The sequence below is a fragment of the Massilia sp. NP310 genome (genome assembly GCF_019443485.1).
Taxonomy (GTDB): Bacteria; Pseudomonadota; Gammaproteobacteria; order Burkholderiales; family Burkholderiaceae_D; genus Telluria; species Telluria timonae.
Genome location: NZ_CP080379.1, coordinates 5,342,644 through 5,456,651 on the forward strand (window position 1 = coordinate 5,342,644; position 114,008 = coordinate 5,456,651).

General features: G+C 66.4%; 102 protein-coding genes (2 of these 102 only partly in view). 61 read left to right on the forward strand and 41 right to left on the reverse strand.

Annotation, left to right across the window (positions count from 1 at the left end):
- From murD to lpxC, 12 genes are all read left to right on the forward strand, one after another.
- Positions 1 to 285, forward strand: partial view of a UDP-N-acetylmuramoyl-L-alanine--D-glutamate ligase gene (gene murD / locus KY496_RS23640; protein ID WP_219862690.1) — the final stretch only. Its footprint begins 1,212 nt before the window's first position; only the last 285 of its 1,497 coding nucleotides appear in the window; its start codon lies off the left edge, out of view; it ends in the stop codon at positions 283 to 285.
- Positions 285 to 1,502 (forward strand): putative lipid II flippase FtsW, encoded by a 1,218-nt coding sequence (gene ftsW, locus KY496_RS23645; RefSeq protein ID WP_005668236.1) that lies wholly within the window; start codon positions 285 to 287, stop codon positions 1,500 to 1,502. Before murD ends, ftsW begins: the two co-directional genes overlap by 1 nt.
- Entirely contained in the window at positions 1,499 to 2,590 is a 1,092-nt protein-coding gene (gene murG, locus KY496_RS23650) for an undecaprenyldiphospho-muramoylpentapeptide beta-N-acetylglucosaminyltransferase (RefSeq protein WP_005668238.1), read from the forward strand. The genes ftsW and murG overlap by 4 nt, the downstream gene beginning before the upstream one ends.
- A complete protein-coding gene (gene murC, locus KY496_RS23655; RefSeq protein ID WP_005668240.1) occupies positions 2,590 to 3,999 on the forward strand; it encodes a UDP-N-acetylmuramate--L-alanine ligase in 1,410 nt (469 codons plus the stop codon). Before murG ends, murC begins: the two co-directional genes overlap by 1 nt.
- A complete protein-coding gene (locus KY496_RS23660) occupies positions 3,996 to 4,967 on the forward strand; it encodes a D-alanine--D-alanine ligase (protein WP_184235405.1) in 972 nt (323 codons plus the stop codon). The genes murC and KY496_RS23660 overlap by 4 nt, the downstream gene beginning before the upstream one ends.
- 6 nt (positions 4,968 to 4,973) lie before the next feature.
- Positions 4,974 to 5,813: a cell division protein FtsQ/DivIB gene (locus KY496_RS23665; protein ID WP_219862692.1), complete on the forward strand. Its 840-nt coding sequence runs from the start codon at positions 4,974 to 4,976 to the stop codon at positions 5,811 to 5,813.
- 15 nt (positions 5,814 to 5,828) lie between these two features.
- Positions 5,829 to 7,061 carry a cell division protein FtsA gene (gene ftsA, locus KY496_RS23670; RefSeq protein WP_005668243.1) on the forward strand — a complete coding sequence of 411 codons (1,233 nt, stop codon included), beginning with the start codon at positions 5,829 to 5,831 and terminating at the stop codon, positions 7,059 to 7,061.
- 143 nt (positions 7,062 to 7,204) lie between these two features.
- Positions 7,205 to 8,404: a cell division protein FtsZ gene (gene ftsZ, locus KY496_RS23675; protein ID WP_005668244.1), complete on the forward strand. Its 1,200-nt coding sequence runs from the start codon at positions 7,205 to 7,207 to the stop codon at positions 8,402 to 8,404.
- Between the two features lie 141 nt (positions 8,405 to 8,545).
- Complete coding sequence (locus KY496_RS23680; protein ID WP_219862694.1) at positions 8,546 to 9,049, forward strand: peroxiredoxin; 504 nt, start codon at positions 8,546 to 8,548, stop codon at positions 9,047 to 9,049.
- Positions 9,050 to 9,101: 52 nt separating this feature from the next.
- Entirely contained in the window at positions 9,102 to 9,551 is a 450-nt protein-coding gene (locus KY496_RS23685) for a GNAT family N-acetyltransferase (protein WP_219862696.1), read from the forward strand.
- Positions 9,548 to 10,441 carry a DMT family transporter gene (locus KY496_RS23690; RefSeq protein ID WP_229410023.1) on the forward strand — a complete coding sequence of 298 codons (894 nt, stop codon included), beginning with the start codon at positions 9,548 to 9,550 and terminating at the stop codon, positions 10,439 to 10,441. Before KY496_RS23685 ends, KY496_RS23690 begins: the two co-directional genes overlap by 4 nt.
- 93 nt (positions 10,442 to 10,534) lie before the next feature.
- A complete protein-coding gene (gene lpxC / locus KY496_RS23695; protein WP_005668248.1) occupies positions 10,535 to 11,470 on the forward strand; it encodes a UDP-3-O-acyl-N-acetylglucosamine deacetylase in 936 nt (311 codons plus the stop codon).
- Positions 11,471 to 11,549: 79 nt separating this feature from the next.
- Here the strand turns inward: lpxC and KY496_RS23700 are convergent, their stop codons facing one another.
- The gene (locus KY496_RS23700; RefSeq protein WP_005668249.1) at positions 11,550 to 12,041 is read right to left on the reverse strand and encodes a DciA family protein; all 492 of its coding nucleotides are present in this window, start codon (positions 12,039 to 12,041) and stop codon (positions 11,550 to 11,552) included.
- 248 nt (positions 12,042 to 12,289) lie between these two features.
- On the opposite strand from KY496_RS23700, the gene secA reads away from it, so the two are divergent.
- On the forward strand, positions 12,290 to 15,076 hold the full coding sequence (gene secA / locus KY496_RS23705) for a preprotein translocase subunit SecA (protein WP_005668251.1): 2,787 nt from the start codon (positions 12,290 to 12,292) through the stop codon (positions 15,074 to 15,076).
- 47 nt (positions 15,077 to 15,123) lie between these two features.
- Here secA and KY496_RS23710 read toward each other — a convergent pair whose 3' ends face one another.
- Entirely contained in the window at positions 15,124 to 16,194 is a 1,071-nt protein-coding gene (locus tag KY496_RS23710) for an N-acetylmuramoyl-L-alanine amidase (RefSeq protein ID WP_219862698.1), read from the reverse strand.
- A gap of 139 nt (positions 16,195 to 16,333) precedes the next feature.
- Between KY496_RS23710 and argJ the strand changes: the two genes are divergently transcribed.
- From argJ to KY496_RS23730, 4 genes are read left to right on the forward strand one after another with little or no spacing between them, the layout of a single operon-like run.
- The gene (gene argJ / locus KY496_RS23715; RefSeq protein WP_219862700.1) at positions 16,334 to 17,572 is read left to right on the forward strand and encodes a bifunctional glutamate N-acetyltransferase/amino-acid acetyltransferase ArgJ; all 1,239 of its coding nucleotides are present in this window, start codon (positions 16,334 to 16,336) and stop codon (positions 17,570 to 17,572) included.
- Entirely contained in the window at positions 17,572 to 18,462 is an 891-nt protein-coding gene (locus KY496_RS23720) for an ATP-binding protein (RefSeq protein ID WP_005668261.1), read from the forward strand. The genes argJ and KY496_RS23720 overlap by 1 nt, the downstream gene beginning before the upstream one ends.
- On the forward strand, positions 18,455 to 18,871 hold the full coding sequence (locus tag KY496_RS23725) for an NUDIX domain-containing protein (RefSeq protein WP_005668264.1): 417 nt from the start codon (positions 18,455 to 18,457) through the stop codon (positions 18,869 to 18,871). Before KY496_RS23720 ends, KY496_RS23725 begins: the two co-directional genes overlap by 8 nt.
- 29 nt (positions 18,872 to 18,900) lie before the next feature.
- Positions 18,901 to 20,196, forward strand: a complete 1,296-nt coding sequence (locus KY496_RS23730; protein ID WP_005668265.1) for a D-amino acid dehydrogenase — start codon at positions 18,901 to 18,903, stop codon at positions 20,194 to 20,196.
- On the opposite strand, the gene KY496_RS23735 is transcribed toward KY496_RS23730, so the two are convergent.
- The 5 genes from KY496_RS23735 to KY496_RS23755 form a co-directional block, all read right to left on the reverse strand.
- The gene (locus KY496_RS23735; protein ID WP_005668268.1) at positions 20,193 to 20,375 is read right to left on the reverse strand and encodes a DNA gyrase inhibitor YacG; all 183 of its coding nucleotides are present in this window, start codon (positions 20,373 to 20,375) and stop codon (positions 20,193 to 20,195) included. The genes KY496_RS23730 and KY496_RS23735 overlap by 4 nt on opposite strands.
- Before the next feature lie 19 nt (positions 20,376 to 20,394).
- Positions 20,395 to 21,150: a cell division protein ZapD gene (zapD, locus tag KY496_RS23740; protein ID WP_005668270.1), complete on the reverse strand. Its 756-nt coding sequence runs from the start codon at positions 21,148 to 21,150 to the stop codon at positions 20,395 to 20,397.
- Between the two features lie 87 nt (positions 21,151 to 21,237).
- Positions 21,238 to 21,855: a dephospho-CoA kinase gene (gene coaE, locus KY496_RS23745; RefSeq protein WP_219862702.1), complete on the reverse strand. Its 618-nt coding sequence runs from the start codon at positions 21,853 to 21,855 to the stop codon at positions 21,238 to 21,240.
- Positions 21,852 to 22,727, reverse strand: a complete 876-nt coding sequence (locus tag KY496_RS23750) for an A24 family peptidase (protein WP_005668274.1) — start codon at positions 22,725 to 22,727, stop codon at positions 21,852 to 21,854. The genes coaE and KY496_RS23750 overlap by 4 nt, the downstream gene beginning before the upstream one ends.
- Before the next feature lie 173 nt (positions 22,728 to 22,900).
- Positions 22,901 to 24,046: an RNA-guided endonuclease TnpB family protein gene (locus KY496_RS23755; protein ID WP_219862704.1), complete on the reverse strand. Its 1,146-nt coding sequence runs from the start codon at positions 24,044 to 24,046 to the stop codon at positions 22,901 to 22,903.
- A gap of 432 nt (positions 24,047 to 24,478) precedes the next feature.
- On the opposite strand from KY496_RS23755, the gene KY496_RS23760 reads away from it, so the two are divergent.
- From KY496_RS23760 to KY496_RS23815, 12 genes are all read left to right on the forward strand, one after another.
- Complete coding sequence (locus KY496_RS23760) at positions 24,479 to 25,360, forward strand: DMT family transporter (RefSeq protein ID WP_219862706.1); 882 nt, start codon at positions 24,479 to 24,481, stop codon at positions 25,358 to 25,360.
- A 26-nt stretch (positions 25,361 to 25,386) separates the two neighbouring features.
- Positions 25,387 to 26,676 carry a D-tagatose-bisphosphate aldolase, class II, non-catalytic subunit gene (locus KY496_RS23765; protein ID WP_219862708.1) on the forward strand — a complete coding sequence of 430 codons (1,290 nt, stop codon included), beginning with the start codon at positions 25,387 to 25,389 and terminating at the stop codon, positions 26,674 to 26,676.
- Positions 26,677 to 26,678: 2 nt separating this feature from the next.
- Entirely contained in the window at positions 26,679 to 27,896 is a 1,218-nt protein-coding gene (locus tag KY496_RS23770; protein WP_219862710.1) for an SIS domain-containing protein, read from the forward strand.
- Entirely contained in the window at positions 27,880 to 28,848 is a 969-nt protein-coding gene (locus KY496_RS23775; RefSeq protein WP_219862712.1) for a BadF/BadG/BcrA/BcrD ATPase family protein, read from the forward strand. Before KY496_RS23770 ends, KY496_RS23775 begins: the two co-directional genes overlap by 17 nt.
- A gap of 27 nt (positions 28,849 to 28,875) precedes the next feature.
- The gene (locus KY496_RS23780; protein ID WP_219862714.1) at positions 28,876 to 29,964 is read left to right on the forward strand and encodes an amidohydrolase family protein; all 1,089 of its coding nucleotides are present in this window, start codon (positions 28,876 to 28,878) and stop codon (positions 29,962 to 29,964) included.
- Positions 29,965 to 30,184: 220 nt separating this feature from the next.
- Positions 30,185 to 30,964, forward strand: a complete 780-nt coding sequence (locus tag KY496_RS23785; protein ID WP_040776964.1) for a DeoR/GlpR family DNA-binding transcription regulator — start codon at positions 30,185 to 30,187, stop codon at positions 30,962 to 30,964.
- Between the two features lie 54 nt (positions 30,965 to 31,018).
- Positions 31,019 to 33,106: a glycoside hydrolase family 36 protein gene (locus KY496_RS23790; protein ID WP_219862716.1), complete on the forward strand. Its 2,088-nt coding sequence runs from the start codon at positions 31,019 to 31,021 to the stop codon at positions 33,104 to 33,106.
- A gap of 95 nt (positions 33,107 to 33,201) precedes the next feature.
- The gene (locus KY496_RS23795) at positions 33,202 to 34,572 is read left to right on the forward strand and encodes a hypothetical protein (protein WP_219862718.1); all 1,371 of its coding nucleotides are present in this window, start codon (positions 33,202 to 33,204) and stop codon (positions 34,570 to 34,572) included.
- A gap of 94 nt (positions 34,573 to 34,666) precedes the next feature.
- A complete protein-coding gene (locus KY496_RS23800) occupies positions 34,667 to 35,017 on the forward strand; it encodes a hypothetical protein (RefSeq protein ID WP_219862719.1) in 351 nt (116 codons plus the stop codon).
- Between the two features lie 101 nt (positions 35,018 to 35,118).
- Positions 35,119 to 36,501: a hypothetical protein gene (locus tag KY496_RS23805; RefSeq protein ID WP_219862721.1), complete on the forward strand. Its 1,383-nt coding sequence runs from the start codon at positions 35,119 to 35,121 to the stop codon at positions 36,499 to 36,501.
- A 27-nt stretch (positions 36,502 to 36,528) separates the two neighbouring features.
- Positions 36,529 to 37,878, forward strand: a complete 1,350-nt coding sequence (locus tag KY496_RS23810) for an SGNH/GDSL hydrolase family protein (protein WP_219862723.1) — start codon at positions 36,529 to 36,531, stop codon at positions 37,876 to 37,878.
- A 39-nt stretch (positions 37,879 to 37,917) separates the two neighbouring features.
- Positions 37,918 to 39,126, forward strand: a complete 1,209-nt coding sequence (locus KY496_RS23815) for a serine protease (RefSeq protein WP_219862725.1) — start codon at positions 37,918 to 37,920, stop codon at positions 39,124 to 39,126.
- A 229-nt stretch (positions 39,127 to 39,355) separates the two neighbouring features.
- Here KY496_RS23815 and KY496_RS23820 read toward each other — a convergent pair whose 3' ends face one another.
- From KY496_RS23820 to uraH, 10 genes are all read right to left on the reverse strand, one after another.
- A complete protein-coding gene (locus KY496_RS23820; protein WP_219862727.1) occupies positions 39,356 to 39,757 on the reverse strand; it encodes a hypothetical protein in 402 nt (133 codons plus the stop codon).
- A 41-nt stretch (positions 39,758 to 39,798) separates the two neighbouring features.
- Entirely contained in the window at positions 39,799 to 40,146 is a 348-nt protein-coding gene (locus KY496_RS23825) for a helix-turn-helix transcriptional regulator (RefSeq protein WP_219862729.1), read from the reverse strand.
- A gap of 369 nt (positions 40,147 to 40,515) precedes the next feature.
- Positions 40,516 to 41,748 carry a type II secretion system F family protein gene (locus KY496_RS23830; RefSeq protein ID WP_219862731.1) on the reverse strand — a complete coding sequence of 411 codons (1,233 nt, stop codon included), beginning with the start codon at positions 41,746 to 41,748 and terminating at the stop codon, positions 40,516 to 40,518.
- Positions 41,749 to 41,770: 22 nt separating this feature from the next.
- Positions 41,771 to 43,498 carry a type IV-A pilus assembly ATPase PilB gene (gene pilB / locus KY496_RS23835; protein ID WP_219862732.1) on the reverse strand — a complete coding sequence of 576 codons (1,728 nt, stop codon included), beginning with the start codon at positions 43,496 to 43,498 and terminating at the stop codon, positions 41,771 to 41,773.
- 202 nt (positions 43,499 to 43,700) lie between these two features.
- Positions 43,701 to 45,269: a methyl-accepting chemotaxis protein gene (locus KY496_RS23840; protein WP_219862734.1), complete on the reverse strand. Its 1,569-nt coding sequence runs from the start codon at positions 45,267 to 45,269 to the stop codon at positions 43,701 to 43,703.
- Between the two features lie 94 nt (positions 45,270 to 45,363).
- Positions 45,364 to 45,768, reverse strand: coding sequence for a hypothetical protein (locus KY496_RS23845; protein ID WP_219862736.1), 405 nt, complete (start codon positions 45,766 to 45,768; stop codon positions 45,364 to 45,366).
- A gap of 10 nt (positions 45,769 to 45,778) precedes the next feature.
- Positions 45,779 to 47,020 carry a hypothetical protein gene (locus tag KY496_RS23850; protein ID WP_219862738.1) on the reverse strand — a complete coding sequence of 414 codons (1,242 nt, stop codon included), beginning with the start codon at positions 47,018 to 47,020 and terminating at the stop codon, positions 45,779 to 45,781.
- A gap of 190 nt (positions 47,021 to 47,210) precedes the next feature.
- Positions 47,211 to 47,768, reverse strand: a complete 558-nt coding sequence (locus tag KY496_RS23855; protein WP_184235350.1) for a ClpP family protease — start codon at positions 47,766 to 47,768, stop codon at positions 47,211 to 47,213.
- A gap of 54 nt (positions 47,769 to 47,822) precedes the next feature.
- On the reverse strand, positions 47,823 to 49,661 hold the full coding sequence (locus KY496_RS23860) for a DUF4153 domain-containing protein (RefSeq protein ID WP_219862740.1): 1,839 nt from the start codon (positions 49,659 to 49,661) through the stop codon (positions 47,823 to 47,825).
- 73 nt (positions 49,662 to 49,734) lie between these two features.
- Positions 49,735 to 50,088, reverse strand: coding sequence for a hydroxyisourate hydrolase (gene uraH, locus KY496_RS23865; RefSeq protein ID WP_184235344.1), 354 nt, complete (start codon positions 50,086 to 50,088; stop codon positions 49,735 to 49,737).
- 193 nt (positions 50,089 to 50,281) lie between these two features.
- Here uraH and puuE point away from each other — a divergent pair, with 193 nt between their 5' ends.
- From puuE to KY496_RS23915, 10 genes are all read left to right on the forward strand, one after another.
- Entirely contained in the window at positions 50,282 to 51,229 is a 948-nt protein-coding gene (gene puuE, locus KY496_RS23870) for an allantoinase PuuE (protein ID WP_184235341.1), read from the forward strand.
- Between the two features lie 131 nt (positions 51,230 to 51,360).
- Positions 51,361 to 52,824, forward strand: coding sequence for a xanthine dehydrogenase small subunit (gene xdhA / locus KY496_RS23875; RefSeq protein WP_219862742.1), 1,464 nt, complete (start codon positions 51,361 to 51,363; stop codon positions 52,822 to 52,824).
- 10 nt (positions 52,825 to 52,834) lie between these two features.
- Positions 52,835 to 55,159: a xanthine dehydrogenase molybdopterin binding subunit gene (xdhB, locus tag KY496_RS23880; RefSeq protein ID WP_219862744.1), complete on the forward strand. Its 2,325-nt coding sequence runs from the start codon at positions 52,835 to 52,837 to the stop codon at positions 55,157 to 55,159.
- Entirely contained in the window at positions 55,156 to 56,157 is a 1,002-nt protein-coding gene (gene xdhC, locus KY496_RS23885) for a xanthine dehydrogenase accessory protein XdhC (RefSeq protein ID WP_219862745.1), read from the forward strand. The genes xdhB and xdhC overlap by 4 nt, the downstream gene beginning before the upstream one ends.
- Positions 56,157 to 57,473, forward strand: coding sequence for a guanine deaminase (gene guaD / locus KY496_RS23890; RefSeq protein ID WP_005668322.1), 1,317 nt, complete (start codon positions 56,157 to 56,159; stop codon positions 57,471 to 57,473). Before xdhC ends, guaD begins: the two co-directional genes overlap by 1 nt.
- Positions 57,474 to 57,545: 72 nt before the next feature.
- On the forward strand, positions 57,546 to 59,039 hold the full coding sequence (locus KY496_RS23895) for a hypothetical protein (protein ID WP_005668324.1): 1,494 nt from the start codon (positions 57,546 to 57,548) through the stop codon (positions 59,037 to 59,039).
- Between the two features lie 511 nt (positions 59,040 to 59,550).
- A complete protein-coding gene (locus KY496_RS23900; protein WP_219862747.1) occupies positions 59,551 to 62,967 on the forward strand; it encodes a TonB-dependent receptor in 3,417 nt (1,138 codons plus the stop codon).
- A gap of 206 nt (positions 62,968 to 63,173) precedes the next feature.
- Positions 63,174 to 64,856, forward strand: a complete 1,683-nt coding sequence (locus KY496_RS23905; RefSeq protein ID WP_219862749.1) for a bifunctional UDP-sugar hydrolase/5'-nucleotidase — start codon at positions 63,174 to 63,176, stop codon at positions 64,854 to 64,856.
- A gap of 17 nt (positions 64,857 to 64,873) precedes the next feature.
- On the forward strand, positions 64,874 to 65,935 hold the full coding sequence (locus KY496_RS23910) for a S1/P1 nuclease (protein WP_219862751.1): 1,062 nt from the start codon (positions 64,874 to 64,876) through the stop codon (positions 65,933 to 65,935).
- Positions 65,936 to 66,027: 92 nt separating this feature from the next.
- Positions 66,028 to 66,903: a MipA/OmpV family protein gene (locus KY496_RS23915; protein ID WP_219862753.1), complete on the forward strand. Its 876-nt coding sequence runs from the start codon at positions 66,028 to 66,030 to the stop codon at positions 66,901 to 66,903.
- Between the two features lie 50 nt (positions 66,904 to 66,953).
- Here the strand turns inward: KY496_RS23915 and KY496_RS27385 are convergent, their stop codons facing one another.
- The 6 genes from KY496_RS27385 to KY496_RS23945 form a co-directional block, all read right to left on the reverse strand.
- Complete coding sequence (locus tag KY496_RS27385; RefSeq protein WP_005668332.1) at positions 66,954 to 68,573, reverse strand: methyl-accepting chemotaxis protein; 1,620 nt, start codon at positions 68,571 to 68,573, stop codon at positions 66,954 to 66,956.
- Positions 68,574 to 68,827: 254 nt separating this feature from the next.
- The gene (locus KY496_RS23925) at positions 68,828 to 69,793 is read right to left on the reverse strand and encodes an ABC transporter permease (RefSeq protein ID WP_005668334.1); all 966 of its coding nucleotides are present in this window, start codon (positions 69,791 to 69,793) and stop codon (positions 68,828 to 68,830) included.
- A gap of 3 nt (positions 69,794 to 69,796) precedes the next feature.
- Positions 69,797 to 70,891, reverse strand: a complete 1,095-nt coding sequence (locus KY496_RS23930; protein WP_005668335.1) for an ABC transporter permease — start codon at positions 70,889 to 70,891, stop codon at positions 69,797 to 69,799.
- Positions 70,888 to 72,414, reverse strand: coding sequence for an ABC transporter ATP-binding protein (locus tag KY496_RS23935; RefSeq protein WP_219862755.1), 1,527 nt, complete (start codon positions 72,412 to 72,414; stop codon positions 70,888 to 70,890). Before KY496_RS23935 ends, KY496_RS23930 begins: the two co-directional genes overlap by 4 nt.
- 94 nt (positions 72,415 to 72,508) lie before the next feature.
- Positions 72,509 to 73,525, reverse strand: a complete 1,017-nt coding sequence (locus KY496_RS23940) for a BMP family protein (RefSeq protein WP_219862757.1) — start codon at positions 73,523 to 73,525, stop codon at positions 72,509 to 72,511.
- 365 nt (positions 73,526 to 73,890) lie between these two features.
- Positions 73,891 to 74,829 (reverse strand): alpha/beta hydrolase, encoded by a 939-nt coding sequence (locus KY496_RS23945; protein WP_005668341.1) that lies wholly within the window; start codon positions 74,827 to 74,829, stop codon positions 73,891 to 73,893.
- A gap of 189 nt (positions 74,830 to 75,018) precedes the next feature.
- Here KY496_RS23945 and KY496_RS23950 point away from each other — a divergent pair, with 189 nt between their 5' ends.
- The 5 genes from KY496_RS23950 (at position 75,019) to KY496_RS23970 (ending at position 78,002) form a co-directional block, all read left to right on the forward strand.
- Entirely contained in the window at positions 75,019 to 75,321 is a 303-nt protein-coding gene (locus KY496_RS23950) for a YciI-like protein (RefSeq protein ID WP_005668343.1), read from the forward strand.
- A gap of 79 nt (positions 75,322 to 75,400) precedes the next feature.
- Positions 75,401 to 76,117 (forward strand): DUF969 domain-containing protein, encoded by a 717-nt coding sequence (locus KY496_RS23955; protein ID WP_005668345.1) that lies wholly within the window; start codon positions 75,401 to 75,403, stop codon positions 76,115 to 76,117.
- Positions 76,114 to 77,070 carry a DUF979 domain-containing protein gene (locus tag KY496_RS23960; RefSeq protein WP_005668346.1) on the forward strand — a complete coding sequence of 319 codons (957 nt, stop codon included), beginning with the start codon at positions 76,114 to 76,116 and terminating at the stop codon, positions 77,068 to 77,070. Before KY496_RS23955 ends, KY496_RS23960 begins: the two co-directional genes overlap by 4 nt.
- 7 nt (positions 77,071 to 77,077) lie before the next feature.
- A complete protein-coding gene (gene pcp / locus KY496_RS23965; protein ID WP_005668348.1) occupies positions 77,078 to 77,743 on the forward strand; it encodes a pyroglutamyl-peptidase I in 666 nt (221 codons plus the stop codon).
- 22 nt (positions 77,744 to 77,765) lie between these two features.
- Positions 77,766 to 78,002 carry a hypothetical protein gene (locus KY496_RS23970; protein ID WP_005668350.1) on the forward strand — a complete coding sequence of 79 codons (237 nt, stop codon included), beginning with the start codon at positions 77,766 to 77,768 and terminating at the stop codon, positions 78,000 to 78,002.
- A 489-nt stretch (positions 78,003 to 78,491) separates the two neighbouring features.
- On the opposite strand, the gene KY496_RS23975 is transcribed toward KY496_RS23970, so the two are convergent.
- Positions 78,492 to 78,920, reverse strand: coding sequence for a DUF2141 domain-containing protein (locus tag KY496_RS23975; RefSeq protein WP_005668352.1), 429 nt, complete (start codon positions 78,918 to 78,920; stop codon positions 78,492 to 78,494).
- A gap of 135 nt (positions 78,921 to 79,055) precedes the next feature.
- On the opposite strand from KY496_RS23975, the gene KY496_RS23980 reads away from it, so the two are divergent.
- Positions 79,056 to 79,592 carry a sterol desaturase family protein gene (locus KY496_RS23980; protein ID WP_005668353.1) on the forward strand — a complete coding sequence of 179 codons (537 nt, stop codon included), beginning with the start codon at positions 79,056 to 79,058 and terminating at the stop codon, positions 79,590 to 79,592.
- On the opposite strand, the gene crtB is transcribed toward KY496_RS23980, so the two are convergent.
- The 8 genes from crtB to KY496_RS24020 form a co-directional block, all read right to left on the reverse strand.
- A complete protein-coding gene (crtB, locus tag KY496_RS23985) occupies positions 79,486 to 80,481 on the reverse strand; it encodes a 15-cis-phytoene synthase CrtB (RefSeq protein WP_005668355.1) in 996 nt (331 codons plus the stop codon). The two genes, KY496_RS23980 and crtB, sit on opposite strands and share 107 nt — an antisense overlap.
- Complete coding sequence (locus tag KY496_RS23990) at positions 80,478 to 82,004, reverse strand: phytoene desaturase (RefSeq protein ID WP_219862759.1); 1,527 nt, start codon at positions 82,002 to 82,004, stop codon at positions 80,478 to 80,480. The genes crtB and KY496_RS23990 overlap by 4 nt, the downstream gene beginning before the upstream one ends.
- Complete coding sequence (gene crtY / locus KY496_RS23995) at positions 82,001 to 83,185, reverse strand: lycopene beta-cyclase CrtY (protein ID WP_219862761.1); 1,185 nt, start codon at positions 83,183 to 83,185, stop codon at positions 82,001 to 82,003. Before crtY ends, KY496_RS23990 begins: the two co-directional genes overlap by 4 nt.
- Positions 83,178 to 84,488 carry a glycosyltransferase gene (locus KY496_RS24000; RefSeq protein WP_219862763.1) on the reverse strand — a complete coding sequence of 437 codons (1,311 nt, stop codon included), beginning with the start codon at positions 84,486 to 84,488 and terminating at the stop codon, positions 83,178 to 83,180. Before KY496_RS24000 ends, crtY begins: the two co-directional genes overlap by 8 nt.
- Positions 84,489 to 84,502: 14 nt before the next feature.
- Entirely contained in the window at positions 84,503 to 85,501 is a 999-nt protein-coding gene (locus KY496_RS24005) for a polyprenyl synthetase family protein (RefSeq protein ID WP_184235283.1), read from the reverse strand.
- A gap of 198 nt (positions 85,502 to 85,699) precedes the next feature.
- Positions 85,700 to 86,608, reverse strand: coding sequence for a LysR family transcriptional regulator (locus KY496_RS24010; RefSeq protein ID WP_071360246.1), 909 nt, complete (start codon positions 86,606 to 86,608; stop codon positions 85,700 to 85,702).
- A 22-nt stretch (positions 86,609 to 86,630) separates the two neighbouring features.
- Positions 86,631 to 87,548 (reverse strand): pseudouridine-5'-phosphate glycosidase, encoded by a 918-nt coding sequence (locus KY496_RS24015; RefSeq protein ID WP_219862764.1) that lies wholly within the window; start codon positions 87,546 to 87,548, stop codon positions 86,631 to 86,633.
- Positions 87,549 to 87,562: 14 nt separating this feature from the next.
- Positions 87,563 to 88,678 (reverse strand): carbohydrate kinase, encoded by a 1,116-nt coding sequence (locus tag KY496_RS24020; protein ID WP_005668367.1) that lies wholly within the window; start codon positions 88,676 to 88,678, stop codon positions 87,563 to 87,565.
- A 288-nt stretch (positions 88,679 to 88,966) separates the two neighbouring features.
- Between KY496_RS24020 and xapA the strand changes: the two genes are divergently transcribed.
- The 7 genes from xapA (at position 88,967) to KY496_RS24055 (ending at position 96,667) form a co-directional block, all read left to right on the forward strand.
- Complete coding sequence (gene xapA / locus KY496_RS24025; RefSeq protein WP_219862766.1) at positions 88,967 to 89,821, forward strand: xanthosine phosphorylase; 855 nt, start codon at positions 88,967 to 88,969, stop codon at positions 89,819 to 89,821.
- 27 nt (positions 89,822 to 89,848) lie between these two features.
- Positions 89,849 to 91,042, forward strand: a complete 1,194-nt coding sequence (locus KY496_RS24030; RefSeq protein WP_219862768.1) for a phosphopentomutase — start codon at positions 89,849 to 89,851, stop codon at positions 91,040 to 91,042.
- Positions 91,039 to 91,995 carry a deoxyribose-phosphate aldolase gene (gene deoC, locus KY496_RS24035; protein WP_071360242.1) on the forward strand — a complete coding sequence of 319 codons (957 nt, stop codon included), beginning with the start codon at positions 91,039 to 91,041 and terminating at the stop codon, positions 91,993 to 91,995. Before KY496_RS24030 ends, deoC begins: the two co-directional genes overlap by 4 nt.
- Before the next feature lie 14 nt (positions 91,996 to 92,009).
- Complete coding sequence (locus tag KY496_RS24040) at positions 92,010 to 94,388, forward strand: aldehyde dehydrogenase family protein (protein WP_370662481.1); 2,379 nt, start codon at positions 92,010 to 92,012, stop codon at positions 94,386 to 94,388.
- Between the two features lie 133 nt (positions 94,389 to 94,521).
- Positions 94,522 to 95,844 carry a thymidine phosphorylase gene (gene deoA, locus KY496_RS24045; protein WP_219862770.1) on the forward strand — a complete coding sequence of 441 codons (1,323 nt, stop codon included), beginning with the start codon at positions 94,522 to 94,524 and terminating at the stop codon, positions 95,842 to 95,844.
- Positions 95,845 to 95,858: 14 nt separating this feature from the next.
- Positions 95,859 to 96,263: a cytidine deaminase gene (locus KY496_RS24050; protein ID WP_184235266.1), complete on the forward strand. Its 405-nt coding sequence runs from the start codon at positions 95,859 to 95,861 to the stop codon at positions 96,261 to 96,263.
- Between the two features lie 77 nt (positions 96,264 to 96,340).
- Positions 96,341 to 96,667 carry a hypothetical protein gene (locus KY496_RS24055; RefSeq protein ID WP_005668377.1) on the forward strand — a complete coding sequence of 109 codons (327 nt, stop codon included), beginning with the start codon at positions 96,341 to 96,343 and terminating at the stop codon, positions 96,665 to 96,667.
- A 48-nt stretch (positions 96,668 to 96,715) separates the two neighbouring features.
- Here KY496_RS24055 and KY496_RS24060 read toward each other — a convergent pair whose 3' ends face one another.
- Positions 96,716 to 97,252: a DUF2058 domain-containing protein gene (locus KY496_RS24060; RefSeq protein WP_005668378.1), complete on the reverse strand. Its 537-nt coding sequence runs from the start codon at positions 97,250 to 97,252 to the stop codon at positions 96,716 to 96,718.
- A gap of 188 nt (positions 97,253 to 97,440) precedes the next feature.
- On the opposite strand from KY496_RS24060, the gene KY496_RS24065 reads away from it, so the two are divergent.
- Positions 97,441 to 98,145: a DUF2076 family protein gene (locus tag KY496_RS24065; protein ID WP_219862772.1), complete on the forward strand. Its 705-nt coding sequence runs from the start codon at positions 97,441 to 97,443 to the stop codon at positions 98,143 to 98,145.
- A gap of 146 nt (positions 98,146 to 98,291) precedes the next feature.
- Positions 98,292 to 98,735, forward strand: a complete 444-nt coding sequence (locus KY496_RS24070) for a hypothetical protein (protein WP_184235257.1) — start codon at positions 98,292 to 98,294, stop codon at positions 98,733 to 98,735.
- Here the strand turns inward: KY496_RS24070 and chrA are convergent.
- Positions 98,730 to 99,938 carry a chromate efflux transporter gene (gene chrA / locus KY496_RS24075; protein ID WP_219862774.1) on the reverse strand — a complete coding sequence of 403 codons (1,209 nt, stop codon included), beginning with the start codon at positions 99,936 to 99,938 and terminating at the stop codon, positions 98,730 to 98,732. The genes KY496_RS24070 and chrA overlap by 6 nt on opposite strands.
- An 87-nt stretch (positions 99,939 to 100,025) precedes the next feature.
- Between chrA and KY496_RS24080 the strand changes: the two genes are divergently transcribed.
- The gene (locus tag KY496_RS24080) at positions 100,026 to 100,568 is read left to right on the forward strand and encodes a gamma carbonic anhydrase family protein (RefSeq protein WP_184235251.1); all 543 of its coding nucleotides are present in this window, start codon (positions 100,026 to 100,028) and stop codon (positions 100,566 to 100,568) included.
- Between the two features lie 6 nt (positions 100,569 to 100,574).
- Here the strand turns inward: KY496_RS24080 and KY496_RS24085 are convergent, their stop codons facing one another.
- The 5 genes from KY496_RS24085 to KY496_RS24105 all read right to left on the reverse strand — a co-directional run bounded on the left by KY496_RS24085 (position 100,575) and on the right by KY496_RS24105 (position 103,910).
- Entirely contained in the window at positions 100,575 to 101,369 is a 795-nt protein-coding gene (locus KY496_RS24085; protein ID WP_005668383.1) for a LytTR family DNA-binding domain-containing protein, read from the reverse strand.
- Complete coding sequence (locus KY496_RS24090) at positions 101,369 to 102,265, reverse strand: sensor histidine kinase (protein WP_219862776.1); 897 nt, start codon at positions 102,263 to 102,265, stop codon at positions 101,369 to 101,371. Before KY496_RS24090 ends, KY496_RS24085 begins: the two co-directional genes overlap by 1 nt.
- Positions 102,266 to 102,270: 5 nt before the next feature.
- The gene (locus tag KY496_RS24095; RefSeq protein ID WP_005668385.1) at positions 102,271 to 102,549 is read right to left on the reverse strand and encodes a hypothetical protein; all 279 of its coding nucleotides are present in this window, start codon (positions 102,547 to 102,549) and stop codon (positions 102,271 to 102,273) included.
- A gap of 159 nt (positions 102,550 to 102,708) precedes the next feature.
- Complete coding sequence (locus tag KY496_RS24100; RefSeq protein WP_219862778.1) at positions 102,709 to 103,347, reverse strand: TonB family protein; 639 nt, start codon at positions 103,345 to 103,347, stop codon at positions 102,709 to 102,711.
- On the reverse strand, positions 103,347 to 103,910 hold the full coding sequence (locus KY496_RS24105; protein WP_005668387.1) for a GNAT family N-acetyltransferase: 564 nt from the start codon (positions 103,908 to 103,910) through the stop codon (positions 103,347 to 103,349). The genes KY496_RS24100 and KY496_RS24105 overlap by 1 nt, the downstream gene beginning before the upstream one ends.
- 211 nt (positions 103,911 to 104,121) lie before the next feature.
- Between KY496_RS24105 and KY496_RS24110 the strand changes: the two genes are divergently transcribed.
- The 4 genes from KY496_RS24110 to KY496_RS24125 all read left to right on the forward strand — a co-directional run bounded on the left by KY496_RS24110 (position 104,122) and on the right by KY496_RS24125 (position 109,088).
- Positions 104,122 to 105,438 carry an aspartate aminotransferase family protein gene (locus tag KY496_RS24110; protein WP_005668389.1) on the forward strand — a complete coding sequence of 439 codons (1,317 nt, stop codon included), beginning with the start codon at positions 104,122 to 104,124 and terminating at the stop codon, positions 105,436 to 105,438.
- Between the two features lie 61 nt (positions 105,439 to 105,499).
- Positions 105,500 to 106,477: an FAD-dependent oxidoreductase gene (locus KY496_RS24115; RefSeq protein WP_005668390.1), complete on the forward strand. Its 978-nt coding sequence runs from the start codon at positions 105,500 to 105,502 to the stop codon at positions 106,475 to 106,477.
- A gap of 64 nt (positions 106,478 to 106,541) precedes the next feature.
- Positions 106,542 to 108,008, forward strand: coding sequence for an NCS1 family nucleobase:cation symporter-1 (locus KY496_RS24120; RefSeq protein WP_219862779.1), 1,467 nt, complete (start codon positions 106,542 to 106,544; stop codon positions 108,006 to 108,008).
- A 30-nt stretch (positions 108,009 to 108,038) separates the two neighbouring features.
- Positions 108,039 to 109,088, forward strand: a complete 1,050-nt coding sequence (locus KY496_RS24125; protein ID WP_219862781.1) for a serine hydrolase — start codon at positions 108,039 to 108,041, stop codon at positions 109,086 to 109,088.
- Here the strand turns inward: KY496_RS24125 and KY496_RS24130 are convergent.
- Both KY496_RS24130 and KY496_RS24135 read right to left on the reverse strand, forming a co-directional pair.
- Positions 109,051 to 110,826 carry an allantoate amidohydrolase gene (locus tag KY496_RS24130; RefSeq protein ID WP_219862783.1) on the reverse strand — a complete coding sequence of 592 codons (1,776 nt, stop codon included), beginning with the start codon at positions 110,824 to 110,826 and terminating at the stop codon, positions 109,051 to 109,053. The two genes, KY496_RS24125 and KY496_RS24130, sit on opposite strands and share 38 nt — an antisense overlap.
- Before the next feature lie 12 nt (positions 110,827 to 110,838).
- Positions 110,839 to 111,777, reverse strand: a complete 939-nt coding sequence (locus KY496_RS24135) for a LysR family transcriptional regulator (protein ID WP_005668398.1) — start codon at positions 111,775 to 111,777, stop codon at positions 110,839 to 110,841.
- A 120-nt stretch (positions 111,778 to 111,897) separates the two neighbouring features.
- Here KY496_RS24135 and KY496_RS24140 point away from each other — a divergent pair, with 120 nt between their 5' ends.
- Both KY496_RS24140 and KY496_RS24145 read left to right on the forward strand, forming a co-directional pair.
- Positions 111,898 to 113,154, forward strand: coding sequence for a urate hydroxylase PuuD (locus KY496_RS24140; RefSeq protein ID WP_005668400.1), 1,257 nt, complete (start codon positions 111,898 to 111,900; stop codon positions 113,152 to 113,154).
- On the forward strand, positions 113,151 to 114,008 hold the 5' portion of the coding sequence (locus tag KY496_RS24145; protein WP_184235228.1) for a M20/M25/M40 family metallo-hydrolase. Its footprint extends 384 nt past the window's final position; 858 of the gene's 1,242 nt are visible here — the first part of the coding sequence; the start codon lies at positions 113,151 to 113,153; its stop codon lies off the right edge, out of view. Before KY496_RS24140 ends, KY496_RS24145 begins: the two co-directional genes overlap by 4 nt.

Below are 114,008 nucleotides of genomic sequence, written 5' to 3' on the forward strand. Positions count from 1 at the left end.
CCGCTGGCGCAACCGGTCGCGGACCACGTGCGCGCCGTGCTGCTGATCGGCCGCGATGCGCCGGCCGTGCGGGCCGCGGTCGAGCCGACCGGCGTGCCGGCCTTCGACCTGGACGACCTGCCGCAGGCGGTGCGCCGCGCCGCGGGCCTGGCGCGTCCAGGTGACGCCGTGCTGCTGTCGCCGGCCTGCGCCAGCCTCGACATGTTCACCAATTACGCGCACCGCGCCCAGGTGTTCGTCGACACGGTGCGCGAGATCGCGCTGGACAAGGGACAGGAGATCTGATGGCCTTCCAGATTCCCTTCAAGTTCTCCGGAACCGCCTCCGACGCCACCGTCGACGGCCGCAGCAAGCCGTCGAAGATGATGGACTACGACCAGCCGCTGGTCTGGGTCACGCTGCTGCTGATGCTGCTCGGGATGGTGATGGTGTATTCGGCCTCGATCGCGCTGCCCGATTCGCCCAAGTTCCGCTACCTGGAAGACCGCAACGAATACTTCCTGTACCGCCAGGCGATCTACATCATCGTCTCGATGGTTGCGGCCGCGGTCGTGTTCCGGGTGCCGATCGCGGTGTGGCAGAAATACGCGCCGATGATGTTCATCGGCACCCTGGTGCTGCTGGTGCTGGTGCTGATCCCGGGCCTGGGCGTGTCGGTCAACGGCGCGCGGCGCTGGCTGTCGCTGAAGGTCTTCAACCTGCAGCCATCCGAGATCATGAAGATCGCGGTGGTGCTGTACGCGGCCGACTTCACGGTGCGCAAGCAAGAGTACATGCACAAGCTCACCAAGGGCTTCCTGCCGATGATGGTCGCGATCGGCCTGGTCGGCGCCTTGCTGCTGCTCGAGCCCGACCTCGGCGCCTTCGGCGTGATCGTCTGCATCGCCATGGGCATCCTGTTCCTGGGCGGGATCAATATCGTCTGGTTCGGCGGCATCGGCGCGCTGCTGGTGGTGATCTTCAGCGCGATCATCGCGCTGTCGCCATTCCGCCGCGCGCGCATGTTCGCCTACCTCGACCCGTGGGAAGAGGGCAATGCGCTGGACAAGGCCTATCAGTTGACGCACTCGCTGATCGCCTTCGGGCGCGGCGAGTTCTTCGGCGTGGGCCTGGGCGCCTCGGTCGAGAAGCTGCACTACCTGCCGGAAGCGCACACCGACTTCATCATGGCCGTGATCGGCGAAGAGCTGGGCCTGGTCGGCGTGCTGGTGGTGGTGGCGATGTTCTACTGGCTGGTCAAGCGCGCCTTCGACATCGGCCGCCAGGCGATCGCCCTGGACCAGACCTTCGCCGGCCTGGCCGCGAAGGGCATCGGCATCTGGATCGGCGTGCAGACCTTCATCAATATGGGCGTGAACCTGGGCCTGTTGCCGACCAAGGGCCTGACCCTGCCCCTGATGAGCTTTGGTGGTTCGGGCGTCATGTTCAACTGCATTGGCCTCGCGATCCTGCTGCGGATCGATTACGAGAACCGGGTGCGGATGCGCGGAGGCCGCACATGAAGGTCAGAAACACTAAGCGTTTGATGATCATGGCTGCAGGAACGGGCGGCCATATCTTCCCCGGCATCGCGATCGCGCAGACCATGCGCGCGCGCGGCTGGGAAGTGAGCTGGCTCGGCACCGCCCACGGCATGGAAACCGACCTGGTGCCCAAGGCCGGCATCCCGATGGACACCATCGACTTCGCCGGCCTGCGCGGCAAGGGCCTGGGCCACACCGTCAAGGGCGCCTTCAAGATGGCGGCGAGCTTCCTCACCTGCCGCCGCTATCTCGGCAGCCGTCGTCCCGACGTGGTGCTGGGCATGGGCGGCTACGTCACGGTTCCGGGCGGATTGACCGCGCGTTCGCGCGGCATTCCGCTGGCGCTGGTGAACGCCGATGCCGCGCTGCTGTTGTCGAACAAGACGCTGGCGCCGGTGGCGCAGCGTGTGCTGTTCGGCTTCCCGGCGGACTTCGGCAAGGCGGCCGACAAGGCGGTGGTCACCGGGAACCCGGTGCGCCAGCAGATCCTCGACCTGCCTCTGCCTTCCGCGCGCTTCGCCGGCCGCAGCGGTCCGCTGCGCGTGCTGGTGGTGGGCGGCAGCCTGGGGGCGAAAGTCCTGAACGACAGCGTGCCGGCGGCCCTGGCCCTGATCGACCCGGCCCTGCGCCCGATCGTGACCCACCAGTCGGGCAAGAAGAATATCGATGCGCTGCGCGCGTCTTATTTGCAGGCCGGTGTCAACGCAAACGTGGTCGACTTCATTGATGACATGGCCGCTGCCTACGCGAACGCCGACCTGGTGATCTGCCGCGCCGGCGCGATCACGGTGTCCGAGCTGACGGCGGCCGGCGTGGCCAGCGTGCTGGTGCCGTTCGTCGCCAGCACCACCAGCCACCAGCGCGATAACGCGGTGTGGATGGACAAGCAAGGCGCGGCCGTGCATCTGGCGCAGGGTGAACTGAATCCGCAGCGGCTGGCGAGCCTGCTGCAAGACACGACGCGCGAGCGTTGCCTGGCGATGGCGCAGGCGGCGCATGGCGTGGGCAAGCGCGACGCCAATGAGGCGATCGCGCGCGAACTCGAACAATTGGCAGGGCAGCTTTAATGAAACACAAGATCAAGAACATCCACTTCGTGGGCATCGGCGGCAGCGGCATGAGCGGCATCGCCGAGGTGCTGCACAATCTCGGCTATCAGGTGTCGGGCTCGGACCTGGGCAGCAATGCCGCTACCCAGCGCCTGGCCGGCCTGGGCGTGACCGTCCACCTCGGCCACCAGGCCGAGAACGTGAGCGGCGCCGACGTCGTCGTGACCTCGACCGCCGTCAACGAGGCGAATCCCGAAGTGGTCGCCGCGCGCGCCAACAAGACGCCCATCGTGCCGCGCGCGATCATGCTGGGCGAACTGATGCGCCTGAAGCGCGGCATCGCGATCGCCGGCACCCACGGCAAGACCACCACCACCAGCCTGGTGGCGTCGGTGCTGGCCGCCGGCGGACTCGATCCGACCTTCGTCATCGGCGGACGCCTGACGGCGGCCGGCGCCAACGCGGCCCTGGGCAGCGGCGAATACATCGTGGCCGAGGCCGACGAGTCGGATGCCTCGTTCCTGAACCTGTCGCCGATGATCGAAGTGATCACGAACATCGACGCCGACCACATGGACACCTACGAGCACGACTTCGAGAAGCTGAAGGCCGCGTTCGTGAACTTTACGCACCGCATGCCGTTCTACGGCCGCGTGATGCTGTGCATCGACGACCCGCACGTGCGCTCGATCCTGCCGCAGGTGACCAAGCCGGTCACCACCTATGGCTTCTGCGAGGAAGCCGAGGTGCGTGCGCTGGACGCCTATGCCGAAGGCACGCAGATGCATTTCACGGTGCGCCAGGAAGGCTATCCGGACACCAAGTTCGTGCTGAACCAGCCCGGCATGCACAATGTGCTCAATGCCTGCTCGGCGATCGCGATCGCGCGCGAGATCGGCATCGAGGACGCCGCCACCGCCCAGGGCCTGCTGGAATTCCGTGGCGTCGGCCGCCGCTTCACGCGCTATGGCGAAGTGGCGCTGCCCGCCGGCGGCAGCTTTACCCTGGTCGACGACTTCGGCCACCACCCGGTCGAGACCGAGGTGACGCTGGCCGCGGCGCGCGCCGCCTATCCGGGCCGGCGCCTGGTGCTGGCCTTCCAGCCGCACCGTTACAGCCGCACGCGCGACCTGTTCGAGGATTTCGTCAAGGTGCTGGCCACGCCCGACGTGCTGCTGCTGGCCGAGGTGTATCCGGCCGGCGAAGCGCCGATCGTGGCCGCCGACGGCCGCGCGCTGGCGCGCGCGCTGCGCACCTCGGGCAAGCTTGAGCCGATCTTCGTGGAGACGATCGCCGACATGCCGGCCGCCATCCTGAATGTGGCGCGCGACGGCGACGTCGTGCTGACCATGGGCGCCGGCTCGATCAGCGGCGTGCCCAACCAACTCACTAACGAATCTATCATCAATGCGAGGCCTGAACCGTGACCACCACCCCAACTCTTGACGCAGCGGCTTTCGGCAAGGTCGGCGTGCTGTTCGGCGGACGTTCCGCCGAACGCGAGATCTCGCTCATTTCCGGCGCCGGCGTCCTGGCGGCGCTGCAGAGCCGCGGCATCGACGCCCACGCCTTCGACCCGGGCACGCAAAGCCTGGCCGAGCTGGCCGCGCAACGATTCGACCGCGTGTTCATCGCGCTGCACGGCCGCTACGGCGAAGACGGCAGCCTGCAGGGCGCCCTCGAGCTGCTCGGCATTCCCTACACCGGCAGCGGCGTGATGGCGTCCAGCGTCGGCATGGACAAGATCACCACCAAGAAGATCTGGCTGCAGGAGAGCGTGCCGACCCCGCGCTACGTGCGGATCGATGCGGATACCGACCTGGATGCGGTGGTGGCCGATCTGGGCCTGCCGCTGATCGTCAAGCCGCCGCTCGAAGGCTCGAGCATCGGCATCACCAAGGTCACGCAGGCCGACCAGTTGAAGGAGGCGGTGGCGCTGGTGACCAGCATGGACGAGTCGGTGCTGGCCGAGGAATTCGTCACCGGCCGCGAGTTCACCGTGGCCGTGCTGGGCCATGGCGCCTCGGCGCGCGCGCTGCCGATCGTCGAGATCGTGGCGCCGGAAGGCAAGTACGACTACCAGAACAAGTACTTCACCGACGACACGCAGTATCACTGCCCGGCGCCGCTCCCGGAGGAGCTGACCCATGAGATCCAGCGCCACGCGGTGAACGCCTACCGCGCCCTGGGCTGCGAGGGCTGGGGCCGGGTCGACGTGCTGGTGCGCGAAAGCGATATGCGTCCCTTCCTGCTGGAGGTGAACACCTCGCCCGGCATGACGACCCACTCGCTGGTGCCGATGGCGGCGCGCGCGGTCGGCATCGGCTACGAAGACCTGTGCGTCGAGATCCTGCGTTCGGCGCGGCTCAAGATGGGCCAGAAGGCAAAAGGATAAAAGCAGATGTGGCATGACGTCCGGGCCCTCAACGCGACCGCCAGTTTCCTGACGGCGGTGACGGTGCTCGCCGCCTTGATCTCGGGCGTGTGGTGGCTGTCGCAGCGCCCGATGTTCGCGCTCGGTTCGGTGACGGTGGAGAGCATGTACGGAATCGAGTTGAAGCACGTAAACGAACTCACCGTGCGCAACGGCGTGCTCGGCAAGATTCGCGGCAACTTCTTCACCGCCGACCTGGAACAGGTGCGCGCCACCTTCGAGACCGTGCCCTGGGTGCGCCGCGCCACCGTGCGCCGCGAGTGGCCCAATGCGCTGGTGGTCGAGGTCGAGGAGCACGAAGCGCTCGGCACCTGGGGCGAGGATGGCCGCCTGTTGTCGGTGAAGGGCGACGTGTTCACCGCCAACGTGGCCGAGACCGAGGATGAGCAGGCGCTGCCGGCCTTCGACGGTCCGGTCGGCAGCGAGAAGGAAGTGCTGGCCCGCTTCAACGAACTGCGCACGGCGTTCGCTCCCGTGCAGCTGGTGCCGCAGGAGCTGTCGCTGTCCAACCGGTATGCCTGGACCGTGAAGCTGGACAACGGCATGAGCGTCGCACTGGGACGCGAGCAGGATCGCAACACGCTCAAGAAGCGCGTGCAGCGCCTGGTCGGCGTCTATCCGCAGCTGGTGGCCCGGCTGCAGGAAGGCCGCATCGACACGATCGACATGCGCTATCCGAATGGACTGGCCCTGTCGTCGGCGGCGCTCACGGTGCCTGTCGACGCCACCAAGCCGGTCAAGGCGGCAAAGAAGCCAAAAGAATCAACAAAACCCGCAACACCCAATAAAACAACCAAGCAAATCTGAAGCAGGCGAACAGCAATGACAAAAGACGCGAAAAACCTGATCGTCGGCCTCGACATCGGCACCTCCAAGGTGGTGGCCGTGGTTGCCGAGGTGATGTCCGACGGACGCCACGAGGTGATCGGGCTGGGTCAGCACGAGTCGAAGGGATTGAAGAAGGGCGTGGTCGTCAACATCGAGGCCACGGTCGAATCGATCCAGCGCGCGCTCGAGGAAGCCGAGCTGATGGCGGATTGCAAGATCCGCAACGTCTACGCTGGCATCGCCGGCAGCCATATCCGCTCGTTCAATTCGAGCGGGATGGTGGCGATCAAGGACAAGGAAGTGACGGCCACCGACGTGGCGCGCGTGATCGAGACCGCCAAGGCGGTCAACATCCCGACCGACCAGCAACTGCTGCACACGGTGCCGCAGGAATTCATCGTCGACAACCAGGAAGACGTGCGCGAGCCGATCGGCATGAGCGGCATTCGACTGGAAGTGCGGGTGCACATCGTCACCGGTGCGGTGTCCGCGGTGCAAAATATTGTAAAGTGCGTGCGCCGTTGCGGGCTCGAGGTCTCGGACCTGATCCTGCAGCCGATGGCGTCCGCCGACGCGGTGCTGACGGTCGACGAAAAAGAACTGGGCGTGGTCCTGATCGACATCGGCGGCGGCACCACCGACATCGCGGTGTTTTCGGACGGCGCGATTCGCCACACGGCGGTCATTCCGATCGCCGGCGACCAGATCACCAGTGATATCGCAATGGCCCTGCGCACGCCGACCGGCGAGGCGGAGGACATCAAGATCCGCTACGGCGTGGCCAAGCAGGTATTGGCCGATCCGGGCGAGACACTCGAAGTGCCAGGTCTCGGCGACCGCGGCCCACGCGCATTGTCGCGCCAGGCCCTCGCAGCCGTGATCGAGCCCCGGGTGGAAGAACTGTTCGCCATGGTCCATCAGGCCGTGCGCGAATCCGGCTACGAAGGCGTGCTGTCCTCGGGCATCGTGCTGACGGGCGGCAGCTCGATCATGCCGGGCATGATCGAGATGGCGGAAGACATCTTCCTCAAGCCCGCGCGCCTCGGCACGCCCGACTATCGGGGCCAGCTGGCCGACGTGGTGCGCAGCCCGCGCTACGCGACAGTGCTCGGCCTGTTGCTCGAAGCGAAGAAGCAGTACCTGCGCGGACACATCGTCACGCGCCAGGACGGGTCGGTGAAGGCGGTCTGGCAGCGCATGAAGGAATGGATAGCCGGGAATTTCTAAACTCTAGTAACAAATTCAGTTGTAAAAATTCGTCACGGGTACAAGGTTTTTAAATACAATCGCAGTTACCGGTTTGAGGCAGCGAACCAGCAACGCCAAGGCCTCTTCCCTGGAACCGCATTTTGAAAATTAGGGAGTTCATCATGGAGTTCGATATGGTCGATAACGCAGCACTGGGAACCGTGATCAAGGTCGTTGGCGTCGGCGGCGCCGGCGGCAACGCGGTTCAGCACATGATCAATAAAGGTGTGTCCGGTGTCGAGTTCATCGCCGCAAACACGGACGCGCAGGCCCTGGCGGTTTCCAGCGCCAACAACATCATCCAGATCGGCGACTCCGGCCTGGGCGCGGGGATGCGTCCCGAGGTCGGCCGCCAGCTGGCCGAGCAGTCGCGCTCGCGCATCGAGGATGCCCTGCGCGGCGCCCACATGGTCTTCATCGCCGCCGGCATGGGCGGCGGCACCGGCACCGGCGCCGCGCCGATCGTGGCCGAAGTGGCCAAGACCATGGGCGCCCTGACCGTGGCCGTGGTCTCCAAGCCGTTCTCCTACGAAGGCCAGAAGTGCATGGACGTGGCCGAGGAAGGCCTCGAAGAACTGACGAAGCACGTCGACTCCCTGATCGTCATCCTCAACGAAAAACTCGAAGACATCTACGAAGACGAATCGATGCTCGACTGGATGAAGCACGCCGACGATGTGCTCAACAACGCGGTGGCCGGCATTGCCGAGATCATCAACGTGCCGGGCCACATCAACGTCGACTTCAACGACGTCAAGACCATCATGGGCGAGCAGGGCAAGGCCATGATGGGCACCGCGACCGCCGCCGGCGTCGACCGCGCGCGCATCGCCGCCGAACAGGCCGTGGCTTCGCCGCTGCTGGACGGCATCGACCTGTCGGGCGCCAAGGGCGTGCTGGTCAACGTGACCGCCAGCCGTGGCCTCAAAGGCAAGGAGATCAAGGAAGTCATGGCCGCCGTGCGCGCCTTCGCGGCGCCGGACGCCTCGATCGCCCAGGGCATCGCCTACGACGACGCGATGGGCGACGAGATCCGCGTGACCGTGGTCGCGACGGGCCTGGGCAAGAACAAGAAGTCGATCCAGCTGGTGCAACCGCAGCAGCAGCTGCGCACCGGCACCTACGATGCGCCGGTGATGCAGGGCGCCGCGGCCGTCGCCGGCGGCCTGACCGCGGGCAAGGCCAGCGCCGACGCCCTGGGCGGCATGAAGCAGCCGGCCGTGTGGCGCCGCGAGCAGGCATCGGAGCAGGTGCAGGCGATGCAGCGCAACGGCGTCGAGACCTACGACATTCCGGCGTTCCTGCGCAAGCAGGCCGACTGATTCGGTCGCTCGTTCGCGATGAAAAGGCCAGCGCAAGCTGGCCTTTTCGTTTGCGTCGCCGCGAAACGGCCGCAAGACCAGCACGCCCGATCCGGATCGGCGATAATGGCAAGATTCACAAAACATCAACAGGAGAACAGCATGACCATCCAGATCGGCGACCGCCTGCCGGAAGGCACCCTCGCGGAATTCATCGAGAACGAGACCGCGGGCTGCACGCTCGGCCCGAACACCTTCCAGGTGGCCGACCTCGTGAAAGGCAAGAAGATCGTGATCTTCGGCCTGCCGGGCGCCTTCACGCCAGGCTGCTCGGTGCAGCACGTGCCGGGCTACGTCAAGCACGCCGATGCGATCCGCGCCAAGGGCGTCGACGAAATCTGGTGCATCTCGGTCAACGACGCTTTCGTGATGGGCGCCTGGGGCCGCGACCAGAAGGCCACCGGCATCGTGCGCATGATGGCTGACGGCAACGCCACCTTCACCAAGGCCCTGGGCCTGGACAACGACTTCTCGGCCCACGGCATGGGCACGCGCTCGAAGCGTTACGCGATGCTGGTCGAGGATGGCGTGGTCAAGAGCCTGGACATCGACGTCAAGGGCGTCGACGTGTCGAGCGCCGAATCGATGCTGCAGAAACTCGGCTGATCCCGGTCGTATCCGCACTTGACGAACGGCGCTGCGGCGCCGTTTCCTACTTATGATCATCAATACCGAAACCCCCGACCAGCCCGAAGTCCGGGCCATGCTGGGCAAGCTGGACGCCTATTGCGCCGCGCTGTACCCGGCCGAGAGCAACCACCTGCTGGACATCGACGCGCTGCTGGCCGGCGACGTGCTGTTCCTGGTGGCGCGCGACATCGACGGCGCGGCGGTCGGCTGCGCGGCCCTGGCCAACCGCGGCGCCTATGGCGAAGTCAAACGCATGTACGTGGACGAGGCGCGCCGCGGCCTGGGCACCGGAAAGAAGCTCCTGGAACACCTGGCAATGTTCGCCCGCATGGCGGGCCTGGGCGAATTAAAGCTCGAAACCGGCATCCACCAGCCGGCGGCGATCGCGCTGTACGAAGGGTTCGGCTTCAGCCGCTGCGCGCCGTTCGGCGACTACCGGCCCGACCCCTTGAGCCTGTTCATGGAAAAGCGTCTATGACCGGGTTGGCAACGACGCGCGGCCGCAACCTGTACAGCATCTACGCGATGCTGCTCGCCGTCTTCATGTTCGCCCTGATGGACACGGCGATGAAGCTGCTGGCGGCGCGTTATCCGGCGATGCAGGTGGCGGCGCTGCGCGCGATGTGCTCACTGCCGCTGGTCGCGGCCTACGTGGCCTGGCGCGGCGCATTCAGGGGCGTGTTCCAGGTGCGCTGGTCGATGCACGTGCTGCGCGGGCTGCTGGGCATCCTGATGCTGGCCTTCTTCGCCTTCGGCCTCAAGAAGCTGTCGCTGGCCGAAGCCTATTCGATCTTCTTCATCGCGCCGGCCCTGATCACGGCGCTGTCGGTGCTGCTGTTGAAAGAGCGCGTCAACCTGGCGCGCTGGCTCGCCATCGGCGTGGGATTGTGCGGCGTGCTGGTGGTGCTGCGCCCGAGCGGCGCGGGCTTTCTCACCATCGGCGGCCTGTCGGTGCTGGCGTCCGCCGCCTGCTACGCGGTGTCGGCGATCACGGTGCGGGTGCTGGCGCGCACCGACCGCAGCGAGCACACGGTGTTCTGGCTGATCGTCATGATCGCGGCGGGCGCCGGCCTGCTGGCGGCGCCGGGCTGGGTGCCGCTGCCCGCCAGCGAGATTCCCTTGTTGTGCGGCCTGGCGGTGTCGGGCTTCATCGGCCAATTGGCGATCACCGAGGCGTTTTCGCGCGGCGAGGCCTCGAGCGTGGCGCCGTTCGAATATTCGGCCCTGGCCTGGGGCGTGGGCCTGGACTGGCTGCTGTGGCGCGCGCTGCCCGACGGCTGGACCATGGTGGGCGCGGCCATCATCATCGGCAGCGGCCTGTATCTGATCCGCCACGAAAAAGACCATGCCGAGGCGGAACACCCCTAAGTGCGCATGGCTGCTGTCGCGACCGCGCCACCATGGCCCCGCCAATCGAGGGGGGCGGCAGCGCCGCTGTAAACGCTGGGCTATAATCGGCGCATGCTGAAACAACGAACAATCAAGGAACTGGTCCGCACCACGGGTGTGGGCCTGCACTCGGGCCGCAAGGTCGAGCTCACCCTGCGTCCGGCCGCGCCCGACACCGGCATCATCTTCCGCCGCGTCGACGTCGATCCGATCGTGGCCATCCCGAGCAGCGCCGACGTGGTGGGCGACACGCGCATGGCCTCGGTCGTGATGAAGGACGGCGTGCGCGTCTCCACCGTCGAACACGTGATGTCGGCCTGCGCCGGCCTCGGCATCGACAATCTCTACATCGACGTCACGGCCGAGGAAATCCCGATCATGGACGGTTCGGCATCGTCCTTCGTGTTCCTGCTGCAGCAGGCCGGCGTCGAAGAGCAAACGTCGCTGCGCAAGTTCATCCGCGTGCTCAAGGACGTCGAAGTGCGCCAGGGGAGCGGCGCCAACGAGAAGTGGGCGCGCCTGTCGCCGCACGACGGCTACAAGCTCGATTTCTTCATCGAATTCAACCATCCGGCGGTGGATGGCACGATGCAGCGCGCCACCGTCGATTTCGGCGACATCACCTATGTGCGCGACGTGGCGCGCGCGCGCACCTTCGGCTTCATGCAAGACGTCGAGAGCCTGCGCGGCATGGGCCTGGCGCGCGGCGGCTCGTTCGAGAACGCCATCGTGATGGACGAATACCGCATCCTGAACACCGACGGCCTGCGCTACGAGGACGAATTCGTGCGCCACAAGATCCTGGACGCGATCGGCGACCTGTACCTGGTGGGCCACCCGCTGCTGGCCAGCTATACCGCGCACAAATCGGGCCATGCGCTCAACAACGACCTGCTGCGCGCGCTGCTGGCCCAGCCGGATTCCTACGAGATCGTCACCTTCGACGACCTGGGCACGGCGCCGCCGTCCTATGTGCGGCAGATGACGCGGGAGTGGGCGCAGAGCTGAGCCTGTCGCCCTGCACGGAATACACGATGGCTGCGGGTCCTGCAAGGGCCGCAGCCATTGTTCTTTCCGGTGTGCGGGATTATTTGCGCTTCGCCGCCAGCGCCCTGAGCGCCGCCACCAGGTCGCGGTTCTGCTGCGTCTCTGGCAGCGATTGCGCCAGTTCCTCGAAGGCCTGCACCGCGCGCGGCGGCAGCTCGAGCGTGCGCATCTCGGGCCGGTCGGGCAGGGCGCGCGTCACCTGCAGCTTGATCCGGGTCGATTCCACCTGCCAGCCTTTCTGCAGCAGGGTGGCTTGCAGTTTCGGCAGCAGCTGCTTGAGGCGGGCCGCCAGCGCCGAGCTGGGCACGGCCAGGGTCAGGACGCCCTCCTGGAACGACAGCACGTCGCAATTGTGAAAGATCGCCGGCAGCGCCGCCGCGCAGTCGGCCTGCAGCCGCGCCATGCGGCCGACGGCCGGCAGCAGGCTGGCCATGCGGTCGTTGGCGCGCAAGAAGTCGGTGGCGGCGTGCGAGGTCTGCCGGGTGCTGGTCCCGAAAATATGGAAGGGACGCTTGGGAGGAGATTGCTGCATGCTTGGAACATACCACAGCGCCCGCGCTTTGGGCGGACCGGGTGGCGGATCCGGCCCCGTGGCAGCGCCATCGGAGCCAGTTTGATAACGTTTCTGGCTCAGCAGGACTTGTTATCCTGCCTACGATCCCCAAGTGTGGCCGGATCGCATGATAAAATCGGTGGTTATTTGCCTAACTCTGTCGACGGTGCTTATCGCTTTGATATCATCTTGGCTTCTTTTTGCGGCGTATTTTTCTAGAACACAGCATGTCATTCCTGACCCAGATTTTCGGCAGCCGTAACTCGCGTCTGCTCAAGCAGTACCAAAAGACCGTGCGTCAGATCAACGCGCTCGAGCCACAAATGGAGCAGCTTTCGGACGCCGAACTGCAAGCCAAGACGCCAGAATTCAAGGATCGCCTGGCCAAGGGCCAGACCCTGGACGATATCCTGCCCGAGGCCTTCGCCGTCTGCCGCGAAGCGGCCAAGCGCGTGCTCAAGATGCGCCACTTCGACGTGCAGCTGATCGGCGGCATGGTCCTGCACCAGGGCAAGATCGCCGAAATGGGCACCGGTGAGGGCAAGACCCTGATGGCGACCCTGCCGGTCTACCTGAACGGTCTGTCGGGCAAGGGCGTGCACGTCATTACCGTCAACGATTACCTGGCCCAGCGCGACGCGGACCAGATGGGCCAGCTGTACGGCTGGCTGGGCCTGAGCACCGGCGTCAACCTGTCGCAGCTCGACCACGACAGCAAGCAGAAGGCCTACGGTTCCGACATCACCTACGGCACCAACAACGAATTCGGCTTCGACTACCTGCGCGACAATATGGTCTACGACGCGCGCGAACGCGTGCAGCGCAGCCTGAATTTCTCCGTGGTCGACGAGGTCGACTCGATCCTGATCGACGAGGCGCGCACGCCGCTGATCATCTCCGGCCAGGCCGAGAACCATACCGACCTGTACCACCGCCTGAACGAAGTGCCGCCGCAGCTGACCCAGCAGATCGGCGAAGAAACCCCGGACGGCAAGGGCAAGATCGAAGTCCCGGGCGACTACCTGAAGGACGAGAAGGCGCACACCGTGCTGCTCACCGAGCAGGGCCACGAGCGCGCCGAGGCGATCCTGACGCAAATGGGCCTGCTGCCCGAAGGCGCGTCGCTGTACGACGCCGCCAATATCTCGCTGATCCACCACCTGTATGCGGCGCTGCGCGCCCACGTCCTGTACCACAAGGACCAGCACTACGTGGTGCAGAACAACGAAGTCGTGATCGTCGACGAATTCACCGGCCGCCTGATGACGGGCCGCCGCTGGTCGGACGGCCTGCACCAGGCGGTCGAGGCCAAGGAAGGCGTGCGCATCCAGAACGAGAACCAGACCCTGGCCTCGATCACCTTCCAGAACTACTTCCGCATGTATGCCAAGCTGGCGGGCATGACCGGCACCGCCGACACCGAAGCGTTCGAATTCCAGGAAATCTACGGCCTGGAAACCGTCGTCGTGCCGCCGAACCGTCCTTCGCAGCGCAAGGACCGCCAGGACCAGGTCTACAAGACCTCGGAAGAAAAATACAACGCGATGTTGAACGACATCCGCGACTGCTACGAGCGCGGCCAGCCGGTGCTGGTCGGCACCACCTCGATCGAGAACTCGGAGCTGCTGTCCGGCATCCTGACCAAGGCCAAGCTGCCGCACAACGTCCTGAACGCGAAGCAGCACGCGCGCGAAGCGGAGATCGTGGCCCAGGCCGGCCGTCCGAAGATGATCACCATCGCCACCAATATGGCCGGCCGCGGCACCGACATCGTCCTGGGCGGCAACGTCGGCAAGCAGATCCAGATCATCGAAGCCGACAGCAACCTGTCGCCGGAACAGAAAGCCACCCAGGCGCAGCAGCTGCGCGACGAATGGCAGTCGCTGCACGACCACGTGGTGAACGCCGGCGGCCTGCACATCATCGGCACCGAGCGCCACGAATCGCGCCGCGTCGACAACCAGCTGCGCGGCCGTTCGGGCCGCCAGGGCGACCCGGGTTCCTCGCGCTTCTACCTGTGCCTGGACGACGCGCTGCTGCGCATCTTCGCCGGCGACCGCGTGCGCGCCATCATGGACCGCCTCAAGATGCCGGAAGGAGAACCGATCGAGGCGGGCATCGTGTCGCGCTCGATCGAGTCGGCCCAGCGCAAGGTCGAAGCCCGCAACTTCGATATCCGCAAGCAGCTGCTCGAGTACGACGACGTTGCCAACGACCAGCGCAAGGTGATTTACACCCAGCGTAACGAACTGCTGGAGTCGACCGACATCAGCGAGATGATCAACTCGCTGCGCGTGGGCGTGTTCACCGACCTGGTGCGCGACTACGTGCCGGCCGAGTCGGTCGAGGAACAGTGGGACGTCAAGGGCCTGGAAAGCGCGCTGTCGTCCGAGTGGAGCCTGGATGTGCCGCTGCAGCAGATGCTGCAGGACGAACCCAACCTGAACGACGACGACATCCTCGAGCGCGTGCTGGCCGCGGCCGACGCCTCGTATGCGTCCAAGGTCGGCGTGGTGGGCAAGGAGTCGTTCGGCGGCTTCGAGCGCAACGTGATGCTGCAGAGCGTGGACACCCACTGGCGCGAGCACTTGGCGGCGCTGGACCACCTGCGCCAGGGCATCCACCTGCGCGGCTATGCGCAAAAGAATCCGAAGCAGGAATACAAGCGCGAAGCGTTCCAGCTGTTCAGCAATATGCTGGACCTGATCAAGAACGAAGTGATCCGCACCGTGATGACCGTGCGCATCCAGTCGCGCGAAGAAGTCGAGGCGGCCGAGGCGGCGATGGCGGCCCAGGCCGCGCAGCTGGAAAACGTCAACTACCAGCACGCCGACTTCAACCCGTCGGCCGCGCCGGAAGAGCTGCTCAATCCGAACCCGAACCGCAGCGGCGACGGCGAAGCCGTGTCGGCCGAAGACCACAACAGCTATATGGGCGTGAAGGTCGGCCGCAACGATCCATGCCCTTGCGGCAGCGGCAAGAAGTTCAAGCAGTGCCACGGCAAGCTGGCGTAACCAGCCACTAGCCAGCATCCAGAACGGCCGGGGCGACCCGGCCGTTTTCATTCGTCCATCACCATCCGCCGGTAGCGTTCCCAATCCCAGCCCGCGCCCGGATCGGTATGCGTCTGCCCGGCGTGATTGACGTGGCCTTTCACGTTGTAGTCGGCCTCCGGCAGCACCGCGTTCCATCCCCGGCTGCCGTCATACACCCGCGGCGCGATGCCGCGCGTCGCCAGGATGGCGCGCGCCAGAGCGCTCGAGGCCATCAGCATCGGCTCCGAATACCAGGCGTCCGGCTGCTCGACGAAGCCTTCGTGCTCGATGCCGACCGTGTGGCCGTTGGCGCTGCCCGCATGCCAGGCCTTGTCGCTTTCTTTCACCATTTGCGTGATCTGGCCATCCGACGAGCGCACCAGGTAGTGGGCGCTCACGCCGGCGCTGCAGTTGCGGAACCACGAGATGGCGCCCGCATACGAGCCCTGGGTCGTGTGGATGGTCACGTGGCTGACCGCCAGCGTGCGGCTCGAGTAATTGCAGCTGGCCGCCGGCAGCCAGGTCGCTGCAGGGTAGTCGGCCAAGGTCAGCGCCGGTGCCGACAGCACGTCCAGCCGGGCCTGGCCATAGATGCGCGTGAGGTCGACCGGCAGGCGCGTGACCGCAAAATCCGGTCCCTGGCGTCCTTCGCGGATCGCCATATAGATGTCGTAGGTGTGGATTTGCGCGACGTCGCGTTGCGCGATGCCGCACAGGCGCGCCAGCGCGTCTTCCCAGGCTTCCAGCGGCGACTGGCGCGTCAGTCCTGCGCCATACAGCGCGAGCAGGGCGGCAGCGCCACGAATATTGCTGGGCGTGTCCAGCGCCAGCCGGCGTGACGGCATGCCGAGCAGGGCGGCGGCCAGGCGCAGCGAGCGGCCGAAATGCGGGTCGTCGCGCAAGCCCATGATGCCGTGGGACTGCGGCAGGCCGCGGTGCGAGGCCGCCTGCGGCGATGGCGGATGCCAGCGCGACTCGGCCCAGGCGACCGCTTCGAGCAGCGCCGGCGGCACGTCGAATTCAAGCGCGGCATCCTGGAAATGCTGCTGGCAACGCCGCGCGGCGGCGCTCAACGCGATCTGGTTCGATGCTGACATGGCGGCTCCCGTCGGTTCTGCTCCTGCATGTTTTTCCTATCGGCATCCGAGCGCGTTGATGTGCAGCAGAAACCTCGCAGCATGGCCAGGGCGCTGGCGTTACAATAACGAATTCGACAATTTTTCCAACGAGATCACCATGGCCGTCAATTCCCCCCTGCCAGTCGCTGCCGACCTGAAGCCCGTCAACGGCGTCGAGATCGGCTTTGCCGAAGCCGGCATCAAGAAGCCGAACCGCAAGGATGTCCTGATCATGAAGCTGGCCGAGGGCGCGACCGTCTCCGGCGTGTTCACCCTGAACCGCTTCTGCGCCGCGCCGGTGCAGGTCAGCAAGGCCAACCTGGAGGCCGTGAAGAACGGCGGCGCGCCGATCCGCGCGCTGGTGGTCAATACCGGCAACGCCAATGCCGGCACCGGCGAGCAGGGCCTGGCCAACGCCAACGCCACCTGCGCCGAAGTGGCCAAGTTACTGGGCCTCGAGGCCGGCCAGGTGTTGCCGTTCTCGACCGGCGTGATCCTGGAACAGCTGCCGATGCCGAAGCTGCTGGCCGGCCTGCCCGCCGCCGCGGGTAGCCTGAAGGCGGACAACTGGTTCAACGCCGCCGAGGCGATCATGACCACCGACACCCAGCCGAAGGCTGCCTCGCGCACCGTCACCATCGGCGGCCATCTAGTTACGATGACCGGCATCAGCAAGGGCGCCGGCATGATCAAGCCGAATATGGCGACCATGCTCGGCTACCTGGCGATCGACGCCAAAGTCGCCCAGCCGGTGCTGGATGAACTGGTGAAACACGCGGCCGACCACTCGTTCAACGCCATCACCATCGATGGCGACACCTCGACCAACGATTCCTTCATCGTGATCGCGACCGGCACCGGCGGCCTGTCGATCGACGCTGCCAGCGGCGCCGACTATGAGGCGCTGAAGGAAGCCGTGACCGACATCTCGCGCAACCTGGCGCAGCAGATCATCCGCGACGGCGAAGGCGCGACCAAGTTCATGACCATCACCGTCGACGAAGGCGTTGATGTGGCCGAGTGCCGCAAGATCGCCTATGCGATCGCGCACTCGCCGCTGGTCAAGACCGCCTTCTTCGCGTCCGACCCGAACCTGGGCCGCATCCTGGCCGCGGTCGGCTATGCCGGCGTCGACGACCTCGACGTGACCAGGCTCGACCTCTACCTGGACGACGTCTGGGTGGCCAAGAGCGGCGGCCGCAATCCGGATTACAAGGAAGAAGACGGCCAGCGCGTGATGAAGCAATCCGAGATCACGGTGCGCGTCAAGCTGGCGCGCGGCGACGCCACGGCCACCGTCTGGACGTGCGACCTGTCGCACGACTATGTCTCGATCAACGCCGACTATCGTTCGTAATGACGCCGCTCGACCAGTTTCTGCGCCGCGCCGAAGGCCTGCTCGAGCGCCTGGAGGCGGTGCTGCCGCCGGCCAGCGCGCGCGAGCCGGATTGGAAACGCAGCTTCGCCTTCCGCTGGCGCCGGCGCCCGGCCGGCGGTGGCAACTACCTGCAGCCGGTGCTGCATGCATCGACCATCAAGCTCGAGGACCTGCAGCACGTCGCGGCCCAGAAGCGCCAGATCGAACAGAACACGCGCCAGTTCGTGGCGCGCCGCCCGGCCAACAACGTGCTGCTCACCGGCGCGCGCGGCACCGGCAAGTCTTCCCTGATCAAGGCCTGCCTGAACGCCTTTGCCGATCAGGGCCTGCGCCTGATCGAAGTCGACAAGGCCGACCTGGCCGACCTGCCCGACATCATCGACCTGGTCGCCGGCCGGCCGGAGCGCTTCGTGGTGTTTTGCGACGACCTGTCGTTCGAAGAGGGCGAGGCCGGCTACAAGGCGCTGAAGGTGGCGCTCGACGGCAGCATCACGGCGCAGTCGGACAATGTGCTGATCTACGCCACCTCGAACCGGCGCCACCTGATGCCCGAGAAAATGTCGGACAACGCCAGCTACCGTCACGGCGAGGACGGCGACCTGCATCCGGGCGAGACGGTCGAAGAAAAGATCTCGCTGTCCGAACGGTTCGGATTGTGGCTGTCGTTCTACCCGTTCCGCCAGGACGACTACCTGGACATCGTCGGCCACTGGCTGGCCGACTTCGGCTGCACGCCCCAGCAGATCGAGGCCGCGCGCCCGGAGGCCCTGCAATGGGCCTTGCAGCGCGGCTCGCGCTCGGGCCGCGTGGCCTGGCAATTCGCGAAGGACTATGCCGGCAAGCTGCCGGATGCATCATCGAATGACTGAAACAAGCAATCAAGCGCCGGTCGACGTCGCCGTCGGCATCCTGATGCGGCCCGACGGCGACGTCCTGCTCGGCCAGCGTCCCGACGGCAAACCGTATGCCGGCTACTGGGAATTCCCGGGCGGGAAGGTCGAGGCGGGTGAAGACATCTTCGCCGCCCTGCAGCGCGAGTTCATGGAAGAACTCGGGGTGCAGGTGGTGAGCGGGGACGCCTGGTGCTGCGTCGAGCACGTGTACGAACACGCCCACGTGCGCCTGTATTTCTACATCTGCCGCGAGTGGTTAGGGGAGCCGCAAAGCCTGGAAGGCCAGGCCTTCGCCTGGCAGGGCGCTTTCGGCGTGAGCCCGCTGCTGCCGGCCACCATTCCGCTGCTCGCGTGGCTCGACCGGGTCCGGTATCCGGAACGCTAAGCGCGGACCATCAATCTCAAGGAGAACGTGTGAAGGTCATCATCCTCGGCAGTGGCGTCATCGGAACCGCATCGGCGTATTTCCTGGCCAAGGCCGGGCATGACGTCACCGTGATCGAACGCCAGAGCGGCGCCGGGATGGAGACCAGCTTCGGCAATGCCGGCGAGATCTCGCCCGGCTATGCCACGCCCTGGGCCGGCCCCGGCGTGCCGCTCAAGGCCCTCCGATGGCTGGCGATGCGCCACAGCCCCCTGGTGATCCGGCCGCGGATGGATCCGCAGCAGTGGCGCTGGATCCTGCAGATGCTGGCCAACTGCAATACCCGCAGCTACCAGGTCAACAAGGGCCGCATGGTGCGCCTGGCCGAGTACAGCCGCGACGTGCTGGTCCAGCTGCGGCGTGACACCGGCATCGCCTACGACGAACGCAGCAAGGGCACCCTGCAGCTGTTTCGCACCCAGAAGCAGCTCGATGGCGCGCACACCGATACCGAGGTGCTGGAGCGTTCCGGCGTGCCTTACAAGCTGCTCGACCGGGAAGGCTGCACGCGGTACGAACCGGCGCTGGCGCGCGTGCCCGGCAACTACGTGGGCGGCCTGCTGCTGCCGAACGACGAGACCGGCGACTGCTTCAAGTTCACCCAGGCGCTGGCCGAACTGGCCAAGGGCCTGGGCGTCAAGTTCCGGCACGAGGTGAAAATCGAGCGCCTGAACGTCGAGGGCGACCGCGTGACCGGCGTCGTCACGAATAAAGGCGAACTGAAGTCCGAGGCCTTCGTGCTGGCGCTGGGCAGCTACTCTCCGCTGATGCTCAGGCAGATCGGCATCCATATCCCGGTCTATCCGGTGAAGGGCTACTCGATCACGGTGCCGATCACGGACGCATCCGGCGCGCCCGAATCGACGGTGATGGACGAGACCTATAAAGTGGCGATCACGCGCCTGGGCGACCGCATCCGCGTCGGCGGCACGGCGGAGCTGTGCGGCTACGACCTGCGCCTGCACCAGGCGCGGCGCGACACGCTCGAGCATTCGGTCACGAACCTGTTCCCGGACGGCGGCGACGTGCGCCAGGCCTCGTTCTGGTGCGGCCTGCGGCCGATGACGCCGGACGGCACGCCGGTGATCGGACCGACGCCGTATCGCAACCTGTTCCTGAACACCGGGCATGGCACGCTGGGCTGGACCATGTCGTGCGGCTCGGGCCGGGTGCTGGCGGATATCCTGTCGGGACGCCAGCCCGAGATCGGGCTGGAAGGGCTGTTCATGGACCGCTATGGGCGGCGCAACAGGCCGGTGGTGGCGCCGGCGGGGATCGCCGTTTAACGTTCGGTCGGCGGTTCATCGAGCGGGTCGCTCGGCGCGCCGCCCGGAATCACGAACTTCTCTTCGGCCCAGGCGCCCAGGTCGATCTTCTTGCAACGCTCGGAACAGAACGGACGAAACTTGTTCGCTTCGATCCATTCGACTTGTTTGCCGCAGGTGGGGCAGGCGACTACGGTCATCGGTACTACCAATCAAAAATCAGAAATTGCAGAGGGTCAGGTCGAACGGCACGTCTTCTTCCAGCGGCTTGGGCTTGCAATCGCCGTCCTGGGTGGTGAAGCGTACCCACAGCATGTACTTGTTGGCCGAGATCTCGGGGATCGCTCCCGTCGACTCGTCCAGGGTCAAGCGCAGCATCTGGTAGATTTTACCCTGTAACATCTGTTGATAGCTGCCCGCTACGGCGATCATCTTGACCGGCGCGCCCGAATTGCGCAGCAGGCGCAGCACCAGGGCCAGCGCCTCGAGCAGCGGGGCGAGCGGGCCGAACCAGCCCATGATGTCGGCATGGCGCTGCTCGGCCGGGCGCTTCTGCCAGGCGTAGTAGGAGGGCAGGTCGAATTCGCAGGCGCCGCCCGGGATGATGGTGCGGCCGCGGATGCTCATCAGCCATTCGTTGTCGCGCACGTTCTGGCCGGTCTTGCCCTGGCTGGTGACCAGCGCGCTGCTGGCCTTGTCCAGTTCGGCCAGGACGGCGTCGAGCGTGTCGGCGGCAACGGCGGGATTGCTGCGGTAGGCCAGCAGCGATTGCTTCTGCCGTTCGAGTTCCTGCAGCAGGTCCGATTTCAGGTCGGCGCGGCCGGCCACTTCCAGCATGTCGAAGATCGTCGCGAGGGCGACATGGTGCTGCATCGGGTGTTCCTGCTGCACGAAGAACTTGAACTTCTCGTACAGGTCCTCCAGCCGCAACAACGTGCGAATCCTCTCGTTGAAAGGGTATTCGTAGACGATCAAAATGACATTCCTCTGAATGTAGGCTGGCAAGCAACTTGGTGATTCTGAACCATACGAAGCGAAATTACAAACACTGCATCAACCTTGTTACATACTCAATGCCAGATACCGCTCGTGCAAGCGTATTACCTGGGGTAACAGGGCCTCCAGGCCGTCGTCGTTGTCGATCACGTCGTCCGCCGCCGCCAGGCGCTGGGCCCGCGTGACCTGGGTCGCCATGATGGCGCGCACCTGGTCGTCCGACAGGCCACTGCGTTGCATGACACGGGCCACCTGGGTGTCTTCCGAGCAGTCCACGGCCAGCACGCGCGACACCCGGTCGCGCCATGTTCCCGACTCGATCAGGAGCGGCACCGCGAAGATCACGTACGGTCCGGTGGCGATGGCCGCCGCAGCGGCGGTGGCGTCGCGGATGCGCGGATGCAGGATCGCTTCCAGCCGGCCGCGCGCGCCGGCATCCGTAAACACCAGGCTGCGCATGCGCGCGCGGTCCAGGGCGCCGTCAGGCGTGGCGAAGTCGGGGCCGAATTCGGCCAGGATGGCCGGCATCGCCGCGCCGTGCGCGGCGGTGAGAGAGTGGGCGATGGCGTCGGTGTCGACGATCGTGGCGCCCAGGCCGGCGAACAGCTCGGCCACGGTGCTCTTGCCGCAGCCGATGCCGCCGGTGAGACCGACCGAGAACGCCATGCCATCCGCCGTGTTCATGCGCCGCCCAGCAGGCCGGCGCTGAAACGGCCCAGCTCTGCGCCATACAGCATGGCGATCAGGCCGGCCGCCGCCAGGTAGGGGCCGAAGGGGATCGGCTTGTCGCGTCCGCGCCGGGCGAACACGATCAGGCTGATGCCCACTAACGCACCCACCACCGACGACAGCAGGATGATGGTCGGCAGGGCGGTCCATCCGAGCCAGGCGCCGAGCGCCGCCAGCAGCTTGAAGTCGCCATACCCCATGCCCTCCTTGCCGGTGGCGAGCTTGAACACCCAATACACGGCCCACAGCACCAGGTAGCCCGCGGCGGCGCCGATCACGGCGTCCTGCAGCGGCACGAAGGTGGCGTTGATGTTCATGAGCAGGCCCGCCCACAGCAGCGGGTAGGTCAGGTCGTCCGGCAGCAGCTGGGTGTCGAAATCGATGAAGGTCATGGCGATGAGCAGCCAGGCGAACAGCAGGCTACTCATGCCCGCCGCGCCGCTGCCGAAGGTCCACACCATCAGGCCCGAGACGACGGCCGTGAATAGTTCGATCGCCGGATAGCGGGCCGGGATCGGCGTCTTGCACTTGCGGCACTTGCCGCCGAGGGCGAGCCAGCTGATGACCGGGATGTTCTCGATGGCCGTGATCTGGTGGCCGCAGCAGGGGCAGCGCGAGCGCGGCACCATCAGGTTGAAGCGGTCGGTATGCGGCGGCTCCTTGCCGCTTTCCTGCGCCACGTAGTTGTCGGACTCGCGCTGCATCATCTTCGGGATGCGGTAGATGACCACGTTCAGGAAGCTGCCCACCAGCAGGCCGAGCAGCGCGGCCACGAGGGTGGGGCCCAGCAGGGCAGGGGGCGCAAACAACAACGATTCCAGGGGCATGTCGATCCGGTCCGAGACGAAAAGGCGGCGCCGTCCGATGATCGACGGTCTGCCGCAGAGTAATTCCTTACATCAAGCTCATTGTAGGGGTTTTCCGTTCCTTCAAACTTACGCAAAGCTATTTATATTTAACTTTGCTGTTGAATTCCTGCTTCATAGGGGACGGTTTCGCCTCACACTTGATGTGCGAGGCCAGCGCCCTCCCCTCCACAGGCAGCTACGGCGGAACTCGCCGCTAGATTTTTCAAGTTGATCGCCGCGTTCACGTCGCGATCATGGTTTGTCCCACAGCCCGGGCAAACCCAGCGGCGAGTGCCCAGATCGAGTACAGCAAGCAGGTAACCGCAGCATGAACACGTTTTACTGCTCGGATACCAACGGTCGACTACCACTACCTGCCCACCACGTTGCGCCGCCTTGTACTCCAGCTGCCTGCGCAACTCACCAAAACCCATGTCGGCAATGGCGCGCGACAAGCACCGGTTGGCAAGCATGCCTTTGACATGCAGATCTTCGATGCCGATGGTGTGGAATCGGTGCGTGATATTCGTGCTGAGCTTGTGGAGGCTGTCGCGCCGCAGGCTGGCAATCCTGGCATACAACTTGGCTAGTTTCTTTTTCGCTTTGCCACGGTTGCGCGAACCCTTCACCTTCCGGGACAAGTCGCGCGATAACCGTCGCACCCGATCCAGGAGCATTGCCAGCGCTTTTGGTCCAACAAAGGTTTCACCATTCGACAATGTCGCGAGCGTGGTGACACCCAGATCGACTCCGACCACGCCTTGGTTTTCAGCTGAAGGCAAGAGAGGCTCTGAGGTATCGACGGTGATGCTGGCATACCAATGATCGGCAACGCGTGAGATCGATGCAGAAACGCACCTGCCTGCAAACCGCAACGATTCCCACATCCTGACCCATCCAAGGCGAGGGATCCAGATGCGTTTTTCCTTGATGCGAAACTGGTCGTTCGTTAAAGTAAATCGATCGTCACGCCCTTTACGCCGACAGGTGGGGTAGCGTGCTCTTCCCTTGAAGAAGTTCGTGAAGGCGCGATCCAGCTCCATGATTGCCATTTGCGGCGCATTCTTCGTCACCGCCAGCATCCAGGGGTACTGCACGCGCTTGATCGCATTGAGCTGGCGCCTTAGCGCTCTCTCGTTCGGTTTTGGCAAATCTGGATCGGTCTTGCACGCCTCATACTGTCGCTGCCACTCGGTCAGTGCCCAGTTATAGGAGAATCGGGCGGTGCCTGCCGCGCGGGCAAGGTACGTGGCCTGCACGTTGTTGGGATCGAGGCGAATGCGATGACCGCGGAACATGATGGGTCCCCAGAGTCGTGGCCCGCGTTGGCGACGAACCCGGCTAGAGCCAATCAGCCGGGTCTTGTCAGAGCTGGTGAGGCACCGGATAGTTCCCAATAACGCACCCTAAACCACAGTTCCAGACTTCCAGCCCATCTTCAGCAGATGCAAACCATCGCACTTCCGCAGCGGGCATCTATTTCCTCCATAACGACCAGGGTTCCCCAGCATTCAGGTCCGTCTGGCTATCGTCGAACCAAACTTTCTCGCAGTGGATAAGTTTGAGCTTCAACTAGCTTTCGTACTAACTGTTATCAACCCTACGCTGCTGCATCGCAAAAAACACACGGTTGTTTCGTTAAATCGAAAGATTTCGAAAGTTATTTGATATTTCGAAAGCCTTCCATTACTATCTGCTTATAACGAGGAAACCTGAGGAGGACGACGACGATGAAAACCCACTGGCTTGGCTACGCCCTGGTGACCACCCTGCTGTGGGGCGTGTGGGGCGCCTTCGCCGGGCGCCCGGTGCAGAACGGCTTTCCCGAGACCCTGGTGTATGCGGTGTGGGCGCTGACCATGATTCCGCCGGCGCTGTTCGCGCTGGCGCGGATCGACTGGCGCGTGCGGCGCGATGGCCCCGCGATCGCTCATGGCCTGGCCATCGGCCTGCTGGGCGCCGGTGGACAGATGATCCTGTTCCACGCGGTCAAGGAAGGACCGACGTACCTGATCTTCCCCCTGATCTCGCTGTCGCCGGTGATCACGATCGCCCTGTCGTATGCCTTCCTGCGCGAACGCACCGGCGCCATGGGCGTGACCGGCATCGTGCTGGCGCTGTGCGCGTTGCCGCTGTTCGACTACGCGCCGGAACAGGGCGGCGTGGCCTACGGCTGGTGGTTCGTGCTGGCGCTTGGCGTGCTGGTGGCCTGGGGCTTGCAGGCCTACTTCATCAAGCGCGCCAACGCCATCATGGATGCCGAAAGCATCTTCTTCTACATGACCGTCAGCGCATTGGCCTTCATTCCGGTCGCGCTGGCCATGACCGACTTCTCGCAGCCGATCAACTATGGCCTGGACGGTCCGTGGCTGGCCGCGATCACGCAGGTGCTCAATGCGGTCGGCGCGCTGACCCTGGTGTATGCCTTCCGGCATGGCAAGGCGCTGGTGGTGTCGCCCCTGGTCAATGCCGGCGCGCCGCTCCTGACCACCATCATTTCGGTGGCGATGGCGGCGACCCTGCCGAACGGTTTCAAACTGGCCGGCATCGGTCTCTCGCTGGCGGCGGCGCTGTTCCTGGCGCTGCAGCCCGACGAGCCGAGCGCCGCCTGAAGTCCCTCTATCTGGAGTCAACGACAATGCAAGTGCTTCTCGATCTCGTCCAACGCCATCACGCGGGCCAGCCCGTGGGCATCCATTCAGTGTGTTCGGCGCACCCGCTGGTGATCGAGGCCGCCTTTGAGACCGGCCTGGAAAGTGACGGGCAAGTGTTGATCGAGGCGACCTCGAACCAGGTCAACCAGGACGGCGGCTATACCGGAATGACGCCCGCCGCCTTCCGCGACTTCGTGTTCGGCATCGCCGACAAGGTCGGCTTTCCACGCGGGCGCATCCTGCTGGGGGGAGACCACCTGGGGCCGAACTGCTGGCAGGGCGAGCCTGCCGCCGGCGCGATGGCCAAGTCCGAGGTGCTGATCGACCAGTACGTGGCCGCGGGTTTCCGCAAGATCCACCTCGATTGCTCGATGTCGTGCGCGGGCGATCCGGTGCCGCTGCCGGACGAAGTCGTGGCCGAACGCGCCGCGCGCCTGGCGGTGGTGGCCGAGCGCGCCTGGCAGCGCGCGGGCGGCGAGGCGCCGGTGTATATCGTCGGCACCGAGGTTCCGGTGCCGGGCGGCGCCCACGAAGAGCTGGACGAGCTGGCCGTGACCACGCCGGATGCGGCGGCGCTGACCATTGCCGCGCATCGCGCTGCGTTCAACGCGGCCGGCCTGGAAGCCGCGTGGCCGCGCGTGATCGGCCTGGTGGTGCAGCCGGGCGTGGAATTCGACCACCACAAGGTGATCGACTACCGCCCGGAAAAGGCGCAGGCGCTGAGCCGCTTCATCGAGGGCGAGCCGACCATGGTGTTCGAGGCCCACTCGACCGACTACCAGACGCCCGGCCTGCTGCAGGCGCTGGTGCGCGACCACTTCGCCATACTGAAAGTCGGCCCCGGCCTGACCTTCGCGCTGCGCGAAACGCTGTGGGCACTGGCCGACATCGAGGCTGAAATGGGAATGCAAGGAGAGCGCGGCTTCAAGGAAGTTGTGCTGGACGTGATGCGCGCCGAGCCGGATTACTGGCGCAAGTACTACCACGACGCCGGCAGCCTGCTGTTCGACCAGCAGTACAGCCTCTCCGACCGGATCCGCTACTACTGGCCGCATCCGCGCATCCAGGCCGCGCAGGCGGCGCTGGTCGCGAACCTGGAACGCCAGCCGGCGCCGCTCACCTTGCTGAGCCAGTACCTGCCATTCCATTACGAAGCGGTGCGCGAGGGCCGGGTGCGCAACACGCCGCTCGCGCTGTTGAAAGAAGGGGTAGCCCGCGTGCTGCGCCAGTACATGCGCGCCTGCCAGCCGGGCGCCGAACCTAGGGAGCAGTGAACATGCAAGCAGTACAGGATGCCGTGCAAGACGGCAGTGAATTATATGGACAGGATGTGGCCCGCCTCGATGCGCTGGGCGGCGGCGTGACGGCGCGCGAGATCGCGCAGCAGCCGGCCGTGTGGCCGCAGATCGATGCGCTGGTGGCCGCGCAGCGCGCGCAGATCGACGCCTTCCTGGCGCCGCTGCTGGCGCGTCCGGAGCTGCGCATCGTGATGGCCGGCGCCGGCACCTCGGCCTTCATCGGCGAATGCCTGGCGCCCGGACTGCTGCGCCAGGGCCGGCGCGCCGAGGCGGTGCCGACCACTGACCTGGTATCGGGCCCGGACCGCTATTTCCAGCGCGGCGCGCCGACCCTGGTGGTGTCGTTCGCCCGTTCCGGCAGCAGCCCGGAAAGCGTGGCGGCGGTGCAGCTGGCCGACCAGCTGGTGGACGACGTCTTCCACCTGGTAATCACCTGCAATGAAGAGGGCCAGCTATACCGCATGACCCAGGGCCGCGCCAATGCGCTGGCGATCCTGCTGCCCGACGCCACCCACGACCGCGGCTTCGCGATGACGACCAGCTTCACCTCGATGCTGCTGGCCGCGGCGCTGGCGTTCCGGGTGCTGGCCCCGGGCGCCGCCGCCCGCGTGGCGCCGGCGGCGACGCAGGTGGGCGAGCGCGCGCTGCCGCTCCTGACGCAACTGGTGGCGCAGGACTTCAAGCGCGTGGTCTACCTCGGCAGCAACGAACTGCGCGGCCTGGCGCGCGAAGCCTCGCTCAAGCTGCTGGAGCTGACCGACGGCCAGGTGGTGGCGATCCACGATTCGCCGCTGGGCTTCCGCCACGGTCCCAAGACCATCGTCGACGACCGGACCCTGGTGGTGGTGCTGCTGTCGAACGATCCGCAGGCGCGCCGCTACGATCTCGATCTGCTGCGCGAGCTGCGCGGCGACCGCCGCGCCGGCCGCGTGCTGGCGCTCAGCGCTCAGTGGGATGCGACGCCCGACGACGATACCTTCGTGTTCACGGGAGCGGACGATGCGCAAGACCTCGAACTCGCTCTGCCCTTCATCGTGTTCTGCCAGGGCTTTGCCTTCCTGCGCTCGCTGTCGCTGGGCGTGCGCCCGGATACGCCGAGCATGTCCGGCACCGTCAACCGGGTGGTGCGCGGCGTGACCATCTATCCCTTCATTTCCCCCGTCGACAGCGAGGCCGCCCATGTTCCTCGGGGTTGACGGCGGCGGCACCAAGACCGCGTTCGCGCTGATCGACGCGCATGGCAGCGTGCTGGCGCGCCATGAAGAAGGCGCTACCTACCACGTCGACCACGGCATGCCCGCCGTGGCGGCGACGCTGCAGCGCGGTGTCCACGCGCTGCTGTCCACGGCCGGAGTCGATGGCGGCGCGGTCACCTATGCCTTCTTCGGCCTGCCGGCCTATGGCGAAGACCGCGCGGCCCAGCGCGAGCTCGATGCGGCGGCCGGCGCCATCTTCGGCCCCGGCCGCACCCTGTGCGGCAACGACATGGTGTGCAGCTGGGCCGGTTCGCTGGCCTGCATGGACGGCATCAGCGTGATCGCCGGCACCGGCTCGATGGCCTATGGCGAAGTCGCCGGCCGCCAGGCGCGCGCCGGCGGCTGGGGAGAGCTGTTCAGCGACGAGGGTTCGGCCCACTGGATCGCACGCGCCGGCCTGACCCTGTTCTCGCGCATGAGCGACGGCCGCGCGCCCAAGGGAGGCCTGTACGGCCTGGTGCGCGAGCGGCTGGCGCTGGAGGACGACCTCGACCTGTGCGCCGTGGTGTACGGCGAGCTCGGCGCCGACCGCAGCCGCATCGCCCAGCTGGCGCGCCTGGCGTCCGAGGCGGCGGTCCAGGGCGACGAACAGGCGCGCGCCATCTTCGTCGACGCCGCGCGCGAACTGGCCGCGATGGTCGACGCGGTGCGCGACCGGCTCGACCTCGATCCCAACCTGCCGCTGCCGGTGTCCTACACGGGCGGGCTGTTCGGCGACGGCAGCTTGCTGCGCGCGCCATTCGAGCAGGCGCTGGCCGCCTGCGCCAGGCCCTATCGCGTGCAGGCGCCGCGGCTGGCGCCGGTGCTCGGCGCCGCCCTGTACGCCGCCCGCAGCGCCAGGCGGCCATTGAGCGAGGCCGCGCTGGAGCGCCTCGCCGCCCAGACCCGATAGACGATAGACGATAGACAGGAGAACGACATGCGCATCCGCCTTCTTTGCACCATCCTCCTCGCCGCACTGGCGTCGCCCATCGGCGCGCTGGCCGCCGACAGCTACACCATGCAGGATTACGAGAGCGTGGCCAAGATCGACGCCCACCTGCACTTGCACGGCCTCGAGCAGGGCCCGTTCCTGGAGCTGGCGCGCAAGGCCAATTTCCGCGCGCTGACGATCAACGTCGACTATCCGGTGTTCCCGGCCCTGGAGCAGCAGCAGCGCGTGGCCAGCAAGCTGCACCACGAGCATCCGGCCACCGTCGGCTGGATCGCCAGCTTCAGCGCCGACAACCTGTTGCAGCCGGCCTGGATCCCGGCGACCCTGCACCGGCTGGATGCGGCGCTGCAGGATGGCGCGGTGGGCGTCAAGGTGTGGAAGAACATCGGCATGTCGGAGCGCGATGCCCAGGGCAAGCTGGTGATGGTCGACGACGCCCGCATCAAGCCGCTGTTCGACGCTTTTGAAGAGCGCGACGTGCTGCTGGTGGGGCACCAGGGCGAGCCGCACAACTGCTGGCTGCCGCTCGAGAAGATGACGACCAAGAACGACCGCGAATACTTCAAGAACCATCCGCAATACCACATGTACCGGCAGCCGCAGATGCCGAGCTACGAAGACCAGATGGGCGCGCGCGACCGCCTGCTGGCCAGCCATCCGCGCCTGCGCTTCGTCGGCGTGCACATGGCCTCGCTGGAGTGGAACGTGGACGAGCTGGCGCGCTTCCTGGACCGCAATCCGACGGCCAATGTGGACATCGCGGCGCGCATCGGCCAGATCCAGTACCAGTCGCAGCGCGACCGCGAGCGGGTGCGGCAGTTCTTCATTGCCTATCAGGACCGCCTGATGTACGGCTCCGACCTGGCCCAGTCGACGCAGCAGAGCCAGGCCGACTTCGTGTCCGACCTGGACGGCGTATGGCGGCGCGACTGGCGCTACTTCAATACCGACGACGAACTCACCACGCCGGACCTGGACGGCGTGGTGCGCGGCCTGGCGCTGCCGAAGGCGGTGGCCGACAAGCTGTTCCGCCTGAACGCCGAGCGCGTGTTCCAGGGCGCCTGGAAGGCGTGATCATGCCGGCTTCATACGTAAGTGAGAAGGGGAGCAAAAAATAGTCTGAACTTTCGTTTCTTGCATTTTCATCCTGTATCATCAAACCGTTAATGACACGGATACACGCCTACACACGGAGCCGCGACGGCGAACCGGCGCGGATGGACAAGGAATGAAGCGAGAAAAAAATTTAGAAACGAAAGTTTCGAACGGTAACGGTGGCAAGCCTGCGGAAACGGTGCCCGACCAGGATCTGCTGGTGGCGGAACGGCGCCGCAAGATCCGCGAGATGGTGGCCGAGCGCGGGAGGGTGACGGTGGCCGAGCTGTCCGAGATGTTCGGCATCTCGCTGGTGACGGTGCGCGCCGACCTGAACGTGCTGGCCGAGATCGGCGCGGTGGTGCGCACCCGCGGCGGGGCCCTGGCCCAGCGCGCCGATGAGGACTTGCCGATCGGCGTCAAGCAGTCGCTGCACCGCGCGGAAAAGGTCCGCATCGCGGAAGAAGCGGTCAAGCTGATCGGGGAAGGGCAGACCATCGTGCTCGACTCGGGCACGACGACCGCCGAAATCGCCAAGCAGATCCGCGGCCTGAAGCTGCAGTCGGTGAACGTGATCACCAATGCGCTCAACATCGCCGTGCTGCTGGCCGGCGCGCCGCACGTGACCCTGATCATGCTCGGCGGCGTGCTGCGTCCCAGCTCGTATTCGCTGGGCGGCCCGCAGGCCGAGCAGGGGCTGGAAGGCCTGCATGCCGACATCCTGTTCCTGGGCTTCGACGGCCTGGATCCGGAGATCGGCGTGATGACGCCGCACCTGCTCGAAGCGCGCCTGAATGCGCGCATGCTGGGCATCGCGCGCCGCGTGGTGGCGGTGGGCGACTCGTCGAAGATCGGACGGCGCAGCCTGTCCATGATCGCGACGATCGAACAGATCGACCAGATCATCACCGATGCCGGCGTGCCGGCGGAGATGGTCGAAGCGCTGCGCTCGCGCGGCGCGCAAGTGGTGCTGGTGTAGGGCGGCGCGGCCGGCCGGCGCCGGCTGTGTAGTCCTACCAAGCAAGGAGACAAGATGACCGAAGTGCATAGCGAGCGGCGCCGCACCCTGTTGCAGTGGCTGGCCGGATCGGCCGTGGCAAGCGGCATGGGCGCCGGCGTGGCCGTGGCCGCGCCCGAGGCTAAAAACGTGGCGCGCATCGGCGACGCCGCCCTGGGACTCGAATTCGACGGCCAGATGCGCACCCGCCTGCTGGCGCGCCAGGGCGGCGCGACGGTCGCGGTCACGGGCTTTCACGCCAGCGAACGGCTGCGCGTGACGGGGGGGCGCTGGATCGACGGCTTCGCCCTCGGCGAGCAGGCGGTCGACCGCGTCGACGGCCCGCACGGCGCGGGCGTGCGCCATCGCCTGAAAGGCGTGTCGAAGGACGGCGTCGAAAAGACCGTGACGGTCACCTTCTATGAACGCCATCCGGGCCTGGCCCTGCTGCGCGTGAGCTATCGCAACAGTGGCCAGACCGCGCTGCCGGTCGAGGCCTGGTCGAACAGCGGCTACACGCTGCTGCCGGCCAGGCGGGCCCCGAGCCGCGGCTTCTGGACCTTCTCCGGTTCGTCGCACGCCGACCGGCGCGACTGGGTGCAGCCGCTCAAGGACGGCTTCGAGCAGCGCAACTTCATGGGCATGAACTCGTCCGACTACGGCGGCGGCACGCCGGTGGCCGACGTCTGGCAGCCCGAGCACGGCATCGCCGTGGGCCACCTCGACACCGTGCCGCGCCTGGTGGCGCTGCCGGTGCGGCAAGTGAAGTCCGGCGCCGCGCTGGCGATCGAATTCGATCAAGCCGTCGTGCTGCAGCCGGGCCAGGAGCTGGCGACCCTGGACACCTTCGTCACCGTGCACACCGGCGACTACTTCGCCGCCCTGGACCGCTACCGCCTGCTGATGGCCGAGCGCGGCCTGGCGGCGCCGCAGGCGGGCGAGGAATCGTACGAGCCGATCTGGTGCGCCTGGGGCTATGAGCGCGATTTCACGATCCCCCTGATGACCGGCACCCTGGCCAAGGCCAAGGAGCTGGGCCTGGAATGGGCGGTGCTGGACGATGGCTGGCAAACCAATGAAGGCGACTGGAAGATCGACCGCAAGAAGTTCGCGCGCGGCGACGAGGACATGAAGAAGCTGGTGGACGACATCCACGGCGCCGGCCTGAAGGCGCGCCTGTGGCTGGCGCCGCTGGCGGCCGATCCGGGCACGGACCTGCTGCACCAGCACACCGACCAGCTGCTGCTGGACGAGAACGGCGCGCCGCAATTCGTCACCTGGTGGAATGCCCTGACCCTGTGCCCGGCCTACGGACCGGTGATCGAGCAGACCCGCGCGCTGGTGCGCAAGATCATCGGCGAGTGGGGCTACGAGGGCTTGAAGCTCGACGGCCAGCACCTGAACGGCGTGGCGCCATGCCACAACCCGGCGCACAATCACGCGCGTCCGGAAGAATCCTTCGAAAAGCTGCAGGACTTCTGGAAGATGGTGTACGACACCGCGCGCGAGATCAATCCCAACGCGGTGGTCGAGTTCTGCCCCTGCGGCACCTCGTACGCCTTCCATACGCTGCCCTATACCAACCAGGCGCCGTCGTCCGACCCGCTGTCCTCGTGGCAGGTGCGGCACAAGGGCAAGACCCTGAAAGCCCTGATGGGGCCGAGCGCGGCCTACGCGGGCGACCACGTCGAGCTCAGCGACGGTGGCGACGATTTCGCGTCGACCGTGGGCATCGGCGCGGTGGTCTCGACCAAGTTCACCTGGCCCGAAGATCCGAAGCCGAAGGACAGCTACCTGCTGACGGCGGTCAAGGAAGCGAAGTGGCGCAAGTGGATCGGCATCTACAAGGACAAGATGCTGCCCAAGGGCCAGTATCGCGGGGAACTGTACGACATCGGTTTCGACAAGCCGGAAACCCATGCGGTCGAGAAAGATGGCCGTCTGTACTATGCCTTTTATGCGAAGGCGTGGTCGGGCCAGGTCGAATTGCGCGGGCTCGGAAACGGTCGCTACCGCGTGCGCGATTACGTCGAAGACCGCGACCTGGGCGAAGTGAGCGCGGCCAGCAACAAGCTCACGATTGGATTTGAACGGGCGCTCTTGCTCGAGGCAATCCCGGTATAAGGCGTGGAAAGGCATCGCAACACGATTGCGGTGCCTCATGGATGGCGCGCTGCGTGGCGATAGGCTGAAGCCGAGCCTACCGCCGCCATGCCGCCATGCCGAGCCCGACCTTCACCTTCCTGAACCACGCCGGTTTCCTGCTGCGCACCGACCATGCGGTGCTGCTGGCGGACCCCTGGCTGGACGGCACGGTGCTGAACGATGCATGGAGCCTGCTCGACCGTTCCACCCATACCGCCAGGCTGATCGCCGAGCTGAATGCGAGCGGCTTGCCGGTGTTTGTCTGGTGTTCGCGCGCCCAGCCCGACCGCCTGTCGGGGCCTTTCCTGCGCCGCTTTCGCGCCGAGTTTCGCGGCATCGCCACCTTCCTGTATCGCCAGGGCCGCGACTGGCGCCTGCACGCCGAACTGCGGCGCAACCGCTTTGCCATGGCCGAGTGCCCCGAGGGGCAGGCGCGGACCCTGGCGCGCGACCTGCGCCTGACGGCGTTCGCGAACGGCGAGGGCGACTCCTGGTGCCTGATCCGGTGCGGCCGGCGCACGCTGCTGCACTTGGGCGAGCGCGCGCTCGCCACCCGCGCCGCCTGCCACGCCGCCGCCGAGCGACTGCGCAGGGCCAATGTCCGCGTCGATGTATTGTTGACGGGCTTCGCCGACATGGCCTGGTGCGGCAACCCCGACGACTTTGTCCAGCGCGAAGCGGCGGCCGAGCGGGGCATCGAGCGCCTGGCCCTGCAGGGCGAAACCTTCAAGCCGCGGCTGATCGTGCCGGTCGCGTCCTTCGCCCGCTTCAGCCGGGTCGACAATGCCTGGCTCAACCATGGCCGCCGCACACCGCTGGGCGTGCTGGAGGCGCCGCGGCTGGAAGCGCAGCGCGGCATCATCCGCTACCTGCAGCCGGGCGCGCGCTTCGACCTCGAATTCGACAGCCCGGCCAGCCTGGCGGCCCAGCACGAGCAGGCGCTCGCGCACTGGATGCGCTGCTGGCGCGACCGGCCCGAGCCGCTGCCGCGTCCGGCCCAGGCGACGGTGGCCGAGTTGAAAGAGGCGTTCCTCAGGTATCGCGAGGGGGCGGGGGAGCGGTTGCACGGCTTGCCGCGCCTGCTGGAGCGTTTGCGCCTGCTGCGCCCGCTGGTGCTCGCGTTGCCCGATCTGCGCCAGACGCTCGAGTTGTCTTATCTTCGCGGCCTGCGCCTGCTGGCGCGCGATGCGCAGGCCGACGTGGCGATGTGTTCGGGGACGGCGCTGTATCTGCTGCGGGCGGAGGATGGGTTCGATACGACGTATGCGGGAGGGTGTTTCTGGGTCATGCGCGGCCGCGGGTTGTCGGCGTTCGGGCGGTTCTTCCTGCCGCAGCGGATGGGGCGGCGCGGGCTGGATCGGCGGCGGCCATGGGCGATGGGCAATGCGCTGCTGAGGGCGACGCTGGAATGGGCGGCGCGGGGGATCAGGACAGCGCTGAGGTAGTGCGAACAGGTCGCGGCGGTTCAGGGCTGCGCCGGAAGGGCATCGCTGATTGGATCAAGCGCCCGGATTCGCCTGAGCGCGGCTGGCGCATTCCTTGCGAGCGAGCAGCGATGCGTTGTTGGGTAAAGTAAGGGCATCGACTGCCCGAACTCCCCTGGTCGGCGTCTCGCGCTCGATCTTCGCCCTCGTCAACGACTTGGACCGCGCGTATTCCGGTCGTGGCGACAGCCCCGACCGGATTGGCGTCATCGACACTCTGCGCGCCGTCTACGGCCGTTCCCATGCGGCCAAACCGGACCGCTTGCTCGGGGAGCTGCGCCGGGATGAGGGCATTGCCGAAGCGGATATGCTGCTGACAGCGTCGAATCAGCTCGGCGTGGACTGCAACGTTCGCCTGCCGTCGTCGTTGCTCGAGCATGTGGCGCCGGCGCTCGGATGGCGCTGACAGGCGCGTCCCTACCGCCCCTTTCAGAGCACAGTCGGAACATATCGTGAGTGATCGCGATCGAACGCCTACGAATCTGGAGCAGATAAGGAGGCGCGACCATGGCATCGCACACCACCCAGGCCGAAGGGCCGAGGCGTTCCTCCCGGTTGCGACCGCCTGCACCTGAGCTGCCGCCGGACGCCGGGGTGGATGCCCACGTCGATCCCGGCGCGGCGGCCGACTTCCAGGCAGGGCCTGAATCCTTCACGCTGGAGGGCGTGCGGCCATGGCGTGTGGCGGAGTCGCTCAGCACACTGCGGGCGCAGATCGACGCTGCCTATCCCGGGCGCAGCAAAAAAAGCGATGGAACGATCGGCGACGCACGCCATCAGGACACGGGATCGGATCACAATCCGCACATCGTCGATGGCACGGTCGGCGTCGTCACTGCCTTCGACATCACGCACGACCCCGCCCACGGCTGCGACGCCGGCCAGATCGCCGCGCGGCTGCACGCTGCGCGTGATCCGCGCATCAAGTACATCATCTGGAACCGGCGGATCGCCAATTCGCTGCCGATCGGCGGCGCCCCGGCCTGGGCCTGGCGCGCCTATACCGGCCGCAATCCGCATGACAAACACTGTCACGTCTCGGTCAAGGCCGCCAGCAACTTCTACGACGATGCCTCGTCCTGGCCGCTGCCGCCGGCGGGGCCGGGTGCCACCGAAGCGCTGGCGATCGGTGCAGAATCGCAAGAAGAGGCCGCGCTGGCCGATATCGATCTGGCCCTGGCGGCGCTGGCCGGCGCCAACGGCAAACCCTTGCTCCAGGCCCTCATCGAGGCGAGGGATATGATCGATGTGCTGCTGGCGCGCCTTGCGGAAGAAACCAGCCTGCGCCAGCCGCCCGATGGATCGGAGTCGGCCCGGCCCGGCCTGGCGCAGCTGGGGCCGGAATACACCCGCCTGTTCGCAAGCTGCCAGGTCAATCCCGCGCGACGGGGAGAAGTCGCCTGGCACTGCGGCCGCCTGTCGGCCTACCGCGCGCAATATGACAAAGTTGCCGCCGCCAGTGGTGTGCCATGGTGGTTCGTGGGCATCGTCCATGCGCTGGAGGCCAGCTTCAGTTTCACCACACATCTGCACAATGGCGATCCGTTGACGGCCCGCACCGTCCAGGTCCCCAAAGGGCGGCCGCCGCGCTGGAATCCGCCGAACGACTGGATGTCGTCGGCGGTCGACGCCATGCGCTTCCACGGATTCGGCGGCACCGACGACTGGGGCCTGGCGGCCACCCTGTACCGCTTCGAGGCCTACAACGGTTTCGGCTACCGCGGACGCAATCTGCACAGCCCCTATCTGTGGAGTTTTTCGAACCACTACGCAGCCGGAAAGTTCGTCCGCGACGGCCGTTTCGATCCGTCCGCCGTCTCGAAGCAGTGCGGGGCCGCGGTCATGCTCAAGGCCATGATCGAGACCGGCCATGTCGTCCTTGGGGCATGAGGCCCCATCCATCACAGCGAGGCCATCATGACCGAATCATCCATCAGCGCCAGGGAGCTGGAGAGCATGCTGCTCGACATCGACGTGCCCGATGCGCAGATCAGGCCGTTCCTGATCGACAGCGTCGAAGACTCGACGCCACTGAACCCGGTGGTCAAGGCCAATCCGGCCCGGGTCGCCGACGTGAGTCCGCTGGAGGCGGCGGTCGCGCTGGCATCGCTGAACGGCATCTCGCGCTGGCGCCGGCACCGGCGCTACCTGCGCAAGATCGACGGCTGGAAGGGATTGCGCATCGTGTCGGAAGGGGACAGCTGGTTCCAGTACCCGCTGCTGCTCGACGACGTCATCGATCACCTGTTCGACCGGTATGCGATTCTCAGCCTGGATGCAGCAGGCGACCTGATGGCGGACATCATGCGGCAAAACGAACTGGTGGCCGCCGTGGCGCAGGAGCGGCCGGACGTCGTGCTGTTGAGCGGCGGCGGAAACGATGTCCTCAGCGGCGCGCGGTTGAGCAGCCTGCTGCCGCCTTATGCCGAGGGCCGCAAGGCGCAAGCTTATCTTGGCCCCGAATTCGAGGCCAACCTGAAGAGCGTGGCGCGCGACTACGACACGCTGGTCGGGCGCGTGCTGGCCGTGCGGCCGGGCGTACGGGTGATCTGTCATACCTACGATTATGTGCTCCCGGCCAATAGCCGCTGGCTGGGCCGCCCCCTGGCCAAGATCGGCATCCGCGACGCGGCGTTGCAATGCGCCATCCTGCGCTGCATCGTCGACCGCTTCCACACGGTCCTGTCCGAGATCGCGGCGGGGCACCAGGATGTGCAGGTGGTCGATTGCCGTGGCGTCGTCGGCAACAGGCGATGGCACGACGAGCTGCATCCGACCAGTGCCGGCTACGGTGCGGTGGCGGCGTGTTTCATTCCCGCGATCGAAGGCAAGCCTGGCCTCGCGTCGACCGGGGAAGCGGCCGGCGCGGACGTCAACGTGGAAGCGGCTGTGCCCCCGCCTTCGCTGTTCGAACAGGCGAAGGCGCAGCTCGCCACCTACTCGGAACCGATCCTGCTGCGCGAGATCGGCCGCCGCAAAACGCTGGCCGCGGCGGGCGACCCCGCCACCGAGGACGACCTGCTGGTGTACGGCACCAGCGTCGAAGCGGTGTTCCCCGAGCAGCAGACGGTCGGCGCCAAGCTCGCGGACGAGACAGTGCGCATCATGCTGGAAGACGAGCGCAACCCCCAGTCCACGCAGGCGCCGGACGCCGCCATGCGCCTGGGCGCGCAGGCCGGGCTGCCGCCCGAGGCCGCGGCCATGCTCGCCGCCGTTGCCGTGGCGCGCCTGGATCGCACGCGGCAAGCGCGCTCCGGTACGACTTGACAGTCAGCGACAGCGCCGCTTTACCTCCAGGAGCGGAACATGGATCATCCATCCGTATCGAATGAAGAGCTGAATATCCACTTGCTGTCTCGTCTCGTCTTGCCACTGGCACCGGGCCTGGCGGAGCGCGGCGGCATCGACCAGCCGCCTGGCATGCTGATCCAGGAGCGGGTGGACACCGCCGAAGCGACATTGCTGCGGCGGGCCGAGACGATCGCCGAGGTGGATAGCGAGACAGTCAGGGGATTGGTCAGGCTGGGAAAAACCGGGTTGCACAAGCTGGCAAGCGAGGGTGCGGGCGCCTCCCTGACCACGGACGAGCGGCTCGGCCTGGAGGCGGTCGGCGCCGTGGACGGAAGTCGCCCGGTCCTGTTCGTGCAAGACGGCACCATCGATCTCGACGCGCTCGACCCAGATAACGTGCTGGAAAGGCCCTGGCGCGGCCGGGCCGAGGCACGCCTGGCGGGCATCGAACGCATCGCCGGATCGGTCGGCAGCATTTGCCTGCCCGCCTTCGGCAACAGACAGATCGGTACCGGCTTTGCCATAGCCCCCGGCCTGATCTTGACCAACCGACATGTCCTTGAAGTGATCGCGACGCATCAGGATCAGGCCTGGGCCTGGCGCTACGCTGCGCAGATCGATTTTCGGGGCGAGTACGAACGGACCGCCACGCTGGCCTTCGACCTGGATTCCGTGGTGCTGGCCGGCCCCGACCCGATCGAGGGCAGGAGCAATTTTGCGCATCTCGACCTGGCCGTGATCCGGGTGCGGGGCGACCTGTCGCTATTTCCCGCGCCGCTGCGCCTCGGGACCGACGCCGATGCGATGGACGCGGGCCAGGCCGTGCGGCATCCGATCTATGTCGTCGGCTTTCCCGCCAAGCCAGAGATCATCCTGCCCGGCGACGGCGCCGGATTAGCGCCTCCGCAACCGGGAAGCGAGTACGAGGTGCCGCTCAAGCTGCTGTTCGATAATGTATTCGGCGTCAAGCGCTGGATGCCGGGCCTGGTCGATGCCGGCACCGGCCAACTGGCCGGCGACACGCGCAACTGGATCATGGGCCACGATGCCAGCACCCTACGCGGCAGTTCCGGCTCATGCGTCGTCGATTTCGAGGGAGAAAACGCGCTGGTGGTCGGATTGCACTTCGGTGGCCAGGCGCGCGAAGAAAACTGGGCCCACGTCCTGGCCGCACTCCAGCCGGAGCTCGCGGGCCTCGGTATCGACTGGCGCGCCCAGTACTAGACGGCAGAAAACCGGGCCGCGGCATGGCGCTTGCGGCCCATTTGTAGATTCTCACGACATCCTGCAGTCGTGTTCCACTGCTCTACAACTACTTCGCGAGGATCTTGCAGAACTTTTTTCCCCTAGGGGAGCTACGCATCCCGCCCTCATTTGGACGAGATTCAATGTGCACTGCCGGGTTGGATCGAACCACACCAGCTTTCGTGGAGGCCATGGCGGGTTTAGCGGATCAGGCGAGGAGCCAGGTGGCACTCGGCCTGCTAGGCTCGATATCGACCAAGCCCATCGCTTTGAGAACCGGGAGCACGTAGGTGATTGTCATCGTTCCGTTCTCGATGCGCGCTGCACGGCACAGCGGACCCGCCTCATCGTACATCTTGTTCGTTCGGATTTCGCAAGGGGACGATGCCTGCGTATGACCGTTAGACAGCAGATAAGCGATTGTGCTTACAAATGCCTGCTTTCTGATCTTTATAGAAGAGTCGTTCGATGTGGTAATCGTGACTTCGTTCAGGTCCGCCTCAGTCACCCGGAACCACGCTTGTTCGGCCGGCGTCCAGAATTTCGTCGCCGGGTCAATCTGCCCGATCGCGCCCCAAACACCTTCGATTGCCGCTGCAGCGATACCCATGTCTTATTCCTTTCTTGGATTGGATTCTCGATTCCGGAGTCTTACCAGTTGACGATCACGGAGACCGCTCCCCGCCGCTTCAGCTCAGCCACGATTTCCTCGATCGAGGCGTCTTCCAGTGGCTTGACGGTTTTTCCTGTAGCCGGTTCGTCCGGACTTGGCGCGGCATCCGCCGGAAACAGCACGGCATTCAATTTGGCCCAGGTCGAGGCATTGGGGAGGGTGGCGTACTTGTCGGACGCATCCTCATACCTTTTCGGCATCACCAGGGCCACCCCGGCCAATTTGGCGAGTGCATACTGCGACAGATTGCGCGCCACCCGTGCCTCACGCAGCTTTTGCCTGAATGCCGGGTCTGTTACGGGTGGAAGAGAGTTCATGAGGGTCATGAGTGATGATATGGGATATATTATCACATGCTATCTTCCGGCTTCCAAGTTATTATGTGGAAGAGGCTTTTCTGTGGACGCTCCTCGCCGACCCGAAGTCGATGTGCTTAGCGGCAAACAAAGCGCAAAGCGCTTCCTTTGGAAGCGCCGCTCGCCAAATGGAGCACGAAATCAGTTTTACCGGATGACGAAGCGTCTGCCAACGAAGAGTCGGCGATGTCGGATACATCCAGCAAAAGCACGTGGTTTCCCTCGTGTCGCGGCAATATCCATTGTCTGGGATTTGTTGCGACCAGATCGATGACCTCGGTAAATTCTCTGACCTCCACCGAAGTATTCTGAAAACTTGCAATCGCTGGTCTACCCGCTTCAGACCACCGACCCCAGCTTGAAGATCGGCAAATACATCGCAATCACCAGCCCGCCGATCAACACCCCAAGAATCACCATGATCAGCGGCTCCATCAGCGACGACAACGCCGCCACCGCCTCATCGACCTCATCCTCGAAGAAATCCGCCACCTTGCCCAGCATCGCATCGAGCGCCCCCGACTCTTCGCCGATCTGCACCATCTGGATCACGAGGTTCGGGAACACGTCCGCATTCTGCATCGAGGCGGTCAGGCTGGTGCCGGTGCTGACCTCGTTCTGGATCTTGCGCGTGGCTTCCAGGTAGACCGCATTGCCCGACGCCCCGCCGACCGAGTCGAGCGCTTCCACCAGCGGCACGCCGGCCGCGAACATGGTCGACAGGGTACGGGTCCAGCGCGCGATGGTGGCCTTGCGGATCACGCTGCCGAAGATCGGCAGGCGCAGCAGCAGGCGGTCCATCACCTGCTGCATCCTGAGCGAGCGGCGCCAGGCCTGGAAAAACAGGTACAGCCCGGCGAACAGCGAGCCGAAGATCACGTACCACCATTCCACGACGAAGTCGGAGATCGCCATCACCACCACGGTCGGGGTCGGCAAGTCGGCGCCGAAGCTCGAGAACACCTGCTTGAAGGCCGGCACCACCCAGATCATGATCACGGCGGTGACGACCAGGGCCACCGCCAGGATCGCGATCGGATAGGTCAGGGCCGACTTGATCTTGCCCTTGAGTGCCAGCGTCTTTTCCTTGTAGATCGCCAGGCGCGTGAGCAGGTCTTCCAGGATGCCGGCCTGTTCGCCGGCGCCGACCAGGTTGCAGAACAGCGGATCGAAGTACAGCGGGAACTTGCGGAAGGCGCGGTTCAGGCTGGTGCCGGTCTCGACGTCGTTGCGCAGGTCCTGGATCAGCTTGGCCATCGACGGGTTGCTGTGGCCCTTGCCGACGATGTCGAACGATTGCAGCAGCGGCACGCCGGCCTTCATCATGGTCGCGAGCTGGCGCGTGAACATGGTCAGGTCCTTGTCCGTGATCTTGCGGCCGCTGCGGTAGACCTTCTTCTTGACCTTGGTGACCATGATGCCCTGGCGGCGCAGGGTCACGTTGACGATCGCCTCGCCACCGGCGCGCACTTCGCCGCGCACCACGCGGCCGGTCTTGTCCTTGCCCTCCCAGGCGTACACGTTTTCCTTGACCTGCGCGCCACGGCTCTTGGGTTGGGGGGATGTTGCCATTGTTCGTATTCCTGTCCGGGTCTTATTCGTTGGTGCAGCCAAGCACTTCTTCAAGGCTGGTCAGCCCCTGTTTCACTTTCAGCAAACCCGAGCGGCGCAACGAGTTGACGCCTTCCTTCTCGGCCTGGGCCGCGATTTCCATGGAATTGCCGTTGGCCAGGATCAGCGCCTCGATACTGGGGGAGATCGGCATGATCTGGTAGATGCCGACCCGGCCCTTGTAGCCCGAGCCCAGGCAGCGGTCGCAGCCGACCGGACCGTAGGGCCGCCAGTCGCCGTCCAGGTCGCTGTCGCGGTAGCCGGCGGCCAGCAGGGCCTCGCGGCTGATCTCGAGCGGCTGCTTGCAGCCGCACAGGCGCCGCGCCAGGCGCTGGGCCGTGATGAGGATCACCGACGAGGCGATGTTGAACGGCGCCACGCCCATGTTCATCAGGCGCGTCAGGGTCGACGGCGCATCGTTGGTGTGCAGCGTCGAGAACACCATGTGGCCGGTCTGGGCCGCCTTGACCGCGATGTCGGCGGTTTCCAGGTCGCGGATCTCGCCGACCATGATGATGTCGGGGTCCTGGCGCAGGAAGGACTTCAGCGCCACCGGGAAGGTCAGGCCGGCCTTTTCGTTGACGTTGACCTGGTTCACGCCCGGCAGGTTGATCTCGGCCGGGTCTTCGGCGGTCGAAATATTAATGCCAGGCTTGTTCAGCAGATTCAGGCAGCTGTACAGCGACACGGTCTTGCCGGAACCGGTCGGGCCCGTCACCAGCACCATGCCGTAGGGGCGGGTGATCGCCTCCAGCAGCAGCGCCTTCTGGTCCGGATCGTAGCCGAGCGCGTCGATGCCCATTTGCGCCTGGGTCGCGTCCAGGATACGCATCACGGTCTTTTCGCCGAACAGCGTGGGCAAGGTGCTGACACGGAAATCGATGGTACGGGTGGCCGACATGATGAGCCGCATGCGGCCATCTTGCGGCACGCGTTTCTCGGCGATGTCCAGCCGCGCCAGCACCTTGATGCGCGACACCAGTTTTTCGCGGATCGACAGCGGCGGCGAGGCGTGGTCGCGCAGCACGCCGTCGACCCGCAGGCGGATCCGGTAATACTTTTCGTAGGGCTCGAAGTGGATGTCCGACGCGCCCATCTGTACCGCGTCCACCAGGATCTTGTTCAGGAAGCGCACGATCGGCGCGTCCTCGACGTCGCTGGCGGCCTCCGGGTTCGTGGCCGCCTGCTGGTCTTCCTCGGCGAACTCGATCTCGGCGTCGTCGCCGGCCAGCTCGCTCAACTCCTGTTCGGCGCCCTTGGCGATCGCGGCCAGCAGATTGAGCAGCGCGTCGTGCGGCACGATCACCGGCTCGACCGTCGCCTCGCTCTGGAACTTGATCTGGTCCAGGGCCTGGTTATTGGTCGGGTCGGACAGCGCGACCGACAGCTTGTTGCCGCGCTTGGCCAGCGCGATCACGCGCTGGGCCTGCATCAGCCTGGCGTCGATGGCGCTGGTGGGCAGGAACTCCGGCGCGAAGGCCGACAGGTCGAACAGCGGATAGCCGAAGGTCTCGGCGCAGAAGGCGGCCAGCGCGCGCGGCTCGATCGCGCCGCTGGCGAGCACGGCGTCGATGAAGGCGGTCTTTTCCTGGATGGCCTTCTTGTGCAGCATGTCCGCCTGTGCGGCGCTCAGGCGATTGGCCTGCACCAGCGCGCGCGCCAGGCCCGACAGCGCGGTGCCGGTGGTCGTGTTGGGGAGGACTGCTGCCATATGCGCCGTGTGTGGGAACCTCAAGGGAAGCGACAAGGGCGCCGGGCGAGCCGGCGGATCAAAGGATCATGCCTACAGGCACTAAATTTGTAAAGGATTTGGTGTGCATGAGATGCGTCCGTACCACGTGGACGAATTGGCATTCCGGGCAGGATCGCCCGGAATGGATGGGCTGGTATTGCGCTGCTTCGCGTGCGGCGCGTTAAGCTTGATGAAACAGTCTTGGCAAAGCTTTCACGGTCGTGGTCGGTTCGGAAACCTGCAGCCTGAACACCGCCAGCGCCTCGGTCAGCTGCCCGGTCTGGTCGGTCAGCGACTCCGCCGCCGCCGATGCCTCTTCGACCAGGGCCGCGTTCTGCTGCGTCATCTCGTCGATGCTGCCGATCGCGCGGCCGATGTCTTCGATGCCCGCGTGCTGGCGCGCGCCGGCGTCGCGGATTTCGACCATGATGGTCTGCACCTTGCGCACCGCGTCCACGAGCTGTTCCATCGTCGCTCCCGCTTCGTCGACCAGCGCGCTGCCGGCGTTCACCTTGGACACCGAATCGCCGATCAGTTGCTTGATTTCCTTGGCCGCCGCCGCCGAGCGCTGGGCCAGCGTGCGCACCTCGCTGGCCACGACCGCGAAGCCGCGGCCCTGTTCGCCGGCGCGCGCCGCTTCCACCGCCGCGTTCAGCGCCAGGATATTGGTCTGGAAGGCAATGCCATCGATGGTGGCGATGATCTCGACGATCTTCCTGGACGAGGCGTCGATGTCGCCCATCGTGGTCACCACGCCGCCCACCACGGCGCCGCCGCGGGTGGCGATGTCGGTGGCCGAGGCCACCAGGGCGTTGGCCTGGCTGGCGTTGGCGGCGTTCTGGCGCACGGCGCCGGTCAGCTCTTCCATCGCGCGCGTGGTGCGGTCCAGGCTCGCCGCCTGCGATTCGGTGCGGCGCGCCAGGTCGGCGTTGCCGCTCGCGATCTCGGTGCTGGCGTTGGCGATGGTGTCGGCCGAACCCTTGATGCCGGCCACCAGCGTCGCCAGGCGTTCGCGCATGTCCTTCAGCGCCACCAGCAGGCTGTCGTTGTCGCCCGCTTCGATCCGGATATCCATCGACAGGTCGCCGGCGGCCACCGCCTGCGCGATCGTGCGCGCATAGGCCGGCTCGCCGCCCAGCTGGCGCCAGATGGTGCGCACCACGAACCACGAGGTGATCGCCAGCGCGGCGAGCACGGCCAGGGCGCTGGCGACCATCGCCACCAGCGTGTTGCGCACGCTGTCCTGGCTGGCGGCGATGCCGGCCGCGAACTGGCGCTGGGCGCTGTCGACGGTCTTGGCCAGGTCGGCGTTCAGGGAGGCCAGCGCCGCCTGCATCTTGCCGACCGTCGCCTGCGGGTCGCCCTGTTCCATTTCGAGCATGATGCGCGCCGACGACAGCGCGGGAGCGTAGTAGGCGTCGAATTCGTTCTTGAGGCGCGCGCCGGTCGCTGCATGGCCCGGGATCTGTCCAAGCTTGTCGAGATCGGCGCGCACCTTGTTCGCCTGCGCGCCGACCTGCTCGATGCGCGCCTTGTCGCCCTCGGTCACGGCGTCGGTCAGGCCCTCGGTGACGGCGGCGATGTCGAGCGTCACCGCCTTGACGGCATCCATCAGCGGGTAATCGACGGTTTCGGTGGTGGTGATCGACGCCAGTGCGCCGTTCGCGATCGTCACGCTGGCGCCGGCCCCGAGGCCGAAGATGATGGCGGAAATGACGGGCAGTGCCCAGATCCTGCGCTTGATGCTCATGATGTCTCCAGATATGCGAGACCCGCCGGGCGGCGAATGCCGTCGGCGGATCGACAAGGCGGCGCGGCAATGCCGGCCGCCTGGCAGATGCCATTTACTGCGCGGTGTGGACGACCTTGACCGTCGCGTCGACCGCGCTCTTCTCGATATAGCCGATCGCTTTCGGGTTGGCCGCCACGGCCGCCTTCACGGCCGCGCTGTCGGCGACTTCCTTCGGCATCGTGGCCTTGCCGGTGAACACCAGCTTGGACCACAGCGCCTTGGCCTGGGCCGCGTCCTTGTCCGCGACCTTCTTGTAGAAGTCGGCGCGGATCGGCGCACCGTCCGGCTGGTCGATCGGCGTCATGCCCGTCGATTTACCGAGGAAGAACTGGGCAACCTGTTCCTTGGTCATGCTGCTCTCGGCCGCCTTGGGATTGACGACCACGACCACCTGGGCCATTGCCGGCAGGGCGGCAAAGCTCGATGCCGCGCACGCGGCCAGAATCAATTTCTTCATGTTCGCTCCTTCAGAACACGAAATCGAGGGCCACGGCGCCCACGGTCACCGGACCGGAGAAGCCAGGCTGGGCGTTGATGAACAGGCCGTTGCCGCTTGGCTTGATGCGGTCGATCTGGACCTTGAGCGCCACCGAGCTGGCGAAATCCCAGCGCACGCCAATGGTGTCGGTGGTCTGCTCGCCCTGGCCCACGCCCGACACCGGGATGCGGCGCACGGCGCCGTCCAGCTGCATGAGGGTCGGGGTGCAGGCCGCGGGATAGCCCGCCGGGCAGGCCGCAGGCACGGTGCTGTTGATGGAACCGTCGATTTTCAGTTCAGACCGCGTGTAGTACGGCAAGAACTTGCCGATGCGGTAGCCGCCCATCACGTACCAGGAGGTGGTGTCGTTGATATAGGTCTCGGTCTTGCGCTTGGCGAACTCAGTCTGCAGCACGAAGTTGTTCCAGTCGGCGGTCAGGCCGATCGAATTGAAGGTGCCCTTGGCATCCTTGGCTTCGATCTGGCCGGCCAGGTCGGTCAGCTGTGGCAGGCGATAGCCGGCGCCGGCGGCGCGCAGCGAGCCGACCAGGGTGTTGAGCGAGGCCAGGTCGTCCACCGTGATCCTGGTGCGGGCGTGGCCGACGCGCAGCGTGAACGGGCCGTTCTCGGCGACCACGTTCAGCGCCACGATGTCCTTGCCGCGCACGTGGAAGCCGTCGAGCGGCGACTTGATGGCGCCGGCCGCCAGCTGCGACGTGACGGTGGTGTTGCCGTAGTCGCGACGCCAGGTGATGTCGACGCCGTCGACGCTGTTGAACGGCACCTGCGAATACACTTCCGACGGCGGACGCAGCATGGTGTTGGCATAGCCGACGTTGCGGTAATCCGAGATCATGAAGACCGGCAGGCCGACGCGGCCGACGCGCACGCTCAGGTCGTCCGAGATGCGGAACTTGGCGAACGCCCAGCTCAGTTCGGCGCCGTAGTGTTCTTCGGCATCCTGGCGCACCAGGCCCTGGGCAGTCAGCGACAGCCAGTTGTTGACGGTGTAATCGGCTTGCAGGCCGAGGTTGGAATCCACGCCGGTGCGGAAGTTGTCGGCGGCGCCGCTGGCCTGGTTCGGGCGACCGAACTGGGCGCGGTCGTCGTCCGACCAGGTGAGGGCGGCGGTGCCGAAGCCGCTGATCTTGACGGCGTTATCTTGCGCTTGGGCCATCGCCGGGACGACCAAGGGGAGCGCCAGCAGGCTGGCGAGAATCTTTTTGTTCATTGCGGGGGTGATACCGGATTTGTAACGTGAGCTGCTAGGGAAGATGCGCACGCAAGGGCAGCAGGCATGGGCGCTGGAAATTATTCTATCCAGCAGGTAATTTTTGCAGCAACAAATTTATGACAATTGGAGATATTTGGGGACGCTTTGCCATATAGTGTGGCTGGATTGACACATTTCGTTGTCAGTTTTAGTTCCACCAGTGACAAGTTGGCCCTGTCGTCGGCAATCTGGCCTGCACGGCTTCGTGGACGATGCCGGCGCCAACCGCCTCCTCGGCGGTATAGATGCGGGCCTGGCCGGTCAGGTGCGGCCGGATGTCGGTTTCATGGCCGGCTTCGCGGGTAGCCTCGCGAAAGATGCTGGCGTAGCGTTCGGCATCGAAATCCAGGCACTCGCGCCACTCCGACACGCGCGCATGGTCGGCCGCCACCAGATTGCCGAAACCCCAGTGCAGCGGGTGGATCAGGAAGCGCGTGCCGGGGCAGGCATAACGCTTCTGGCCGGCCAAAAAGATCACCACGCCGACCGATTCGACGCTGCCGATATTGTGGGTGGTGAGCGGGATCGGCAGGGATTTCAGGAAGAAGTAGAGCGCGAAGCCGGCCGTCATATTGCCGCCCTCGGTCGACATGTGCAGCGCGATCTCGGTCGCGCCTTTTTGCAGCGCCTCCAGGCAGCAATTACGTACGGTGCAGGCGGAGTTGTGGTTGATCGGGCCGATGAAATGAACGATGTGCAATGCCATATGCGCGTCTCCCCTCCAGCGGTAGTATCCGGCCCCCGAGCATAGCAATATTCGTCAGCGCGGCGCGTCTTCCTGGACGGCGCCGGCCCTCTGGCCTTGCCCGAACGTCGCTGCGCAATTGGGTAATGTCGCGGCCGGCTCGATCGCGACATGCCGGCCGCCGATCTCGAGATCGGCCATCGGCGGCGCTACCGCGCGCACCCGGCCCGCGCGCAGGGCGTCGAGCATGGGCGCGCAACCGGTCAGCGACGCGGGCAGGCTGCCGGCGATTTCCCAAGCGCCCTGGTCGTCCTGGCGCAGCACGGCATTGCCATGGTCGCGGGCGCCGATCACGACGACCTCCAGCCTGGCGTCGCCGCCGAGATCGATGACATAGGCGTCGCACGGCGTCTGCTGGCGTTGCAGGCATAGCGGCAGATTGTACTGCCCGTCGACTTTCTTCCAATCGTAGTGCGCGAAGCCGGCGGGCAGGGAGGCGCCGGCCGGCCAGACCTTGAGGTTGCGCGCGATCTGCGCCGGCGCGTCGGCGCCGAGTGGGCGTGGCTGGCGCAGGCGCGCCAGTTCGGCGCGCAGCCAGTCGGCGTCGGGGCCGGCGGCGTCTTGCTCCAGCCGCGCCAGCGCCGCGCGGCCATGGCGCGCCCCGTGGTGATGAAGGTAGGCGACGTCCAGCTGGCGCAGCGTGATCTGGCCCGCCGCCAGGCGCGCCAGCTGGCTGTTGACCGCGATGCGGCCCGGATCGAGGACGGGCGACAGCAGCAGCAGCAGCACGGCCAGCACCACGAAGGCGGCTGCGATATTGACGCCGGCCAGGGTACGCAACCAGCCGCGGCGCAGTGCTGCCGCCGCATAGCCGCCGGCATAACAGGCCGCGACCAGCAGGCTGGCGGCGGCGATGACGCGGTCGGCCGACCAGCCGTGGTCCGCGACCCGCAGCGCGAGGGCATGGGCGGCGAGCAGCGTCAGCGGCACCAGCAGCAGGCAGGCGATGCGCGCCGACGCGGCCAGCACGCGCGCCGGCGGGCTGGCGCCGTCCTGGTAGGCGGCATTGATCAGCACCACGAAGGCAGCCGCCGCGCTGAGCAGCATGCCGCCGGCGCTGCGGGTGGCCCACAGCGGATCGAGACCGGTGAACGGCAGGCTGGCCAGGAAGCCCCCCACCAGCAGGGTGAGCACCGGCAAGATCCAGGACAGCAGCACGTGCAGCAGGTTGCGGATGCCGCGCACGATGGCGGGCTTGACGTCGGTCAGGTGCATCGCCACCGAGAACGCGAAGGCGGTGACGGGAATGAAGAACCAGGCCTTGCCGATGGCCCAGCTCAGGAAATTCAGTTTGACCAGGTCGAACAGCGCGGCGCCCAGCTGCAGCACCATCCAGGTCGCGCCCACGAACACGAGGCAGAACAGGATCTGCAGATTGAGCTTCCAGGCGACCTCGAAGTAGCTGGCATAGGCCGCGATGCGGCGCCCCTCGCGGCAGGCCGCCAGCACCAGCGCATGGGCGATGAAGAAGCCGACCGCCAGGCAGAAGGTGAGCATGCCGGACGGCTTGCCGCCCTCCCCATCGGGCCCGCCGAGCCGGCGCCACATATCGTAGGCGGCCAGCAGCGCGATGACGATGGCCGCCGACACCGCCCATGACGCCAGCTGGCGGCGCGACAGGTGGCCCAGGCCGCTGATCAGGATCACCGGCAGCAGCAGGCCGAGCATGACGAGCGGCCCGAACAGCAGCGCAGCGGTGGCCGGCCAGGATTTGTCTTGCGCCGCCGTGTACAGCAGATAGAGCAGCAGGCCCTGGGCCAGGCCGATGCCGATGCGCGTGGGGCCGAGCCAGGCCGGGACCAGGTCGTCGTCGGGCGAAAGCGCGGAAGAAGCGGCGGGCGCGGGCTGCTGCATGGCGTCAATCCTTGATCGTGGTCTTGATGAGTATCTTACTTCCGATCAACGCAGAATGACGCCCACAAGTCTGCTAGCTGCCGCGGTAGGTCGAATACGACCACGGCGTCATCACCAGCGGCACGTGGTAGTTCTGGGCGGGATCGGCGATGCCGAAGCCGAGCGTGATGCGGTCCAGGAAGCGGGGAGACGGAAGGTCGACGCCGCGCGCCGCGTAGTAGTCGCCGGCGTGGAACACCAGTTCGTACTGGCCGGCCTGCAGCGCGGCCGCCTCCAGCAGGGGCGCGCCGCAGCGGCCGTCGTCGTTCGTCACCGCGCTGCTCAGGAGCGTGCGGCCGCTGGCGCCGGTCGCGTACAGCTCGACCCGGATGCCGGCGCCTGGGCAGCCGTGGGCGGTGTCGAGCACATGGGTGGTCAGTTTTCCCATCGTGGACCTTGTCGGGGAATGTGGGGGAAGCTCATCATAACGCCGATCTGGACAGATACAAGCGTCGACCCATTCATCATGCGCGCCTGAGTGACGTATATCGGCGCCAAGAGCCCGCATATGCGTCCCGTCATATACTGTTGTGGTCGTTGCAATATATGATCAAGCGTATTCTTCCTTGTCGAGGGACGCCATGGCAGCTTCCTATCCGCGCGACCTGGCCGGCTACGGCCGCAATCCGCCGCATGCGCGCTGGCCCGGCGGCGCACGCATCGCCCTGCAGTTCGTGCTGAACTTCGAGGAGGGCGCCGAGAATTGCGTGCTGCACGGCGACCCGGCCTCCGAGACCTTCCTGTCCGAGATCGTCGGCGCCAGCGCCTTCCCGGCGCGCCACATGAGCATGGAGTCGCTCTACGAATACGGTTCACGCGCCGGCCTGTGGCGCCTGCTGCGGCTGTTCGAGGAACGCCGGCTGCCCCTGACCGTGTTCGGCGTGGCGCAGGCGCTCGAGCGCCACCCCGAGGCCGTCGCCGCGTTTCGCGAACTGGGGCACGAGATCGCCTGCCACGGCCTGCGCTGGATCTCGTACCAGAACGTCGACGAGGCGATCGAGCGCGCGCACATGAAAGAGGCCGTCGAGATCATGCGCCGCCTGCTAGGTGCCGCGCCGCAGGGCTGGTATACGGGACGCGATTCGCCCAATACGCGCCGGCTGGTGGTCGAGCATGGCGGCTTCGCCTACGATGCCGACCACTATGGCGACGACCTGCCGTTCTGGCAGCGGGTCGACGCGCTTGACGCCGATGGCGTCGTGCGCGCGGCGCCGCACCTGGTGGTGCCGTACACGCTCGACACCAACGACATGCGCTTCGTCACCGCCCAGGGCTTCAACTCAGGAACCCAGTTCTTCGACTACCTGAAGGATGCTTTCGACGTGCTCTACGCGGAAGGCGACCCCGCCGGCCTGGACCGGCCGAAGATGCTCTCGGTCGGCCTGCACTGCCGCCTGGCGGGGCGGCCGGGGCGCACGGCGGCGCTGGCGCGCTTCCTCGATTACGTGATGCGGCATGACCGGGTCTGGGTGACGCGCCGCATCGATATCGCCAATCACTGGAAAACCGTGCATCCTTACGTGGAATGAGGCGCAAGGACGCGCGTCCAAGATATTCGCAGTTGATGATAACCTATATCAGAATTTGATGATATGAGGATGGCCGCCGGATGGTAGCCTTCCGCCCTTGGCGAACAATAAAGTTGTACTTCGAGACAGGCATGTCAGAACCGATCCGATTCCTCTTCCGTGGCGAGGTGCGCGAACTGCGCGAGACGCCGCCGACGCAAACCATCCTGCAACACTTGCGGGAGGACGTGCGCTGCACCGGCACCAAGGAAGGCTGCGCCGAAGGCGACTGCGGCGCCTGCACGGTGGTGGTCGGTTCGCTGGAAGACGGCCATCTTGCACTCAAGTCCATTAACGCCTGCATCCAGTTCACCCCGACGCTGGACGGCAAGGCGCTGTTCACGGTCGAAGACCTGGCCCAGGCCGACGGCGCGCTGCACCCGGTGCAGCAGGCGCTGGTCGAGTGCCATGGTTCGCAGTGCGGCTTCTGCACCCCGGGCTTTGCCATGTCGCTGTGGGGCATGTACCTCAAGCAGGAGGGCCGCGCGCCGGCGCGCCGCGAGATCATTGACGCGCTGTCCGGCAACCTGTGCCGCTGCACCGGCTACCGTCCCATCATCGACGCCGCGCGCCGCATGACCGAACTCCCTGCTGTTGCTTTCGACAAGCCTGCGCTGGCCGAGCGCCTGCGCGGCCTGCAGCGCAGCACCGGCTTCAGCTACACGGCCGGCGGCCAACGCTTCCACGTGCCGCGCACCCTGGACGAACTGGTGGCCTTGCGCGCCGCGCATCCGGCCGCCGTGCTGCTGGCCGGTTCGACCGACGTCGGCCTGTGGGTCACCAAGCAGCTGCGCGATCTGGGCGATGTCATCTACCTGGGCCAGGTCGAGGCGCTCAAGAGCGTGCGTATGGATGCCGGCATGCTGGAGATCGGCGCCGGCGTCTCGCTGCAGGATGCCTACGCGGCGCTGTGCGAGCGCTATCCGGCCGAGCTGTCCGAACTCTGGCAGCGCTTTGCTTCTCTCCCGATCCGCAATGCGGGCACCCTGGGCGGCAATGTCGCCAACGGCTCGCCGATCGGCGATTCGATGCCGTGGCTGATCGCGCTGGGCAGCCAGGTGGTCTTGCGCGGTAACGAAGGCATCCGCGTGCTGGCGCTGGAAGATTTTTATCTGGGCTACCAGCAGAAAGACCTGCGCGCGGGCGAGTTCGTGCAAGCGGTGCGCGTGCCGCTGCCGTTGCCCGGGCTGCGGTTCCGTACCTATAAACTGGCCAAGCGCTTCGACCAGGACATCTCGGCGGTGTGCGCCGCCTTCGCCGTGACGCTCGACGGCGCGACCATCGTCGACGCGCGCATTGCCTTTGGCGGCATGGCGGCCACGCCGAAGCGCGCGCTTGAGGCCGAAGCCGTCCTGCGAGGCCAGGACTGGAACGAAGCCACGCTGCGCGCGGCGATGGCGGCGCTCGCCCGCGACTACGCGCCGCTGAGCGACGCGCGCGCCTCCAGCAGCTACCGCATGCGCACCGCGCAAAACCTGCTGCACCGCTTCTGGCTGGAGACGCGCCCGGAAAATCCGCTGCCGGCCAGCGCCGTCAACGCCTTTGCAAGCTTGTGAGGGATTGATCATGAACGACGCAGGCTTGAACCGCATGGACGCCTGGGCCGAAGTCGGCCGCGCACGCAAGCACGAATCCGCCGAGCTGCACGTGCGCGGCCAGGCCACCTATACCGACGACATCCCCGAGCTGGCCGGCACCCTGCACGGGGCACTGGGCCTGTCGGCGCGCGCGCATGCGCGCGTCAAGGCGATCGACCTGGCGAAGGTATCCGCCAGCCGCGGCGTGGTCGCGGTGCTGACGGCGCGCGACATCCCCGGCCTGAACGATTGCGGCCCGATCGTCCACGACGATCCGATCCTGGCCGATGGCCTGGTCCAGTACGTCGGCCAGCCGGTCTTCATCGTCGTCGCCGACAGCCATGACAACGCGCGCCGCGCGGCGCGCCTGGCCGTGGTCGACTACGACGACCTGCCGGCCATCCTCACGCCGCAGGCGGCGCGCGCCGCCGCATCCTACGTGCTGCCGCCGATGCGCCTGGCCCGCGGCGACGCGGCGCAGGCCTTCGCGCGCGCGCCGCACGTCGTCAAGGGCGAGCTGCACGTGGGCGGCCAGGAGCAGTTCTACCTCGAAGGGCAGATCGCCTATGCGATCCCCGGCGAGGACCGCGGCATGCACGTGTACTGCTCGACCCAGCACCCGAGCGAGATGCAGCACGTCGTCGCGCATGCGCTGGGCCTGCACTCGCATCATGTGACGGTCGAGTGCCGCCGCATGGGCGGCGGCTTTGGCGGCAAGGAATCGCAGTCGGCGCTGTGGGCCGCGGCGGCGTCGATCGCGGCCGTGCGCACCGGGCGCCCGGTCAAATTGCGCGCCGACCGCGACGACGACATGCTGGTCACCGGCAAGCGCCACTGCTTCCACTACGAGTACGAGGTCGGCTACGACGACGACGGCCGCATCCTGGCGGCGAAGGTCGACATGGTCACCCGCGCCGGCTACTCGGCCGACCTGTCGGGCCCCGTCGCCACGCGCGCGGTCTGCCACTTCGACAATGCGTATTATCTTTCCGACGTCGAGATCCGCGCCGCCTGCGGCAAGACCAACACCCAGTCGAACACCGCATTTCGCGGCTTCGGCGGACCGCAGGGCGCGATCGCCATCGAGTACGTGCTCGACGAGATCGCGCGCGAGCTGAGGCGCGATGCGCTCGACATCCGGCGCCTGAATTTCTATGGCAAGACCGAGCGCAACGTCACGCCCTTCGGCCAGGAGATCGTCGACAACGTGCTCCCCGAACTGGTGGCCGAGCTCGAAGCCGACAGCGATTATCGCGCCCGGCGCGCCGCCATCCTCGAGTACAACCGCGCCAGCCCGGTGCTCAAGAAGGGCCTGGCGCTCACGCCGCTCAAGTTCGGCATCGCCTTCAACGTCACCCACCTGAACCAGGCCGGCGCGCTGGTGCACGTCTACGTGGATGGCTCGGTCCTGGTCAACCATGGCGGCACCGAGATGGGGCAGGGCATCAACACCAAGGTGATGCAGGTGGTGGCGCACGAGCTGGGCGTGGAACTGGAAAGGGTGCGCGCCACCGCCACCAATACGTCCAAGGTCGCCAATACCTCGGCCACGGCGGCGTCGACCGGCGCTGACCTGAACGGCAAGGCGGCCCAGGATGCGGCGCGCACCATCCGCGCGCGCCTTGCCGATTTCGCCGCCGGCCAGTACGGCGGCGCGGCCAGCGAGGTGCGCTTCGCGGCCGGGACCGTGTTCGTCGCCGGCATGGCGCTGCCGTTCGAGGAACTGGTGGCCAAAGCGTATCTGGCGCGGGTGCAGCTGTGGTCCGACGGTTTCTATGCGACGCCCGGCCTGCACTGGGATCCGAAGACGATGAGCGGCCGGCCGTTCTCGTATTTCGCCTATGGCGCGGCGGTGTCCGAAGTCGTGGTCGACACGCTCACCGGCGAATGGAAGCTGCTGCGCGTGGATGCGCTGTACGACGCCGGCCGCTCGCTCAATCCGGCGATCGACATCGGCCAGGTCGAAGGCGCCTTCATCCAGGGCATGGGTTGGCTGACGACGGAAGAACTGTGGTGGAATCCGGCCGGCAAACTGATGACGCATGCGCCGTCCACCTACAAGATTCCGGCCGTCTCGGATTGTCCCGAAGACTTCCGCGTGCGCCTGTTCGACAACGCCAACGTCGAGGACAGCATCCACCGCTCGAAGGCGGTCGGCGAGCCGCCGCTGCTGCTGCCGTTCTCGGTCTTCTTCGCGATCCGCGACGCCGTCTCGAGCGTGGGCGGGCACCGTGTCAACCCGCCTTTGAACGCGCCGGCGACGTCCGAAGAGATCCTGAAGGCGGTCGCTTTCGTCGAGGCGGCGCGCGCATGACGAACGACTGGCTTGCCCCGCACGCGGGCGCGGCCGCCGTGCTGGTGACGGTGGCGGCCGTGAAGGGCTCGGTGCCGCGCGAACCGGGGGCGAAGATGCTGGTGCGCGCCGGGGATTTCGACGGCACCATCGGCGGCGGCCACCTCGAGCACCGGGCACTGGACATCGCGCGTGCGATGCTGCAGCTTGGCGAAGCGCGCCGCTTCGAGCGCTTTCCCCTTGGCCCGAGCCTGGGCCAGTGCTGCGGCGGCGTGGCCTGGCTTGCGTTCGAGCGCATGGAAGCCGAACAGATGGATATCCTGCGCGCGCGCCGCCACCAGGACACCTGGCGCCTGGTCGCCCTCGACGGCGCCAGCGAATGGACGCTGCTCGACGAAGCGGGCCGTCACCTCGCCGGTGCGGTCACGACGCCAATCCTTGCAGCGCAAGGCGATACGCGCGTGGTGGAGGGGGAGGGCCGCCGCCGCTGGCTGCTGGACGCCGTCCCCGCCCCGCGCGAGCACCTGATGCTGTTCGGCGCCGGCCATGTCGGCGCCGCCATCGTGCGCGCGCTGGCGCCCTTGCCCTGCCGCGTCACCTGGGTCGACGAACGCGACGACCTGTTCCCGCTTGATGTCCCCGCCAACGTGACGGTGGAAGCGACCGACACCCCGGAAGCACTGGCCGAACGCGCCGCCCCCGGGACCAGCTTCCTGGTCATGACTCACAGCCACGCGCTCGACCTGCGCCTGTGCCACGCAATCCTGTCACGCGCGCGCAGTGATTCCTGCAAGGATTGGTTCGGCCTGATAGGATCGAGTACCAAACGCAGCCAGTTCGAGGCGCGCCTGCGCGAACGCGGCGTCGATGCCGCGCGCCTGGCCGATATGACCTGCCCGATCGGCCTGCCCGGCATCGACGGCAAGGCCCCGGCCGTGATCGCCGCCTCCGTCGCCGCCCAGCTGCTGTCCGTGTGGGAAGCCGCCCACTACCCTGAAGAACAACCGGAACTCTCGTAATGTCCACCGCATCATCCAATGTGCAAGCCTACCGTGCCAGCTTGCTGCACTTTCGCGCCGATCCGGCCTTCGACGACGGGGCCGCGCTGTGGCATGAAGACGGCCTGCTGATCGTCGAGGACGGCCGCGTCAAGGCCGCCGGCGACCATGCCGCGCTGGTTTCCACTTTGCCGCCCGGCCTGGAGCCGGTCGACTACCGCGGCAAGGTGATCGCCCCCGGCTTCATCGACACCCACCTGCATTACCCGCAGACCGACATGATCGCTTCGCCGTCGCCGGGCCTGTTGCCATGGCTGGAGACCTACACCTTCCCGAGCGAGCGCCGTTTCGAGGACCCGGCGCATGCGCGCGCGACCGCCGAGTTCTTCCTCGACGAACTGCTGCGCTGCGGCACCACCACCGCCGTGGTGTATTGCACCGTGCATCCGCAATCGGTCGACGCCTTTTTTGAGGCGAGCGAGGCGCGCAACCTGCGCATGGTGGCCGGCAAGGTGCTGATGGACCGCAACTGCCCGGACTTCCTGCGCGACCTCGAGGGCGACCTGGGGCAGAGCGAAGACCTGATCCACAAATGGCACAAGCGCGGACGGTCGCTGTACGCGATCACGCCACGCTTCGCCCCGACGTCGACCGACGTCCAGCTGCGCCTGACCGGCGAGCTGGCGGCGCGCCACCCGGACACCTTCATCCAGACCCACGTCTCGGAAAACAAGGACGAGTGCACCTGGGTGAGCGAGCTGTTCCCGCAGGCGCGCAGCTACCTCGACGTGTACGAGCGCTTTGGCCTGATGCGTCCGCGCGCATTGTTCGGCCACTGCATCTGGCTCGACGACGAAGACTTCGCGCGCATGGCGGCCACCGGGTCGGCCGCCGCCGTGTGCCCGACCTCGAACCTGTTCCTGGGCAGCGGCCTGTTCGACTTCGAACGCGCCGACAGCGCGCGTGCGCTGCTCTCGCTGGGCACCGACGTCGGCGCCGGCACCTCGTTCTCGATGCTGCAGACCATGAACGAAGCCTACAAGGTGGCGCGCCTGAAGGGCAGCTACCTGCCGGCGCTGCGCATGTTCTACCTCGCCACACTGGGCGCGGCGCGCAGCATGCGCCTGGACGACACGATCGGCAGCTTCCAGCCCGGCCTGGAAGCCGACTTCGTGGTGCTCGACCGCGAGGCGACGCCGCTGCTGGCGCGTCGCACCAGCTACGCCGATTCGCTGGAAGAACTGCTGTTCGCGCTGGCGCTGCTGGGAGACGACCGCACGATCGCCGCGACGTATTCGGGCGGACGCAAGGTGCATCAGCGCGCATTTGGCAAATGAGTCTGGCAATATTGCCAAGGGTGAACTAAGCAGTTAGAGTGGCGCGATTCCATCTCATCCAGAAAGCACACTATGCACAAGCTACTCTCCGGCAGCGCGCTGCTGGCGCTGGCCGTGGCCGGCGCTCCGGCCTGGGCCAAGGAGCCTGCCGCCAACGCCAATGAAGCGGCCACCGCCCGCCACTACGCGGGCCTGATCGCGGGCGAGCAGCCGAAGCTGTCCGAGCTGACGATGTTCTTCACGCAGATGCCGAAGGGCGGCGACCTGCACCACCATTATTCGGGTTCGGTGTATGCCGAGACCTATACCGAATTCGTCGACAAGCAGGGCTTCTGCATCAACACGCAGACGTATCGGATCGAGACCGACAAGGCAGTCGTCGCCGCCGAACGCGCGAAGCCGGCAGCCCAGCGTGCTTGCCGCTCGGGCGCCGAGGTGCGCGCCGACGAAGACACCTGGCGCGAAGTGGCCAAGCGCTGGTCGAACAGGGATTTCTACAACCACACCAACCTGCAGCCGGCGCCCGACCAGCGCTTCTTCCAGACCTTCGGCTACTTCGGCCCGGTGGCCAACGACAACCTGCGCGAAGGCCTGCTGGAGATCAAGGAGCGCGCGATCGCGGAAAACGTCGGCTACATCGAAACGATGTTCCTGCTGTCGCCCTTCATCGCCAATCCGGATTTCGACAGCCAGGCCTGGGCCACGGTGAACGACGACAAGGCGCTCGACGATGCGCTGCGCGCGAAACTGGCTGCGCTGGATAAAGACGCCGCCTTCAACAAGTCGATCGACGACTTCGTCCAGCAGATCCATGCCGCCTCCGAAGGCATCGACGACGAGCGTTTCACCATGCGCTACCAGAACTACACGCTGCGCCTGTTGAACCCGTCGCAGGTCTTCTCGGCCATGGTGTCGAGCTTCAAGGCGGCAGCCAAGGGCGGGCGCGTCGTCGGCCTGAACATCGTGGGCCAGGAAAGCACCCACGTCTCGATGCGCGACTATCTTCTCCACATGAAGATGTTCCGCTTCCTGAAGTCGGTCTACCCGGACGTGAAGGTGGCGATGCATGCGGGCGAACTGGCGCTGGGCGACGTGCCGCCGGAAGGCCTGAAGTTCCACATCGACCAGGCGCTGGCGGTGGCGGGCGCCGACCGCATCGGCCACGGCCTGGACCTGGCGCACGAGGCGAATGCCCCCGGCATCATGAAGACCATGCGCGAGAAGGACATCCCGGTCGAGATCAACCTGACCTCGAACGCCTTCATCAGCGGCGTGTCGACCACGAACCATCCGCTGAACCTGTATCGTAAATATGGCGTGCCCTACGTGATCTCGACCGACGATGCCGGCGTGACCCGCCACACGCTGTCGCATGAGTACGTACAGTTCGCCAGCCAGTTCAAGCCGAGCTACGCGGAAGTGAAGAAGGCCTCGTACAACAGCATCCGCTATGCCTTCTTGCCCGTGGCAGAAAAGCAACGGCTGACCCGACAACTGGATCAGCGTTACACGGAATTCGAGGCAAAGATCGCTGCCCTGGACGCCGCGGCCGTCCGTGCCAAATAAAGTGTGACATCCACGGCCCGGCGCCCGCCGGGCCACTACCTTGTCATGATTCTCCGGTGACTCTTTGGTAATAAGTTAATATAAAATTAACTTATGTCGCCTTCTCGCTACAAAAATCTTCGTTCCCTACGCACTTCCACTGAATTTTTATCAAAAAAATTCCGCTGGAGAACGCCGCACATATAATCCCGCCTTGTCATATTCCGGCTGGCAGCACTCCGATTATGTCGCGTAAAGACAACACATACGCGGTGATTTATACGTAAAAGCTCTGAATAACGAAGCCAAAACGAATTTGTCGGCTTGTTCAAAGCTCATGCATATTGGCGGAATTCCGCTGTATCTCATCACTCCGTCGTGTCACTTTGTTGAAACATTGTAACGATACAATCGCAGCCGCTTGCCGGCTGAAGCGCTGCCGCACCAAGCAAAAAATTCAAGCAGTAAATCGTAGGGGAGGGCGTCCGCCCGGGCGTCCAACAATAAATTGAAGTTCTTTTTGGGGTAATCAATGATCACTCAACAACAGATCCGGCTCACCAAATTGGCGCTGGCTTTGTCGGTTGCACTGGCGGCGTCGCCGTCGTTTGCACAGAACACCACGTCCGCCATCGGTGGCCGTATCTCGAACGCTGCGGGCGCACCAGCCGCCGGCGCCCAAGTGCAGATCCTGCACGTCGAGTCGGGTTCTGTCAGCAATGTCGTCACTGACGCGGAAGGCCGCTACACCGCGCGCGGCCTGCGCGTGGGTGGTCCTTACACCGTTACCATCACCAAGGATGGCGTCACCCAGACCCGCAACGACGTCTACGTCGAGCTGGCGCAGACCGCGACCGTCGACGCGACCGTCGGCATCCAGACCGTGACCGTGGCCGGCTCGGCTGTTCGTTCGGAGATTTTCTCGAGCAACAACATGGGCTCGGGCACCTCGATCAGCAACACCGAACTGCAGACCCAGGCATCGATCCAGCGTAACCTGCAAGATTACGCCCGTGCCGACCCGCGCGTGTCGCAGACCGACAAGGACCGCGGCGAACTGTCCGTGGCCGGCCAGAACTCGCGCTACAACTCGATGACCATCGACGGCGTCGCGATCAACGACACCTTCGGCCTGGAAGCGAACGGCAGCCCGACCGCACGCCAGCCGATCTCGATCGAAGCGATCCAGTCGGTGCAGGTCAACGTCGCCAACTACGACGTGACCCAGAAGGGCTACACCGGCGCCAACATCAACGCCGTGACCAAGTCGGGCACCAACACCTACAAGGGTGGCGTGTACTACGTGTTCCGCAACGACACCATGTCGGGCGACCGTTACAACCCGATCACCGACGTCTACAGCGAGCCGCCGAAGTCGAAGGAAACCACCAAGGGTATCTGGGCTTCCGGTCCCCTGATCCAGGACAAGCTGTTCATCTTCGCCCTGGCTGAAAACTACGAAAGCTCGCGTTCGAGCCCGGACTTCGGACCGATCGGCAGCGGCGCCGGCACCACCGTCGCCATCACCCCGGCAGCCATCTCCGAAGCCCAGCGCATCGCCCAGAGCGTCTACGGCGTCGACATCGGCAGCCCGACCGTTCCTAGCGGCTCGATGCTGACCTCGAAAGAGCGCATGGTGAAGTTCGACTGGAACATCACCGACGAGCACCGCGCCAACCTGCGCTATGCCAAGACCACCCAGGGCGAGCCGTTCTACCCGGGCTTCTCGGCCACCGGCGTCGGCCTGTCGTCGAGCTTCTACAACCAGGGCAAGGAGATCGAGACCGTCGTCGGCCAGGTCTTCTCGGACTGGACCCCGACCTTCTCGACCGAGTTCAAGTTCTCGACCCGCGACTATGATTCGGTCCCGGTCAACGCGACCCGCACCCCATCGATCGGCCTGCAATTCTCGGGCGCGCTGCCAGCCGGCGCACCGGCCGGCCTGTCGACCGCCAACCGTTTCCTGAACTTCGGCACCGAGTTCAGCCGCCATAACAACGTCCTGCGCAACAAGACCAAGGACATGTATGCCGGCGCCAACTGGATCGTGGGCGACCATGAGCTGAAGTTCGGCGTCGACCAGACCAAGAACGAAGTCTATAACGCCTTCCTGCAAGGCATTAACGGCTCGTACACCTTCGCCTGCCTGGATTCGGCCGATACCAACTTCTACTCGTTCGGCGCGCTGACCTGCTCCGGCGCCTCGGCCGAGCGCATCCAGCAAGCCGTGCTCGAGAACTTCCAGCGCGGCCGTCCGCTGAGCTTCAGCCAGCAGCGCGCGCTGCCGGGCGCATCGCTGAACGACGCGATCGCCACGTTCGAAACCAAGAACACCGGCCTGTTCCTGCAGGACACCTGGGCTGTCAACGACCAGCTGACCCTGACCTACGGCGTGCGTTACGACCGTAACGATGTCGGCGGCGTCCCGCTGTACAACGCCGCTGCCGCCGCACCGATGGTTGCCGGCAACCCGGCCACCGGCGTCCGCCAGAGCGGCGGCTTCGGTCTGGACAACCGCCAGACCATCGACGGCACCGACCTGGTCCAGCCACGCGTGGGCTTCAACTACCGCTTCGACAAGGCGGAGCGTCCGACCCAGCTGCGCGGCGGCGTCGGCCTGTTCCAGGGCGCGGCAGCGACCGTCTGGATGTCGAACCCGTTCTCGGGCACCGGCGTGGCAACCGCCACCATCAGCTGCTCGGGCACCGGCGCGACCCGCTGCCCGACCACGGGCGGCCTGGCCAGCCTGGATCCGGACGCCCAGCCGGCGATTTCCGGCGCGATTCCGGCTGCTGACGTGAACTTCCTGGATCCGGACTTCCGCCAGCCGTCGATCTGGAAAGCCAACCTGGCGTTCGATACCGAACTGCCATGGTACGGCATCGTGTTCGGCGCCGAAGCGCTGTACACCAAGAACAAGAACGGCATCTACTACGAGCACCTGAACCTGGGCGCGTCGACCCGCACTGGCACCGACGGTCGTGAGCTGTACTGGAACGCGGCCGGCTTGAACCAGAATAGCTGGGGCGTGTCGAACAACACCGCCAACGTGATCACCAGCGCCGGCGCACAGACCCGCTCGCTGAACAACCGCAGCTTCGGCAACGTGCTGGTGGCGCGCGATACCGACAAGGGCGATGCAAAAGTCCTGACCGCGTCGCTGTCGCGTCCGATGACCAAGGGCTTCGGCTGGTCGGTGGCTTACACCTACACCGATGCGACCGAAGTCTCGCCGCTGACCTCGTCGGTGGCCAACTCGAACTGGCGCGGTCGTTCGGTGTTCAACCCGAACGAAGAAGTCGCTGCAGCGTCGAGCTACGCCATCAAGAACCGCGTCAATGCGCTGGTCAACTTCCAGAAGAAGTTCTTCTCGAACTACAACACCCGCCTGGGCATCTTCTACGAAGGTCGTGAAGGTCGTCCATACAGCTGGACCATCAACAATGACCTGAATGGTGACGGCGAGTCGGGCAACGACCTGATGTACATCCCGACCGCGTTCGGTTCCGGTGAAGTCGTGTTCTACGGCGATACCGCGACCAACCATTCGAACGAGCAGCGTTTCTGGGACGTCGTCAACGCCAACAAGGGCCTGCACGGTTCGGCTGGTGGCGTCGTGAAGCGTAACAACAGCACCGCTGAGTGGGTCAACACCTTCGACGTGCGTATCAGCCAGGAAATCCCTGGCCTGTTCAAGCGCAACAAGGCGACCTTCACCCTGGACTTCATGAACTTCGGCAACCTGCTGAACAAGAAGTGGGGCCGTACCGAAGAGATCAGCTTCCAGTCGTCGGGCGGCATGGCGCGTAGCTTCGTCGACTACGCCGGTCTGGACAGCCAGGGTCGTTACATCTACGTCGTGCGCAACGACGTCGAGCGTCAAGACCTGAAGCAGTCGAAGGGCGAGTCGCAGTGGGCGATCCAGGCAACCCTCAAGTACGAATTCTAAGCAGGTCGAATTCGTAGCATGAGCTAGTCAAGAAACGGCCGGTGGAAACACCGGCCGTTTTTTCTTTCAAAAAATGAGAAACCCAGCCGCCGTAAGGATTTCCTGCGCACAAGCCGCGTGGGATAATGTTGGCTGTCGAGTTCGCTCGAACTCCGTTTTTCCGGACCCGCCGTTCGCGCCGGTCCGCATCCACTAAAGGTGTTCCCATGATCGTTTCGCGCCGCGCATGCGCCAGTCTTTCCACCCTCACCATGGCGCTGCTGCTGGCCGGCTGCGTCAGCGTGCCCCAGGGCCCGGTGACCCTCAATCTGGTGTCGCTGAACGACTTCCACGGCAACCTCGAACCGAGCCGCTACGTCCTCAAGCATGCGGACGGCAAAGAAGAAGTCATGCGCGCCGGCGGCGCCGAAGCGGTGGCCGCGGCCCTGCAGGCCTGGCGCAAGGAAGACAAGGACCTGCTGCTGGTGTCCACCGGCGACATCGTCGGCGCCAGCCCGGCGCTGTCTTCGCTGTGGGCCGACGAGCCGACCATCGAAGTGATGAACATGCTGAACCTGCGCGCCAGCGCGGTCGGCAACCATGAGTTCGACGGCGGCCGCAAGGAACTGCTGCGCCAGCAAAATGGCGGCTGCGATTCGCCGCATCCGACCCGCGCCTGCAAGCTCACCCCGAATTTCGGCGGCGCCAGGTTCACCTACCTCGGCGCCAACGTGATCGACTCGGCCACCGGCAAGCCGGTCATCCCGGGCTTCAGGATCGAAGACGTCAAGGGCATCAAGGTCGGCCTGGTCGGCGTGGTGCTGAAGGACACGCCGAACATGGTGGTCGCTTCCGGCATCGCCGGCCTGCGCTTCGGCGACGAGGCCGAGGCGATCAATGCCGCGCTGCCGGCCATGCGCGCCGCCGGCGCGCAAGTCATCGTGGCCCTGGTGCACCAGGGCGGCCGCACGGTGGAGTCGCCGCTGCAGGCCGGCTGCTCGCAGCTCAAGGGCGACATCGTCGACGTGGTGAAAAAGATCGACCCGTCGGTCAAGCTGGTGCTGACCGGCCACTCGCACCAGGGCTACCTGTGCAATGTGGATGGCCGCACCGTGACCCAGGCCGACACCGCCGGCCACCTGCTCACCCGCGTGTCGATGCAGGTCGAGCCGAAGACCGGCGCGGTGAGCAACCTGGTCGTGAAGAACGTGGTGATGAAGCCGGACGACTACCCGGCGGACCCGAAGATGACGGCCTTCGTGGCGCAGGTGAAGGAGCGCAGCAAGGAAGCCCTGAATCGCCCGATCGCCAGGGTGGCCGGCGCCCCCGTGCTGCGCAGGACCAATGATGCCGGCGAATCGGTGCTGGGCAATATGATCGCCGATGCTGCCCTCGATTCGGTCCGTCACCTGGGCGCGCAACTGGCCTTCATGAACAACGGCGGCATCCGCCGCGACCTCGAGGCCGGCGCTGACGGTACGGTGGCCTTCGGCCAGGTCCAGGTGGTACTCCCATTCGGCAACACGACGGTCGTGATGGACCTGACCGGCGCCCAGATCCGCGCCCTGCTGGAACGCCAGTGGGCCGACGGCGTCGATTCGAATTCGTCGGTGCTGCAGATTTCCGAGGGCTTCAGCTATGCCTGGGACCCGAAGCGTCCGGCGGGCAGCCGCCTGGTCCCGGGCAGCCTCAGGCTGAACGGCAAGGAGATGCAGGACAACGCCACCTACCGCATCGCCACCAACAACTTCCTGGCCGAAGGCAGCGACGGTTATCCAGAGTTCGGCAAGGGCACGGCGCGCGTCGACACCGGCATGCGCGACCTGGACGGCTTCATCGCTTACCTGAAGAAGATCGAAGGGCAGGGCGCGATGGCGCCAGCGGCTCCGCGCATCCGCAAGGTCAACTGAATCAACAAGGAATCACCATGAAAAAACTCGCATGCGCGCTGGCGCTGACCGGCGTCTTCGCATCGGTGGCCGCGCCCGACGCCGCCGCCTGGGGCCGCGACGGCCACCGCGCCATCGGCGCCATCGCCGACCGCCTGCTCAAGGGCAGCAACGCGCAAAAGGAAATCGCGCAGCTCTTGCAGCCGGGCGAATCGCTGGCGTCGATGGCCAGCTGGGCCGACTGCGTCAAGGGCACCTACTGCGGCCCGCAGACGCCCGAGATGGTCGAGTACGTGGCCGCCAATCCGCGCCACAGCGAATACCACTACACCAATGTGCCGTTCCAGCTGGACCACTACCATGAACACGGCGTGGGCACGAGCGAGGTCGACATCGTGCAGACGCTGGAGCAGTGCATCGCCGTCCTGCAAGGCAAGACCGACCCTGCCCTGAACCCGCACAAGTTCACCAAGCGCCAGGCCCTGATCCTGCTGACCCACTTCGCCGGCGACATCCACCAGCCGCTGCACGTGGGTTCGGCTTTCGTTTCCAAGGACGGCCAGTTCGTGGTGCCGAAAGACCGCGCCGAGATCGACGAGACCCTGGTCTTCGACTCGCGCGGCGGCAACAACCTGCTGCTGGATAACGAGCGCCTGTCGGCCCTGTCGGCCGGCGTGATCCCGGCCGGCGAGCCAATCGTCGTCAAGGAAGGCGTGCCGGCGGCGCTGACCAAGCCGTTCCACTCCTACTGGGACAGCACCACGGTCGATTACGCCTTCCGCCGCATCAAGACCCGCACGCCGGAGCAGTTCGCCGACGTCGCGGTCGCCAGCCGGCCACAGATCAAGCGGGCGCAGGGCGATGTCTCGACCTGGCCGTTGCAGTGGGTCGAGGACGGCCTGGTGTCGGCCAAGCTGGCCTACAAGGACGTGACACCTGGAAAGCTGACCCCGCAGACCAGCAAGAAGGGCGAGACCTATTACACCTTCGCGCTCGAAGTGCCGCAGAACTACCCGGTGCCGAGCTCGGAGATCGCCAAGACCCAGCTGATCAAGGGCGGCTACAACCTGGCGGCGATGCTGCAGGCGATCTGGCCATAATTTTGCGCCGCGCCGATCCCCGGTCGCGTATGGCGCATTTTTTTCGTGGCCTCGGCTAGAATCGCGTCATCCCGACCAGATTCCGAGGCCACATGCATCCCACCCTCAAGGCCGCTATCGCGGCCGCATGCCTGATTCCCTCCCTCCACGCCAGCGCGCAGTCGCCCGAACTGGCGCCCGCCTCGGCCGGTTTGCCGCTCTGGGAATTCGGCGTGGGGGCCTTCGGCCTCACGGCGCCGGCCTATCCCGGCGCCGACGATCGCAACAACCGCGTCCTGCCCGTGCCCTACCTGCTGTACCGCGGCGAAGTGCTGCGCGCCGACCAGTCGGGCATCGGTGCGCGCCTGTTCCGTTCCGACCGGCTCGAGTTCGATGTCGGCCTGGCCGGCGCCTTGCCATCCGATTCCGACGACGTCGAGATCCGCGCCGGCATGCCCGACCTGGGAGCACTGTTCGAATTCGGTCCACGCCTGAAGATCCGGGTGGCCGATTTCGACGAGCGCAGCCGCCTGCGCGCGGAGCTGCCGCTGCGCGCCGTGATCGAGGCAAGGGGAGGGCTGCGGCGCCAGGGCTGGACCTTCGAGCCCAAGCTGGCGTATGAGACGCGTGGCGAACGCGGGCTGTGGAGCGTCGAGGGGAATGTCTCGGTCGTGTTCGGCGACAAGCGCATCAACCGCTATTTCTACGAGGTGCAGCCGCAGTATGCGAACGCGTCGCGCGCCGCTTATGGCGCCGACGCCGGCCTGATGCTGACCCGCGTCGGCCTATTCGCCACGCGCCAATTGAATCCGGATGTGCGCCTGTTCGGCTTCGTGCGCTTCGAATCGTATGCGGGCAGCGCCAACCGCGACAGCCCGCTGCACCTCAAGAACACCGGCACCTCGGCCGGCATCGGCTTTGCCTGGACCCTGGCGCGCTCGAGCCGCCGCGCGGCCGGCTATGAGCCGGTCGATCCGGTCACGCCATAAAAAAACGCCGGGACCAGCCCGGCGTCAAACGAAGACACGAATCGTCGGCGTCAGGCCGCCTGGCGCATCGCCAGGGCCGGACGGCCGGCGTTCTTGAGCGCAGGACGGCCGGCAGCCGCTTCGGGCTCGAAGCGGAAGGTCGACACCAGCTGCGCCAGCAATTGCGCCTGTTCGCGCATCGAGGTCGAGGCAGCCGCCGCTTCTTCCACCAGCGCCGCGTTCTGCTGCGTCACCTGGTCCATCTGGGCGATCGCCTGGTTCACCTGCTCGATGCCGGCCGACTGCTCCTGGCTGGCCATGGCGATGCCCGACATGATCGCGGTGACGCGGCCGATGCTGTCCACGATTTCCTGCATGGTCGCGCCGGCATCCGACACCAGGCGGCTGCCTTCCTCGACCTTGGCGCTCGAGTCGCCGATCAGGGTCTTGATTTCCTTGGCCGCCGCCGCCGAACGCTGGGCCAGGTTGCGCACCTCGCTCGCCACGACCGCGAAGCCGCGGCCCTGTTCGCCGGCGCGCGCCGCTTCCACGGCCGCATTCAGCGCCAGGATATTGGTCTGGAAGGCGATGCCGTCGATGACCGAGATGATGTCGACGATCTTCTTCGACGAATCGTTGATCGCGTCCATGGTCTGCACCACGCGGCCGACGGTCTCGCCGCCGCGGCCCGCCACTTGCGAGGCGGTCTGCGCCAGCGCATTGGCTTCGCGCGCATTGTCGGCGTTCTGCTTCACGGTCGAGGTCAGTTCTTCCATCGACGACGCGGTCTCTTCCAGCGCGCCGGCCTGCTGCTCGGTGCGCGACGACAGTTCGAGGTTGCCGGCCGAAATCTGGTCGGCCGCTTCGACGATGGTCTCGGTGCCGCTGCGCACCTGGCCGACGATGCCCACCAGGTTGTCGTTCATGTCCTTCAGGGCGCCCATCAGCACGCCGGTTTCGTTGCTGCCCTGGGCGACGATGCGGCTGCTCAAGTCACCGGTTGCGACGGTCTGGGCCACGGCCACGGCTTCTTCCAACGGCGCGGTGATGCGGCGGCCGATCCACCAGGCGAAGGCGGCGCCGGCCACCAGGGCGATCGCGGCCAGGGTCAGCTGCAGGTTCAGGCTGGTCTTGAAGCCGTCATCGATCGACTGCGCATCGGCTTCGACCACCTTCTTCTGGTACTCGACGATCGCGCGCAGGCTCTCGATGTACGACTTCACACGCGGCAGCATGTCCTTGGCCAGGAATTCGCGCACCGCTTCGTCGTCGCCGGCCGCTTTTTTCTCCAGCACGCTCTTGCGCGCGGCGCGGTAGCCTTCGCGCTGCTCGTCGACCTTGTCGAACAGGGCCATCGCCGCGGCGTCGTCCTTCAGGCTTTCGATCAGGCCCTTGTGCAGCACGTCCGAACGCTTGGACGAGGAGGCGATATCGTCGAGGAAGTATTTCTCGTCGGCGGCGTCAGCCATCTTGATGGCGGCGATCGTGCGCGCCGCATTGGTTTCGATGATGGCCTGCCATTCCTGCAGCATGGCCAGACGCTCCATGCTTTCGGTGGTCAGCCTGTCGGTCAAGTCTTCCGCCTTCTTGGTCTGGATCAGGCCGATGCCGACCAGGATCAGCATTGCCGCAAGCAGGGTAGCGAAGCCGCCGAACAGGAGGCTGCGCAGCTTGATGTTCTCGATTGCCATAAGTTTCCTATAGAGAAAATTTGCATGTCAACGACCATGGTCTGTTCGTTGCCATACGGAAAGTCGGTATTTTCTCAGACTGGACAGCAATTTCCGAACAAGATTGCATTTTGTATGCCAAATTTCTTGATATGTGTGGCAATGCAGTCACGTTCACTTGTCATCACAACAAGTGATAGCTGATTTCGCGCTGCGAGGCGGGGCAGGGAAGGAGAAAACGCCTGCCCGCGAACGCGGGCAGGCGAAGGTATTGCTCAGCGCGACTTGACGAAGGGTTTGCCCAGCGCTTTCGGCGCCACCGACTTGGCCATCAGGCCAGCCAGCACGACCACGGTGACGATGTACGGGATCATCTGAATCAGCGAGCCCGGGATGCGGCCCACGACCGGCAGGTCGACGCCTTCGATCTGGATCTGCACCGCGGCGAAGAAGCCGAACATCATGCAGCCGAGCACCGTGTGCAGCGGACGCCAGTTGCCGAACACCAGGGCGGTCAGCGCCAGGTAGCCGGCGCCGGCCGACATGTCGCGCAGGAAGAAGCCGCTCTGGACGATCGACAGGTAGGCGCCCGAGAACGAGCACAGCACGCCGGCGATGATCATCGCCGTGTAGCGGGTGCGCTGGACCGAGATGCCGGCGGCGTCGGCCGCGTGCGGATTCTCTCCGCAGGCGCGCAGGCGCAGGCCGAAGCGGCTGTGGAACAGCACCCAGTGCACGATCGGCAGCAGGGCGAAGGCGAAGTACACCAGCGGCGAGTGGCCGCCGATCAGGCGCGTCCAGACCCAGCCCAGGCCGGGGATGTCGGCCACCAGGTCGGAACCCGGCAGCACCACGGTCGACAGGCGCGCCTCGCCCAGGTCCGGCGTACGGCCGCCCTGCTGGAAGAAGTACTGGGCCACGACAAAAGTCAGGCCGCTCATCGCGATATTGATGGCGATGCCCGCCACCAGCTGGTTGCCCTTCTGGGTGATCGAGACGAAGGCCTGCACCAGGGCCAGTGCGACTGATGCGAGGATGCCGGCGGCGATGCCGATCCACGGGTCCTGGTAGGTGTAGGCGACGCCGGCCGAGACGAAGGCCGAGGCCAGGATCTTGCCCTCGAGGCCGATGTCGACCACGCCGCTGCGTTCGGCGAACAGGCCGGCCATGGCCGCGAAGATCAGCACCGGCGCGTTGCGGATGGTGGAGACGACGATGCTGGCGAACTGGAAGTCTTCCATGGCTTATCCCTTGCTACGACGAGTGGCGTTGATCAGTTTCAGCAGCGCCGGTCCATACATGTTTTCCATGGCGCCGCAGAACAGGATGATCAGGCCCTGGATGAAAATGAAGGTCTCTTGCGGGATGTTCGGCTTTTCCAGCGACAGGTCGAAGCCGCCCTGGATCAGCGCGCCGAACAGCACCGACGACAGCAGGATGCCGACCGGATGCTGGCGGCCCATCAGCGCGATCGCGATGCCGATGAAGCCGGCGCCGGCCGGGAAGTTCAGGCTCAGGTAGTGGGTCGAGCCGAGGATCGAGTTCACCGCCGCCAGGCCGGCCAGGGCGCCCGAGATCAGCATCGCGACGATGATGGTGCGGCTGATGCGCACGCCGGCGTAGTGGGCGGCGTGGGCGTTCAGGCCGGTCGCCTGCAGCTTGTAGCCCCAGCTCGAACGCGACACCGCCACCCAATAGACCACCAGCGCGACCAGGGCCAGGATGAAGGCCAGGTTGAGCGGCGTGTTCTCGCCGAAGAACGGCAGCCAGGTCGACAGCTGCGGGATCGCCGCGGCGTCCGAGAACACGCGGCTGGCCGGGTTCTGGTCGCCCTCGGGGATCATGTACTTGACGATGATGAAATTCATCAGGCCGGCGGCGATGAAGTTGAACATGATGGTCGTGACCACCACGTGGCTGCCGCGCCTGGCCTGCAGGTAGCCGGGCAGGAAGGCCCAGGCCGCGCCGAACAGGGCGCTGGCGACGATCGCCAGCGGGATCAGGAGCCAGGCGGAGAGCGAGGCGTCGAACGCCAGCATCGCCAGGGTCAGGCCCAGGCCGCCCAGGTACATCTGGCCTTCGGCGCCGATGTTGAACAGGCCCGCCTTCATCGCGATCGACACGGCCAGGCCGGTGAAGACGAACGTGGAGGCGTAGAACAGCGTGTAGCTCAGGCCTTCCGGATTGATGACGGCGCTGTTGACGAGGATCTGCAGCGATTCGACCGGGCTCTCGCCCAGCAGGTGGATGACCAGCGCGGCGACCAGCAGCGCGGACAGCAGGTTCAGGACCGGCAGGACGAAGCCCGAGGCCCAGCGTGGGAGTTCAGTCGTTTTCATGATTTGTGCATCCCGCCCATCAGGAGGCCGATGCGGGTGGTGTCGAATTCGTCAATATGGAGTTCGCCGGTGACGCGGCCGCCCGACATCACGACGATGCGGTCGCTGAGTGCGCGCACTTCTTCCAGCTCGGTCGACACCAGCAGGATGGCCACGCCTTCGTCGCGCAGGCGCAGCAGCTGGGTGTGGATGCTCTCGATGGTGCCGATGTCGACGCCGCGGGTCGGCTGGCCGACCAGCATCAGCTTCGGCGCGGCCGACACTTCGCGCGCGATCACGACCTTCTGCTGGTTGCCGCCCGAGAGCAGGCCGATGCGCACATTGGGGTCTTTCGGGCGCACGTCGAATTCCTCGAGCAAGCCGGCGCAGCGTTTGGCGATGGCGTCGAAGTCGAACAGGCCGCGCTTCGTGACGCGGTCCTGGTAGCCGAACACGGTGTTCTGCATGACCGAGAAATCCTTGATCACGCCGTCGCGCAGGCGGTCTTCCGGCACGTGGCCGATGCCGAGGTCACGAAATAGGGCGGGCAGGCCGTCGGCGTTGGCGCGGCCGGCGAAGGGCAGCGGCGCGCCTTCCATCGTCACCTTGCCGGAAGTCGGCAGGCGCATGCCCGCCAGGATTTCCATCAGCTCGCTCTGGCCATTGCCCGAGACGCCGGCGATGGCGACGATCTCGCCGGCGCGCACGTCCAGGGCAATGTCGGCCAGCAGCTGGACGCCGTTGGCGTCCTTCAGCTCCAGGCCCTCGACCTGCAGCACCGGCGCGCCGGGGGCGTGCGGTTTGCGCGGCAGGTTGCCCTCGATCGGGCGGCCCACCATCATGTTCGCGAGCTGCTCCTTCGAGGTGTCGCGGGTGGCGACGGCGCCGGCCACGCGGCCAGCGCGCATCACCGTCACCTGGTCGGTGATCTCCATGATCTCGCCCAGCTTGTGGGTGATCAGGATGATGGTCTTGCCCTGTTCCTTGAACAGTCGCAGGATGTCGAACAGCGAGGCGATCTCTTGCGTGGTGAGCACTGCGGTCGGCTCGTCCAGGATCAGGATCTCGGCGCTGCGGTAGATCTGCTTGAGGATCTCGACCCGTTGCTGGGCGCCGACCGACAGGGTCGAGATGACCGCCAGCGGATCGACGTCGAGGTGGTAGCGGGCGCAGATCTCGCGCAGCTTGGCTTCGGTCTCGGTACGCTTCTTCGCCAGCTTGAAGCCGCCCTCGGCGCCGAGCATCACGTTATCGAGCACGGTCATGTTCTCGACCAGCATGAAGTGCTGGTGGACCATGCCGATGCCCAGGTCGATCGCCTCCTGGCTGGAGCGGATCTTCTGCTCGGCGCCGTTGATGACGAGCTGCCCGCTGTCGGCATGGTAGTAGCCGTACAGGATGCTCATCAGGGTGGATTTGCCGGCGCCATTTTCGCCGATCACGCCATGGATCGAGCCCTTGGCGATCGAGAAGCTGACGTCGGCGTTCGCCTGCACAGGCCCGAAGGCCTTGCTGATGTTGCGAAATTCTACGGCTGGCTGCATTGCGATCTGTCGTAAATATGAGTGTGCTTATCATTCAAAAGCGCGCCGGGCCGGTTGAAGCCGGCGCGGCGCGCTTTGAATGGGAATGAAAAGATCAGACCGGGCAGCTGCTGCCTGCGCGGTAATCGATGACCTTGATCTTGCCGTTGATGATGTCCTGGCGCACGGCGTTGACGCGCTTTTCGATCTCGGGCGTGACCACCTTGCGGTTGTCCTTGTCCAGCACCCAGTCCACGCCGCCTTCCTTCAGGCCCTTGTAGTGCACGCCAGCCTTCCAGCTGCCGTTCTTGACGGCCATGAAGGAGTCGTACACGGCCACGTCGACGCGCTTGACCATCGAGGTCAGCATGGTGCCCGGATGCATGTAGTTCTGGTTCGAGTCGACGCCGATCGCCAGCTTGCCGCGTTCCTTGGCGGCCTGCAGCGTGCCCATGCCGCTGCCGCCGGCCACCGCGAACACGACGTCGACGCCGCGCGCGAACTGCGCGCGCGCCAGCTCGCCGCCCTTGGCCGGGTCGTTCCAGGCGGCGGCGGTGGTGCCGACCATGTTCTGGACGATCTCGATCTTCGGCGCCTGGGCCTTGGCGCCCTGGCCGTAGCCGCAGGCGAAGGCGCGGATCAGCGGGATGTCCATGCCGCCCACGAAGCCGAGCTTCTTGGACTTGGAGGCCATGGCGGCGGCCACGCCGACCAGGTAGGAGCCTTCCTGTTCCTTGAACATCACCGATTCGATGTTCGGGCCTTGCGCGACGCTGTCGATCAGCACGAAGCGCACGTTCGGGAATTCACGGGCGACCTTCTGGACGGCCTGGGTTTGCGAGAAACCGATGGCGGCGATCATGTCGACCTTCTTGCGCGCCAGGCCGCGCATGACCTGCTCGGCCTGGGTATCGCTATTGGCCTGGACTTCGAACACCTTGACGCCGGTCTCCTTCGAGAAGCGCTGCAGGCCTTCGAAGGCCGACTGGTTGAACGATTTGTCGAATTTGCCGCCCGCATCGTAGACCATGCCGAGCTTCGGCTGCGCGATCGGACCTGCTGCCGGCGCGGCCAATGCACTGCCTGCGACGCACAGCGCCGCGATGGTCATGCTGAGTTGCTTAAATTTCATCAATGGGCTCCTGGAATAGCGATATTGTACCCGCGGCATGGTGGCCGATGGTAAGGGCTGCGCAATTGCGACCTCGAGCGACATGGCGGGGACGGCACTTCGCGCTGTGCGATTGTGTCAGTCCGGCGATCCGCAGGAAGTTACGGTTTGTATCTGGCGACTATTTTCTCAGCAGAAGGGCATACGTGTAGCACGGCCACAACAGGCTGGGAGGGTCGATCTGGCTGAAGTGAGCAAATCATGAGCAAACTCACGCCATTTCAGCGCAAGCTGTCAAATATGCATCAACCTGCAAGTTGATGACAAATACGATTTTACTTGCCAATTTATTCGTTGGAAATATAACTGCTGACAACTTTCAGCAATTATTTTGTCGCGAGGACGAAATCGGCGGGCGTCGGCACCGCCTCGGCGGGTGGTTCGGCGGTGGCGACCGCGTCGGCAACGGCCGCCGCGGCGGCCGGCGTCACCGGCTGGCTGAACTGGCGCGTGAGAAAGCCCGCGATCATGTCCTGGGTCGATGCCAGGTAGGGGATGTTCATGTGGTCGGAGTCGGGCACGATGTCGTCCGCCACCAGCTGGCCCAGCTTGGCCACCAGCAGGTCGGTATGCGTGTGCGGCACCACGTCGTCGCTGGCTGCGCGCAGCACATAGGTCGGCGCCTTGAGCGAGGGCGCGTACTTGATCGACTCGAAGCGGTGCTGCAGCATGTACTCGATCGGCATCACGCGGAAGCGTCGCTTGGCGATCGCCAGGATCGAATCGTAGGGCGTGATCAGGACCACGGAATGGGCGGGCCGCTCCTTGGCGACCTGCACCGCGACGCCCGAACCCAGGCTGCGGCCGACCACGGCGATGCGGTGCGGATCGACCTGGCCGCGCGTGGCGAGCCAGTCGTACAGCAGGCAGCCGTCTTCGATCATGTGGATCTCGGCCGGCACGCCCTGCGATTCGCCATAGCCGCGGTAGTTCATCGCCAGCACGGTCATGTTGGGGAACAGCTTGCCCGCATCGCGCACGACCCAGGACACTTCTTCGGAACGGCCGCCGAAATACAGCACCGCCGGGCGCGGACCGGGAATGGTCGGGGTCATCAGCCAACCCGAGAGGCGGGTGCCGTCGTTGGCGCGCAAGACCACGGGACGGGTGCGGTGGCCGCTGCTGCGCGGGCTTTTCACCTCGCGCTCGAGCGTCGGATTGAAGACCAGGCGGCGCTGGTTGGCGGCGACGGCCGCCGTCAGCCCCAGCCACAGCATGCTGGCAAAGCCCGTGATCCCCGCCGCCATTTTCTTCGACATATCCATGACTGACAGTCTACGCCAGCCGCTGAGTTTTGTTTTGTGTGATGCCTCTCACTGTCGGGCGGGCCATGCGAAACGGGTCAAGAAGTTGTTTTAAACCAACATCGAGCGCTGCCGTCGTGCTGGTGCCGCCGTCGGGCGATTGCGGGTACGATGTACGTTCACATTCATCCAAGCCATCCTGGAGACGCCGTGCATTACCTGCTCACCTATGACCTCGCCCCCGACTACCTCGAACGCCGCGGCGAATTCCGCGACGAACACCTGAAGCTGGCCTGGGAAGCGCAGGAACGCGGCGAACTGGTGCTGGCCGGCGCGCTGGCCGAGCCGGCCGATCATGCGGTGCTGGTCTTCGATTGCGAGACGGCCGAACCGGTCCAGCTGTTCGCGGCGCGCGACCCCTACGTCACCCATGGCCTGGTGCGCGCCTTCCACGTGCGCCAGTGGAATACGGTGGTCGGTGACCTGGCGGGCAATCCCGTACGGCCTGCCTGAATCGCCGCCTGAGTTCTTGCCGAATTAACACACAAGATCGGGTAACATCCTCGGCTTGTCGAACATTGCCGGGGAATCCATGCAATCTGCTGTCAATCTGTGGCCACTGCTCGGCGTGGTCGTCGTCGTCGCCGGCTTTTTGCTGCGCGCCAATCCGGTGCTGGTCGCCGTCGCCGCCTGCGGCGTGACGGGCGTCGCGGCCGCCATGCCCGTCATGGCCCTGCTCGAGTCGCTCGGCGCCGCCTTCGTCAAGACGCGCAACCTGCCGTTGATCCTGTTGCTGCCGCTGGCCGCGATCGGTCTGCTGGAGCGCTTCGGCCTGCGCGAACAGGCGCAATCGGTGATCGCGAAGGTGCGCTCTGCCACCGCCGGCCGCCTGTTGATCGTCTACCTGTTCGCGCGCGAGAGCACCGCCGCGATGGGGCTGACCAGCCTGGGCGGCCATCCGACGATGGTGCGGCCACTGGTCGCGCCGATGGCCGAGGCGGCTGCGGAAGCGCAGCACGGCAGCCTGCCCGCACGCGTGCGCCATCGCATCCGCGCCATGTCGGCCGCCACCGACAATATCGGCCTGTTCTTCGGCGAAGACATCTTCGTCGCCTTCGGCGCCATCGTCCTGATGCACACGATCCTGCAGGCCGAGGGCATCGAGGTCAATCCGCTGCACATCGCGCTGTGGGGCATCCCGACCGCGATCACCGCCTTCGTGATCCATGCCTGGAACCTGCGCCGGCTCGATGCCGAGATCAGGCGCGAGGTCGGGCGTGACGTGTCGGCGGCGAAGGAGGCGGCATGACCCTCACCATCGACCATTTCTACATCCTGGTCGGCCTCCTGCTCGCCAGTGTCGCCATCATGAACCTGGTGGACCGCAGCAATCCGCGCCGCCATACCACCGCGTTGTTCTGGGGCCTGTATGCCCTGCTGTACCTGGCCGGCGAGCGCATGCCGCCGGCGGCGGTCGGCGCCCTGATGATAGGCATGGCGCTGCTGGCCGGCTTTGGCGGCGTCAAGGCCGGCGCGCCGAAGGCGCTGGAGCCGGAGGCGCGCCGCGCCAGCGCCGCGCGGCTCGGCAACCGCATCTTCATCCCGGCCTTGCTGCTGCCGCTGGTGACCGTGATCGGCGCCACCGTGCTCAAGGACGTTCACATTGGCGGCCTGCCCATGCTCGACCCGGCCCACCTGACCCTGGTCAGCATGGGCTGCGGCGCGGTCGTGGCCCTGGCTGCCGCCTGCTGGCTGACGCGCGCGACGCCGCTGCAGGGCGTGCGCGAGGCGCGGCGCCTGGTCGACGCCATGAGCTGGGCGGTGGTGCTGCCGCACATCCTGGCGGTGCTGGGGCTGCTGTTCTCGGAAGCCGGCGTCGGCAAGGCGGTGGCGCACCTGACGACCACCTATATCGGCATGGATTCGGCATTCGTCGCGGTGGCGGTGTACTGTATCGGCATGGCGCTGTTCACCATCGTGATGGGCAACGGCTTCGCCGCCTTCCCGGTGATGGCGGGCGGCGTCGGCATTCCGGTGCTGATCGGCGTGTATGGCGCCAATCCGGCCGTGATGGCGGCGATCGGCATGTTCAGCGCCTATTGCGGCACCCTGATGACGCCGATGGCGGCCAACTTCAATATCGTGCCGGCGGCGCTGCTCGACCTGCCCGACAAGAACGCGGTGATCCGCGCCCAGATACCGAGCGCGCTGCCGATCCTGATAGCGAATATCTTCCTGCTGTATTTTTTGATGAACCTGTGAGGCCACGATGATCAAGACCGTACTGCTTACCGGCTTCGAGCCGTTCAATGGCGCCAGCATCAACCCGGCCTGGGAAGCGGTGCGCGCGCTCGAAGGCTGGGAAGGCGAGGTGGGGGAACATCGCTTCCGGGTCGAGGTGCGCCAGTTGCCCTGCGTGTTCGGGCAGGCGATCGAAGACCTGGTGGCGATGGTCGACGAGCTGCATCCGGATGTCGCGATCGCCGTCGGCCAGGCCGGCGGACGGCCCGACATCTCGGTCGAGCGCGTGGCGATCAACGTCGACGATGCGGCGATCCTCGACAACGGCGGCCAGCAGCCGGTGGATGCGGCGATCGCGGCCGACGGTCCCGCCGCCTATTTCTCGACCTTGCCGATCAAGGCCATCGTGCGCGCGCTGCGCGAGAAGGGGTTGGTGGCCGGCGTGTCGCAGACCGCCGGCACCTTCGTGTGCAACCATGTGTTCTATGGATTGATGCACCATGCGGCGCGCCAGCCGCAGCCAATGAAGGCCGGTTTCATCCACGTGCCTTTCCTGCCGGAGCAGGCCGCGGCGCGGTCGGATGCGCCGCCGTCGATGGCGCTGGACGACATCATCGCCGGCATCAAGCTGGCGGTGGAGGTGACCGTGAGCATCGAGGCCGACGTGCGCGAAACGGGCGGCGCCACGCACTGAACTTCCCTACTGGCCGGCCCTCATGCTCAAGTCGCTCGCACTGACCGCTCTCACCGTATTGACGGCCTGGCTGCTCATTCCGGTCTTCGTCCTGCCGCCGCTGGCGTTCTACTATGGCTACCAGGGCTACCGGCGGCGTCACGATGGCCGGACGCGCACGAGTATGGGCGCGAAGATACTATCATCGATCCCGATGCTGCTTGCGGCGGCGGTCTTCTGCTTCGGGGTGTTCCTGATCACGACCGAGTATCGAGCCTGAGCGTGGCGGTCTGCCCTTGCCGAGAGTACGAGAAGTCTGACAAGCGAACAGTCTTTGCGCTGGCACTATTGTCGAGCACTTAGTGAATAAAATCATCTCACTACGTGTGCAAGCGAGAAACGATGCCGGACCAAATATTCATTACATCAAGAAAGCAGAGGGAAGGCAGCTACTGTGGACAAAGCAGCGCCCATAGCGGCCAGCGCAAGCACGTGCGCAGCAAGACCTGCATCGGTCACCCTCCGGGCACGGGAAGCGCCGAGCTGGAAATCGCGTGCCGAAGAATCCGTCGCACACAGAGCGGGTCAGGCGCCGCGTCCGGTTGCGGATGACATCCAGTCTGGAATCACGCTACCGGCGGCCACGGAAGAATCGTTCAGCAATCCGGAAAGTCGCCGCAACATCCGTGCCTCGACAGCGAGCAGCCGAATGTGGCCGTCCAGCTCAGCATGGCGGCTTGCGACGCCGCCGCTGCGGGACTGAAGCCGATCAACGCAATTTGATATAGCTGACCGCCTTCTCGTCACGCAGCACGAAGGCTGCATCCTCGAAGCTCGGCGGCCCGAAGCGCCCGCGCGCATCGCGGCTGAAGGCATAGCGCTCCTTCGGGATGCCCAGCGCATTGCGATCGAGCTTGCCGTTGTCGTTCTCGTCCTGGAACGACAGCACGGCCCAGGTGCCGGGCGGCAGGTCGTCGACGGTGACCACGGTCTCGCCCACGCGCGCCGCGGCCGACGCCGCATACGGGCAATCCTTCAGGAAGGTCGCCTTGTCGCAGATCGCGACCCGCACCGTGCCCTTGGCAGTGGTGACGCCCTGGACCCTGACCTCGATCGCCGCGGCCGAAGCAAGACCGGCGGCGCCCACGCCTGACGCCAGCAGGAGGGAAAGACCCAGGGTGCGAAAGATCGACTGCATGAAAACTCCATAAGGTTAGGTGTGAATCGTGTTTGACCGTGTTTGACCGGTCTGCGGCAGCGCCGCGCAACCGTGCGCGCGGGCCGCCATGATAGGCTGTTGATATCCCGTCAACCCGCTCCGGCAGCCCTCATTATGCTTTCCAACGCGCTCATCGTCCTGGCCACCATCGCGTTCATGGAAGTGTTTTCCATCGTCGCGCACAAGTACGTGATGCACGGCTTCGGGTGGGGCTGGCACCGCTCGCACCACGAGCCGCGCACCGGCTGGTTCGAAAAGAACGACCTGTACGCCGTGGTGTTCGCCGGGGTCGCCATCGCCCTGATCTGGTTCGGCACGCGCGGCTACCACCCCCTCGAATGGATCGGCGCCGGCATGACCGCCTACGGCGCCTTGTACTTCATCGCCCACGACGGCCTGGTGCACCAGCGCTGGCCATTCCGCTACGTCCCCCGGAGCGGCTACCTCAAGCGCCTGTACCAGGCCCACCGCATGCACCATGCGGTGGAAGGTAAAGAGGGCGCCGTGTCCTTCGGCTTCCTGTACGCGCCGCCGGTCGCCCGGCTTAAACGTCAGCTGCAGGCGCGGCAGGGCCAGGTGCGCCGCCCGCGCGCCCAGGACGCAGCCACAGATCGCGCCGCCGCGGCGCCCTCGCTGCCCGAGCAGGGCTGAGGCGCGAGGCCAGCGCCTGGGCGCCGCCCAGGGCCAGCAGGCGCAGCTTGGCCGCCTTCGAGGTGCCCACCCGTTCGTCCCAGGCGTGCGCGCCGCGCCGCTTGACTTCGATCCCGATCTGCCGATAGACATTGCGCGCGGTGGCGATCGCCCAGGCCGAACGCAGGGGCAGGGCGGCGATGCCGAGCGTGGCGGACGCGTAATACGGCTCGGCATGGTCGACCAGGCGCGCGGCGACGGTCGCCAGCGCCGCGCGATGGCGCGGCAGGGCCACGTGGTCGGGCTGTATGCCGGCCTCCAGCAGCCATTCGGACGGCACGTAGCAGCGCCCGATCTTCGCATCGTCGATGATGTCGCGCGCGATGTTCGTCAGCTGGAAGGCCAGCCCCAGGTCGCAGGCGCGGTCCAGTACCAGCTCGTCGCGGGCGCCCATGATCGAGGCCATCATCAGGCCCACCACGCCGGCCACGTGGTAGCAGTAGCGCATGGTGTCGTCGATGGTGCGGTAGCGCGCCTCGTTGACGTCCATCGCGAAGCCGGCCAGGTGGTCGAAGGCATAGCGCGGCGCGATCGCGTGGCCCAGCGCCACTTCCTGGAAGGCGGCGAAGGCCGGGGTGCGCATCGGCTCGCCCGAATAGGCGCGCCGGGTGTCGTCGTACAGGCGGTCGAGCTCGAAATTGGCGCCATAGGCGCTCGGCGCGGCGGCGGCGAAGCCCAGTTCCTGGCCGTCGACCACGTCGTCGCAATGGCGGCACCAGGCGTACAGCATCAGCACGCTGCGCCGGGTGGCGGGAGGGAACAGCCTGGCGGCCGCCGCGAAGCTCTTCGACCCGACCGCGATGGTCTGGGTCGCGTGTTCCATCAGCTTGGTGCCGGCGTAGGCGCTCATGAGTGTACCCCGGCATGCACGCCTTCCAGCATCAGGCCGGCGGTCGCCTTGGCCGAGCCGATCACGCCCGGCACGCCGGCGCCGGGATGGGTGCCGGCGCCGACCAGGTACAGGTTGGGCAGCTCGGCGTCGCGGTTGTGCGGGCGGAACCAGGCGCTTTGCGTGAGGATCGGCTCCAGCGAGAAGGCCGAACCCAGGTGGGCGTTGAGTTGGTCGCGGAAATCGTGCGGCGTGAAGATGCGGCTCGTCACCAGCTGGCTGCGCAGGCCCGGCATGTAGCGCCGCTCGAGATAGTCGAAGATACGGTCGCGGTAGCGCGGGCCTTCGGTCTCCCAGTCGATCGGCGCGTTGCCCAGGTGCGGCACCGGCGCCAGCACGTAGTGGCTGCCGCAGCCGGGCGGCGCGAGCGAGGGATCGGTGACGCAGGGCGCGTGCAGGTAGAGCGAGAAGTCGTCGGCCAGTTGCTGGCCGTGGAAGATGTCCTTGATCAGCTCGCGGTAGCGCGGGCCGAAGCATACCGTGTGGTGCTGCAGCTGCTCGTGGTGTTTATTCAAGCCGAAGTACAGCACGAACAGCGAATTGCTGAAGCGTTTCTTCTTGAGCGCTTCGCCGTGGCTGCTGCCGCGGCCATGGTTCTTCAGCAGGTCGGCATAGGTGTGCACCACGTCGGCGTTCGATGCCACGGCGTCGGCCATGAACCAGCGGCCGTCTTCCAGCCGCACGCCGCTGGCGAGATTGCCGGCGGTCTCGATGCGCGCCACCGATGCGTTCAGTTCCAGCTTGCCGCCCATGTCCTCGAACAGCCGCACCAGGCCTTTCACGAGCTCGCCGGTGCCGCCGCGCGGGAACCACACGCCCCAGCGCCGTTCGAGCGCGTGAATGAGGGTATAGATCGACGAGGTGGCGAACGGGTTGCCGCCCACCAGCAGCGAGTGGAAGGAAAACGCCTGGCGCAGCTGCTCGTCCTTCACGAAGCGCGACACCATGCCGTACACGCTCTTCCACGCCTCCAGCCGCGCAAGTTGCGGACCGGCCTGGATCATGTCGCGGAAGGAGAGGAAGGGCACGGCGCCCAGCTTCAGGTAACCCTCGTCGAACACCGCCTTCGAGTACGCCAGGAAGCGCCGGTAGCCGGCGACGTCGGCCGGGTTGCGCGCATGAATCTGGCGGTCCAGCGCATCCTGGTCGTTGGCGTAGTCGAAGTGGCTGCCGTCTTCCCAGCACAGGCGGTAGAAGGGCGTGACCGGCAGCATCTCGACGTAGTCGCCCATCCGCTTGCCGCACAGGGTGAACAGTTCTTCGATCGCCGACGGATCGGTGATGACGGTCGGGCCGGCGTCGAACACGAAGCCCTGGTCCTCGTAGACGTAGGCGCGGCCGCCCGGCTTGTCGCGCTGTTCGAGCAAGGTCGTTTGCATGCCGGCGGCCTGCAGGCGGATGGCCAGCGCCAGGCCGCCGAATCCGGCGCCGATCACGACGGCGCGCTTCGGTTCGAGTCTCGGCTTGAAATTCATCTGGTTCATTCTGCGGTCCTGATTAGATGTGGTTGTGTCTTGCGGACGGCGGAAAAAGCTTCCAGCACCGGCACCGGCGGCTTGCCGGTCAAGAGGCGCACCTTGTCGCCCAAGGTCGGGTGGCCGGCGTAGAAGCGCGCGATCAAGGGCGCGGGGAGGCCATAGAAACGCTGCATCACGCGCCAGCGGTGATCGGGGCTCCCGGCCAGGAACAGCATGCGGTTGAGCATGCGGAAAAAGCGCTGTTCATCCCAGGCTTGCCGCGCCTGCGCGCGGATGGCGGCGAACAGCGTCGGGGCCGATAGGTCCGGCAGCGCGGCGACGCGCTCGGCCAGCCGCACCGCGTGCGGCAGGGAATAGCCGGTGGTCGGGTGGAACAGGCCGGCGCGCAGGCCGACGCTGGGCTGGCCGTGAAGCGCGTCCCAGAAGCGCTCGAAGTCGCCTGCCAGCACGATCGGCAGCGAGCCTTGCTCCTCGCGCAGCACGTCGCGCACGCGCCAGCCGCGCGCGTCCACATAGGCGGCGATGTTGGCGCGCAGCCGCTCCGGCTCCCAGGCGGCGCTGTCGACGTAGTGCGTGTCTTCGACAAGCACGCGGTCTGGCCCGAAGGGCAGCAGGTAGACGAAGCGGTAGCCGCCCTGCTGGGCCACGCTGGCGTCCATGATCACCGGCGCCGTCAAGCCGTGGGCGGCGTCGAGCCGCAGTTCCTGGCCGAGGAAGGTCTGGTAGCCGAGCGCGAGGTGGCTGCTGTCGCGCATGCCGCGGCCGTCGATGACGGCGCGCGCGTGCAGGGTTTCGCCATCGGCCAGCCGCACCGTGGTCGGCGTCACCTCGTCGATCCAGACGCCGGTGCGCAGCGCCGCGCCAAGTGCCGGTGCGACGACCTGGGCCAGGTCGTGCGAGGCGATGCTGGCATAGCCCCCCGCCAGTGTGCGGGCCAGATCGGGAAACACCACGTCGTAGCGCGGCCAGCGGTGGGTGACCAGCGGCGCGATCCAGCGCAGTTGCGCGGCATCGAGATCGCTGTCGTGGAACGACCAGGTATGGTTGCCGCCCAGGCGCTTGCCCTGTTCGAGCAGCAGGATGCGCAGTTCGGGGCGCGCGCTGCGCAGGCGCCACGCGGTCAAGCTGTTGGCCAGGCCGCCGCCGGCCAGGATCAGGTCGTAGTCGGGCTTGCCGCGTTCATCCATGGCTGGCCAGGCCTCGGGTCGCGGGTTGCAGGCCGAGCGCGGCCTCGATGACGTCGGCCGCGCGCGGCGCGCCGCCGGCCTGGCGGATCTGGTCGGCCAGCGGTTCCATGCGTTGCCGGAAGCCTGGCTCGTCGAGCAGGCGGCGCAGTTTGCGCGACAGTTCGGCCACCGTCGCGAAGCGCGGCGAGGCGCGCAGGCCGACGCCGGCGTATTCCACGCGGGCGGCGGCGCCCGGATGGTCGAAGGCGATCGGCAGCGCCAGGATCGGCGTGCGGCTGGCGACGGCTTCCATCACGGTGTTGGCGCCGGCATGCGAGATGACGGCGTCGGCGCGCGCCAGCACGGCCAGCTGGGGCACATAGGTGCGCACGCGGGTGTCGCCGATGCGTTCGAGCGCGCGCACCTGGGATCGATCCAGGCCGCCGCAGTGGGCGACCAGCAGTTGCGCGTCCTGGCGCGCGCAGGCCTGCGCGATGCGCTTGAACAGGCCGAAGCGCTGGCTGACCAGGGTGCCGAGCGAGGCGTAGACGAAGGGGCGCGTGCTCGATGCGGACGGCAGCAGCGCCGCCAGTTCTGTCGGCGTCTGGGCCGGCGCCGCGGCCCCGCTGTGCAGCGGGCCGACGTGATGAAAATGCGGCGGCAGCGCGCGCCGCGGAAAATCGAAGCCCGGCACGATCTGGCCGACCTGGGCCAGCGGCGACAGGCAGTCATGCAGTTTTCCGCGCGGACCCAATCCGAGCTGCCGGGCCGCGGCGGAGATGGCGCGCTCGTGCGGCCGCATCATCCAGTCGTAGACCATGGTGCTGCCTTCGACGATCTTGAAGGCGCGCTCGCTGTCTTCATACATGAACGGCATGACGGGCAGCGGAATGCCGGGTTCACGGTTGACCGGCAGCGCGCAGGCGACCGAGACGAACGGCATGCCGGTGCCCTCGGCCACCAGGCCGCCGGCCGCCTCCATCTGGTCGGCGACCAGGAAGTCGACCTGCAGCCGGCGCAGCGCGGCCGGCAGTTCGCGGCACAGCATCGCGGTGCTGGCCGCCATGTCGTGGATCACGCGGCGCAGGCCCAGCGGCGAGCCGGGATTGGCCACCCGCGCCAGCATCGCCGGCAGCGAGCCGGCCGGGTGGGTGTCGAGGCCGACGGCATGGAAGCCGATGCGTTCGTCCTTCACGTAGGCGGCGGCGTCAAGCCGGTGCACGAAGGTGACGCGGTGCCCGCGCGCGATCAGTTCGCGCGCGAGCACCGTCAGCGTATTGAAGTGGCTGTAGAGCGCCGGGGCCACCACCGCGAAATGCGCCATGCGGACCGCCGGCTTCAGGAGAGGCGCAGCTCGGCCAGTTGGGCGCCCGGATGCAGCTCGCGCGCCTTGGCCAGCTCGGGGGTGAAGCGCTTTCCCTTGCCTTCTTTCGCGAACAGGCCGGACACGAAGCGGCGCGTGCGGCCGTGGGCGCCGACGGCGGCGCTCAGGCAGCGGTCGGCTTCGACCAGGCAGGCCGCCAGGCGGCGCTGCGCTTCGTCGCGGCCCAGCGTGTTGATCAGGGTGGCCTTGCCGACGTCCTTGCCGGTGTCCTTGCCGGTGACGGCGCTGTCGTTGCCGGCGCCGTCGAGGAAGTCGTCCTTGATCTGGAAGGCCTGGCCGGCCGCCAGCGCGAAGGCCCGCAGCTGCTGCGCGACCTGCTCGTCGGCATGGCAGACGATGCAGGCCATGTCGACCGCGACGCCGAGCAGCAGACCGGTCTTGAGTTCGTTGGTGGTGGCGATCGCCTCGGGCGAACGCGCGCCGCCGTGCAGGTCTTCGAACTGGCCGCGCACCAGGCCCTGGTCGCCGACCGTCTGCGCCAGCGTCGCGACCAGGCGCGCGCGGGTGGCGGGGGCGATGTCCTGGGCCTGCGACAGCACGCCGAAGGCGCGGCTGAGCAAGGCCACCGAAGCGAGGATGGCGACGTCTTCGCCATACTGGATGTGGATCGCGGGCTTGCCGCGGCGCAAGCTGGCGTCGTCCATGCAGGGCAGGTCGTCGAGGATCAGCGAGGCCGCGTGCACGAGCTCGACCGCGCAGGCGACGTCGATCAGGGCCGGCGAATTGCAGCCGAGGTCGCGCGCGACCAGCATCAGGAGCAGGGGACGCATGCGCTTGCCGGCGCTGAGCGCGGACGAGCGCATGGCCCTGGTGAGCTGGTCGTGGGGGCTGCCGGAGAGCAGCTGGTCGATGCGTTCGTCCACCGCCCGGCGCAGCGATGCGATGTCATCGAAGGCGGCGTCGTCGCCCGTTTCCACGCCGATCCCATCGTACCGCCGCGTCGCTGTAGTCATACGGAATCCTGTAGAAATTGATGAACTTGATAACCATCATACCGGAGACAAAGTTGAGAAATAGTTAATTGAACTCAATCGTGCGGGGGTTTCTTGCGCAAAAAATGCGCAATTTACGCTAGGACTTATGGGAAGGCGGTACAAAAACGGTTCGGCCCGCACATGGCGGGCCGAGCAGAAAAAGATAACCGGAAGTCGTCAGGCCGGCTGTTCTTCGGGAAACAGGATCTTGAGGAAGGCGCGCACCACCGGCGCATCGTCCTGGGCCGGGTAGCTGATGTACAGGTTGGCCGATGGCGCGTGGGCGTGGATCGGCAGGAAGCGCACGCCCGGCCAGCCGATGCGGCTGGTGGTTTCGGGCATCAGCGCCACGCCGAGGCCGGCGCCGACCATGGCCAGCAGGGTCTGCGGCTCGGCCGCCTCCTGGAAGATGGTCGGCTGGAACCCGGCGTTCACGCAGCACTGGAGCAGGTAGCGCGGCTCGGCCGACTGGTCCAGGTGCAGGGTCAGCATGGGTTCGCCCGCGATCTCGGGCAGGGCGATGGCGTCGCGCGCGGCCAGCGGATGGCGGGCATTGACCGCCACGCAGAACTGCTCCCTGAAACAGAGTTCCTGGCGCAGGTTGGCCTGCTTGAGCACGTCCTGCTCGATGCGCGGCTCGCGCCAGAAGCCGACGTCGATCTGCTTGCTGCGCAGCGCTTCCCACTGGTCGTTCGGGCCCAGCTCGTGGATGGTCCAGCTCACGCGCGGAAACTGGCTCTGGAACTGCTCCAGCAGGCCGGGGATCGGGCCCCACATCGCCGAGCCGACGATGCCGACCCGTAGCCGTCCGACCTCGCCGCGGTCGATCTGGCGGATCGTGTCGATCGTCATGCGCATCTTGCCGAGCAGCTCGGCCGCCTCGACCATCAGCGCGCGGCCGGCCACGGTCAGCTCGAAGCTGCGCGTGGTGCGGGTGAACAGCTTCACCCCCAGCTCGCTCTCGAGCTTCATGATCTGCTGCGACAGCGGCGGCTGCGAGATGTGCAGGCGCTCGGCGGCGCGGCTGAAGCTTTTTTCTTCGGCCACCGCCAGGAAGTATTTGAGCTGTTTCAGGTCGATCGACATGGCGCGCCGCTCTTCGTTTTCATCAGGCAGCCTTGTGGTGCAGCGCCACGGCCAGGCGCGCGCCGACCAGGGCGTTGTGCTTGACCAGCGCGATATTGGTGGCCAGGCTGCGCCCGCCCGTCAGCTCCTTGATGCGGGCCAGCAGGAAGGGCGTGACCTGCTTGCCGGTCACCGCCTGCTGCTGCGCTTCGCCCAGGGCCTGGTGGATGATGGCGTCGATCTCGTCGGGCGCCATCGCCGACTCCGCCGGCACCGGGTTGCTGACCACCACGCCGCCCTTCAGGCCGAGCTGCCACTTGGTGCGGATGAAGGCGGCCTGTTCCTCGGGCGAGTCGAGCTGGAAGTCGGCCTTGAAGCCGCTGTCGCGCGTGAAGAAGGCGGGGAAGGCCGGCTGGCCGACGGCCAGCACCGGCACGCCGTGGGTCTCGAGGTATTCGAGCGTCAGGCCGATGTCGAGGATCGACTTCACGCCGGCGCACACCACGGCCACGCTGGTCTGGGCGAGCTCCTGCAGGTCGGCCGAGATGTCGAAGCTCGTCTCGGCGCCGCGGTGCACGCCGCCGATGCCGCCGGTGACGAAGACTTCGATGCCGGCCAGTTCGGCGCAGATCATGGTGGCGGCGACGGTGGTCGCGCCCAGCCGGGCCTGCGCCAGCACGTATGGCAGGTCGCGGCGGCTGACCTTGATGGCGTCGGGCGAGGAGCCCAGCGTCTCGAGCTGGTCTTCCGACAGGCCGACGCAGATCTTGCCGCCAATGATGGCGATGGTGGCCGGCACGGCGCCGGCGTCGCGGATGACCTGCTCGACTTCGCGCGCGGTGTGCACGTTCTGCGGGTAGGGCATGCCGTGCGAGATGATGGTCGATTCGAGGGCGACGATCGGCTTGCCGGCGGCGCGGGCGGCCGCCACTTCGGGCGAAAACAGGAGGAAGGATTGCATGGTCGGGTCTTTATTCAGTCGGTAACGAGGTCCTGGACCGGGGCGTCGAACAGCCCCGGCGCCAGTTGCGGGCAGACGGTCTGCGCGCAGGCGATGGTCATGGCGGCGAGCAGCTGGCCGCGGCGGCAGGCCGTTTCCAGGTCCAGCTCGGGCTGGCCGTTGTACAGGCTCCAGCAGACGGCGGCGCCGAAGGCGTCGCCGGCGCCGGTGACGTCGACCACGGCTGGCGCGTCGACAGGCTGGCCTTCGAGCGCCGCGATGCCGGTCGCGGTCGTGAACATGGCGCCTTGCGCGCCGCGCGTGACGATCACGTCCCGGACGCCGTCGCGCCGCAGTTCGGCGCAGGCCGCGGCGATGTCGGCAGCGGTCGCCAGCGGGCGGCCGGCGCGGGCCGCCAGCTCGCCCACGTTCAGGATCAACAGGCGCAGGCCGGTCAGGTCGCGCGGCAGGCGGTCGATCTTCGGTTCCGAGACGGCGACGATCACCATTGGCACACCGTCGCGCCGGCTGCCCTCCAGCAGCGTGGCGACCGTCTCGCGCGGCAGGTTCAGGTCGGCGACGATCAGGGCGGCGCCGGCGCGCTGCTGTTCGCGGGTGGCGAGGAAATCGGGCGTGAGCGACTCGTTGATCTCCATGTCGGCCAGCGCCACGCGCATGTCGCCGTCCTCGTCGAGCACCGCGGTATAGGTGCCGCTGGCGGCGCCGTCCACGCGCAGCGCGCCGCGGGTGTCGATGCCGGCTTCGTCGGCGTAGGAGAGCAGGGCGCGGCCGGACGAATCGCCGCCGACCGCCGTGACCAGCGCCGTGGGGGCGCCCAGGCGCGCCAGGTTCTCGGCGATGTTGCGCGCGACGCCGCCGAAGGATTCGGTCTGGCGCGCCGGGTTCGAGGTATTCAGGGTCAGCTTGCCGATGGTGCGCAGCTTGCGGTCGAGGTTGGCCGCGCCGACGCACAGGATCGGACGATGGTCGGGCAGCACGTAGGCGCGACCGAGGATGCGGCGCTCGCGCACCAGGGTGGCGATGTAGTTGGCGACCGCGGAGCGCGACAGGCCGAGATGGCCGGCCAGGTCTTGTTGCGAGATGAAGGGGTTAGAACGGATCAGCTCGTATAACTGTTCTTTTTTCGGCATCGCGTTCAAATGCGCCGTCAGGCGCCCAGGACAATTGTTTTATCATGCTAGACAATTGTTTGGAGCATGTCAACGAATCTTTCCCCCAGTGTAAGCACCTCTCTCTCGCTTCGCATAATTTATCTATAAAAGATATAAATCGGGAAGAAAAAGTGTATTTGCCATACATATCGCCAATCATGCATAGTTATAATATCTAGTTGTCCAAATGCGCCGCACTCGTGTGCGCTGGGCAGCTGCCTCTCTCATCCGCGATCCCACATCACCCAGTTTTCAACAAGGAATATCATGTCCAGCAATACCCCATTCGAAGCCGCCGACATCATCCGCGCCCGCAAGCCGGGTTTCGCCCCGCGTGTGGCGCTGATCCTCGGTTCCGGACTGGGCGTGCTGGCCGAACAGCTGGTCGACGCGGTGTCGATCAGCTATGCCGACCTGCCGGGCTTCCCGATCTCCACCGTGCATGGCCACGCCGGCGAACTGGTGCTGGGTACCCTGGCCGGCGTCCCGGTCGCCTGCATGAAGGGCCGCGGCCACTTCTATGAAGGCTACGGTCCGGGCGTGATGACCTCGGCCATCCGCACGCTCAAGGAAATCGGCTGCGAACTGCTGTTCGTCACCAATGCCGCCGGTTCGCTGCGCGTCGAAGCCGACGCCGGCAGCCTGGTCGCGATCACCGACCATATCAACTTCCTGCCGGGCAGCCCGATGGCCGGCCCGAACGACGAGCGCTTCGGCCCGCGCTTCTTCAGCATGTCCAACGCCTATGACGCGGAGATCCGCGAGCAGGTCAAGCTTGTCGCGGCCGAGAAGGGCATCACCCTGCACGAAGGCGTGTACCTGGCCGCCGCCGGCCCGCACTTCGAGACCGTCGCCGAAATCCGCGCCTTCAAGACGCTGGGCGCCGACGTGGTGGGCATGTCGCTGATCCCGGAAGTGATCGCCGCGCGCCACTGCGGCCTGAAGGTCGCCGCCGTCTCGGCCATCACCAACCTGGCCGAAGGCCTGTCGCCGTTCGCGCTGTCGCACGAGCAGACCCTGAAGTACGCCGCCGTCGCGGCGCAGGACATGGTCAAGCTGATCCATGCCTTTATTGAGCAACTGAGCGAACGCCTGGGCTCGACCCCGCGCGCCGACGCATAAATCATTTGAATAGGAAGAGCGAAGACCATGTCACGCGCATTCATCCTCCTGCTTGATTCCTTCGGCCTCGGCGCATTGCCGGACGCCGACAAATACGGCGACGCGGGCGCCAACACCTTCGGCCACATCGCCAAGTGGGCGGCGAAAGAGGGCAAGCCGATGTCGCTGCCGAACCTGGAGAAACTGGGCCTCGCGGCTGCCGCGCACAAGGCGAGCGGCGAGTGGGCGCCCGGCTTCGACCTGCGCGATGGCTTCACTGGCGCCTGGGGCGTCGCCCGCGAGCAGTCGACCGGCAAGGACACGCAGAGCGGCCACTGGGAAATCGCCGGCGTGCCGGTGCTGTTCGACTGGGGTTACTTCCCCAAGACCGTGCCGTCGTTCCCGGCCGAGCTGACCGACAAGCTGCAAGCGTTGACCGGCGTGCCGGGCTGGCTGGGTAACTGCCACGCCTCGGGCACCACCGTCATCAACGAGCTGGGCGACGAGCACGTTGCCACAGGCAAGCCGATCCTGTATACCTCGGCCGACTCGGTGCTGCAGATCGCGGCCCATGAAGAACACTTCGGCCTCGAGCGCCTGTACGAAGTCTGCGAAGCCGCCTATGAGCTGGTCAAGCCCTACAATATCGGCCGCGTGATCGCGCGTCCATTCGTGGGCGCCAACGGCGACTACAAGCGCACGTCGAACCGCCACGACTACGCCGTGCCGCCGATCGCGCCGACCCTGCTCGACCATGTGAAAGATGCTGGCGGCGAGATGATCGCGCTGGGCAAGATCAGCGACATCTTCGCAGGCCAGGGCGTCACGCGCCTGGTGAAAGGCCCGGACAATATGGCGCTGTTCGACCGCCTGCTGGAAGTGGCCGATGAAGCGGGCGACAAGTCGCTCACCTTCGTGAACTTCGTCGACTTCGACATGCACTTCGGTCACCGCCGCGACGTCGCCGGCTATGCGAACGCGCTGCACGAGCTGGATGCGCGCCTGCCGGAATTCATGGCTAAGCTGAAGGATGGCGACCTGGTCGTGATCACCGCCGACCACGGCTGCGACCCGACCGCGCCTGGCTCGGACCACACCCGCGAGCACATCCCGATGATCTTCTTCGGCCCGAATGTCAAGGCGCAGGAACTGCCGACCGCCGACACCTTCTCGAGCATCGGCGCCACCCTGGCGCAGCACCTCGGCGTCAAACCACTTTCGAACGGAACCGCACTGTTATGAGCCAGCCCCTGGATTTCAAACGTAATACCGGCATTGCGCTGGACCTGGGCCTGGTGAACAGCCTCAAGGTCAACCGCAACGCGGCCGACCGCCGCGCCGCCAGCCTGGCGAACCGCCGCACGGTCAAGAAGGAATACCAGGCCGCCTGGCTGGTGCGCGCCATCGAGTGCATGGACCTGACCACGCTGAGCGGCGACGACACGCCGGGCCGCGTCGAGCGCCTGTGCATGAAGGCGATGCGTCCGCTGCGCGCCGACCTGATGCAGGCCCTCGGCCTCGAAACGCTGTCGACCGGCGCCGTGTGCGTGTACCACGAGATGATCCAGCCCGCGGTGAAAGTGATCCAGGGCCGCCTGCCGATCGCCGCCGTGTCGACCGCGTTCCCGGCCGGCCTGTCGAGCATGGAAACCAAGGTGCGCGAAATCGAATTGTCGGTGGCCGCGGGCGCCACCGAGATCGACATCGTCATCACCCGCCAGCACGTGTTGACCGGTAACTGGCAAGCGCTGTACGACGAGATGGTGGCGTATCGCCAGGCGTGCGGCGAAGCGCACGTCAAGGCGATCCTGGCCACCGGCGACCTGGTGACCCTGGAAAACGTGGCCAAGGCCTCCTGGGTGTGCATGATGGCCGGCGCCGATTTCATCAAGACCTCGACCGGCAAGGAAGGCGTCAACGCGACCATTCCGGTGTCGCTGGTGATGGTGCGCGCGATCCGCGACTACTACGAACAGACCGGCTTCCAGATTGGCTACAAGCCGGCCGGCGGCGTGTCGACCGCGAAGTCGGCGCTGCAATACCTGACCGTGATGAAGGAAGAACTGGGCAACGACTGGCTGCAGCCGCACCTGTTCCGCATCGGCGCTTCCAGCCTGCTGACCGACATCGAGCGCCAGCTGGAGCACTACGTGACCGGGAACTACTCGGCCGCCCATCGCCACGCGCAACCTTAATTCCGGACTTCGTCATGCCAACAATCAAAGAGATTCTGAACACCATGGATTACGGTCCTGCACCAGAGAGTACCAAGGAAGCGCTCGCGTGGCTGGACCAGCGTGGCCGCCGCTTCGGCCTGTTCATCGACAACGCCTGGAGCGAGGCCGGCGCGACCTTCGCCACCAACAATCCGGCTGACGGCAGCGAGCTGGCGCAGGTGACGCAGGCGACGCAGGACGACGTCGAACGCGCCGTCGCCGCCGCGCGCCGCGCGCAGCCGGGCTGGGTCGCCCTCGGCGGCCATGGCCGCGCCAAGATCATGTACGCCTTGTCGCGCCTGCTGCAAAAGCACGCGCGCCTGTTCGCGGTGCTCGAGACGCTCGACAACGGCAAGACCATCCGCGAAACCCGCGATGCCGACCTGCCGCTGGCCGCGCGCCACTTCTATCATCACGCCGGCTGGGCGCAGCTGCAGTCGGAAGAATTCGCGGATTACCGCGCCGTCGGCGTGGTGGGCCAGATCGTGCCGTGGAATTTCCCGCTCCTGATGCTGGCATGGAAGATCGCGCCGGCGCTGGCCGCCGGTAACACGGTCGTGTTCAAGCCGGCCGAGTACACGCCCTTGAGCGCGCTGCTGTTCGCCGAGATCTGCCAGCGCGCCGGCGTGCCTGCAGGCGTGGTCAATATCGTGACCGGCGACGGCCGCGTGGGCGAAGCCATCGTGAATCACCCCGGCATCGACAAGATCGCCTTCACCGGCTCGACCGAAGTGGGCCGCCTGATCCGCAAGGCCACCGCCGGCAGCGGCAAGAAGCTGTCGCTGGAACTGGGCGGCAAGTCGCCGTTCATCGTGTTCGACGACGCCGACCTGGATGCGGCGGTCGAAGGCCTGGTCGATTCGATCTGGTTCAACCAGGGCCAGGTGTGCTGCGCCGGTTCGCGCCTGCTGGTGCAGGAATCGGTCTATGACCGCTTCATCGCCAAGGTGAAGGCGCGCATGCAGAACCTGCGCGTCGGCTCGCCGCTCGACAAATCGAACGACATCGGCGCGCTGGTCGATCCGGTGCAGCAGCAGCGCATCCACGGCCTCGTGGAGTCGGCGCGCGCCGAAGGTTGCGAAGTATGGCAGCCGAACGTCGAACTGGCGGCGACCGGTTCGTGGTATCTGCCGACCCTGATCACGGGCGCGTCGACGTCGGCCGCCGTGGCCCAGGCCGAGATCTTCGGACCGGTGCTGGTGGCGATGAGCTTCCGCACCCCGGCCGAGGCGGTTCAACTGGCGAACAACACCGTGTATGGCCTGGCGGCCTGTGTGTGGAGCGAATCGATCAGCCTGGCGCTGGACGTGGTCCCGCAGATCAAGGCCGGCGTGGTGTGGATCAACACGGCCAACCAGTTCGATGCGGCTTGCGGCTTTGGCGGCTACAAGGAATCGGGCTATGGCCGCGAAGGCGGCAAGGAAGGCATGGTCGAGTACCTGACGCCGCTGGCGGAAGATGCGCGTCCAGCGGCGCCAATCGTGGCCGACAAAGCCAAGGCCAGGCCGGCGCAGGAAGACAGCCCGTTCGCGGTCGACCGCACCGCCAAGCTGTACATCGGCGGCAAGCAGGCCCGCCCTGACGGCGCCTACAGCCGCGCCATCCATGGCGCCAATGGCGACTTCCTGGCGGACATCGGCGAAGGCAGCCGCAAGGACATCCGCAACGCCGTGGAAGCGGCGCACAAGGCTGCCGGCTGGACCAGGGCGACCGCGCACAACCGCGCGCAGGTGCTGTACTACATCGCCGAGAACCTGGCGATCCGCGCCGACGAATTCGCGCAGCGGATTGCGCAGCAGACCGGTTCGAAGGATGCGGCGCGCGAAGTGGCCGCCTCGATCGAGCGCCTGTTCTACTGGGCGGCGTGGGCCGACAAGTACGACGGCGCGGCGCACCAGCCGCCGATGCACGGCATCACCGTCGCGCTCAACGAGCCGGTCGGCGTGATCGGCATCGTGTGCCCGAACGAGAACCCGCTGCTGGGCTTCATCTCGTTGGTGGCGCCGGCGCTGGCGCTGGGCAACCGCGTGGTGGCGGTGCCGTCGGAGCAGCATCCGTTATCGAGCATCGACCTGTACCAGGTGCTGGATACCTCGGACCTGCCGGGCGGCGCGCTGAACATCGTCACTGGCTCCGCCGACGAGCTGGCGCGCACACTGGCGACGCATGGCGATATCGATGCGGTGTGGCGTCATGATGGTTCGGCGGAAGGCTGTGCCGAAGTCGAGCGTTTGTCGGCCGAATCGCTCAAGCGCACCTGGACCGGCGGCGCCAAGGGCCGCGACTGGTTCGATCCGAAGCAGGCCTGCGGCCGCACGGTGCTGCAGCATGCGAGCCAGGTCAAGAATGTCTGGATTCCGTACGGCGTGTAATCAGCCCGGAACCTCAAACCCTGTCATTCCCGCGCAGGCGGGAATCCAAGCAAGCTAGCGTATCGCGAACGACTTGGATTCCCGCCTCCGCGGGAATGACGTTTTCAAGCTATTAGCGAAAACGGACACAATCATGTTCCTCCCCCAAGAAATCGTCCGCAAGAAGCGCGACGGCGGCGTCCTTTCCGCCGAAGAGATCCAGTTCTTCGTGCGCGGCATCCCTGACGGCAGCGTCACCGAAGGCCAGATCGCGGCCTTCGCCATGGCGGTCTATTTCAACGACATGACGATGGATGAACGCGTCGCCTTCACGCTGGCGATGCGCGACTCGGGCCAGGTCATGGAATGGAAATCGCTGGATTTGCCCGGCCCGGTGGTCGACAAGCACTCGACCGGCGGCGTCGGCGACGTGGTATCGCTGATGCTGGGACCGATGATCGCGGCCTGCGGCGGCTTCGTGCCGATGATCTCGGGGCGCGGCCTGGGCCACACCGGCGGCACGCTCGACAAATTCGATTCGATCCCGGGCTACAGCACCGTGCCGGAACCGGAAAAGTTCCGCCAGGTGGTGCAGGACGTAGGCGTGGCCATCATCGGCCAGACCGCCCAGCTGGCGCCGGCCGACAAGCGTTTCTACAGCATCCGCGACACCACGGCGACCGTGGAATCGGTGGCCATGATCACCGGCTCGATCCTGTCCAAGAAGCTGTCGGCGGGCCTGGATGCGCTGGTGATGGACGTGAAGGTCGGCAGCGGCGCCTTCATGCCGACCCCGGCCAAGTCGCTGGAACTGGCCGAATCGATCGTCAACGTCGGCAACGGCGCCGGCACCCGCACCTCGGCCATCCTGACCGGCATGAACGAATCGCTGTGCCATGCCGCCGGCAACGCCGTCGAAGTGCGCGTCGCGATCGACTACCTGAGCGGCAAGTCGCGCCCGGCGCGCCTGCACGAGGTGACGATGGCGCTGTGCGCCGAGATGCTCGTCATCTCCGGCCTGGCGTCGAGCGAGCAGGAAGCGCGCGCCAGGCTGCAGGCGGCCCTCGATTCGGGAGAAGCCGCCGAGCGTTTCGCGCGCATGGTCAGCGCCCTGGGCGGCCCGGCCGACCTGATGGACAAGCCCGATACGTACCTGGAAACGGCGCCGGTCATCGTGCCCGCGCCTGCGCTGCAGGCCGGCTACGCGAGCGCGGTCGACACCCGCGAGCTGGGCCTGGCCGTGGTGGCGCTCGGCGGTGGTCGCGTGCGTCCGCAGGATGCGATCGACTTCGCCGTCGGCCTGACCGGGCTCGTGGAACTGGGCGATGCGATCGTCGTCGGCCAGCCGCTGGCAATGGTGCATGCGCGCACCCGGGAAGCAGCCGAGCAGGCCATCCGCCAGGTGCAGGCCGCCTACCGCATCGCGCTTGACAAGCCGGCCGTCGAGCCGATGATCCACCGCACCGTTCGTCCCTGAGCTGAGGACCAAACATGAAATACGCGAAACTGATCGATGAAGCGCGCGCCGCGCGCGAGCTGGCCTATGCCCCGTACTCGAAGTTCAAGGTGGGCGCCGCGCTGGAGTGCAAGGATGGCCGTATCTTCCGCGGCTGTAACGTGGAAAACGCCGCCTACGGCCTGTGCAACTGCGCCGAGCGCACCGCCTTGTTCAGCGCCATCGCCAGCGGCTACCAGCCGGGCGATTTCGCGGCCCTGGCCGTGATCGGCCAGACCGAGGGCCCGATCGCGCCATGCGGCGCCTGCCGCCAGGTGATCCTGGAACTGGGCGGCAACGAACTGCCGGTCGTGCTGACCAACCTGGGCGGCGACATATTCGAGACCACTGCGGCGGCGCAGTTGCCGAATGCCTTCGGCGGGCGTGACCTCGGCAATTAAACAGGCCTTGTGATCCGCGATTCGGTCACCACCATGATGACATCCTTACATGCTTTAACCTGGAATTGGAGGTAGTCATGAAGAAAGTCATCGTGCTGTTGAGTGGTGTGATCATCGCCGCGAGCGCCGCAGCCCAGGCGGACAAGACCAGTTCGAATACAACCCAGGCTGAACGGACGGGAACCGTCGATCGGCAGATTCCGGCCAATACCGACCGCGACAAGCGGGAGAATCCGGCCGCGGAAGGGCCGGAAAGCGCGAACATCGTCGACCCCGATTTCCAGGGCAGCAGCAAGCAGGAAACCACCGCATCCGGCCTGGGGCAGCCGAAGAAGGAAGGCGAGCGGTCTTCGAAGAAGAGCGGTTCGGACGTGCAGGACGTGGAAAACAAGACGAAACAGTAAGCTTCGTCACAGCGGCCCCATCGGGGTCTGCGTTGGGGCCGCCTTCGATCACCACATCAGGTCGTCCGGAATCTTGTAATCCGCGTACGGATCGTCTTCTTCCACTTCCTGCACCTTCTTCTTGATCTGCACCACGATCGAGGCATCGCGCTGGGCGATCTTTTCGCCGATCACGCGCGGCACCAGTTCAAAGCTGCCATTCATGTGGACGATCACCAGGCGTCCCGCCACCAGATGCTCGACGATCTGCGACGTCACGTGGATGCGCTCGATCTTGGTGCCGAAGGTAAAGTTGTAGGGCACGTCGCCCTTGCCCTTCGACTGCTTGTTCTGCTGCACCAGCTGGGCGATCTGCGCCAGGATGGCTTTCTGGGTCGCCGCGGCGTCGCGCTGGGCGTTCAGTTCGCGCGCCCGTTCCGCGTTCTTGCGCTGCATCTCGAGCGCGGCTTCGCGCGATTCGTTGACCTTTTCCACGCCGGTGCGCAACACTTCCTTGTGTTGCTTGCTCTTGTCCTGGTTGACCTGCTTGACCTTCTTCTTGTCGACCAGGCCGGCTTTCAATAACTGCTCTTGCAGCGAGACCATGTTGTGCTTCCTTGAAATGATGAATGCCGCTCGCGGCGCCAGCCGATAGCATAGCAACAAGCGCGGCGGAAAGCGATCACATGCCGGCCGGGATGGCGCAGGCGAACTCGCGCCTGCCGTACGACTTGAAATAGCGATGACTGATCCACAACATAGTGGAATACCGTCCATCAGACAGGAGCTCGACAATGAACCCATCCGACGAAAAGATGTTGCAGGATTTCCTGGGCCAGCTGGTGCAGGCCCGTGGCGTGGCCAAGGACCGGGAGGCCGACGCACTGATCCAGCGCGCCGTGGCCCAGCAGCCGGACGCCGCCTACCTGCTGGTGCAGCGCGCACTGCTGGTGGAGCAGGCGCTGGGCAATGCCAAGGCCCGTATCGCCGAGCTCGAAAGCCAGGGCGGGAGAGGAAGCGGGGGATTCCTCGACGCGAACCAATGGGGAAACTCCGCGCAGAGCCAGCCATCGAATCCGGTCCCGGGAGTCAAGCAGGGGGCTTACCAGCAGAACGGACCGACCGGCTCGGCACCGCAGGCCCAGCCGGCGCGAAGCGGCGGCTTCCTGGGCGGCGCCGGCGGCAGCATGCTGGGCACGATGGCGGCCACGGCGGCCGGGGTGGCGGCCGGCAGCTTCCTGTTCCACGGCATCGGCAACCTGCTGGGCAATGACGGGCAGGGCGCCTCGAACCACTTGTTGGCGGACAACGCGGCCGACGGTGGCGCGGCCGAGGCGGCCGAGGCGGCCGGGGGCGGGGCGCTGGCGGACCAGGCCGGCATCGGCGCGATCGATGAACCGGGCGGCGGCGTCGACGACAGCGTTGCCGACAACAGCAGTGAAGATAGCCTGGGCGGCTTCTTCGACGGCGACGGTTCCGACGAAGGGCTGTTCGGCTGACGATACCCGGGATCGTCGCACGATCCTTGCAGGCGCAGATGACGGCACCTTGCCGGCTTTCGTGGAAGCGTCGCGGCGAAAGCGGCAGGATGGCCTTTCCGGTTGCGGCACGTCAGCCGCTTCCTTGCCGTCGAGGAGACCACCCCATGCGTCCGCTTCCCTGCATTGTCCTGTGTGCCTGCGCGTCCATGCTTGCCGGCTGTTCGTGCGAGGTCACCTATGCCGATGTCAGCCACCACGAGGAATTCAGGAAGGTCGTGGGCTCCCGGTACGAGGTCATCGGCGAGGTCGACGCCTATGGCATCGGCCGGCACTCGCGCGCGCCGGCCGACTATCTCACCTTGATTCCGCGCCCAGGCATCGGCGGGTCCGAAGTCGTGTTCGAAGCCCCGGTGCCCAAGGGGGCAACGGTTACCGTGACCAAGGTGTTCCAGACCAACCGGATCGTGTTCGAATCGGGCATCACGCTCGAAGTCGAACTGCATGGCGCCGGGCTGCCCTTGCGTGGACGGACGCTGATCGACCTGAATCGCGGCAGCGAGGGGCCGGGGCCGGCAGGTTTGAATCCAGAGATATACAAGAAGCTATGACGCGCCAACAGCCCCCAGCGCCACCAGCAGGATCACGACGATCCACGATGGCGCCTTCCACAGCGTCAGCAGCATGAAGCCGCCCAGCGCGATGCCGGCGTCGCGGATGTCGAACACGGCGGCGGTCCATACCGGGTGGTACAAGGCGGCGGCGAGGATGCCGACCACGGCCGCGTTCGCGCCCATCATGGCGTGGCGCGCGGCCGCGTGACGGCGCAAGCCGTCCCAGAACGGCAAGGTTCCATAGACGAGCAGCAGGCCGGGAAGAAAGAGCGCGAGCAGGGCGAGCGCGGCGCCCGTGGGCGCGCCCGCCGTCATGCCGGCCTGGGCGCCGAGGAAGGCGGCGAAGGCGAACAGCGGGCCGGGCAGCGCCTGCGCCAGTCCATACCCGGCCAGGAAGGTCTCGTTCGGGATCCAGCCGGTGGCCACCGTCTCGGCCTGCAATAATGGCAGCACCACGTGGCCGCCGCCAAAGACCAGCGCGCCGGAGCGGTAGAAGGCATCGAACAGCGCCAGCGGCCGATGCCCGGTCAGGCCGGACAATAGCGGAAGCCCGAGCAGTAGGGCGCCGAACAGCACGAGCGCCGTGATGCCGGCGCGGCGGCTGACCGGCATGGACAGTTCCGGGCCGGACTGCGCGACCGGTCCCCGGCACAGCCGGTATCCGGCGCCGGCGCCCGCGGCGATGGCGGCCAATTGCCCGGTCGGCCCATCGACGAGGACCACGATCGCGATGGCGCCGAGCGCGATCGCAATGCGTCGGCGGTCCGGCGTGAGCGTGCGCGCCATGCCCCATACCGCCTGGGCCACCACGGCCACCGCCACCAGCTTCAGGCCATGCACGACGCCCGCCGCCCCTAAGCCGACAAGGCTTGCGGCGCCCAGCGCGAACGCGAACATCAGCAGCGCCGAAGGCAGCGTGAATCCGATCCAGGCCGCCAGGCCGCCGGCCAGGCCGCCGCCGCGCAGGACGCCGAGCGCGAAGCCGACCTGGCTCGACGCCGGCCCGGGCAGGAACTGGCACAGCGCCACCAGGTCGCCGTAGCGCGCGTCGTCGAGCCACTGGCGGCGCAGGACGAACTCGTTGCGGTAGTAGCCCAGATGGGCGATCGGGCCGCCGAACGAGGTCAGGCCGAGCTTCAGGAAGGTCCAGAAGATGGACCAGATGGGCAAGGTGGCGGTAGCGGTGGCTTGGAGCGGCATGGCGTGGACCGTGGGCGAGACCGGCCCAGCATAGCAGTAAACATGCCCAAGTTAAAATGACGAATTCCTGTCATCGAATAGACCGCCATGCCGATCGCCCCCTACCTCGACGCCCTGCCGCAACTCGCCGACGGCGTTTATCTTCACGAATCGGCCCAGGTCATCGGCAACGTGCGCATCGGCGCCGATTCCTCGGTCTGGTGCAACGCCGTGCTGCGCGGCGACGTCAACGACATCGTCATCGGCAGCTGCACCAATATCCAGGACCTGACGATGGGCCATGTCGCCCACCGCACTCCCCACAAGCCGCAGGGTTCGCCCCTGGTCATTGGCGACTACGTCACGGTCGGCCACTCGGTCATCCTGCACGGCTGCCGCATCGGCAACGACTGCCTGGTCGGGATGGGCAGCATCGTGATGGACGACGCCGTGATCGAGAGCCTGGTGATGCTGGGCGCCGGCAGCCTGGTCACGCCGGGCAAGCGGCTCGAAAGCGGATTTTTATACATGGGCCGGCCGGCCGAGAAGGTGCGTCCGCTGACGGACGCCGAAAAGACCTGGCTGCGCTACTCGGCCGAGCACTACGTGCGGGTCAAGGACAACTACCTGAATACGCCGGCGCAGCCCTGAGTAAACCTACATCTGCTGGAACAGCGCGCCGTGGTTGCGGCTCACTTCCAGTTCCTCCGGATAGCCGCGCAGGCGCAGCATCTGGCGTCCGCGCAGGTCGCGCCGCACTTCCGCGATCGCATCCACGCGCACCAGGGTCGAGCGGTGGATGCGCCAGAACTCGTCCGGGTCCAGCTCTTCTTCCAGTTCCTTGAGCGTCTTGCGGATCAGGTGCTCGCCGGTGGCGGTCTGCACCCGCGTGTACTTGTCATCTGACTGGAAGAACAGCACTTCGCGCGTGCTCACCATGCGCAGGCTGTTGCCGGCCTGCGCCTGGATCCAGCGCAGATAAGCAGGTCTGGCGGCGGCCGCGGCGGCGCCGTTCTGCATCAGCAACTGGTCGCCCAGCTGCGCCAGGCGGGCCAGTTGCGCGCCGATGTCCTGCGGCGTGTGGTCGAGCCGGCGGCGCAGGCGCGCCACCGTGGTTTCCAGGCGCGCCAGGGTGACGGGCTTGAGCAGGTAGTCGATGGCGCCGTGCTCGAAGGCCTCGACCGCATACTGGTCGTAGGCGGTGGCGAACACGATGTGGCAGCGCTCGTACATCTGGCGCGCCGCGTCGATGCCGCCCATGCCCGGCATGCGGATGTCGAGGAAGGCGATGTCCGGCTTGTGTTCGCGCGCCAGCGCCACCGCTTCGGCGCCGTTGGCCGCCTCCGCCACGATGCGCAGCGCCGGCCACGCCTCGTGCAGGCGCGCGCGCAGCTGGTCGCGCATGGGCGCTTCGTCGTCGGCGATCAGGGCCGTCGGGTGCATGGGCGCCATCAGCCGTCTTCCGTCATGCGATAGGGCAGGCGGATCGACACGCAGGCGCCGCCGCCGGGCAAGGCTTCGATCACGAGTTCGGCATCCTTGCCATACAACAGCGCCAGCCGCTCGCGGATATTGGCCAGCCCGACGCCGCTGCCGGCGTGCAGGTTGAAGCCGACGCCGTCGTCGCACACGTCGACGCACAGGGTGGCGCCTTCGACCCGCGCGCGCACCGTGATCGTGCCGCCGGCGACCTTCGGCTCCAGGCCGTGCTTGATCGCGTTCTCGATCAGCGTCTGCAGCATCATCGGCGGGAACGGCGCGCTGCCGAGGAAGTCGGGCACCTCGAAGCGCACCGCCAGCCTTTCCTTCATGCGCGCCTGCATGATCGACAGGTAGGCGCGTGACAGCTCGACCTGCTTGCCCAGGGTTCCGCCGGCGCCCTTGGCGGCGCGCATCTGCGGCAGCGAGGCGCGCAGGTATTCGATCAGGTAGCCGTGCACGCGCGCCGCTTCCTTCGGGTCGGTCTCGATCAGCTGGCCGATCAGGGCCAGGGTGTTGAACAGGAAGTGCGGCTCGACCTGGGCCTGGAGCGTGGCCATCTGCGCCTCGGTCAGGCGCCGCTCGAGATTGGCGACGTCGGCCTTGGTCGAGGCGTCGCGCGCCAGCAGCTCGGCGCGGCGCTTGCCGCCGGCCAGCACCTTGACCCCGAACGAGATCAGGATGAACCAGATCGCCGGCTCCGTCAGCTTGACGAACATGCCGGTCACGAACACCAGGAACCAGACCAGGTACAACTGGCGCCACTCGATCAGCGCCAGCCAGTCGAAGAAGCGCCACCACAGCACGCCCGCTTCGCGGAAAGCGTCGCGGACGAAGTCGAGTGCGCGGTTGATCTGGGTGGCGGCCATCGGCGTTATTCTCCGGTGTAGTGCTTGATGCGGCGCGGTTCGCGGCCGAAGATGGCGATGGCGAGGAATTTCAGCAGCAGCAGGCCGACGAACAGCGCCAGCACGATCGGCACGATGGTGATCAGGGCCGCCAGCACGATCGCGATCACCAGCAGCACCGGCCACGGCATGCGGCGCAGCGAACGGGCGCTGGATTTCGCCAGGCGCCAGGTAGTGCGGCCGGCCACTTCCATATTACGCAGGATCGATTGGAAGCGACTGGTGGGCGTATGAATGGTTTTCATGCGTGCAAGTCCTTTCTAACAAAGATGACCCTACTGTAGGGATGCACCCATGTTACGCCAAGAGCGATCCGATAAACGGTGCGATTTCGGCGACGGACGGTCGTGAGGGCGGATGAACGGGGGCGCTTTCGACCCCGTCAATACGCTGTTTTACGCGCTTTATTGCTCGATCAGCTTGAGCGCCTCTTGCCGCATCACGTCGAGCATGCCGGCCTCGGGCGTGCGCGCGCAGGCGGCCACCGTGGCGTTCAGGATCGGTTCCAGCGCCGGGAAGGACTGGCGCGCCGAGCCTTCGCGGTGCAGGCTGTAGATCAGCGTGCCGACGCTCTCATAGGTCACCGGCAACTCGCGCAGGCTGCGTTCCGGGAAGGTGGCGGCCTGCCAGGCGGCGTCGACGTTGAAATCGGCGCAGCTCTTGGTGGCGATGGTGGCGCTGTGGTCTTTCTTGAACTTGAAGGTCACCAGGCCGGTGCGGTGCGCGCCGCTGGCGGGGATGTCCAGCCGCCTGGCCATGGCCAGCGCCAGCGCGTCGAGTTCGGCCGAGCGCGAGGAATCGCGTACCGCCACCACCGCTTTGCGGCCCTTGTCGTCGAGGGCCAGTTCGACCGTCACATTGCCCTGCACGCCGCGCCGCGCGAGCGCCGCCGGATAGCCGGCGTCGCTCGCATAGATCGTGATCTCGCGCCAGGTCGGCACCGTGGCCTGGGCCGCGGCCGATTGCGGCGCCATGGCCAGCAGGGACAGCGCCAGGCTCGAACATGCCGCCAGGGCCTTCATCGTGGGAGTGCGCCTTGCCATCAGTGCGCCGTCCTGTCGTTCCAGTAGTCGCGCAGCAGGCCGTAAAAGACGGTGTCGGCATACTCGCCGTGCACCAGCCAGCGCTGCGGCATGAAGCCCTCCTTGCGAAAGCCCAGTTTTTCCAGCACGCGGCCGGAGGCTTCGTTGCGCGGGTCGATGTCGGCCTCGACCCGGTTCAGGCCGACCTCGCGGAAACCATGGTCCAGCGCCGCCTGCAGCGCTTCGAAGGCATAGCCTTTGCCCCAGTGCGCGCTGCCCAGCGCGTAGCCGAGTTCGCAGCGATTGTTCTGGTTGAAGAAGTGGTGCAGGCCCACGGTGCCGATCAGCTCGCGGTTCGACGCCAGTTCGATCGCGAAACGCAGCTCGGTCTCGTCGCGGTAGGCCTCGAGTGCGCGGGCGATCGCGGCTTCGGCGAAGGAGATGTCGGTCCACGGCTCGGCGCTCCAGTAGCGCACCACGGCCGGGTCGGAGAAGATGGTGTACAGGGCCGGCGCGTCGCTCGCGGCCAGCGGGCGCAGCACCAGGCGTTCGGTGGTCAGGACAGGGGTGATATAAGTCGACATGGTTCGCATTGCCAGTGTGATAAGCGCTAGCATACCACTGCCGTGACGCCTGTAGACATGACTGCGCACCACGATTATTTCTTCTCGCTAACACGATGCGTCGTGCATGGTTTTGCGATGGCGCATGCCCGATGCCGCGTGCCTGTTGCCAGACTCGCCATTCTTGTTCAAACTTAAATGCTTCAGGGCGCCATCGAACGAGGAGCGCAATATGTACGAATCCAGGCCTGCCGCGATGTCATCCTTCTGGATGCCATTCACCAATAACCGCGACTTCAAGCGCGATCCGCGCCTGCTGGTCTCCGCCAAGGGGATGTATTACCGCGACGTCGATGGCCGCGAGCTGCTCGACGGCGCCGCTGGCCTGTGGTGCGTGCCCTGCGGCCACGGCCAGCCGAAGATCGCCGAAGCCATCGCCGCCATGGCCGGCCAGCTCGACTACGCGCCCACTTTCCAGATGGGCCACCCGGCCGCCTTCGAGCTGGCCGAACGCCTGATGGAGTTCAGCGGCCACCGCTTCGGCCACGTGTTCTATACCGGGTCGGGATCGGAAGCGGTCGACACCGCGCTCAAGATCGCGCTGGCCTACCACCGCGCGCGCGGCGAGGGCGGACGCACGCGCCTGATCGGGCGCGAGCGCGGCTACCATGGCGTGGGCTTCGGCGGCATCTCGGTGGGCGGCATCGGCGCCAACCGCAAGCATTTCGGGCCCCTGCTGCCGGGCGTCGACCACCTGCGCCACACGCATGACCTGGAGCGCAATGCCTACGCACGCGGCGAACCCGAACACGGCGTCGAACTGGCCGACGACCTGGAGCGGCTGGTGACCCTGCACGACCCGTCGACCATCGCGGCGGTGATCGTGGAGCCGGTATCCGGCTCGACCGGCGTCTTGATTCCTCCCAAGGGCTACCTCAAGCGCCTGCGCGAGCTGTGCGACCGCCACGGCATCCTCTTGATCTTCGACGAAGTCATCACCGGCTTCGGACGCCTGACGACGCCGTTCGCCGGCGACTGGTTCGGCGTCGAGCCCGACCTGATGGCCACGGCCAAGGGCATCACCAACGGCGCGGTGCCGATGGGCGCGGTGTTCAGCAAGTCCTTCATCCATGACGCCTTCATGGAGGGGCCGGCCGGGATCGAGCTGTTCCACGGATATACCTATTCCGGGCACCCGCTGGCCTGCGCCGCCGCGCTGGCCACCCTGGACGTGTTCCGCGAACAGGGGGTGCTGGAGAACGCGGCGCGCATGCAGCCGTATTTCGAGGAAGCGCTGCAATCGCTGCGCGGCCTGCCGCACGTGATCGACCTGCGCTCGATCGGCATCATCGCCGGCATCGAGCTGGCGCCGATCGCGGGCCAGCCCGGCGCGCGCGGCTATGCGGCGCTCAAGCAGGCCTTCGCCGACGGCCTGCTCATCCGCATCACGGGCGACATCATCGCGCTGTCGCCCCCGCTGGTGCTGGAAAAACAACACGTCGACGAATTGTTCGGCAAGCTGGCCAAGGTCTTGACGCAACTGGCCTGATACCTGGCTGACACCAAGAAAGAGGGCGCGCCACGCCCCGCATGAAAGGAAAGAGAGACTGATGACCGCCACCACCGACGCCCCGGACCTCGCATCCGAAGAGCATTCCCTCCTGGCCGGCGAGCCGGCGCCGCCGACCGGCAAGCAGGTCGCCGTGGTCGGCGCCGGCATGGCCGGCATGGCCTGCGCCATCCGGCTGGCGCTGCTCGGCAATGGCGTCGTGCTGTACGAGGCGCGCTCGCGCGAGCGCATGGGCGAGGCCATGGCGGCAAGCGCATCCGACCAGGCGCTGTTCGAGCGCCTGGTGGCGCAGGGCCGCATCCGCTGCGAATACGGCCGCAAGCTGGGCGTCGATCTCGAGCTGGCCGACCTGCACCTGTGGCACGACGCGATCTTCATCGGCGTCGGCCTGGCGTCCAGCCGCGTGCTGGCGCTGTCCGGCAGCGATCCGGCGGGCCTGGTCGACGCCGGCCGCCGGCTGGCCGCCGTGTATGCGCTGGACGACCTGCTGGCGCTGCCGGTGCCGCAACGCGCGATCGTGATCGGCGCCAGCCGCGGCGCGGTCGGCATGGCGGCGCGCCTCAAGCAATTGGGCGCCCAGGACGTCACCCTGGCGCTGCGCCACGCCCTGGCGCCCGACGGCCGCGAAGAAGAAGTCGCGCGCGCCTGCTTCGTGCGGGTGCGCGGCTGGGTTGCGCCGCTCGAGGTGCTGCGCGACGAACGCGGCGCGGTCGGGTCGGTGCGCTTCGAGCAGACCCGCCTGCTGGGCGACCGGGTGGTCGACACCGGCGGCTTCACCGAGATCGCCGCCCACGCCGTGTTCAAGGCGGTGGGCCGCGCGGCCGGGGCCGAGCTCGACCCGTCCGTGCGCCAGCAGTCGCGCGAGGGCGACCGCATCCAGGTCGACGGGTGCTTCCGCACCGCGCTGCCGGGCATCTATGCCGGCGGCGACTGCGTGGCCCCGCTCCTGGAATCGATGCAGGCGCGCCGCCATGGCCTGCAGGCGGCGCAGGCGATCCATGCCGACCTGCAGGCCTGAGGTCTTCGCGTCGTATTGACGTTTGCGTTACACTCGCGCGCATCGATTTCAACCGACGTGCACCGTGACTCATCCGACCTCTACAAGCAACGACCTCTGGAACGACGACCTCGCTCCCACCACCGCAGCGCAGCGCACCTGGCGCTGGTACCACTTCGCCGCCCTGTGGGTGGGCATGGTGATGTGCATCCCCGCCTACACGCTGTCGGCCAGCCTGGTGGAGGCGGGAATGTCAGGCTGGCAGGCGGTGCTCACCGTATTCCTGGCCAACGCCATCGTACTGGTGCCGATGCTGCTGATCGGCCATGCCGGCGCCAAGTACGGCATTCCCTACGCGGTGCTGGCGCGCACCTCGTTCGGCACCCGGGGCGCCAGGCTGCCGGCGCTGATGCGCGCCATCGTCGCCTGTGGCTGGTACGGCATCCAGACCTGGTTCGGCGGCAGCATGATCTATACCTTGCTGGGCGTGATGAACGGCGCTCCGATCGGCGGCGAGCCGCTCGCCTGGCTCGGCATCAATCTGGCGCAGCTGGTTTGTTTCCTCGCGTTCTGGGCGATCCAGCTGTACTTCGTGGTGCACGGCATGGAATCGATCCGACAGCTCGAGACCTGGACCGCCCCTTTGAAAATCGCGATCTGCTTCGTGCTCTTGTGGTGGGTGCACAGGCAGGTCGGGGCCGACGGCTTCGGCCCGCTGCTCGAGCAGCGTTCGCAGTTCGTGCCCGGCGGGCCGAAAGAAGGGCAGTTCTGGTCCACTTTCTGGCCGTCGCTGACCGCCATGATCGGCTTCTGGGCGACGCTGGCGCTGAACATCCCCGACTTCACCCGCTTCGCGAAGTCGCAGCGCGACCAGGTGGTCGGCCAGACCGTCGGCCTGCCGCTGCCCATGGGCCTGCTGGCGGCGCTGGCGGTGATTGTCACCTCGGCCACCGTGGTCCTGTACGGCAAGGCGCTGTGGGACCCGGTCGACCTGGCCAGCCGCATGACCGGCATCGCGGTGCTGGTGGCCCTAATCGTGCTGCTGGTCGATACGGTCAGCGTGAACCTGGCGGCCAACCTGGTCGGCCCGGCCTACGATTTCTCGGCGCTGGCGCCGCGCCGCATCAGCTATCGCACCGGCGGCTACATCACCGCCGGGCTGGCGCTGCTCATGATGCCGTGGAAGATCCTGGAGTCGACCCAGAACTACATCATGACCTGGCTGGTCGGCTACTCGGCCTTGCTGGGACCGATCGCCGGCGTGCTGGTGGTCGACTACTACCTGGTGCGCAAGACCGTGCTCGACGTCGACCAGCTGTACCGCCACGAAGGCATCTACGGCTATGGCAATGGCTGGAACAAGGCGGCGCTGGCCGCCTTCGCGCTGGGCGTGCTGCCCAACATCCCGGGCTTCCTGAACGCCGCCTTCCCGGCCAGCTTCCCCGATGTCGGCGAGGCCTTCAAGACGATCTATACGTATGCCTGGTTCGTCGGCGTCGCGATCGCCGCCGTGGTCTACGGTCTCATGATGAAGGGGCGGGGCGCGCACTAGATTGCCGGTTCCCATGACGAGGAGGAATGCATGCGCAAGTATCTTCGATGTGCGATTGCCGGGGCCTGCGCCCTGGCGGCGGGCGGCGCCGGCGCGGCGAGCTTCGACGCCGTGACGGGCGAGATCAAGGCCGGCAACTTCAAGCAGATCACGAGCGTGCTGGTGGCGCGCCACGGCAAGGTGCTCTACGAGCAGTACTTCGACGGCGAAGGGGCGCAAGGGCTGCGCAACACGCGTTCGGTGACCAAGACCGTGGGCGGCATGCTGGTCGGGGCGGCCGTCGAGCGCAAGCTGCTCACGGTCGATGCGCCGATCATGCCCTTCTTCAAGGACAAGATGCCGGTCGCGCACCCCGATCCGCGCAAGGAGCGCATCACGGTCGAAGACCTGCTTACCATGAGTTCCATCGTCGAGTGCGACGATTTCAACGAGTTCTCGCGGGGGCATGAGGAGCGCATGTACCTGATCGAGGACTGGAGCCGCTTCTACCTCGACCTGCCGGTGCGCAGCTTCCCGGAATGGACGCCGCCGCCCGACAAGCAGCCGTATGGCCGCGCCTTCAGCTACTGCACCGCGGGCACCGCCCTGATCGCGCCGCTGCTGGAGCGCGCGACCGGACGCAGCGTGCAGGACTTCGCCGACGAGGTGTTGTTCAAGCCGCTGGGCATCGAGCCGGTCAAGTGGCAGCTGCAGCCGTCGGGGGCGGCGATGACCGGCGGTAGCCTGAGCCTGCGCAGCCGCGACCTGTGGAAGCTGGGCCAGCTCTACCTGAACGGCGGCAAGTGGGCCGGCAAGCAGGTGCTGCCGCAAGCCTGGGTCGAGCGCTCGATCACGCCGCATGCGCGGGTACGCCAGGGCGTCGACTACGGCTACCTGTGGTGGCTGCAGCCTTTTGCCGTGGGCGACAGGAAGGTGGCCACCTATGCGATGTCTGGCCTGGGCGGCAACAAGGTCTACGTGCTGCCGGAGTGGGATGCGGTGGTGGTCATCACCACCACCAACTTCCGCGTGCCGGGGCCGCATCCGCTGACGGAGAAGCTGCTCACGACGCTGATCCTGCCGGCGCTGCCGCCGGAGTAAAGCTGCGCAGGAAGTCGAGCATCACCGCGCCGGCGACTTCGGCATCGTCGGCGCTCATGGTCTCGAGCGGATTGTGGCTGATGCCGCCGTTGCCGCAGCGGACGAACAGCATCGCGACCTCGGTCAGCTGCGCCATGCGCATCGCGTCGTGGCCGGCGCCGGAGGGTAATGCAAAGGATGGCAGGCCGGCGCGTTCGACCGCGGCCCCCAGCTGCGCCATCAGCCGCGGCGCGCACGGCGCGGCGTCGATCTCGAGCAGCTTGTACAGTTTTTGCTGGATGCCGCGCCGCGCGCAGATTTGCTTGACTCCAGCCAGGATGTCGTCCACCGCCGCCAGCCGGGTTGCGTCGTCGGCGGCGCGGATGTCGAGCGACAGGCGGCAGGCGCCGGGCACCACGTTGACCGAGCCGGCCGGCACATCCAGCTGGCCGACCGTGCCCACCAGGGAGGCCGGGCCGCTGCAGCGGCGTTCCACCAGCAGCACGATCTCGGCAGCGGCCGCCGCCGCATCGCGCCGCATGCCCATCGGCGTGGTGCCGGCGTGGCTGGCCACGCCCTTCAGTTCGACCAGGTAGCGCGAGCTGCCCGCGATCGCGCTCACCACGCCCAATGGCAGGCCGCGCTCGAGCAGCACCGGCCCCTGCTCGATATGCACCTCGACGAAGCCGAGCACGCCGGCGGGATCGCGCGCGATGGCGGGGATGGCCGCTGGATCGTGGCCGGCGGCGGCCAGCGCCTCGCGCATCGGAACGCCGTCGGCGTCGCGCGCATCGAGCAGGGCCGGGTCGAAGCCGCCGGCCACCGCGCTGCTGCCGAGGAAGGTGCTGCGAAAGCGCACGCCTTCTTCTTCGGCGAAGGCGATCACTTCGAGGTCATAGGGCAAGCGCTCGCCGCGTTCGTGCAGCCGGCCGACCAGCGCGATGGGCAGCAGGATGCCGAGCCGGCCGTCGTACTTGCCGCCATTGCGCACGGTGTCGTAGTGCGAGCCGGTGATCAAGGTCTGCGCGCCCGGCCGGGCGGCGGCGTAGCGGCCGACCACGTTGCCGACGGCGTCGACGTGGACCGCCATGCCGGCGTCGCGCATCCAGCCGGCGATCGTGGCGGCGGTGCGCTGGTGGGCCGGCGTCATGTAGGCGCAGGTCAGGTCGGCGTCGCTGTCGCTGATGGCGCCGAGGGTCTCGCACCAGTCCATCACGGTGACGCCGATCGCGGGTTCGATGCCGAGCAGGGCATTGAGCCGGATCTCGGCGATGCGGTGCACCTGGCGCAGCGCTTCGCGCAGCTCGTCGCCAGGGGCGTTGTCGAGGCGGCGCACGAAGGTGTCGATGATGCTTTGCCGCGCCAGGCCGCGTCCGGTCGGACCTTTCACGGCCAGGATGAAGGGAAAGCCGAAACGTTCGTTGTACTGCGCGTTGAGCGCGTGCAGCCGGGCGTATTCTTCGGGCGTGCAGCGATCCAGGTTTGATGCGGCCTGTTCGCCGGTCGATTCAGGCGTCAGCTCGCCGGCGATGGCGGCCTTGCCGGCCAGCTCCGGGTGGGCGCGCAGCAGCGACAGCTGCTGCGCATCGGTCGCGCCGTCGACCGCCGCCTGCAAGGCCAGCTTGAGCGCCGCCAGGGTGGCAAAGGGGCGGGCCGCGGCGGCGCGCTGCGCGATCCAGGGTGAATGCTCGTAGATGCCATGCAGCGCCTTGGTGAAAGCGTCGGCGTCGAGTTGGTTCAGCTCCTGGATCGTCGGCATGTCTGCTCCTGGCTATTCTTGATTGAGGGCCCGCGCCGCGCTGCTCACCTGGTCGCGCAGCCATTTGTGTTCGGTGGACTGGTGCACGCGCTGGTGCCACAGCTGGTAGAAGCGCATCGGCGGAAACTTGAGCGGCACCGTGAAGCTTTTCAGCGGCAGCGTCTTTTCGAAGGCGCGGATGAACTGGCGGCCGGTGGTCAGCACCAGGTCGCTCTGGGTCAGCATATACGGAATCACGCCGAAATAGGGCGACTCGACCGCCACCCGGCGCTGCAGGCCGTGGCGCTCGAGGTATGCGTCGATCACGCCGTGGTAGCCCGGCAGCATCTGGGTCGGGGCCACGTGCGGCAGGTCGAGGTAATCCTCGAGCGTCATCGCGTCGGGCGCCGTGCGCCTGGCGTAGGGGCTGTCGGCGCGCATGGTGCAGATGATCGGATCTTCGAACAGCTTGGACATGTGCAGGTGGGCGGGCGGTTCGTCCCAGTTGGCGATCACCAGGTCCATGTCGCCGTCGGACAGCATGCGCAGGTAGTCCAGGCCGGGGCCGAGGGCGTGGATGACGACCTTGCTGCCGGGCGAGCCGCGCCGCAGCAGCGCCACCACGTTCGGCAGGAAGCGGGCGTCGAGATAGTCGGGGGCGGCGATGTGGAAGGTGCGTGTCGCCTGCTCGGGCACGAACGGCGCCTTGCGCACGAACAGGCTCTCGGCTTCGTCGAGGATGCGCTTGGCCGGCTTGAGCAGGCTCTCGCCGTGCTGGGTCGGCACCATGCCGCGCGCGCCGCGCACCAGCAGCGGGTCGCCGGTCAGCTCGCGGAGTTTACGCAGCGAAGCCGAGATCGAGGGTTGCGGCTGGTTCAGCTTGAGCGCCACCCGCGAGACGTTCTTCTCCACCAGCAGCAGGTAGAGGATGCGGATCAGGTGCAGGTCGAGGTTGCGGGGCAGGCTGGACATCGCGGGCGGGCGGGGTGGCACGTATATCAATGAAGATATGTTGAATATACGCTAAATTTCATGTCGGAGAAATTGGAATCGGCGTATCTTCGATCCATCTCAGCGTTCACGAGGAAGCCCATGTTCGACACCGGATACCTGGCGCCATATGCTTTGGAGTGGTTCAATCTGCTGCTGCGCTGGCTGCACATCATCACCGGCATCGCCTGGATCGGGGCCTCGTTCTATTTCGTCTGGCTCGACAACACCATCAAACCGCCGGCCCCAGGTTCCGACCTGGAGCGCAAGGGCGTGTCCGGCGAGCTGTGGGCGGTGCACGGCGGCGGCTTCTACAACCCGCAGAAATACCTGGTGGCGCCCGCCGAGCTGCCGCCGGAGCTGCACTGGTTCAAGTGGGAAGCCTATTCCACGTGGTTGTCGGGCTTTGCGCTGCTGACCGTCGTCTATTACATGAACGCGAAGGCGATGATGGTCGACCGCAGCGTGGCCGACCTCACGGGCTGGCAGGCGGTCGGCATCGGCATCGGCAGCCTGGTGGTCGGCTGGATCGTGTACGACCTGCTGTGCCGGTCGAAGCTGGTGCAGCACCAACTGGCGTTCGGCGCCACCATCTGGCTGCTGCTGGTCGGCAGCAGCTGGGTGCTCACCCACCTGCTCAGCGGACGCGCCGCCTACCTGCACGTGGGCGCGATGATCGGCACCATCATGGTGGCGAACGTGGCGATGCTGATCATTCCGGGACAGCGCAAGATGGTCAATGCCATGCTGGCCGGCGCCAAGCCCGACCCGAGCCACGGCATCAAGGCCAAGCAGCGCAGCGTCCACAACAATTATTTCACGCTGCCGGTGCTGTTCATCATGATCAGCAACCACTATGCGATGACCTACAACCATCCGCATGCCTGGGCCGTGCTGGGCGTGATCATGCTGGCCGGGGTCTTGATCCGCCACTTCTTCAACCTGCGCCACAAGGGCCGCATCGAATGGCGGTATCCGGCCGCCGGCGTGGCGCTGCTCCTGGCGCTGGCGGTCGTGCTGGCCCCAAGGCCGCGCGCAAGCGCCGATCCGGCGGCCGCCGCCGGTGTCGACGCTGCCACGCGCTTTGCGGCGGTGCGCACGATCATGGACCAGCGCTGCGTGTCCTGCCACGCGCAGCAGCCGACCCAGCCCGGTTTCGCGGCGGCGCCGGGCGGCGTGATGCTCGACACGCCGGAGCTGGTGAGCCAGCATGCGGCCCGCATCTACCAGCAGACGGTGCAACTGAAAGCCATGCCGCTGGCGAATCTCACCCACATGACCGATGCCGAACGCGCCCAGGTGGGGGCCTGGTTCGAGGCCGGCGCGGTCACCGGCACAAACACAGGAAAGGCGCCATGAACAATCCCTTGCACGATCGTCTCACCGGCTGGATCGACGCCCACTTCGACGAACAGGTCGCCTTCCTGCAGGAGGTGGTGCGCATCCCGACCGATACGCCTCCGGGCAATAACGCGCCGCATGCCGAGGCAATCGCGGGAATGCTGGAAAGCGCCGGCTGGCCGGTCGAGCGCCATGCGGTGCCGGCGCAGCAGGTGCGCGACCATGGCCTGGAGAGCATCACCAACCTGATCGTGCGCCGCCGCTATGGCGGGGACGGCCCCACGCTGGCGCTGAACGCCCACGGCGACGTGGTGCCGCCGGGCGAAGGCTGGACCCGACCGCCGTATGGCGCCGTGATCGACGATGGTTACCTGTACGGGCGCGCGGCGGCGGTCTCCAAGAGCGACTTCGCCACCTATGTGTTCGCGACCCGCGCGCTGGAGGCAATGGACGTGGCCTTGTCGGGCGCGGTCGAACTGCACTTCACCTACGACGAGGAAGTCGGCGGCCTGCTGGGACCGGGCTGGCTGCTGGAGCAGGGCCTGACCCGCCCCGACTACGTGATCGCGGCCGGCTTCGGCCATGGCATCGTCACCGCCCACAACGCCTGCCTGCAGCTCGAAGTGACCGTGCACGGCAGGGCGGGCCATGGCGCGATGCCCGAGACGGCGGTCGACGCCCTGCAGGCCGCCACACAAGTGCTGAACGCGATCTATGGCGAACTGCCGGCGCTGAAGAAGATCCGCAGCGCCGTAGCAGGCATCGGCTCGCCGACCATGATCGTCGGCCGCATCGATGGCGGGACCAATACCAATGTGGTGCCGGGGAAGGTGGTGTTACGGATGGACCGGCGCATGATCCCGGAAGAAGAC

What these genes read in the sequence shown, in the direction of transcription:
- ftsW (WP_005668236.1), top strand. Translation starts at nt 285, where the DNA reads ATGGCCTTCCAGATTCCCTTCAAGTTCTCCGGAACCGCCTCCGACGCC.
- murG (WP_005668238.1), top strand. Translation starts at nt 1,499, where the DNA reads ATGAAGGTCAGAAACACTAAGCGTTTGATGATCATGGCTGCAGGAACG.
- murC (WP_005668240.1), top strand. Translation starts at nt 2,590, where the DNA reads ATGAAACACAAGATCAAGAACATCCACTTCGTGGGCATCGGCGGCAGC.
- KY496_RS23665 (WP_219862692.1), top strand. Translation starts at nt 4,974, where the DNA reads ATGTGGCATGACGTCCGGGCCCTCAACGCGACCGCCAGTTTCCTGACG.
- ftsA (WP_005668243.1), top strand. Translation starts at nt 5,829, where the DNA reads ATGACAAAAGACGCGAAAAACCTGATCGTCGGCCTCGACATCGGCACC.
- ftsZ (WP_005668244.1), top strand. Translation starts at nt 7,205, where the DNA reads ATGGAGTTCGATATGGTCGATAACGCAGCACTGGGAACCGTGATCAAG.
- KY496_RS23680 (WP_219862694.1), top strand. Translation starts at nt 8,546, where the DNA reads ATGACCATCCAGATCGGCGACCGCCTGCCGGAAGGCACCCTCGCGGAA.
- KY496_RS23685 (WP_219862696.1), top strand. Translation starts at nt 9,102, where the DNA reads ATGATCATCAATACCGAAACCCCCGACCAGCCCGAAGTCCGGGCCATG.
- KY496_RS23690 (WP_229410023.1), top strand. Translation starts at nt 9,548, where the DNA reads ATGACCGGGTTGGCAACGACGCGCGGCCGCAACCTGTACAGCATCTAC.
- lpxC (WP_005668248.1), top strand. Translation starts at nt 10,535, where the DNA reads ATGCTGAAACAACGAACAATCAAGGAACTGGTCCGCACCACGGGTGTG.
- KY496_RS23700 (WP_005668249.1), bottom strand. Translation starts at nt 12,041, where the DNA reads ATGCAGCAATCTCCTCCCAAGCGTCCCTTCCATATTTTCGGGACCAGC.
- secA (WP_005668251.1), top strand. Translation starts at nt 12,290, where the DNA reads ATGTCATTCCTGACCCAGATTTTCGGCAGCCGTAACTCGCGTCTGCTC.
- KY496_RS23710 (WP_219862698.1), bottom strand. Translation starts at nt 16,194, where the DNA reads ATGTCAGCATCGAACCAGATCGCGTTGAGCGCCGCCGCGCGGCGTTGC.
- argJ (WP_219862700.1), top strand. Translation starts at nt 16,334, where the DNA reads ATGGCCGTCAATTCCCCCCTGCCAGTCGCTGCCGACCTGAAGCCCGTC.
- KY496_RS23720 (WP_005668261.1), top strand. Translation starts at nt 17,572, where the DNA reads ATGACGCCGCTCGACCAGTTTCTGCGCCGCGCCGAAGGCCTGCTCGAG.
- KY496_RS23725 (WP_005668264.1), top strand. Translation starts at nt 18,455, where the DNA reads ATGACTGAAACAAGCAATCAAGCGCCGGTCGACGTCGCCGTCGGCATC.
- KY496_RS23735 (WP_005668268.1), bottom strand. Translation starts at nt 20,375, where the DNA reads ATGACCGTAGTCGCCTGCCCCACCTGCGGCAAACAAGTCGAATGGATC.
- coaE (WP_219862702.1), bottom strand. Translation starts at nt 21,855, where the DNA reads ATGAACACGGCGGATGGCATGGCGTTCTCGGTCGGTCTCACCGGCGGC.
- KY496_RS23750 (WP_005668274.1), bottom strand. Translation starts at nt 22,727, where the DNA reads ATGCCCCTGGAATCGTTGTTGTTTGCGCCCCCTGCCCTGCTGGGCCCC.
- KY496_RS23755 (WP_219862704.1), bottom strand. Translation starts at nt 24,046, where the DNA reads ATGTTCCGCGGTCATCGCATTCGCCTCGATCCCAACAACGTGCAGGCC.
- KY496_RS23760 (WP_219862706.1), top strand. Translation starts at nt 24,479, where the DNA reads ATGAAAACCCACTGGCTTGGCTACGCCCTGGTGACCACCCTGCTGTGG.
- KY496_RS23765 (WP_219862708.1), top strand. Translation starts at nt 25,387, where the DNA reads ATGCAAGTGCTTCTCGATCTCGTCCAACGCCATCACGCGGGCCAGCCC.
- KY496_RS23770 (WP_219862710.1), top strand. Translation starts at nt 26,679, where the DNA reads ATGCAAGCAGTACAGGATGCCGTGCAAGACGGCAGTGAATTATATGGA.
- KY496_RS23775 (WP_219862712.1), top strand. Translation starts at nt 27,880, where the DNA reads ATGTTCCTCGGGGTTGACGGCGGCGGCACCAAGACCGCGTTCGCGCTG.
- KY496_RS23780 (WP_219862714.1), top strand. Translation starts at nt 28,876, where the DNA reads ATGCGCATCCGCCTTCTTTGCACCATCCTCCTCGCCGCACTGGCGTCG.
- KY496_RS23790 (WP_219862716.1), top strand. Translation starts at nt 31,019, where the DNA reads ATGACCGAAGTGCATAGCGAGCGGCGCCGCACCCTGTTGCAGTGGCTG.
- KY496_RS23795 (WP_219862718.1), top strand. Translation starts at nt 33,202, where the DNA reads ATGCCGAGCCCGACCTTCACCTTCCTGAACCACGCCGGTTTCCTGCTG.
- KY496_RS23805 (WP_219862721.1), top strand. Translation starts at nt 35,119, where the DNA reads ATGGCATCGCACACCACCCAGGCCGAAGGGCCGAGGCGTTCCTCCCGG.
- KY496_RS23810 (WP_219862723.1), top strand. Translation starts at nt 36,529, where the DNA reads ATGACCGAATCATCCATCAGCGCCAGGGAGCTGGAGAGCATGCTGCTC.
- KY496_RS23815 (WP_219862725.1), top strand. Translation starts at nt 37,918, where the DNA reads ATGGATCATCCATCCGTATCGAATGAAGAGCTGAATATCCACTTGCTG.
- KY496_RS23820 (WP_219862727.1), bottom strand. Translation starts at nt 39,757, where the DNA reads ATGGGTATCGCTGCAGCGGCAATCGAAGGTGTTTGGGGCGCGATCGGG.
- KY496_RS23825 (WP_219862729.1), bottom strand. Translation starts at nt 40,146, where the DNA reads ATGACCCTCATGAACTCTCTTCCACCCGTAACAGACCCGGCATTCAGG.
- KY496_RS23830 (WP_219862731.1), bottom strand. Translation starts at nt 41,748, where the DNA reads ATGGCAACATCCCCCCAACCCAAGAGCCGTGGCGCGCAGGTCAAGGAA.
- pilB (WP_219862732.1), bottom strand. Translation starts at nt 43,498, where the DNA reads ATGGCAGCAGTCCTCCCCAACACGACCACCGGCACCGCGCTGTCGGGC.
- KY496_RS23840 (WP_219862734.1), bottom strand. Translation starts at nt 45,269, where the DNA reads ATGAGCATCAAGCGCAGGATCTGGGCACTGCCCGTCATTTCCGCCATC.
- KY496_RS23845 (WP_219862736.1), bottom strand. Translation starts at nt 45,768, where the DNA reads ATGAAGAAATTGATTCTGGCCGCGTGCGCGGCATCGAGCTTTGCCGCC.
- KY496_RS23850 (WP_219862738.1), bottom strand. Translation starts at nt 47,020, where the DNA reads ATGAACAAAAAGATTCTCGCCAGCCTGCTGGCGCTCCCCTTGGTCGTC.
- KY496_RS23855 (WP_184235350.1), bottom strand. Translation starts at nt 47,768, where the DNA reads ATGGCATTGCACATCGTTCATTTCATCGGCCCGATCAACCACAACTCC.
- KY496_RS23860 (WP_219862740.1), bottom strand. Translation starts at nt 49,661, where the DNA reads ATGCAGCAGCCCGCGCCCGCCGCTTCTTCCGCGCTTTCGCCCGACGAC.
- uraH (WP_184235344.1), bottom strand. Translation starts at nt 50,088, where the DNA reads ATGGGAAAACTGACCACCCATGTGCTCGACACCGCCCACGGCTGCCCA.
- puuE (WP_184235341.1), top strand. Translation starts at nt 50,282, where the DNA reads ATGGCAGCTTCCTATCCGCGCGACCTGGCCGGCTACGGCCGCAATCCG.
- xdhA (WP_219862742.1), top strand. Translation starts at nt 51,361, where the DNA reads ATGTCAGAACCGATCCGATTCCTCTTCCGTGGCGAGGTGCGCGAACTG.
- xdhB (WP_219862744.1), top strand. Translation starts at nt 52,835, where the DNA reads ATGAACGACGCAGGCTTGAACCGCATGGACGCCTGGGCCGAAGTCGGC.
- xdhC (WP_219862745.1), top strand. Translation starts at nt 55,156, where the DNA reads ATGACGAACGACTGGCTTGCCCCGCACGCGGGCGCGGCCGCCGTGCTG.
- guaD (WP_005668322.1), top strand. Translation starts at nt 56,157, where the DNA reads ATGTCCACCGCATCATCCAATGTGCAAGCCTACCGTGCCAGCTTGCTG.
- KY496_RS23895 (WP_005668324.1), top strand. Translation starts at nt 57,546, where the DNA reads ATGCACAAGCTACTCTCCGGCAGCGCGCTGCTGGCGCTGGCCGTGGCC.
- KY496_RS23900 (WP_219862747.1), top strand. Translation starts at nt 59,551, where the DNA reads ATGATCACTCAACAACAGATCCGGCTCACCAAATTGGCGCTGGCTTTG.
- KY496_RS23905 (WP_219862749.1), top strand. Translation starts at nt 63,174, where the DNA reads ATGATCGTTTCGCGCCGCGCATGCGCCAGTCTTTCCACCCTCACCATG.
- KY496_RS23910 (WP_219862751.1), top strand. Translation starts at nt 64,874, where the DNA reads ATGAAAAAACTCGCATGCGCGCTGGCGCTGACCGGCGTCTTCGCATCG.
- KY496_RS23915 (WP_219862753.1), top strand. Translation starts at nt 66,028, where the DNA reads ATGCATCCCACCCTCAAGGCCGCTATCGCGGCCGCATGCCTGATTCCC.
- KY496_RS27385 (WP_005668332.1), bottom strand. Translation starts at nt 68,573, where the DNA reads ATGGCAATCGAGAACATCAAGCTGCGCAGCCTCCTGTTCGGCGGCTTC.
- KY496_RS23925 (WP_005668334.1), bottom strand. Translation starts at nt 69,793, where the DNA reads ATGGAAGACTTCCAGTTCGCCAGCATCGTCGTCTCCACCATCCGCAAC.
- KY496_RS23930 (WP_005668335.1), bottom strand. Translation starts at nt 70,891, where the DNA reads ATGAAAACGACTGAACTCCCACGCTGGGCCTCGGGCTTCGTCCTGCCG.
- KY496_RS23935 (WP_219862755.1), bottom strand. Translation starts at nt 72,414, where the DNA reads ATGCAGCCAGCCGTAGAATTTCGCAACATCAGCAAGGCCTTCGGGCCT.
- KY496_RS23940 (WP_219862757.1), bottom strand. Translation starts at nt 73,525, where the DNA reads ATGAAATTTAAGCAACTCAGCATGACCATCGCGGCGCTGTGCGTCGCA.
- KY496_RS23945 (WP_005668341.1), bottom strand. Translation starts at nt 74,829, where the DNA reads ATGGATATGTCGAAGAAAATGGCGGCGGGGATCACGGGCTTTGCCAGC.
- KY496_RS23955 (WP_005668345.1), top strand. Translation starts at nt 75,401, where the DNA reads ATGCAATCTGCTGTCAATCTGTGGCCACTGCTCGGCGTGGTCGTCGTC.
- KY496_RS23960 (WP_005668346.1), top strand. Translation starts at nt 76,114, where the DNA reads ATGACCCTCACCATCGACCATTTCTACATCCTGGTCGGCCTCCTGCTC.
- pcp (WP_005668348.1), top strand. Translation starts at nt 77,078, where the DNA reads ATGATCAAGACCGTACTGCTTACCGGCTTCGAGCCGTTCAATGGCGCC.
- KY496_RS23970 (WP_005668350.1), top strand. Translation starts at nt 77,766, where the DNA reads ATGCTCAAGTCGCTCGCACTGACCGCTCTCACCGTATTGACGGCCTGG.
- KY496_RS23975 (WP_005668352.1), bottom strand. Translation starts at nt 78,920, where the DNA reads ATGCAGTCGATCTTTCGCACCCTGGGTCTTTCCCTCCTGCTGGCGTCA.
- KY496_RS23980 (WP_005668353.1), top strand. Translation starts at nt 79,056, where the DNA reads ATGCTTTCCAACGCGCTCATCGTCCTGGCCACCATCGCGTTCATGGAA.
- crtB (WP_005668355.1), bottom strand. Translation starts at nt 80,481, where the DNA reads ATGAGCGCCTACGCCGGCACCAAGCTGATGGAACACGCGACCCAGACC.
- KY496_RS23990 (WP_219862759.1), bottom strand. Translation starts at nt 82,004, where the DNA reads ATGAACCAGATGAATTTCAAGCCGAGACTCGAACCGAAGCGCGCCGTC.
- crtY (WP_219862761.1), bottom strand. Translation starts at nt 83,185, where the DNA reads ATGGATGAACGCGGCAAGCCCGACTACGACCTGATCCTGGCCGGCGGC.
- KY496_RS24000 (WP_219862763.1), bottom strand. Translation starts at nt 84,488, where the DNA reads ATGGCGCATTTCGCGGTGGTGGCCCCGGCGCTCTACAGCCACTTCAAT.
- KY496_RS24005 (WP_184235283.1), bottom strand. Translation starts at nt 85,501, where the DNA reads ATGACTACAGCGACGCGGCGGTACGATGGGATCGGCGTGGAAACGGGC.
- KY496_RS24010 (WP_071360246.1), bottom strand. Translation starts at nt 86,608, where the DNA reads ATGTCGATCGACCTGAAACAGCTCAAATACTTCCTGGCGGTGGCCGAA.
- KY496_RS24015 (WP_219862764.1), bottom strand. Translation starts at nt 87,548, where the DNA reads ATGCAATCCTTCCTCCTGTTTTCGCCCGAAGTGGCGGCCGCCCGCGCC.
- KY496_RS24020 (WP_005668367.1), bottom strand. Translation starts at nt 88,678, where the DNA reads ATGCCGAAAAAAGAACAGTTATACGAGCTGATCCGTTCTAACCCCTTC.
- xapA (WP_219862766.1), top strand. Translation starts at nt 88,967, where the DNA reads ATGTCCAGCAATACCCCATTCGAAGCCGCCGACATCATCCGCGCCCGC.
- KY496_RS24030 (WP_219862768.1), top strand. Translation starts at nt 89,849, where the DNA reads ATGTCACGCGCATTCATCCTCCTGCTTGATTCCTTCGGCCTCGGCGCA.
- deoC (WP_071360242.1), top strand. Translation starts at nt 91,039, where the DNA reads ATGAGCCAGCCCCTGGATTTCAAACGTAATACCGGCATTGCGCTGGAC.
- KY496_RS24040 (WP_370662481.1), top strand. Translation starts at nt 92,010, where the DNA reads ATGCCAACAATCAAAGAGATTCTGAACACCATGGATTACGGTCCTGCA.
- deoA (WP_219862770.1), top strand. Translation starts at nt 94,522, where the DNA reads ATGTTCCTCCCCCAAGAAATCGTCCGCAAGAAGCGCGACGGCGGCGTC.
- KY496_RS24050 (WP_184235266.1), top strand. Translation starts at nt 95,859, where the DNA reads ATGAAATACGCGAAACTGATCGATGAAGCGCGCGCCGCGCGCGAGCTG.
- KY496_RS24055 (WP_005668377.1), top strand. Translation starts at nt 96,341, where the DNA reads ATGAAGAAAGTCATCGTGCTGTTGAGTGGTGTGATCATCGCCGCGAGC.
- KY496_RS24060 (WP_005668378.1), bottom strand. Translation starts at nt 97,252, where the DNA reads ATGGTCTCGCTGCAAGAGCAGTTATTGAAAGCCGGCCTGGTCGACAAG.
- KY496_RS24065 (WP_219862772.1), top strand. Translation starts at nt 97,441, where the DNA reads ATGAACCCATCCGACGAAAAGATGTTGCAGGATTTCCTGGGCCAGCTG.
- KY496_RS24070 (WP_184235257.1), top strand. Translation starts at nt 98,292, where the DNA reads ATGCGTCCGCTTCCCTGCATTGTCCTGTGTGCCTGCGCGTCCATGCTT.
- chrA (WP_219862774.1), bottom strand. Translation starts at nt 99,938, where the DNA reads ATGCCGCTCCAAGCCACCGCTACCGCCACCTTGCCCATCTGGTCCATC.
- KY496_RS24080 (WP_184235251.1), top strand. Translation starts at nt 100,026, where the DNA reads ATGCCGATCGCCCCCTACCTCGACGCCCTGCCGCAACTCGCCGACGGC.
- KY496_RS24085 (WP_005668383.1), bottom strand. Translation starts at nt 101,369, where the DNA reads ATGGCGCCCATGCACCCGACGGCCCTGATCGCCGACGACGAAGCGCCC.
- KY496_RS24090 (WP_219862776.1), bottom strand. Translation starts at nt 102,265, where the DNA reads ATGGCCGCCACCCAGATCAACCGCGCACTCGACTTCGTCCGCGACGCT.
- KY496_RS24095 (WP_005668385.1), bottom strand. Translation starts at nt 102,549, where the DNA reads ATGAAAACCATTCATACGCCCACCAGTCGCTTCCAATCGATCCTGCGT.
- KY496_RS24100 (WP_219862778.1), bottom strand. Translation starts at nt 103,347, where the DNA reads ATGGCAAGGCGCACTCCCACGATGAAGGCCCTGGCGGCATGTTCGAGC.
- KY496_RS24105 (WP_005668387.1), bottom strand. Translation starts at nt 103,910, where the DNA reads ATGTCGACTTATATCACCCCTGTCCTGACCACCGAACGCCTGGTGCTG.
- KY496_RS24110 (WP_005668389.1), top strand. Translation starts at nt 104,122, where the DNA reads ATGTACGAATCCAGGCCTGCCGCGATGTCATCCTTCTGGATGCCATTC.
- KY496_RS24115 (WP_005668390.1), top strand. Translation starts at nt 105,500, where the DNA reads ATGACCGCCACCACCGACGCCCCGGACCTCGCATCCGAAGAGCATTCC.
- KY496_RS24125 (WP_219862781.1), top strand. Translation starts at nt 108,039, where the DNA reads ATGCGCAAGTATCTTCGATGTGCGATTGCCGGGGCCTGCGCCCTGGCG.
- KY496_RS24130 (WP_219862783.1), bottom strand. Translation starts at nt 110,826, where the DNA reads ATGCCGACGATCCAGGAGCTGAACCAACTCGACGCCGACGCTTTCACC.
- KY496_RS24135 (WP_005668398.1), bottom strand. Translation starts at nt 111,777, where the DNA reads ATGTCCAGCCTGCCCCGCAACCTCGACCTGCACCTGATCCGCATCCTC.
- KY496_RS24140 (WP_005668400.1), top strand. Translation starts at nt 111,898, where the DNA reads ATGTTCGACACCGGATACCTGGCGCCATATGCTTTGGAGTGGTTCAAT.